Here is a 115,343-nt window from a genome sequence, read left to right as displayed (position 1 = left end):
CCCTTGCTGGGCAGCGCGCTTGTCATGCTCCTGCTCGACCGCAATCTCGGGACGACGTTCTTCACGCTCGACGGCGGCGGCCCGCTGCTGTGGCAGCACCTGTTCTGGTTCTTCGGCCACCCCGAGGTGTACATCCTCGTCCTGCCGCCGATGGGACTCGTGAGCTACATCCTACCCAAGTTCTGTGGGCGGAAGCTGTTCGGATTCAAGTTCGTCGTCTACTCGACGCTGGCGCTCGGAGTTCTCTCCTTTGGCGTCTGGGCGCATCACATGTTCGCGACGGGTATGGACCCTCGACTACGGGCCTCGTTCATGGCGGTCTCTATCGCCATCGCCATCCCGAGCGCGGTGAAGACCTTCAACTGGATGGCGACCATGTGGAACGGCGCGTTGCGGACGACCGCGCCGTTCCTCTTCTGTGTCGGATTCGTCGGGAACTTCATCATCGGCGGCGTCACCGGCGTGTTCGAGGCCGCCATCCCCGTCGACCTCATCTTACACGACACATACCACGTCGTCGCTCACTTCCACTACGTCATCATGGGCGGGATCGCCTTCGCTGTTTTTGCGGGCATTTACTACTGGTTCCCGCTCTACACAGGTCGGTGGTACCAGCGCTCGCTGGCGAAGTGGCACTTCTGGCTGACGCTTGTCGGGACCAACGTCACCTTCTTCCCGATGGTCCTGCTCGGCTACGCCGGAATGCCCCGCCGGTACGCCACGTACGCTCTGACCGCTGGCCCGGTGGACCTGTTTACGCTCCTGCACCAGCTGGCGACGCTGGGTGTCGTCCTGCTGGTCATCGGCCAGCTCATCTTCGTCTGGAACCTCGTAACCTCGTGGCTGGAGGGCCCACTGGTCACGGACGGCGACCCCTGGGACCTGGCGGCGACGGACCAGTTCCCGCGGGAGTTCGCGTGGTTCGAGCGTGAGCGGCTCCCGGCGCTGGCCGACGGCGGCGAAGAACCGACCGGGGATTGATCTCCGAGTTCTTCTGGTTTCCCGTTCGCGGTACCCTTCTTGGTTGTTCTACGGTCACCTCTAGAGTAGTATAGAACCGTTATCACACCCACTTTGAGACGGTCAATACAACTCAAGCAGTAAATGAGCTTGAAAATTGGTCGGACTGGACGACTCAATATGGGCGGGAAATCTACTATATTTACGGGAATATTTTTATTCTTTCCCACACTAAGGCTGAATACGTCATGTCGAAGACGACAGACGAACGAGGACGGATCTACCTCCCGAAGGATGTCCGCGACCGGTTCGGTGACCAGTATCGTATCGTTGAACTCCCGAGCCACGTCGCACTCTTCCCAGTTGACGAGGACCCGCTAGAGGGCCTCCGAGCGGCCGTTGGCGATGCTTTTGCAGAGACAGAGGCCGACAAGCTGAAAACTGAATCGCGGAAGGCGATATCACGAGAGGTTCAAGAGGAAGCGAAAGATCGGACACAGGATGGCGAGGCGTAAGTCGTGTACGTTGAAACTGACTTTCTCACCGCACTGTTGAAGGACGACGACTGGCTTCAGGACGCCGCAGTCCGCGCCCTCGAAGAGCACGATGACATACATACCTCGATACTCGCGTACGCCGAGGTTCTGGTGCTGTTCTACGACCGTGAGGCGGCCGAGTACGAGATCGATGCGCCGCGGGCAATTACCAACCTGCTCGAACTGGTTCCAATCGTGCCGGAAGAGCACGAGGACGCGGTTCTAGCCGCCGCAGCGTTCCTCGACGAGTACGATCTCACCCCATTCGATGCACTCCACGCTGGACTCGTCACAACCGGCGAAGAGCGAGTCCTTTCGACCGAGCAGGACTACGACACTGTCGGCCTCGACCGCACATCGTTGGAACCTGCGCCCTCTGAGTGAAGATGGTAGATACGCAGACCGACTGTGCAGCTTGTTCAGTCTACACTGCCTGAAATCAATAGCCTGTGACGAGTTGTCTGACACCCTGTCTCCGTCTGCTACCCTACTCCGAGATGTCCGGATACGACTGCCGACCGCCCTGTGACTTCCTGGCGACCAGTTGGGCGGTGGCTGCGGTCGTCCCGTCCCTTGTTGCAGTGCGCTCGTCGTAGTGCAACACCGTCAGGCCGAGTCCGGCCCTGAGCAGTTCGTTCGAGGCGAACCGGTACCGCTCCCCGGAGGGGCCGCCGTCCACGTCGTCGGTCGTCCGGAGGTGGTGCTGGATGAACAGACAGCCGCCGTCGGCCAGCGCCTCGATAATGTCGGGGAGGCGGTCGACGGGGCGATAGAAGCTAACCGTAATGACGTCGTACGTCGACGCCGGGTATCCGAACGAGTCGAGGTCCGCCTGTATCCACTCGATATCGTCTTCGACGCCCACTTCGCGTGCGTTCTCGCGGGCAATGTGCAGCCCCGCTCGCGATTGGTCGACCGCATCGACGCGGTACCCGGCCGCTGCGACCGGGAGCGCGTTCCGTCCGGTCCCGGTTGCGACGTCAAGCGCCCGACCCGGTGGAAAGGTCGGCAGGTATCGTTCTAACACCGGATGTGGGTCCGGGCGCTGTGGGTACGTGCCCGCTCGGTATCGCTCGTCCCAGGTCGTCATGGCTCCGTCAACCGCCCGCCGAAACATGAAGCCTGCGGGCTGTGACACAGCTCTTGCGTTGCTTCCCGTTTCCGGACGCGACAATCTCAACTGACTTATCGGTACACCTGTGACCTATCCACAAGCTACTAGCCATGGACAGTCAAACGGGTGTGACCAGACGGCGGCTGCTCATCGCTCTCGGAAGCGGACTCGGTCTGCTCGGGGGCGGCGGTGCCTACGTGTACTGGTCGCTACAAGGCGACTCGGGCGGGTACACTGCGCCGGACTCACAGCCGGTCGTCACTACGCGCGGGCTCCTCGACGCGGCGGAGGGGCCAGCCTTCGAGACTGGTGGCATGTGGTCGTTCGACGACGCGTCGGAGGTGTTCCTGTTCGTCCACGGATTCAGTACCGACGCCGAGAGGGCGCGCGACAATGCCTATACGGCGCAGGTAGCACTCGACGGAACACGGCCCACACCGGTTATCGCGTACAGTTGGGATTCCGATGTCGAGTGGGAGCAGGCGAAGGACAACGCCGAGGCGAACAGTACCCACCTCGCTCAGTGGCTGGTCGAGTGGGCCGAAACCGACGGCCGGCCGGTCCATTTGCTCGCGCACTCACTTGGTGGGCGTGTGACCGGTGAGACCCTCCGGGTGCTTGCCGAGCGAGGGGCGACAGACGCGCTTGCCTCGGTGTCACTGCTCGGTGGTGCCATCCCCTACGATAGCGTGGTGCAGGGTGGCCGATACGGCGACGCCATAGCGGCCGTTGACGCACCGGTGTCGAACTTCTACAGCCACAACGATAAGGTCCTTTCGTGGGTGTACCGGGCATCGGATCGGACCCACGCCGTAGGCCACGCTGGCACTCGTGACGCGGGGCCGCTTCCCGACGGCTACCAGGAGGTGAACGTCACTGACCTCGTTGCCGACCACTACTCGTACTTCGAACCGGGCGAGGGGTGTCTGCCGCGTGTCGTTGCCGGGATCGAGTGACGTAGCTCTATTTTCCTGCTGCTAGTAGAACTAAATATGGCGGAAGTGTTGTTCATCCTATGGAAGCCACTGTCAGACCAACGGCTGTTACACGCTGGAGCGAGACATGAGTCTCTTCACTGCTGTTGTCGTCTTTGTGGTGGGACTGCTCTCCGGTATTGTCATCCGATGGGTCGCTGGACTCGCTGCCGCTCTCGCGCTCGTCTTAGTGCTGTTGGGCGCGACCACTCCGGATATCGGCCTCATCAATTTTGTAATGGAACAGTACTATCACGGCAACGAACTGCTGTTTTTCGCCGGATTGCTGTTCGGGCTGGACGCCGAACACACCAGAGATGCTGTCGAGGGGTGACTCACAATCCTCGAACTCGCTGAGCCTGTTGGACTGGCGTTTCGGGGGAAGTGTCCATCAATGACGAGCGCTTGAGTGCGCTGTCACAGTGTTGCTGGTCCAGATAAACCGTGGTTACGCTTCAGGACAGAAAATATACGAATGGCGGATATCGCTGTCATACGTGAGTGACCCCGCGGGCGTTCTGAGTAGCGTTGCAACTGAGTAAAGGTCGCCGGCCGCTCCCGCTGACCAGTCCAGACGCGAGCGTGAACGTGATGCCTGTGGCGGTTTCGTCGACCGAAAAAAACGGCGTCGAGCGCGGTTCCCTGGGCGTACCAGAGTATGCCGCCGAACACCACCGCAGCGACCGGTACCAGCACACTCACGAGACCGAGTATCACGAGCGGCGGGTATCGAAACGGCTGGGGTGACTGATAGCCCGCCGGCGTTGCAGGGCGCAACGTGTCGGCGGGAGTGTAATCGCTTGTCGGCATACCCGTGATTCAGCCGGAGGACTGAAAAATCAGGATGTCACTTCCGCCCTGTTGTAACTGAGAAGCAACCAGTCACTGCCGGTTGGTTCGACAGCAGGCGGCGAGCATATATTCGCTCTCATACAGCTATATAGAACTCATATAAAGCACCTATACCAGATTCACCGATGTTTCACAAACGACCTTACATAGATGGCTTCACCACCGACGTTTCATCCGGACCTCGGCGCACCACACCAGCGAATCCGCGGTCACAGATGGGAGGAAATCTACGTTGTCGGCGACGTCCACGGGTGTCGTCCGACCCTCGAACGCCTCCTGAACCGGTTAGACCCCACCCCGGACGAACTCGTGGTCTTCGTTGGTGACCTCGTCCGAAAAGGTCCGGACAGCGCTGGTGTCGTCGACATGGTCCGGCATACGCCGAACTTCCTCACCGTCCGTGGCAACAACGAGCAGAAACTCATCGACGGCCGCAAATCGATTCCGTCGTTGACCGACGACGACCTCTCGTGGATGGCGTCGCTTCCGGTGGCAATCTCGTGGGACGATTCGCTGGTCGTCCACGGTGGCGTCGACCACCGCAAGTCAATCGCGGAGCACGAACTGACTGAACTGCTGAACATGCGCTCACTTGTTCCGGACGGAAGCTACGACCGCCCGTACTGGTTCGAAACGCGCCGTGCTGACCCTCGCATCTTCTTCGGTCACACGGTGCTTTCCGAGCCATTCGAGACACCTACTGCGGTTGGTCTAGACACCGGGTGCGTCTACGGCGGGCAGTTGACGGCGTACCAGTGCTCGACGCAGGAGTTCGTCACGGTCGACCCGGAGACGACCCACGAAGCCCGGTCGTCCGATAGCATCGTCGACCCGGAGCGTGCCCCGCCGACATCAACGTAACCCGATGGACCACGATTCAGAACCCGCCATCCCCGCGTACGAGCCAGCGGATGTCGACCTGACCGACTCGTCGCTGTATCTCAACCGTGAATTGAGTGCGCTCGCGTTCCAGCGGCGCGTGCTCCACGAGGCGCTGGACCAACGGAATCCGCTGTTGGAACGGGTCCGGTTCCTCGCTATCGTCACTCGCAATCTCGACGAATTCACGATGAAACGCATCGGCGGCCTCAAACAGCAGATAGAAGCCGACGTGACCGAGACGGCCCCAGACGGTCGAACGCCCGAGGAGCAGTTGGCGGCGGTCCACGAGACCCTGCGGCCGATGCTAGCGACGCAGGCCCGCTGTTACCGCGACGCGATTCGTCCCGCGCTTGCTGCGGAAGGTATCGAGATTCTCGACTACGACGACGCTGCTGCCGCGGAACAGTCTGAACTGCGAACCTACTTTGAGGAGTCTGTGTTGCCGACCCTGACACCGCTTTCGTTCGACCCGGCACATCCGTTCCCGTTTATTTCTAATCGGTCGCTCTCGCTCGCTGTTCTCACCCGGCATCCGAACGCCGAGGACCCGACGTTCACCCGAATCAAGATTCCGCCGAACAGGCCGCGGTTGGTCCAACTCGGGGACGATACTCGATACGTACTGCTTGAGGAGGTCATCCGTGCGAACCTCGATCTGCTGCTGCCGAACGTCGAAATCGTCGACACGGCCCTGTTCCGACTGACCCGCAACGCGGAGGTCCGACGTAATCAGGAGATTGCCGAGGACCTCATTGACATGGTCGAAGACGTCCTCGAACAGCGGCGATTCGCGTCGGTCGTCAGAATGGAACTCTCTCCCGACGCCGACTCCCGTATTCGCTCGACGCTCGCGACACAGCTCGGTCTCGACGAGCGCGAGATATACGACCTCTCGGGTCCGCTGGATTACCGGGATTTTGCGGAGTTGACCGACCTTGACCGACCGGACCTCTCGCTGGACGAGTGGACGCCACAGCCACACCCCCGTCTCAACGGTCACCGACAGCAGTCGTTCGGGAGGCCGGATACGACGGACCCGAGTGTCTTCCGGCGCATTCAGGACGGAGACATCTTGCTGCATCACCCGTACCACGACTTCACGGACACCGTCCAGCGGTTTCTCTCAGCAGCAGCCGAAGACCCGGACGTTCTGGCGGTGAAAGCAGCTATCTACCGGACCGCAAGCGACTCACAGATCATCCAGTCGCTGATAACGGCCGCTGAAAACGGGAAACAGGTGGCGGTGATGGTCGAACTGAAGGCCCGCTTCGACGAGCAGAACAACCTCGAATGGGTTCGCAAACTGGAGGAAAACGGTATCCACGTCGCCTACGGAACGGTGGGGCTGAAGACCCATACGAAGACGGCGCTAGTCGTTCGGGAGGAAGACGACGGCGTCGAACTGTACTCCCACATCGGCACGGGGAACTATCACTCCGAGACGGCGAAGGGATACGTCGACCTCGGACTGTTGACCGCCGACCGTGACATCGGCCGCGACCTGACCAAGGAGTTCAATTTCTTCACCGGGCCGTCGCTGGACGAGGAGTTCCGCGAACTCCTCATCGCACCGGTGACCATGCGCAAGGAGTTCACCCGGTGCATCCGTCGGGAAGCACAGCACGCACAGGCCGGTCGGCCTGCCCGTATTGTCGCAAAAATCAACGGACTCGAAGACCCCGGTATCGTCGCCGAACTGTACCGCGCATCGATGGCAGGCGTCGACATCGACCTCATCGTCCGCGATATCTGTCGCCTCCGACCCGGACTGGAAGACATCAGCGAAAACATCTCGGTGTACTCGCTCGTCGGCCGCTTTCTAGAGCATTCCCGTATCTTCTACTTCGAGAACGGCGCACGGGGCGACCCCGCTACCGAAGACGACTGGGGCGACCCCGAGTACTACATCGGTAGCGCCGACTGGATGACCCGCAACCTCGATTACCGGGTCGAAGCAGTCACACCCGTGACAAGCCCCAAAATCCAGCGCCAACTCCGTTTCACCCTCGACCTCCTCCTCTCGGACAACCGCAAGCTCTGGGAGATGGACAGCGACGGCGAGTACCACCAGCGGTATCCGGACGACGGCGAGCGCGTGATCAGCGCACAGGACATCCTGATGCGAGAAGCGCTAAAAGCCGGTCGCTCTGAGAACCTCATTACAGGTATCCCCGGTGACTATCCGATAGCCGGTGACCTCTGTATCACAGGTGATGGCACTGAACAGCCAACTGAGACAGGTGCCGAGTCGAAACCACTGACTGAATCCGAGGGTGAGTGTACGGTTTCTGATGCCGATACAACTGACGAACCTTTTGAAGTCACGGACGGTGGAAACCCTGACGAAGTTCTGGCCACATACAGCGACCGGTGGTACGTCCCGGACAGCGTCGTGTACAACTACGCTGTTCGAACACCCGATGGAGAGCGGCGCTACCTCAAAACCAAAGCTGGCGTCACTGATCTCCTCGAACGACTGTATAGCGATACGGAATAGCTATTCGGCTATACTATTTCTCAGTTTCTTTTCGGCTCAGTAACTGCGTTGCCCATCAATATGGGACCGCTTCACACAAAATGCGTTTTAATCCTTCACGAGGCCTATGAGCATGGCCTATCGAGTGTCCCGATATAACTATGGACTTACAGGAATTCGTCCGCTCCAACGCCCCCGCAGACGGTGGCGATGGGTTCCAGAAAGAGAACAACAGGCTACTTGACATCCCACTCGATGGGACTGTGATGGTCAAAGCCGGGTCGATGGTCGCGTACACCGGCGAGGTCACGTTCACTGGCAAGTCCTCGGCGGAAGGCGGTATCACGGGCTTCGTCAAGGAGGCCGTGAGCGGCGAAGGGACGCCGGTCATGGAAGCCGAAGGAAGCGGCCACCTCTACGTGGCCGAGAACGGCAAGAAGGTACAGGTGCTGGCCCTCGATGACGGAGAATCGATATCGGTCAACGGCACTGACGTGCTCGCGTTCGAATCAACTATCGACTACGAAATCAACACTGTCGGCAGTCTCTCTGGCATGGCTGCTGGCGGCCTGACGAACGTCTACCTCACCGGCCCCGGCGAAGTCGCGCTGACGACACACGGCGACCCGCTGGTGATGACGCCGCCGGTGTTCACCGACCCGGACGCGACCGTTGCGTGGAGCTCGAATCTCTCGCCGTCTATCGAGATGAACAAGACCTTCGAAATCGGCCAGACCTCTGGGGAATCGATCCAGATGGAGTTTACCGGTGACGACGGCTTTGTCGTCATCCAGCCAAACGAGGAGGAGTCTGTCACGCAGAGTCAGAGCTAATCGCCGCCGAGTTACCGCGTCGAAGACACCGAGCGCTTGCGGAGCCGTCCCCGAACGAACGGCCGGATTGGCGTTATGCCCAGATTGAGTCGCTCGATTTCGACGACGTCGAACGACTGTTCAGCGACGAGCTGCGTCCCCGTCTGTTGGGTGAGGTGGCAACCGCCGGCGAGACGCCTCCAGAGCGGTGCGAGAGCTGACTGTACCCGGGCGCGCCACCCGTCGTCGATGACGTGCTCGAAGAAACGCAGTTCGCCGCCGGGTTTGAGTACGCGGACGATTTCACTTATCGCGGACTCGACCTCTGGAATCGTACAGAAAACCATGGAGGCGATGACGACGTCGAACGTGTCCTCGTCGTACGGGAGAGCTTCCGCCGGTGCCGACTCGATATGAATCGGCGTGGCCTGCGCGTTTGCCTTCTCCTCTGCCTGACGCCGCATATGCGGGTCTGGCTCGATAGCGTGAACCTCCGTCGACGCGTTCGCAACGCTGTTGAAATACGGAAACATCGCGCCGGTTCCAGCGCCGAGGTCCAGCACTGTGCCATCCAGATTCGCCACCAGGTACTCACGATGTGGCCGTAAGAGCGTCCGCTCAACGAGTGCCGTAGCCGGATCGTAGATAGCTGCAAACAGCGGCGACGCGGGCTTCTGACTGGCGTTCGGTTCTGCGGGCATAGCAGCAGTAACGGCGGCTCCCCTGAAAGCATTGGTTCACTCGAAGGGTGTCACACGCGCTCGCACCCTGCTGTCAGTCTCCGTCAGCCGACATCTCGACGCCCGCTTCGTCGATATCGACCTTGGCTTCGGTGAGGTTGCTGTCTCGCCACGTCCCGCGTCGATACCAGCCGTAGGCGATGAGCGCCCCTGCGACGTTCGAGACGGCGAACGACAGCCAGATGCCGGTCTCGCCGAGCGGCACAGCGGCGAACCACGCAATCGGGAAGCGGATGATTCCGAGCATCAGCACGGAGATGGCCGCGGCGGTGAGCGTCTTCCCGGCACCGCGGAAGCTCCCGGTGTAGGCCCGCATGATACCGATGAAGCCGAAGGACAACGCAACGTAACGGAGGAACTGCGTCGTGATTTCGACGACTTCGGGGTCCGTCGTGAACAGGTCGGCTATCGGTGCGGCGGTGAACCAGACGAGGACCCCAGCAAGGGTGAGCACGCCGAAAAGCACCGTCGCCGCGAGGCCGGCCGCTTTCGCTGCCCGATCCGGTTTGTCGGCCCCCATGTTCTGGCCGGTCATCGTCTCGACGCCGCGAGCGACCGCGATAGCCGGCAGGAAGACGACCGAGAACACGCGCGTTCCGATGCCGTAGGCGGCGACGACCGTGTCCGGGAACATCGCGACGATGACCAACAGCAGGTTCATCGACAGCGCACGCCCCGTCCCCTCGACGGAGGCGGGTAGGCCAATGCGAACGAGACGGCGGAGATACGAGAGGTCCGGTGCCATATCGCGGAGGTGAATCTGGACGCCGCGGTTCCCCCGGAACATGATCGCCAGCCCGACGACCAGCGCCAGCGCCCGGGAAAAGACGGTCGCGATGGCGGCCCCTTCGATGCCGAGTTCGGGGAACGAGACAGTTCCCACGAGCGGCGCGTTCTCGACGACTGTCCAGCCAAATATCAGGAACGGGTCGATGATGATGTTGAGCACAACTGAGCCGAACATGACGAGCATCGGCGTTATCGTGTCGCCGTAGCCCCGCATGAGCGCGACGAAGACGAAGAAGCCGAACATGAACAGCAGGCCGAGTGAGATGACCTCCATGTAACTAGTCGCCATGGGGAGGACGTCTTCGGACGCGCCCATCAGGCTCAGAAACGTATCGACGCCGAGATAGCCCGCGATGCCGAGAACGAACGAGACGATGACGGCGAACGTGACCGTCTGTGAGGCGGCGTACTCGGCGTCGCGCTCCTCGCCTGCGCCGGTAAACTGCGCGACGAGGACGCTGCCGGCGACGGATATCCCCATCCCGAGCGAGATGAGGAGGAACACCATCGGGAACGCGAAGCTGATTGCAGCCAGCGCGTCCGTGCTGTACTGGCCGAGCCAGAACGTGTCCGCGAGGTTGTACGCGGTCTGGAAGAGATTCGTGATGACGATCGGCATCGAGAGGAAAAACAGCGGCTTCCCGATGCCACCCGACGTGAGGTCGAACTCCTCGGGCCCCTTGAACAGCGCACTAACGCGACTTCGAATCCCCATCAGCGGGTCGCCTCCGCTGGCGTGTCCGTCAGGAGATGGGTCTCAGCGTATCGCGTAATCGTCTCTTTGAATCTGTCTATCGAACGGTCTGTGGCGACGTGTCGGGTATGGGCACCTGTAATCGCCGTCACGAGAAACTCCGCTGCGACGGCCGGCTCGACCCTGCTATCGAACTCCCCGGTTTCGACGCCGGCCGCGATGATTTCCCGCAGCCGGTCGAAGAGCACGGCATCGAACCTGGCCAGCTGTGTCCGGAAGGCGTCGTTGTACGGGGCCTGTGCCTTTATTTCGAGTATTGCCGTTCTGAACTCCTGACCGGGCGTCTGTCGCCCATCAGTGAGAACGGTGTCCAACAGCGAATCGAGTTCTTCCCGCGGTGTACTCCCGTCGACGCCCGTTATTTTTGCAGTGTATCGTTCGTACAAGAAGTCCAGAAACTCGGTAAAGAGGTTCTCTTTGCTGTCGTAGTAGTAGTGAATAGACGCTTTGCTCCGGTCTGCCTCGGCAGCGATGTCTTTGACCGTGAGCGCGGCGTACCCGTGCTGGCAGAGGGCGCGGTACGTCGCGTCGAGAATTTCGGTAGCTGTATCGTCATCCATGGCGGCTGTGACGGAACTTACTAACTAGTTAGTCAAAAACGCTTTGAAATCCACAAAGTGATCGATTGGCATTGATTACGTCTATTCTGGCGGATAAAAACTTACTAACTAATAATTTATGTACTCAATGTTATGCGGGTCACAACGGTTATCCAACCGTAGGTGAAACCGTTACTCAATGGCTGGACCATCGGACCGCACCTTCTCGGACCAGACCGAGGAGATAATGCAGGCGACCTACCGGGCGCTGCGCGAGCACGGGTACGCCGATCTCACGATAAAACGGATCGCGGACGAGTACGGCAAATCGACGGCTGCAGTGCATTACTACTACGACACGAAAGACGACCTTCTTGCGGCCTTTCTCGATTATCTGCTGGAGCGGTTCGTCGATTCGATTCACGACGTCGAGACGACGGACCCCGAAGCCAGACTGGAAATCTTGCTCGATGAACTGCTCGTCAAACCCCAGGAAAACCCCGATCTCTCGGTCGCCCTGTTAGAGATGCGGAGTCAAGCACCGTACAAGGAGGCGTTCAGCGACCGGTTCCGACAGAACGACGAGTACATTCGGTACATGCTCAAGGCGGTCATCAATCACGGGATCGACGAGGGTGTGTTCAGCGACGTCGACGCGGATCACGTTACCCGTTCGCTGCTGACGATCATCGACGGTGCCCGGACCCGCGCCGTGATGCTGGATGACACCGAGGAACTCGAAACAGCCCGACAGACGGCGAGTGAGTACGCCGACGCGATGTTACGGTAACCAGCCACCTTGTACCGCCACCGCTCAGCCACCGTGTGTCTGCATCACAGAGTCCTGACGACACCGGCTATCGTTACCTTGAAGCCTCGGTTCCACAGACGTCACAGCCTATCGACCAGAGGGCGATTAGCGCGATAACGGCCGGCACATGCGCGAGGACTAGCAACGGAACGACGAGTCGACCGAGGCCGAGGGAACTGCCCAGGGTGCGGACACCAGTTCCGAATATCGGGAGCGAGAGCAACGCTCCGAGTGTTATCACGCCTCGTATGGACAGCGACTGTTCGTCGATGACGTGACGGAGATGCCGAATATGGTCACGTATCACGAACACTGCACCTCCTCTGTGACGGCTGAGGGCGGGTTCTGGGCTGTGTCTGTCCTCCATTTTTAGGCTTACCTAAACACATTCAGGCCCGACTGCGACCAGGTACACGAAAATGCTTTGCACGAACGTGTTCGACACCTCGGAATGATTAGTTGACAAATCCTGGGTGGAGATGAGCAGGACTCTAAAGGCTGCCAATCGGCCTTTTGACCGTCAGACTTGGCCCGCAAGCCGTGATTCGACCTGCGGGAACAGGACGTTGTTCTCCTTGTGGACGTGCATATGTGTGTCCTGTTCCAGTGTTTCGAGTCGTTCGAGCAGGCTCTGATAGCTCGGACAGGCGTCGTCCGGAACCGCGTACCCGTCGCTCAGCTCTGCGATCCGTTCGAGGTGCTCGGCCGTCGCTTCGTGGTCCGATTCGAGGTCCGCGAGCGCCTCGTCCAGACGCGCTCTTTCCTTGCCTGTGAGTTCGTCTCCGCTGTCGAGCTTCTCGATGACGGGGAACACGTCCTGTTCCTCCTCTGTCGTGTGCTGACGCATCTCCTCGGCCAGTTCGAGGACTTCCCGCTCGATGTCCGCCAGCTCTGGATGCTCTTCCGCGTGGACGCTCCGAACTTTCTCAGCGAGTTGTTCCAGGGCTGGCAGCTCCTCGCGGAGGTACTGATGGTGGCTGTCGACGACGTGTTCGATGAGGGCAGTCATCGATTCCCATTCGTCCCCGCGCTCCTCCCTTTTTCGACGCGCCTCGTCCAGTTGCTCCCGGACGGCATCGAGATCGAGGTCCGCTTCGGTACAGGCTGTCCGGAGCATCTGGTCACCGCCACAGCAGAAATCGAGCCCGACTGCTTCGAAGACGCGAGCGAACGCCGGGTTCTCTCTGACGAGTGCGCCGAGCGGTCGGTCCGGATCGATTGGTTCAGTCATTGGTAGCTGTTACTTGCGTTCGTTGTAGGGAGCGCTCTGTTCCCCTGTTCTCGGCGTTTGGGCCCGTAGTCCATGGTCAGAACGGGACCTCCGTCTCTTCGTCGGCTGACTCGTCGACGGTCGTCTCGGCCTTTCCGATCAGGACTCTGAACTCACCGGGGTCCTGCTGGCGGTAGGTCCAGCGGAACTCCGGGCCCGCCTCGGCCTCGAACTGGTGGTACAGCGGCTTGGGGTCGTGGTCGTTCACCAGCACGAATCCGCTCCCGGTGTCCAGTTCGGCGTACGCCTCGAAGATCTGCTCGTGTCGCTGTGCCGGCGGGAGATCTCTGACATCGAGTTCGTCGGTAATCTCGACTGACTCGTCGTCAGATGGGGCTTCCGACCCGTCATCTGCAGCGGTATCCGATTCACCGGACTCTCCTGTCCTCTCAGTTTTCGTGATCTGGACGCGGCAGCGGCCGGGCTCAGATTCGACGACCTCCCAGGCGAACGCGTCGCCGTACCGCTGTCTGAACTCCCGTTGCAGGGGCCGCGGCTCGTGTGGGGCGATGAGTTCCATCGTCCCGCCCTCGGGTATCATTCCGTATCGGTGATGGATCGTCGGATGCCGCTCCTGTTTGGGGATTTCGCGGACGTCGTACCGCGTAACGATGTCTTCACCGGTGGCCTCGGAATCGCCGGTCTTGACGATCTCGACCTGCCATTCGCCGCCGCCCTGACTCGTGTAGTCCCACTCGATTACGTCCCCATGCATCGATTTGAGCTCGTGATACAGCGGCTTGGGGTTGTGGTCGTTGACGAGGACGAACCCGTCACCCGCCGCCAGACCGTCGAAGATATCCAGAAGCGCCTCGTGTCGTCGTTGTGGCTTCAGGTCACGGACGTCGATTGTGGGGTGCGACTCGTCCCCGAGCGGTTCGCCGACGGTCACCTGCAGCTCTCGCGGCTCTACGTCGGGATGTGCGTATTCCCACTCCAGCGACCGGTCCTGTTCCAGCTGGTAGCGCACCAGTTGGGGGTCGATATCCCTGTCGGCCACGACTTCGATGGTATCACCGACCTCGGCTCCCGACAGTACGTCGAAGAGCTGTTCACGGCGTTGTCTTTCCGACTGGTCTCGCAACTGAATCTCTCTTGGCATCTCTATACTGGATGGTACACAAGTGGACTGATGTCACCTGTCCCGAAGGGGTTCGGCAGCATCCCGATCGCTCCACCGATTGCACGGTGCCCAGTCAGGGTATCCCGTCACTGTCGTACCCATTTCGAGACTGAGAACGGGCCGCGGATCCGCTCGCTAATACGTTCGCCGTCACGGTCTTCCGCTGACTTGTTTGACGACGTGGAACGGGCGGTTCCGAATCGGCGAGGGATTCGATAGCGGGTGCTGACACCACTCCCCGTCTATGGAACGCACTGCTCGCCGTCGCCGCCTGCCTCTGGACAGTGGCCCAGACAGGCTCCACCCACATGACTTCGGAGACGAAACACACCGTTTTTCGGGAGGAGGAAGCCGATATCGAACGCCGTCTGTTCGTCGAGGGTCGTATCTAACACCGATTCGAAGAAGGTGGAAACGACGCAGAAACGCCACCCAACCTCCGTCACGAGAGCGTCCCCGCGATCCGTGAGCGTCACTCCCTGATATTTTTCGTAGTCCACCAGTCCCCGCTCGTCGAGTTTCGACACCATCTCCGTGACGCTGGCCGGGGTCACGTTCAAGAACTCCTGCAGTTCCCCGGTCGAAACCCGCTCTGTGGGAGATTCCGAGAGGACAGAGACGGCGAAGAGATATCGGCCTGCGCTCCGCTCGATATCGGAAACCGACGGCGTGAGCGACGAAGCGGACCCTGTTTGCGATTCTGAGGACATATCTCTTGGTCTCTCAGCTATTGCGGAAAGTGTAGTCCCGAACCCCTTCGCTCTGTCTCGGGTACGAAATCGACCGAACATCTCCGGCCCCAGGGTTTTGATTAGGTGTGCCTAAAACTGGGTTGCTCATGGGTACGGGAGAAGGTGAAAACGGGGCGATCTCGTTGCTCGGTATCAGACGTATTGCTGACGGCTCGCCGACTCGCCGGGCGGTGTCGGTTCGGTCCACGCTGCTCCTCGCCAGCCTCGTTTCGCTTGCTGGATTCGCTTGGGTGGAAACGGGGACGACACTCGTGGACTGGGGGGTCCGGCTCGCTCACGTCGGCGCGTTCTCGCTGTGGTTCGGCGGCGCGATGTGGCACAACTTCGTCGTCTTGCCGACAGTACGGTCCCGACCCGACGCCGGTGAGGCGCTGAAACCACAGGCACACGCGTTCCGCCGCCACCTCCCCGTCGTTATCTCGGTCGTATTCGTGACCGGCGTCTACCAGACTGCCGGCCTCATCGGGTTGTCCGCTCTAGCGCTGCTCGCTTCACCGATTGGGCACCTTGTCGCTGTCAAACTGCTCGTCCTCGCCGTCTTGACCGCAATGGTTGCCGCCAGCTTCAAGCGAAACGGGTAGTCGGCTTTACGGACCGCCACCACGGCCGAGTCGGCATCTCGCGCCGACTGTCTTCGGGTCACGAGGTCCGTTCGCCGGTAATCGTCCACAGCGTACTCTGTATCGATTTGCCCACAAAGTACCCGATAAGACCCCATAGAACGCTACTTTCGACGCCCTGCAACACGGCTCCGACACCAGCACAGAGGACACCGAGGACAACGCCGGGATAGTTCTGTGCAGGCGATAGTACTTCCATAGACCCTTTCAGCTATTTGTAAAAAAGAGCATTTGTCCGAACCTGTTCGTGTCTGCATTGACAGACCGCTACCGAATTATAGTAACAATTGAAACGATTTCCAACGGCTACTATAGCTGTGGCTGGTCGGGGATACCCTCTTGACGGTGATTCGGGTCCCACCGACTGGGGCGGAGCCCTCGTATTATCGACTGACGCCGACGGAAGCACGCTTTTGAACTACAGAACGGGCGTTCTAAACTCGCAAAACTCACCTTGTAATCTCGTCGCCGCTCGTCCCCATCAGCCAGCGACAATCGAATACATTCAACTACCAACCGCATTCGTTTCGGCCCGTTTGAACAGCCGACGGGTCGCCTACGAGTCCACAGTATCGCCGCCGGCGACACTTTGTTCTGTCGGCGGCTGAATGGTCAGGTGGTCCCGCTTCGATTCGATGAGGGACGCCGGCAATCGAATGTCGCCGTCGGAATCCCGCTCAACGCCGAATATCTCTTGAACCTCGCTGTTGATGACAATCGTCTGAAGTTCTCCCGTAGCTGTATCGAGCGTAATGTTTTGCAGTGTGCCGACTTCGCGGCCATCGGTACTCACGACCCGGACGTTGGAGAGCTGGTTTGCGAGGACCGTTCGCATATTAGTCACTCATCCCGAAATTACCATAAAAATACTGATCTCTCCCAACTTCCCACGCCCTGTCGTCTCTTATTGCAAAACGACTGCATATGTTGATGGCATGAACATCGCCGACGCTGAAATGGCAAAACAGAGATGACCGTTTGCAGCAGAGCGGCCTCGCCGGCCCTCCAAGCTGATTAGTACTGCCGAGTTCAACGTGGTTTTAAGCTATCGCAGACGGTTTTTCAGTCCCACCGTAACTGCTAATCGTATGCCAGTGAATTGCCCTCCATCTGCAGTCCAGTACTGTCTGCAGTATCGCCCTCGAATACATGCACAGTTGCCCGCTCTGCGGGAGGTGGTTCTGTGAGGGTTCGGTCGGTGGCGCTGGCCGCGGTGCTTATCGCCGCAACGGCGACGGCTCCGGGGCTGGCCGCTGCGGAGCAGCAGGCCACGGTCTCAGAGGACAGTTTCCCGCTGCACTCAGACGAACAGCAGGTGGTCACCGGGGAGACAACGCTGGACCCCGGAACGGAGATTGCTGTCGAAATAGTGTCAAGAGAGTCGTCGTCCCCGTTTGTCTACAAAAGAGATGCCAAAGTGCAGTCCAACGGAACGTTCGCCGCCCAGTTCGACATGTCTAGGGTGTCGGCGAACACATCCTACAAACTGTCCGCTTATGCTGACGCTGACAAGCTGTATGAACGTAATGGAACCGTCGAAGAGTGCGAAAGCAACTGTACTGACGCCACAGCGGCGGCAGAGCCGGGGGTAGCTGCTAAACAACAGGCTACGGTCTCAGAGGACAGCTTCCCGCTGTATCCATATCCCCAACAGGTTATCACCGGGGAGACCACGCTGGAATCCGGGACGGAGATGACTGTCAGACTTGTGTCGGAAGATGCGTCGTCCCCGTTTCTCAAACAAAGAGAGGTCAGAGTGCAGCCCAATGGGACGTTCGTCGCCCAGTTCGACATGTCTGGGGTGCCGGCGAACACGTCCTACGAACTGTCCGCGCACGTCGACGGTGACACGCTGTTTGAACGGACTGGAACCGTCGCTGAGTGCGACAGCAACTGTACTGACCCGGTACCGGATATCCAGACTCCGACAGAGACTGACGAGGACGAAAACGTCGTCACGGTCTCTCAGGGAGAAACCGCTGAAATTCCGGTCTCGATGACTGATGGCGGGAACAAAACGCTCTCCGTCGGCAGCGAGGCAGTCAATTATCAGATCAACGCGACTGTCAGCGACGACGACGAGGACGGTGAGGTGCTGGTCCTCTTCGACACCGCGGCTGCCGGCACCGACGCGGAGACCCTCAGTGTCGCGGACGACGGCGACTCGCTCACCGTGACTGCGACAGAGCCGGAACTCCCGTCGACGCTTGCCCCCGCCGCGTACACCTACCGCGTGTTCGACGGCACGACCGACGATTCGCCGACCGTCGGGACGCTCATTATCGAAGGAAACGAGACGGCAAACGAGGAGTTCGAGGTCGAGGAGACAGCCGAATTCGGTTTCGAGGAATCGGTGTCCCGAGTTCAACAGGGGGACACCGGTCGGATTCCAATCGTCCTCGCAACCGCTGACGCGGCCACTGTCTCTATCGGGAGCCCGGCCACCAACTACGAGATCAATGCGACCGTCCGCGACGGGAACGGCGATGATCGTGTCGTCCTCCTGTTCGACACCACGGCGGCCGGCCACGACGAACCCACCCTCGAAACCGCGGCGGACGCCGACGCCGTCGCAGTCGAGTCCGGTTCGGAGGTCGCCCTCGATTCGCAACTCGCCGCGGCGAGCTATGAATTGTCGCTGTTTCGCGGGACCGAGGCGGCCGACGAACCCGATGCGGTCGGCACGCTACTGATCACTGATGGCACCAACTCGTCTGCGGATGCGTCCTCCGACGGCGTCGATTCAGTTACCGGCGAAACGCCGGCCCCAGGGCAGTCACAGGACGGTGATTTCGGAATCGGTACCGGCGCTCTCGCCGTCGGTGGCATCCTCGCCATCGCTGGTGTGGGGATCTGCCTGCGGTCTCTTATGAACTGACGCTTCGCCTGACGTCCGCAGGCCGCTTTTCGAAGCAGTATCGGGGCACAGCAAGTCGGCTTTTCTATCAGGGTGATCGTCCCTATTGACCAAACTATACCGTTATCGTTGGGGCTAGATCAGTGAGCGATGCTTTCCTGCCCGCAGATCGCCGCAGCGGAAGTGTCGGCTCGGCTACGGAACTCGCTCAGGCTTGCCCGTCAACCAGTAGGGCGGCTATACCAAGCACCGTGAGACAGAGGCAGAAAAACAGCAGGCCCGGTTCGATGACCTCGAAAACGAATCTAGCGACAGCGTTCGTCCCACTGACCGGCCCTGCGTTCGGACTCGCCGGAGCCAAAACCCCGTCGCCTGCGGTCGCGGTCGCCAGTTTCTCCGCGCCCCATTGGACGAAGAGGCTCGCGAAGCCGATGAGTCCCAGCCCAGTGACGACATCAGCCATCGACTGCTGGAGACGCGGCTCCAGGTCTCGGTCGCCGACGAGCACAATCGGATCGCTTGCGGGACCGTACACGGTCATCTCGTTACCCTTCGAGGAGTAGACCGTCTCGACCGGTTCGATGAGCTCTGCGTCTTCGAGATTCGAGACGTGGTAGTGGACGTTCTGGACCGACGTGTCACACCGGTCCGCTATCTCGGACGGCGTTCCAGGCTCGTCGTACAGCGTGCGGAACAGCGACCGGCTGGTGTCCGATGCGAGAGCGTCGAGAACGTCGTCGGTTTCGTTCTCCGCAACACCGAGTACCCGCGGTGATTCGTCTGCTGTCCCGGTCCGCTCCTGTAACGTTTCGATAGGGCTCGACATGGGTCACTGTCGGATATATGATACGGCACTCTTCAAAGGTCTGTGGCTGGGTTAAAACGAGTTTTAACCATCAGTACGGTTCTGTGCAGCCCGGACCGCGCGGACTGGCTCGACCGCCCCGTGGCCGGTTCCGTTGTCGAGTCCCGGTCGTCCCACGTCTCTCGTGGTCCGTTCCAGCAGGTGTTCGGTTTCGCGGGGGGACAGCGACTCGTTTGCATCCAGCAGCAAGGCTGCGGTGCCACCGACGTAGGGGACTGCGGCCGAAGAGCCGACGAAGCCGTCAGGTGCTGCGGCGGCGAACTGTCTATCCGGGGCCACGACGTCGACGCCGACCCGGTTATCGACTGTCGGGCCTCGTGAACTGAACGGTTCGAGCTGGTCGATACGGCTGTTGTACGCCCCGACAGTGATGGCTTTCCGGGCCGTGCCCGGAGCCACAATGCTGTTCCGAGTCGTCGTGTGCTGGAGGTCGTGCGTCGGTGACACGAGCCGGAGCCGCGCGCCAGTCGGCGATGCTGGCCCTCGAACGACGAGATAGTAGTCGCCGGGTCTGACGTCGGCAACGATACGCTCGTTTGGTACATCGTCACCGCGGTAGGGCTGTGAGCGGGCGACGAGACGGGAGTCGGTTCCGTTCGTCCGGTACAGTTCGACTGTGTACTCCTCGTCTGCGTGGCCCCGGTCCCACGAGAGCCAGACCGTGATTTCGGTCCCGCCTCGAACGTAATTCTCCCGACTCCCGTTGGTAAACGTGACCGTCCGATTCTTTACGTCCTCGGACGTGTACTGCCCCGACCAGTGGGATTGCGCGAGATTACCGGCTGGGGCGATGAACACTGACCCACTCTCCGTCGCTCGCGTCGCACTCCGGGCGACCGGTCCGGTTCCATCGCCTGGCTGCCCGTAGAACGAAACGGGTGCGACAATCACGTCGACATCCGCTTGAACGAGCCAGTTGACTGCCTGTCGGTAACTGTCGACGCTATCGACCCGGGCGAGATAGAGGTCGGCGTCCGGTGCGGTCCGCGACACGACGGCGGCCGTCGCGGTTCCGTGTGCCTCCCGTGTGTCGTCTACGGACCCACCGCCGAAGCTCCGTGTTTCGGTGACCTGTCCGGCAATCGTTTCTGACTCCGTATCGAATCCGGTCGGATCGACGATGCCGACCGAGACGTTCGAACCTGTGACCCCGGCCGTGTGGAGACGTGCGAACCGGCCGGCTGCTCCGTCCGACACCGATACTGATGCGGCATCGGCCCTGTCCGGGCGGGAGTCTGTTGGCCCTGTCACTGCGAGCATTGCGATGCTACCAGTGAGTGATACGATTGCGACGACGGCCAGTAGCAGCACAGTCCGATCACGCACTGCTGACCACCTGCCGCGATACGCCCGTCGGTCTGTGGGGAGCCAGTCTCTCAGCGAACACTGCCCGGGAATCGAGTGCCGTACCGAGATGTCCGGCTGCTCGGTGATACATATCGCAGAACACGTCGCCTGTGAAAACCGACGCACGTACATTCACATAGCAACAGTATAACCGGCATACACGTCGTTTCATGGTTACTTTCGGTCTGTGGTGTGGGTCTCAACTGTAGTACCAACGCACTGTTAATTGAGCAGTCGACAACGGGGAGGGCGGGGTGTGCCCGTTGCCGTGTGGACACCCGGACTGGGATGGATTCCGATTCGTGGAAACCGGCGGCATACGGGGAGGGCGCTGGCAGCCGGGAACCGTCTCAGGCGGTCGCCGGCGTTTGCCCCGTCGGTCGGGAGCATACTAAAGCTACCAGAGACTAAAAACTGGTTTTAAACGTCGAGAGCTGTGGGTTGTGGCCGATTCACACACCTTGGTACTCGTCGTCGACGGATTTGCACCGGACTGCGAGATGGAAGATAATTTTGGGTCGGCCATCGGATTCCGACTGGATGTTGTGCCCTGATATTGGCCTGCCGAGATTCAGCAGCGGGCCGTTGGTTCCCGTTGTAGCGTACCTCCTGGTAATTGTCGTCCTCTCCGGACTGGTGATCATCTCCCCCGGCGCATCGCCGCCGCCCGTCTTGGGAATGCTCTGGGGTGTCTTCCTCGTCGCACTCACCGTTGGTGCGCTCAGAATTGAGACCGTCTCACCGCGCTCTCTGCTCCCGCCTGTTCGCACACTGATACCCGTGATCGGGGTGGTCATCGCGTTCTGGGGACTGTACAACCTTGTTGCGGTCGCCCTCGCGGTGGGTGGGATCTCCGGGTTCGACGCCTCGCTGTCGAGAACCGCTGCCCACCCGCTGCTGTATCTCGCGGCGCTTTTCAGTTCGCTTCTGTTCACTGCGATCCCGGAAGAACTCCTCTTTCGCACGTACCTGCAGGAGAAATTCACGAGGCTGGCCGGCGGGGCGACTCGGCGTGCGGTGCTGGCTGGTATCGGCCTTGTCGCAGTCCTATTTGCTCTGTTTCATCTCCCGCGGTGGTTTCTCGCATCGGGGCACGGCGTCGGTTCCGCGCTGGCAGCCAGACTCCTCGGACTGACGCTCATGGGACTCGCTTACGGGAGCGTATACGCACTGACGGGCAACCTCTGGCTCGTCGCCCTGTTCCATGCATCGATGAATCAGCCGCCGGTAATCGTATCGGTGCATATCCCGACCGAGCTACATCTGGTAGCGAGTGTGATCGAGTATGCCGCCATCGTCTCGCTTGTCTACCTGACTGTTCGGGTGGTCGAATCCGGCGGGACACCGCTGATCTGGTCACGGCGGAACAACCCTGCCTCGACCGGGGACTGATACTGCCGGCTGTACGTCTGTGAAGAATCTCGCCACTTCGGGGTGGCGAATCTCTTGAAATAGTTACAGCCGGCAGTATGAGCAGTCGCTCCGCAGTTGAGGTGTGGTCCGGGCCGTACGTGTTCCACTTTGTGTAGATGGCAACCAACCGTAACAGGCGGAGAGAGACTGGGCTTTATTTCCGCTTCGTACAGAGACGTGACCATGGATCTACAGACGGAAACCTGGACTGATATGGCGGCTGTCGAGACGAGCCTGGCGCTGCTTCCCGTCGGGAGCACGGAGCAACACGGACCACACGCGCCGCTCGGGACGGACACGCTCGACGCCGAGGCGGTCGCCGAACGCGGTGCCGAGCGGTACGACGACCCTGTCGTTGTCGCACCGGCAGTCCCCGTCGGCGTCGCCGAGGAGCACCGGGCGTTCACCGGCACGCTGTGGACCTCCGAATCGACGTTTCGGTCCTACGTCCGTGACATCGTCCGGAGCCTCGCCAGCCACGGCTGGGACCATGTGGTGCTGGTCAACGGCCACGGCGGCAACATCGACGCCTTGCGGGAAGTGTCCGGCAAGATAACCCGCCACGACGAGGCCTTCGCCGTCCCGTTCACGTGGTTCGACGCGGTCGGTGACCACAGCGCCGACATGGGTCACGGCGGGCCGCTGGAGACCTCGCTGCTCCGGCATATGAATCCCGAAACAGTCCACGAGGACCGACTGGACGAGGCCGCGGACGGTGGCAGCGACGGCTGGGGGGAGTGGCAAAGCGGCGTCAACCTCGCGTTCGATTCAGACGAGTTCACCGAAAACGGTGTCGTCGGTGACCCGCGGGAGGGGAGCGCCGAACGCGGGGAGACGCTGCTGGAGCTGGCGACCGAGTCTCTCGTCGACCTCCTCGATGAGATCGCGGACCGACCGGCCGGACCGCGCGAGTGAGAGCTGAGCCAAGAGCAGACAGCTTATATTAAAATTACACTATTTGGTCAGTCTTCAACAGAGTTCACACACGTTTCTCAGTCAAAAGTCTATGATGTCGTTAGTATGGCTAAATATATGTCCAAATCTAGTATTTAGAGTTAGATCATAATCAGATATGGTTGTATATGCAAAATATGTTGGTGTATCTTGTGGGACAGCTCATGATTCCACGTATTGGCTGGAAGCGGACGCCCCGGTTCAGTCGTCGCCCGCCCCTCGCTTCCGGATCTGTTTCCCACCGGCGTCTGGCGTCCGGAGCACCGCTTCGTCCGTTTCCGGTCCCAGGACTTCCACGCGGACGCTCGACACTTTGTACTCGGGGATGCCGGCGGTCGGGTCGAACGTCTCGCCGGTAAGCTTGTTGACCGCGCCAGCTGCGAAGTGCATCGGGATGAACAGCGTCCCCGGGCCGACGCGGTCGGTGACCTGTGCCTTGACGACGATATCGCCCCGCCGGGACTCGACGCGGACGTACTCGCCGTCGGCGATGCCGAGCTTCTCGGCCGTCTCGGGATGTACTTCGACGAAGCTCTCGCCGACGTGGCTCATCAGCCCCTCGACACGGCGGGTAATCTGTCCTGTGTGCCAGTGATACAGCACGCGCCCGGAGGTAAGCGTCAGCGGGAACTCCTCGTCGGGAATCTCGCCGGGGTGTCCGCCGTCGGCGGGAACGAAGCGGGCCTTCCCGTCCTCGAAGTTGAAGTTCCCCTCGTCGTAGTCATAGAGGTACGGCGTGCCATCGTGGTCCTCGTCCCAGCAAGGCCACTGCAGGCCATGTTCTTCGCCGGATTCGAGCCGGTCGTACGTGACGCCGCCGTAGATGGGCGCGAGCGAGTTGATTTCGTCCATGACCTCCCGCGGGTGGTCGTAATCCCAGTCGTAGCCGAGGTGACGGGCCAACGCCTGCGTGATTTCCCAGTCCTGACGGGCCTTGCCCGGCGGCTCAGACGTGGGTCGAACCCGCTGGATGCGTCGCTCCGTATTGGTGAACGTGCCGTGTTTCTCCGGCGACGTGGCCGCAGGGAGCACCACGTCGGCGTACTCCGCCGTTTCGGTCATGAAGATGTCCTGCACGACGAGGAACTCTAGGTCTTCCAGAGCCTCGGCGGCGTGCTGGATATCGGGTTCCGAGAGCGCCGGGTTCTCGCCGACGACGTACATTCCCCGAAGGTTCCCCGCGTGAGCCTCGGCGAGCATCTCTGGTACTTTGAGTCCGGGCTCCTTGGGCGGGCGCTCGCCCCACGCGTCGGCGAACTTCTCGCCGACCTCGTCGTCGGCTGGGTTCTGATAGCCCGGCAAGCTCCCCGGAAGCGTCCCCATGTCGCCACCGCCGCCCTGCACGTTGTTCTGGCCGCGGAACGGCGAGAGGCCGGCTCCCGGCTTGCCGACCTGCCCGAGGACGAGCGCGAGGTCGGCCATCGCGATGAGGTTTTCCGTGCCGTGGCTCTGCTGGGTCATCCCCATCGCCCAGCCGAAGACGACGCTGTCGGCCTCGGCGAGTGTCTCGGCCGCCGAGGCGAGTTCTTCCGGCGACACGCCCGCCAGGTCTTCGACTTTCTCGGGCGTGAACGCCTGGACTTTCTCCCTGACTTCCTCGAAGTTCCTCGTGTTGCGTTCGATGAAGTCCGCGTCGTGGAGGTCGTGTTCGATGATGTACCGAATCAGGCCGTTGAGCCAGGCCACGTCGTAGCCGGGATTGGTCCGGGTGTACTGGTCGGCGTGCTCGGCGATGCCGATTTTCCGCGGGTCGAACACGACGAGGTCGGCCCCGTCGCGGACGTTCTGCTTGATTCGCGTGGCGAGCACCGGGTGTGACTCCGTGGTGTTGGAGCCGCTGATGAGGTAGGCGTCGGCCTCGCCGATATCCTCGTTGATGCGGTTGGTCATCGCGCCGTAGCCGAGCGTCTGCTGGAGCGCGGCGACTGTCGAGGAGTGACACAGCCGGGCGCAGTTGTCGATGTTCTTCGTGCCAAGGACCTGCCGGGCGAACTTCTGGACGAGGTACGCCTCCTCGTTGCTGCCCTTCGAGGAGGCCAGACAGCCCAGCGAGTCGATGCCGTGCTGGTCCTGAATCTCGGTGAAGCGCTCGGCCACATAATCGAGCGCCTCCTCCCAGGTCGTCGGTTCGAGTTCGCCGTCGTCGTTGCGGAGCAGCGGCTCGGTGACCCGCTGTTTGCTGTTGGCGAACTCGTGGCCGAACTTCCCTTTCACGCAGGTCGAGAAGTTGTTCGCGGGCGCGTTGTCAGGGTCATCTACCGGGACGACGCCGAGCGAGTCGCCGTCCTTGCCCCACATCTCGAACCGGCAGCCGACGGCGCAGAACCCGCAGGTCGTTTCCTGCTTGTCGATTTTCGAGAGGCGGTAGTCGCTGACCGCGCTGGCGATGTCGAACAGTCGGCCCTCGGGCATCGTGTTCGCCGCGATGCTCTCGGCGGTGTGTTCGCCGGCGAGGAACGCCTTCTTCCCGTAGTCCTTGGCGATGTCGCCGGCCCGCCGTTTCGCCGCAGACGCGAATCTGGCGAGGCCTTGCTTCCCCTTCGCCGCTCTCGGGTCGTCGGGTTCGAATCCGCGATTCGGTGCTGTGGTGTCGTCGATTGTCTCGACGTCCTCGTGCTCGATGACTTTCCCGATGGAGTTTCGTTGGGTAAAGCCGGGCAACGGGAGCGTCGCCGCGCCGTCGATGCCCTTCTCTGTCAGCGATCCAGTGGGGCAGACGGTGGCGCAGTGGCCACATGAGACACACTCCGAGTCGTGCATGGTTTCGGCGTCGGACTGGAAGCCGATACGGGTGTCCTCGCCGTGGCCCTCGATACGGAGGACGCCCTCGACCTGCACGTCGTTGCAGGCGTCGACACAGCGGTTACAGAGGATGCACTTGTTACGGTCGATCTGGATGAACGAGGAGGTGTCGTCGATGGGTTCGTACTGGTCGCGCTCGTCGAAGACGCCGTAGCGGGGGTGGTCGACGTCCTCGCTGATGGCGGCGTCCTGCAGTTCACAGCGGCCGTTGCCGCTGCAGGTGGTACACCGGAGGTTGTGGTTCGACAGCACGAGGTCGAGATTGACGCTACGGGCCTCCTCGGCGTCAGGGGTGTCTGTCGAGACGGTGAGGCCGTCCTCGGCGGGGAACGAACACGACGGGACGAGGCCGTGTTCGTCGGTCTCGACCATGCAGGTGCGACACTCGCTGCGCGGGCCGATCTCGTCGCTGCAGTCCCCATCGCGGTCGTAGTAACACAGGGCCGGAACATCGGCGTCGTCTTCGACGCCCTCCGCACCGGGGTCGACACTGACGATATCGTCGTCGAGGTCCTGCAGCGCGTCGATGATGGTCGACCCCGGGGCGACCGTGACCCGCTCGCCGTCGACGGTAAGCGTCGTCGGGTCGTCTGTGTCGGTTCCCACGTCGGGGTCGTTGGCGGTGCCGGTCTCGAACTCGTGAGTGACTGGCGTCTCAGGCTGTGGGTCGTGTAGGTCCGGAACTCGTGGAATCGATTTATCTGTGCTCATAGTTTCTCCGTACAGGTGCCGCTGGGACAGTGGCCGTCGGTGTGAGCGCGGAACTCAGGTTCGAACTCGTCGATGGCTGTGCTCACTGGCCGCGGCGCGTGCGCGCCGGTCTGGCAGTTACTCGACTGACGCATCACGCGACCGAGTTCACGTATCTTGTCGCTCTCGAACGAGCCATCGTATATGTCGCGCAGGAGTTCAGCGAGCTGTTTCGTCCCCTCGCGGCCGGGGACGCACCGACCGCTGTTCTCCATCGACGCGAACCGTGCCCGTTTTCCGACCGTCTCGACGGTACATCGATCGCTGTCGAACAGTTCGACGACGCCGTTGGTGCCGAGGCCAGCGGTTCGGAGAGACTGGGCGGTCGGTGCCATGTCGAGGCCGCGAGTGACACCGCCGAGAACGCCGCCAACACAGGCCATCTTGAACGAACCGTCCATCTCGACTGCCTCGCGAACCGCCGCGAGGCTTGCGCTCGACCTGAGTTCGACTGTCGCCTGGTTGGCAACGTCGCCGGTGACAGTCACGATTCGCGTTCCGGGGTCAGCGGCGTCAGCGTCGACGCTATCGGGCTCGGCGACGGCTCGCTGAACCTGCGCGAACGTCCGCGGTGTGTGGACGACTGTTGGGCGGCCGTACAGGCCTCGTTTGGCCGGTGATGGCGGCTGGAGCCGCGGTTCTACGCGGTCGGCCCCTTCCAGTGCTTCGAGCGCCGCCGTGGGCTCGCCGGCGCGGAATTCGTCCGGGCCGGCTACCAACTGTGGAACGACAGGGAGGGTGTCGGCGGCTGCGTCGATTGCCTCGCGGAGGTGCGCCTGCAAGTCGGTCTCCGACTCGTTTACATAGACGACAGCGTCGCCAGCGTCCACGTACTCAGCGACCGCCGCAATCCCGTCGAGGACTGCCATCGGTGTGCCGGACAGGAGCGTGTCGTCGCCCGTCGGGAGGTCGCTGGCGTCGTTGGCGTTACAGACGACCACTGGGTCACCGTCGGTTTCGCTGGCTGTTTCCCACGTATCGGCGACCGGTTCGTCAGCGGCGGCGTCCCCGCGACCGCGGCCCAGCAGCCCGGCTCCCGCTGCAACGTCGGCGGTCCGTTGGGTTGAGACGAACGACCAGTCGGCCGGCGAAAGCGGGGCGACCCAGCCACAGGGGCCCAGTACGTTGCGGCGGCCGACTGAGAGCGGGCCACGCTCCGGGGCGGGGAGCGACGCCGTTTCGGGGTCGTGCTCGACGACAGCGTCCGCATCGGCTGTCGGTACTGTCCCCGCTTCCAGTTCGTCGATGAGGTCACGGACGGTCGCCGGTGACGGGTCGCTGTAGAAGGCTGTCCGTCCGCTACGTGTAACCATCACTAGCGGTGTGGCTGCTGTGATGCCCGTTGGCCCTGTCCTGACGACCGGTGTCGAGTCCGCCGTCGTCCGCGCCGCGGCGAGGACCCGGTCCCCGTTCTGTGATCGGCCGTCCGTCGACACCCGGACGGCGGTCGAATGAGCGAGGGCCGTGGTTTCCCGTGTCATACTCTGTGCCTCGTGTTGAACGATTAAAAACCCCAGCCGAGCGGTCCCGGGACCACTGGTTGCAGTGGCGTCATCGACCCACACAACATATCACTTGCTTACACAATAATGGGACAGCGCTGGCCGAGTCGTTCCGCTGAAACAATGAGGCAGCGGGACGTTACCCCCAATCGAAATCATGAACCCACGGTTCGAGGAAGTCAAGACGGAGGCGTCAGCCGCGATAACCGAGGCCGACCTGCGCTCGGTGTACACCGGCATTATCCACGAGGACGGCCGCCACGAGTACTATTTCGGTAACGACACCGAGGAGGCGGCCGAACTCCGCGAGGCAGCGGCCATACAGCTCGGAATGTTGCTTCGCGTCCTTGCGGACCGCTCGGACAGTAGCGTCGACGAACTGACGACGCTCGCCGCAGAGCGAGCAGAACAGATGGAGTTGCGATAAGATACGGAACGGCCGCGCTCGCTACTCGGTGGTCGCGATAGCTTCGATTTCGACCGCTGCACCTTTCGGGACCGCACCAACGCCGACGGCGCTCCGCGCCGGTGGCTCCGATTCGAAAAACTCGCTGTAGGCCTCGTTGAACGAGTCGAAGTCGTCGATGTCGTCGAGATAGACGGTTGTCTTGAGTACGTCGTCCAGCGAGAGGTCTTCTGACTCCAGAATCGCCGCGACATTGTGAAGGCACTGCCGCGTCTGGTCGGCGACTGGCTCGCCGTCGAGGAGTTCGCCGTCTGTCGTTAGCGGGAGCTGTCCGGCGGTGATGAGGAGGTCGCCGTTCGACGTTGCCTGACTGTACGCGCCGACCGCGGCCGGTGCCTCGTCGGTGCTGATTACGCGCTTCATATCCGGCCGTACCTGCCCCCATCTCATAAACCCCTGCTGTGACGGGGGACACTCACACAACGTTCTCGAAAGCCAACCAGTTGTGTCCAGTCACTGATTGATGACGACAATCGCTATCAGCGCCAGACCGATGCCGGCGGCTTTCGTCAACGTCATGGACTCCCCGAACGCGATAACGCCGATGACTGCGGCAGTGATGAAGTACATCCCGCCGATGGTGGACACGATCGACGTGGGCCCCACAGTCACGCCGACGAACGTCGAGACCACGCCGACGGCCGCCGCGACGCCCGCCGCGCCGGCAAACATCATCCCCCGGTTCGTGACGACGGACGATGCGTCTGAGACAACGACGTATATCCCGGTGACGACCGTTGCAGCGGCGTAGGACACGAACGCCGCGGTCTCCGGGTCCATTGTACTTGACGCGACGTTGCCAAACGCTATCCAGAACCCCCAGGCTATCATCGTTCCCAGTCCGAACAGGACGGCGGCGTTCATCTGTCCGCCCTCCAGATGAGTCGGCTCCAACTCTCTCTAAGCGTCCTTGGCGAACGGCGACACCCATGCTCGTGCAATCGACGCATTGATTTGGTCGTATGTGGCCCGCTGACTTGAGTTCGGTGCCCGCTCGCCGCGTGTTTTTTATATTGACTCCGACAAAAGTATGCTAATGGCTAACGTCCCAGAAGACTCGTCGGACCGGACGCTGGAGGACGTGTTCTATCCGGCTGACAGAGTCCCGTTCGTCGAGTGGGACGAGCTATCCGGCGCAAAACCGACGGTCGTCCTGACCGGGACGGTCGCGCTGCTGGCGTTCGTGACCGGCCTTTCGAATCTGAGTCAGGCGTCGCTTGCACTTAATGGCCCGCTGACCGCCGTCGTCGACCTTCCGCTACCGTTCGTCAGGTTCGGTGGGGTGTTGTTCGCGTTCGTCCTCGGCATCGTGACGGTCGGGCTCCAGCGGCGCAAACAACTCGCGTGGCGCGTGGCGGCCGTCGTGCTTCTCGGTTTGGTAGTACTGCCGCTTACCACGTTTCAGCCAACTGATATCCCGTTGTTGTTGCTGACGCTGGTCACGTACCCGCTGCTGGTCCGCAACCGTCACCGGTTCGACCAGTCTCTTGACCTCTCGCCGATTCAGATCGCATCGCTGTCGGCGATTTTTGGCGTCGTTCTCTACGGGACCGTGGGTGCCTACGGGCTGCGAGGCCAGTTCCTCGAACTCGACAGTTGGGGCGACGCCGTGTACTACGTCGTCGTCACAATCGCGACGGTTGGTTACGGCGATATCACACCTGTGACAGCGGAAGCACGGTGGTTCTCGCTCTCTATCATCCTGTTCGGAACCGGCGCGTTCACCGTCGCCGTAGGCGCGCTCATTGGCCCCGCTATCGAATCCAGAATGGCGACAGCGTTCGGAGTCATGACAGCATCAGAACTCACACTTCTCGAGGACCACATCGTGGTTCTGGGGTACGGAGACGTTACGGCATCGCTGCTCGAGGAGCTGGGCGACGAGACGGAGGTCGTCGTCGTCACGCCCGACGAGGAAACCGTCGCGTCGCTGCAGAGCGAGGACGTGAACCTGCTCACCGGCGACCCAACCGACGAGGACGTTCTCCGGGATGCACGCGTCGGGACTGCGAGTGGCGTTGTGGTGGGGAGTAACGACGACGCACGCGACGTGCTCGCGGTCATCGCAACGAAAAACGTCAATCCGGACATCAGAACAGTCGCGGCGGCGACCGCCGAGAAACACGTCGAAAAGTTCCGCGCTGTCGGGGCGGACGAAGTTATCAATCCCCGCTCTATCGGCGGGCGGCTCCTGGGCCAGTCGGTGCTGGGCCGCGGGTCGAGCGAAGCACTGCTGGACGGAATCGAGACGGACGGCGATGGACCCGAAGCCGACGCCCCCGAGTAAACTGTCTTGCAGCCTGCCACCGACAGGATCGAGACGCCCTGACTCCAGTTTGAAGCGCGCTGTGGGATAGTAATATATGTATTCGATACTGAATATCGACGCATGGCCACCTCAGACGCCAGTGGCATTTCGGAGATCGTCGGCCGGCTACTGGTGACACTGTGTGCCGCATCCGGGGCGCTCGTGCTTGCGGGGTTCTTCTTTCCGACGCTTGTCGGCGAAGCCGTGACTGGTCCAGCGTGGCTGACTATCGCCCTCGTGTTTTTCAGTTCGGGACTGTGTTACATCGCGCTGCTTCCGTACTCCGAAGACAACACCGCACCGGCCGCGGCCGATGTCCTGCTCCGCGTCCGGCGGACAAAGGTCAGACGGGCCATCAAAGAGTTCCTCACACAGCACGAGCCAGCCATCCTCGCGTTCCCGGTGCTCGTGTTCGCCGCGTTCTTCGGGCTCCAGATCGCATTCCCTGCCCGGACGACGGGTGCCGTCGACGCCGCTGCTGCCACAGTCCTTCGCGGCGGCGGCCCGCTGTTTCTCGCCGCGGTCTTCCTCTCGGTCTGTTACTGTCTGTTTCTGTTGCTTGGGCCCTGGGGCGAAATCAAACTCGGCGGTCCGGACACGGAGCCAAGCTACACGTATCCGACATACTTTACGCTCGTTTTCACCGCCGGCATCGCGGCCGGACTGGTGTTCTGGGGCCCCACTGAGGCCTTGTTTCACTACGACCAGCCACCGCCGTACATCGGGGCAGCAGCCGGGTCGCCGGGCGCCGTCAACGGCGCGCTTGTGTACACCCTCTTTCACTGGGGCGTCTCGGCCTGGAGCGCATACGCTGTCATCGGCGTCCCGATAGCGTACTTCGCGTTCACGCGGGGCGCTCCGCTCCGGGTCTCGACAGTGCTGGCCCCCTTGCTCGGTGTCGATGAGCTCGATTCGGCCTGGGCCACACTGGTCGATACGCTGGCCGTTTTTGCCACTATCGGGGGCATCGCCACCTCGGTCGCACTCGTGAGCGAGCAGTTCCTCGCCGGGATCAATTACCAGTGGGACGTGGCAGCCGGTGAGGTCGGGCCGGTCCTGTTCGTCGGCGGCTTGACCCTGATATTTGTTGTCTCCAGCGCGACTGGGATCCACCGTGGCATCCGTCGCATCGCCGGCCTCAATATCGTCTTGTTTGGCCTGTTCGCGCTTCTCATCGCCGCCGTCGGTCCACGGTTGTTCATTCTCCAGCGAGGAACGCAGGCACTCGGGACTTACGTGGTGGAGTTCGTTCCGTTGAGTCTTCACACGGGCGGGCAGTGGGTCGCGGCGTGGACCGTCTGGAACTGGTCGTGGTGGTTTTCGTGGGCACCCTTCGCAGGGCTGTTCATCGCCGCACTCTCCCGCGGTCGCCGGGTCAGAACTGTCGTGTTCACGAGTGTCGTTGCGACCTCGGCGGCGACGATGGTCTGGTTCCTACTGCTCGGTGGTACGTCGCTGTTCATCCAGCAGACGGGGCAGGCCGATATTCTCGCCGCGATCGCACAACGTGGCGGTTCGGAGGCGGTCGCCGGCTTCCCGCTGTTCGCGTCATTACCGCTTGGACAGCTTCTGATGTTCCTGTTTCTCGCGCTCATCATCGTGTTCATGGCCACGTCGGCGGACACCTCGACGCTCGTCGTCTCTGTTCTGGCAACGCGACGGGGGATGGCACCGTCGGCGACGCATATCGTCTTCTGGGGTATTTTTCAGGGTTCAGTCGCCGTTTCGGTGTTGCTTCTCGGTGGTGCTGAGACGCTTCAGGCCCTGGCCGTCCTGACTGGCGGCCCGTTCGCCGTAATATCACTTGTGGCGGTCGGCGGGCTGACCGTGACCTGGTACCGGGACGAGCAGGGCCACACCTCCCTCTTCCGACGCGCCGTCAGGAAACTGCCGGACATTCAGACGCATCACGATGTGGACCCACCAGAAAAGAAATAAACCGCGGGCGCTGCGGTTTCAGGCCTCGGCGATTCCGGTACAGAAGTTCTCGACGATCTGTTTCCCGGCGTCAGTGAGGATGCTCTCCGGATGGAACTGGACGCCGATGTGTGGTTTCTCGGCGTGCTGGACGCCCATCACGACGCCCTGCTCGTCGTTGGTGTAGGCCGTCTCCTCCAGCTCGTCCGGGAGCGCTGCCGCCTCAACGGCCAGCGAGTGATACCGCCCGACCTCGAACGGGTCGTTGATCCCGTCGTATAGCCTCGTTCCATCGTGGCGGACCTCCGAGGGCTTCCCGTGGACCACGCTCGGCGCGTGGCCGACAGGAGTCCCGTGGGCCGCACAGAGCGCCTGGTGGCCCAGACAGACGCCAAGCGCCGGGTACTCTGTCTCGGCGAACACGTCGATGGACACGCCGGCCTCTGCGGGCGTCCCGGGCCCCGGCGAGACGACGATGCCGTCCGGGTCGAGTTCGTGGATGCCCTCAACATCGATAGCGTCGTTCCGGCGGACCGTGACATCGTCGAACTCGCCGACGTACTGGACCAGATTGTAGGCGAAGGAATCGTAGTTGTCGATAATGAGTATCATCGCATCCCCTCCATCGGTTCGGTCTCGGATTCGACGGCGAACGACCCCTGTTCGCCGAGCGCCTCGTCGACGGCAGTAACGAGCGCCCGGGCCTTGTCCAGTGTCTCCCTGTACTCCGCCTCTGGAACGGAGTCGTGTACGATGCCGCTCCCGACGCGGAGGCGGTACTCGCCGTCGTAGTGAACCAGCGTCCTGATCGTGATGTTCAGCGTCGCTCGATCGTCGAAACCAAACATCCCGATACTGCCGGTGTAGGGCCCTCGTCGGGTCCGCTCCACCTCGTCGATAATCTCCATCGTCCGCGGCTTCGGCGCGCCGGTGATGGTTCCGCCGGGGAACACGGCTGCGACCGCGTCGGCAATGCTCACGTCGTCGCGTAATTCCCCTTCGATGAGAGACACGAGGTGCATCACCTCGGAATACCGGTCGACGCGGCGGTACTCGGCGACGTCGACGGACCCATACTCGCTGACCTTGCCGAGGTCATTGCGTTCGAGGTCGACCAGCATGGCGTGTTCAGCCCGCTCCTTCTCGTCGCTACAGAGGTCTGCCTCAAGGTCCTCGTCTTCGGACGGCGTCGCGCCTCGCGGCCGCGTTCCGGCAATCGGCTCCGTAAGCAACTGGTCGCCATCGACGTCCAGCAACAGCTCCGGGCTGGCGCTGACAAGGTCGACGCCGGGGAACTCAAGCAGGGCTGAGTACGGAGCCGGATTCACCCGACGGACGGCGTCGAAGGTGTCGACCGGGTGGACGGCCGCCGGGGCGGTCAGCCGGTGTGAGACGTTTGTCTGGAACGTGTCGCCGTCCCTGACGTACTGTTTTATTTGCCGGACGCGGTCGGCGAACGCTGCTTCGCCGCACTCGCTCTCGAACGTGGCCTGACTCGCAGCGGTTGGCTGGGACTGGACGTGTTTCTCGCCGTGGATGGCGTCCTGTGCTAGCTCTCGGGCCATCGTCCGGCCACGCTCGAATGCCGATTCAGCCGACCCGTCGACGGTGGGACAGGCCGTTACATGTATCTCGACGTCGCCGTCGTGTGGCTCCTCCCACGCGGCGATGCAGTCGAACACGCCAAACTGAAGCCGTGGGAGGCCGTCCGAAACGGTAGTCTCTGGGATATCTTCCAGTTCCCGTGCCACGTCGTAGGAAAGCCAGCCGAACGCGCCACACGGGTACGGAACCGTACAGTCGCCGCGCTCTAGGTGTTCGCGGTCGAGTAGCTCGTCGATGGTCTCGATACTCGGACTCCCGCCGTCCTGTGCGGGCGTCGCGCTCGCAGAGACTTCGATTTGCTCGACCGGATCGACGCCGAAGTACCCCCAGCCGGATTGCCCGCCGGTCGTCTCGAGGTAGAAGCCGTCTGTGTTCCCGTCCCGGGCGCGGCGATACGCCTCGAACGGGTCAGGGACTGTGACGCGCGCTTCGACCGGCACGCGAGCGCCGTCCGCTGCGGTCCTCGCGGTTTCGATGAACGATTCTCTGTCGGTGCTGAACCGAATCTCACTCATAGTGCAGTTGCTCCCGGATGAGAGGGCGATGCCTCCCGGTATGGTTGTGTAGACCAACCACGGGTTCGGACAAAAACCTTCGGTACCTCGCCCCTTTACCCGAAATACTGTCGAATTGTCGACCGCTTGTGGTTGCACGCTGGACGAATAGCCGATGTCACTTCAAAGGCTGGATTATTCCCCATCGCCGACTATTCCGGCGGGGGTTGAGACGAGTATCGAACGCTTGCCCAGCCCCGACAGCCGACCGTCCAGCAGCGGTTCCCACTCCGGACGCCTGACCGGGGACTCCCGGGCCGATAGCGAACACAGCAATAATGACTACAATAATCGACGGCAACGAAATCGGCGACCAGATCACAGCGGGCGTCGCGGCGTGCACGGACACGCTCGTCGGCGAGGCTGTCACACCGGGGCTGGCGACGGTGTTGATGAGCGACGACGGCGCGAGTGAAACGTACGTCTCGATGAAACAACAGGCCTGTGAGGAGATCGGCATCGAGGGGTTCCATTACGAAATTAGCGCGGACGAACCGGCTGAGACGCTGTTTTCGACCATCGACGAGCTGAACGCGGACCCGGCCGTCCACGGAATTCTCGTCCAGATGCCGGTCCCCGACCACGTTCCCAAGCGCGACGTCTTGGAGCGGATCGATCCAATGAAAGACGTCGACGGGTTCCATCCCGAAAACGTCGGCCGGCTCGTCGCCGGCAATGCTCGATACAAGCCCTGTACGCCCCACGGAATACAGAAGATACTGGCCGAAACTGGTGTGGAGACGGAGGGGAAAGACGCCGTTGTCGTCGGTCGCTCGGACATCGTCGGCAAGCCGATGGCGAACCTGCTCATTCAGTACGGCCCGGGCGGAAACGCGACGACAACTGTGTGTCACTCCCGAACTGACGACCTGGCCGAAAAGACTCGCAACGCCGACATCGTGATCGCCGCCGCCGGGGTTCCGGAAATGATAGACGGATCGATGCTCTCGGCGGGTACGACAGTTATTGATGTGGGCATCAACCGGGTTGATGCTGACACGGAGAAGGGGTACGAACTCGTCGGGGACGTGGACTTCGAGAGCGCGAAAGCGAAGGCAGACGCCATCACGCCGGTCCCGGGCGGCGTCGGCCCGCTCACCATCGCGATGCTGATGTACAACACCGTGAAAGCCGCCAGCCTGCAGTCCGGCGTCGATATTTCACTCCCGTAGGATGGGCGCGCTGGCAGTCCGCCGGGCTACCTGCGTGGATTGCTACACGGTTTCGACTTCGCCACATTCCGGGCACGTAATCAGGAGTTCACCGGCCGGGTTCTGCCCCCCTTCGATGACGTTGTGGCCGCTAGCACACTGTTCGTGCATATACACCTCGTGGCTGTCGTGCTCACGCAGCCAGATGTGGCCCTCCTCCGGTGGGGAGACGATGCCGTGACAGAAGTAGCACTCGCCGTTCATACAGACTCGATGACAAGCCAGTCTCAAATAGCTACCTCTCAGTGTGGGATGCTGCTCGTTTGCAGTTCTACTGCGCCAGCGAGAACACAACATATAGCCAAAGAGAGAACTGTTGTTTCAGAACTAAGATGGTTCAGCCCAACCATCCGATATGGACTACTGTTACACGGGCGACACACACGAGAAACTGTTCGAGGCATACCAGGCCGACGAAGAGCCGTTTCCCACACAGACACAGATGGAGTTTCCGCGGCGGGAACACCGACGGCCGGAAGTCGACATCCTCAAGCGACTGTTCTTCCCGACCTGCTGGAACGCCGCTGAACTGGTCCGGGACGAACTCGCCGTGCTGGACCGTCTCGACACCCTTGGTGGCCTCTTCTTTGCCGGTATCAGACCGTACGCCGGATCTGACCCCGCTGAGACGGTCGACGCCGTCATCAATCGGCTCCCAGCAATTCGAACGCGACTCAAAAGAGACGTCGAGGCCGCGTTCAAAGGCGATCCGGCGGCGAAGACGTACATGGAGATAATCCGGTCCTATCCGGGCTTCATGGCGATACTCGTACAGCGGGTCGCACACACACTCTACGAGGCCGGGGCATCCGAGTACGCTCGCGAACTCACCGAATACGCCAAGACTGAGACCGGTATCGACATCCACCCCGGCGCTGAAATCGGCGACTACTTCTTCATCGACCACGGAACCGGTGTCGTCATCGGTGAAACCACGACCGTCGGCGAGTGGGTACGCCTCTATCAGGACGTAACGCTCGGCGCGCTCCACTTCGAGGCCGACGAGAGCGACGAACACAGACTGAAAAAGGGGTACAAACGACACCCCGACATCGGCGACCATGTCGTCATCGGCGCGGGCACGAAAGTTCTGGGCGCTATCACCGTCGGCGACCACGTCAGCATCGGGGCGAACTCCTGGGTCACCGACGACGTTCCGGACGAGACGAAAGTGTACGTCACTGACCACCCGACACAGGAACGGAAACGAACCAAATAACACTGCGACGGTACCGCACGGTTTCTGAAACCGCAAAACTACACTACTCGTCGGACAAACGGGCCTGACTGGTGTCACCGGCCCGGAAATCGCTCACACTGCTGTTGTCAGTTCAGCCGCCAGAAGTATTTCGGCTCTTATAGGTTAAGATAACAACTGTACCAGCATTAGTTTCTGTTTCAATCTCTACCGCCGTGGTCCTCTAGTCGTCACCGGGAACGAACTCGGCGACGCCGCTCAGATTTCGTGACCAGACGCCCTCATTTAGGTCGAGTCCGTCGTTCCACTTCCCGACGACGGTCGAAACCGCGAGGTCGCCGGTGACGTTGTTCATCGTTGCAATCCGCCCGAGGATCGGGTCGACGCCAGCGACGAACCCGACGACCTCCAGTGGGAGGCCGACCTGTGTGAGAATCACGGTGAGCATGACGATGCCCGCTCCCGGAACGCCGGCGGTTCCGATGCTGATGAGGACGGCCACTATCAAGACGAAGACCTGTTCAGTGAGCACCAGTGGCTGTCCGACGACGTTCGCGGCGAACATCACGGTGACTGCCTGCCGGATGGCGGCCCCGTCCATGTTCGCCGTCGCACCGACTGGGAGGGTGAACGAATACACCCGCTCGGCGATCTGCAGGTCTTCGTCCGCATTGCGCATCGTGACAGGGAGCGTTCCGCTCGAGGACCGAGTCGCGAACGCGGTCACCATCGCGTCTTTCGCCCCGCTGAGGAACGCAATCGGCGACACGTCGGCAACCACGCCCATCAAGAGAACGAGATAGGTGAAGCCGATGTGAATGACGATTGCGATAGTGACTGCCAACACGAGTTCGCCCAGTGAGGAGAACAGGCCGATCCCTTCAGTGCCGATTCCGGACGCCATCAGCGCGAACACGCCGAGCACACCGAATTCGAGGACTCCCCGAACGATGACAAACATCGCTTCAGCACCAACCTCAAACGCTTCGAACACCGAATCGACGCTATCCGCGAGCGCGTCTTGCTGGGAGCGGACGTACGTCAGCGCGATTCCGAATACGATGACGAAGAAAACCGTCGCCAGCAGATTCCCCTCCGCGAGCGCCGCGACCGGATTGTTCGGCACGATTCCGAGAACGACATCCAGCAACGACGGCGGTGCTTTCGATTGCGCTTCACCGCCGCCGAATTCGAGGCCACGGCCCGGCTGAAGCACGTTCGCAACCGCAAGGCCAATGATGCCTGCGAGGGTCGTCGTCAGGGCGTAGAGCCCGACTGTCGCACCGCCGATCCTCCCAAGCTTCGCGGGGGAGAGCTGTCGAATCCCGGTCAGCAGTGTGAAGACGATGATCGGGATGACCAGCATATTGAGCAGCCGAAGGAAGAGGTCGCCCACTGGTCTGACCACGGCCATCTGCTCCCCGAACGCGATACCGGCACCTGCACCCAGTATGAAGGCGACGAAGATACGCCAGATGAGTGGGATAGATCGATACCGGCTCCATAGCGTGTGAATGGGTTGTAGCATAGTATACAGCAACGGGTAGTCTTATAAAAACCCGTCAGCCCCGCCAGTATGTGCACGCGGCTATGATGCGGGCTTCGCTTACAAGATCCCGTTTGCAGACGGATTTGTCGGTACATAACAAGTCCTGTCGCCGATCCACTGAAAAGATAACAAAATAGCGGCTGTAGTCCGCTTGTTTTCAGAAACCCGAGGCCGCTGTCACTCCTGCCTGACGGTCATTATTGCCGTTTCCAGCTTCGCTGTTTATTTTCTCGAACCCATCAGGGTGGCCCACTCAGTGACTGCCTTCGGACTCTTTTCAAGCAGTGACTGCCTTCGGACTCCGTTCAAGCAGTGACGGCCTGCGACCCCTGACTCCATTCAGTCCGCCGGGGGGCTGGTTTTCGGTTCGACGACCCGACGCAGTTCCGCTCGCAACGTCGCCCACTTCGCTGCGATGAATCCCATGAGGATGCATGCGAACCCACCAACGGTCGCGAGTGTGACCTGCTGGTCAAGCACGAGCCAGCCGGCGAGCGCGGCGAACAGCGGAATCACGTACTCGATGAAGCTCATCTCGATAGGACCCAGCTGGTCAAGTAGCCGGAAGTACAGCAGGAAACCGCCGATACCGGCGACGACGGCCAAATACAGTAGCGCCGCAAACGCGGACAGCGTCCACGATGCGTCTGCAAACGACTGTCCGGGGAGCGCGAGCACGGTGACATGGAGGACAACGGCCCCGATAGCCATCAACCACGCCTGTGTGGCCAGAAACGACATCGACGGACTGGTGTCGTGCGTGACGACGGCCGGGATAGCAAACGCCAGCGCCGACGCGAACACGAGCGCGATCCCGATAGTGCTGCTGAGGAGATTCGCCGGGTCGGGGTCAGCGATGACGATGACGCCGACGAACCCGAGTACTACGCCGACACCGGTATTCGCGGTGAACGTGTCATCGCTGGACGCGAGCTTCGTCAGCGCGGGCGTCACGACGGGGACGAGACCGAGCAGGACGGCGGCGACAGCCCCGGTGACGTACTGCTGCCCGGTGAACAAGAATACGTGGTGGACTCCGATCATAAGCGCACCGCCGACGACGACGTACACGTAGTCATCGCGCGTTTGCGGTCGTTCTAGCGACCCTGTAACGGCTAACGCGGCGAACAGGAGGACGGAGGCGATGTCGAAGCGGGCGGCGGCGAACGGTACCGGCGGCAGGTCGGCGAGGCCGACGTCTGTCGCCATGAAGGCAGTACCCCAGATTGCAGCCAGGAGGAGAAAGCAACCGGTCGTTCGATAGCGACTCATTCAGTTGTCGGTCACCTCCCGACGGTAAAAGGGCCGTCGAAGCCCGTTGCAAATTGCTAGATGTTGCCACTGCGCCAGCGAACACTTGACGCAGAGCTGACGGCTACATCGGATCTGCCTGGATAATACCGGCCGGAGTCAGAACGTTACTTCGACAGTGAGCCAACTCTCACACCGAACGCTACGTCTCTTTGAGGACGGGTGTCTGGATATACTCTCTACTATCTGAACAAGGAAAAGATAATTTTGCAAGCATATATTGTAAATACACTGGAACAAAACACTCATTTGGAAATGTACACCCTCATTTGGAGATTACGAGGCTAAATTCTCGGGATGAGGTTTTGAACCTCTCGTATGTCCGCACTCTCTACGATTGTATCCGCTTCGTCGATTGCTGTCTCGGGAATGCGTTCGTCCGGGTCGAACAACACCGCGGTATCTGCCTCGACGAACGCCTCCGTATCAGTGTGTGAATCGCCGATATAGGTGATTGACGAAGGGTTCTGCTTGATTCGGATCTCTCTCAGTAGTTCTCCTTTCTGGTCGGGCCCGACACCGACATCGATACCCGAAATCCGGCCATCTTCGAACCGAAGCCAGTTTCCGCGAACGAACGCTGGCTCGTACTGCTCGAACTGCGTCGCGAGGTTTGCAACGCCGGCGCTGAGAATGCCGAATCGGATATCCGTATGCTGGAGGTGGTTGAGGAGGTCGACGGCACCCGCTTTCGGCTTGACGGCCCGGGTCGCACGGGTGATATCTGCTCTGGTGATATCGTTCGCACGCCACACGTCGACCGCGCCTCGACACCACTCCGCGAACGTAATCTGACCGGCCTCGAACCGCTCCATCAGTGTATCGGCCGCGGGTGTCGTTCCGTAGAGTGTGTGCAACAGCTCGAACCCACCCCGCTGTCGAGTGAGTGTCCCATCGAGGTCGAACACTACTAGATGCGACATACTACCGTTCCGCGATAACTTCTATCTCGACGTCGATGTCCACTGGTAGTTTAACTACCTCCACAGCGCTGCGAGCGGGATAGGGGGGTGACATGAGCTCACCGTACACTTCGTTCACCTCGTCGTAGTACCGCATATCCTTCACGAAAACCGTCGCTTTCACCACATCGTCGAGTGAAGCGTCACCGGCATCCAGAACAGCAGCTACGTTCCGGAGTGTGCGCCGAGTCTGTTCGGCGGGCGTGCCCTGGATTACCTCGCCGGTATCCGGGTCGACCGGTCCCTGACCGGAAACGTAAATGCGGTCACCGCTAGCGATTCCTTGCGAGTACGGGCCGATACTATCGGGGGCGTCGTCAGTTGTTAGTTCTTCCATGGGTCGTGAGTCAATTGGTTGTCGGCTGGTCGTCTGCGTCGTAGACTTCGTTGATGAACGATGTCGGCAGGCTCGTCGTCAATCCGCCGTCGAGCACCAGATTCTCACCGGTAACGAAACTCGACAGGTCGGAGGCAAGGAACAGGGTCGTATCTGCGACTTCCCGCGGTGTGCCGAACCGACCGAGTGGGTACTGGTCGAGCCAGCGCTCCCGTGCGCTCGTCTCACCGGTCCGTTCCTCCGTGTTTTCCATCTCTGCCCGCCTGTTCGCTGTTTCGATGGTCGCCGCCGAAATAACGTTCGAGCGGATTCCGTGCTGACCGTAGTGGGCGGCAATGTTCCGGGAGAGGGCCAGCAGTCCACTTTTCGCCTCGGAGTAGCCGGAGAGCCCGATACCGAACAGGCCGTTGACCGAGCCCATGTGGATTATCGACCCGCCGCCAGCGGCGACCATCGCCGGCAGTACCTCTTTGCTCAGGAGAAACTGGCTCTTCAGGTTCAGGTCGAGCATCGACTCGAAGGTGTCCTCGTCACACCGGTGCAACAGATTGGCGGACTCGTCTGCGCCGCCAGCGTTGTTCACGAGCACCCGAATGTCCCCGAACTCCTCGATGGTCGTGTCGACGAGGTCCTGTACCGCCGCCCGGTCTGTGACGTCACATTCGACCGGAACAACGCGGCCATCGTGTGTGTCGGTCAACTCCGTCGCAACCGCTTTGACGTCCTCGTAAGTGCGCGAGCAGACGACGACGTCGCCACCCGCTTCGGCGAACCGGGCCGCGATCTCGCGCCCGATACCTCGCGACGCTCCAGTCACAATGGCTGGCCGGTCCGCTAATGATAACTCTACCATGACACCGACACCCACGTAAGCTGCCCTCTTGAAAGTTGCTCTCCGCCGCTCATGTGATTCGATACTCCTCGACGGTGTCCACGTCGATACTGATGCCCAGACCGGGTCCCTCCGGGGCGGGGAGGCAGCCGTCGCTGACTTCGAACGGAGCCTCGATGACGTCTGCCTCCCAGCCGTAGTACGTCGAATCCGGGGGCAACGAAAAGCCCGGGATGCCGGTGAACGCGTGGAGGATCGCCGCGGTTCGAATCCCCAGATCGAACGCACAGTGGTGCGTAAAGGGAACACCGGCGTCTTCGAGGATGGCGGCCTGCTGTCGAATACCACTGATGCCGCCGGCCGGAGTCAGGTCGATAACGCCGACGTCCATCGCGCCGGCTTCGACGAGCGATTGCAGATTATGCGAGATGTACGTATCCTCGTTCGGCGCGATAGGCTGGCGGAGTCGTTGCCGGAGTCGGGCAAGCGACCTGTGTGAGTCGACTCGAATCGGCTGCTCCATGTACTGCAGGTAGATTCCAGCGTCTTCGAGCATCGCGCCGACCCGAACTGCTTGGTCGAGCGTCCAGCCCTGGTTCGGGTCGAGCCGGAACTCTAGCTGGCCGTCGACTTCATCGTGCATCGCTTTGATTCGCTCGACGTCCTGTCGCCAGTCCCGACCCGCCTTCGTTTTGAGGACAGTGAAGCCGGCTTCGAGCGCTTCTCGGGCCTTGATACGGGACTCCTCGGGCGAGAGGATACCAAGACAGAACGCAACGGGGACAGCCGTCGGTGCAGTACTGTTGCCATCGACTGTTTGCCGGTGTTGCTGAGTGCCCTGTGTCGGTGCCGTCCACCCGCCGAGAAGTTCGTATACCGGTCTGTCGAGGGCTTTGCCGACGATGTCCCAGCAGGCTGTTTCGACCGCCGCAAAGAACATATCTACGTTCGTGTACTCGACGAACACCTGTCGTCGGAGCCGCTCGATTTCGAACGGCGACTGGCCCTCGATCATCGGGCCAACGCCGTCTTCGATAATGGATTCAGTGGCCGCCGGTGACAGGAAGACGCGCATCTCTCCCCAACCGCTAATCCCCTCATCTGTGTCGACACGGACGAGCACGCGTTCCATCGAGTGTAGTTTCCCGTGATTTGTCACGTACGGCCCGATACCGAGATGTTCATCCAAGTCGGCCAACGGTACATCTACAGTGACCGCTGACACGCCGGTTATCTCCATGCATCCCTGTCGTTCGGGAACCGATATCAAAGTACCGCTTGCCCCTATCCGCGCACCGCGTCGACGGCGGTTCCGACCCACTCCAGTGACTGCTCCGGGAGCAGTCCGTAATTATAGAACGAGAGCCGCGGCACTCCCTTCGAGTTGAGGGTCTGTACGATATCGACAACGGTCGCCTCGTCGTGGATGGCTGGATGGCCCGGCAGGAGACCGACGTGGAGTGGCACGTCATCGACAACTGTCTCGACGGCGTCGTACGCCTCTATGACCGCTTCGCTCGTCGACTCGTAAGCCGGAAGGCAGTAGTAATCGACATGGTTCGAGAGTGCCTGCAGGTCGGCCCCGACGACCCATTCGCGGCCGGGTTCCGGTGCGCCGACGTAGTAGCCAAGCGGCGTCGTTCCAGCGGCGTCAGCCAGTCTGGCGTACAGTGACGACAGCGTCTGTTCGCGGACATCGACGTATGCGGCGACGGTTTCGTGCTCCGCGAGCCAGCCTTCCGGCGAACGGTCGTGTGCCACGTCCCCGGCGACGATATCGTCCAGCGCGCCGGCTACCGTTTCGCGTGCCCGTTCAGCATCGACGCCCGCGGCCTTCGCATTCTCGCGACAGTGCGGGCAGAAGCACAGCCCAAGCAAGAATTCGCCGAGTGTGCCCAACTGCGCGTGGATCTTCTGATGATGCCATCCAAAGCCCGTTCCGTAGAAGTAATCGAACGTTTCCAGTTCGATACGAGCGAACTCATCGCGGGCCGCCAGATCTGAGACCAGCGCCGAGAGATACGTCTGGACCGCGGGCTGGGAGGGACACAGGCCGAAGATCAGGTCGTCACCGTGTGCCGATTCCAGCGTGTATTCGGGGTTGGCCATCCCGAGCCGGGAGTTGTGGCAGCCGACTGTCCAGGAATTGAGTGAAAGCTCCGACAGGTCGGCGGCGATGTCGGCGACCCAGTCGCTGTCCATCTTCTCGTACGGAACTGGTTCGAGGTCGCCGTACTCCGGACCGGGCTCGAAATACGAACTCGCGCGGGCAAACAGCGTCCGTCGCTCCGGACTGTGCGGCGTGAACGCCTGCACAGTGTGATAGTTCGTCGCGAGGTTCAGCTCGTCGATGCCGATGTCACGCAGTCGCCGTTCCACCTCCGCTGGCCCTTCGTCCAGAAGGTCCCACGGGTACGCCCACATCGCGAATTCCATACGCGACCAACTATCGCGGCGATAATAAAAGTAGAGGCAGCTACTCTTTGACCGCGCCAGCCGTCATCCCTGCGACGATATACTCCTCCAAGAAGGCGAACAAAATCAAGAGTGGGATAATGCCGATAACAGACACAGTGAGCATCATCCGCCAGTCGGTCTGCAGCGCGCCGACCATCGAGAAGACCCCGCGCGGGATGTTGTACTTCGCACTGTCAGTGAGGAAGGTGAGCACGAAGAGTAGCCGGTTCCAGGCATAGAGGAAGGTGTAGGTGACACTGGCGACCAGCGCTGGCTTCGTGAGCGGGAGCACAATCTTCGTGAGGATTTGCAGTTGGCTCGCGCCGTCGATACGCGCAGATTCTTCGAGCGCGACGGGTATCGTCTTGAAATACCCGTACAGCATCCAGACGTTGAACGGGAGCGTGAACGCCGCCGCCGGGACGATCACAGCGAGATAGGTGTTGAACAGCCCCATCTGGGTGATAACGTCGAAAAGACCGACGATTAACACGACCGGTGCGAACATCTGGACGACCAGCACGGCGAGGAGGAAGGTCCGTTTCCCCACGAAGTCGTTCCGAGCACACGAGTACGCGGCCGGTATCGCTAACAGGAGCGTCAACACGACCGTCCCAACTGAGATGATGAAGCTGTTCCCGACCCAGAGCAACACGTCGGTCTGTGTCCAGACCTGCAGATACGCCTGGATGCTGGGGTCGCTGGGAACCAGCGTCGCTGGCGCAGCGAATATCTCCGACTCTGGCTTGAGAGTGCTTGAGAACATCGCGTAGAACGGCAACATCATGAGCCCGAGCAGTCCGATCAGCACGCCGTAGAGCCGGACTTTGCGGAGATTGCTCCGGTCGTGGCCTGCCATCGTCATAGCTCGTCACCCCCTCGCGTGTAGATGCGCAGGTAGATGATAGCGAAGACGAACAGGAACAGGAACCCGATGACGCTGTAGGCAGCTCCGCGCCCGAGGTTCCCGTTCTGGAGCCCCACCTGATAGATGTGGATGACGAGCGTCGCCGTCGAACTGATCGGGCCGCCGCCGGTCATTGTCCAGATGACGTCGAAACTGACGAACGTCCATATCGTCGACAGTAGCGTGGCAATCAGGACGACGCTCTTCAGCTGCGGGAGCGTGATGTACCGGAACTGATGCCACTTCTCGGCACCGTCGATGGCGGCTGCTTCGTACAGTTCCTGGGGTATCGACTGCAGGCCCGCGAGGAAGATAATCGCCATGAACGGTGTTCCGATCCAGATATCGGCTACGACGACGCCGAGCCACGCGATACTCGGGTTTCCGAGGATACCGATTCCCTGCTCGATGATGCCGAGTTTCAGCAGGATCGCGTTGAGATAGCCGAACTGCGGGTGCTCTATCCATCGGAACACTACAGCGGAGATAGCGTATGGAATCCCCCACGGAATGAGAAACGCCGTGCGGAAGAACTTCCGACCGCGGATGTCTCCCTTGAGGTGAACGGCGATGAGCAGTCCCAGCAGTGTCTTGCCCGCGACACCGGCGACGACCCAGCGACCGGTCTGCCAGAGCAGTCGGTAGAAGATGTCGCTGTTGAATATTTCGACGTAATGCTGGAGTCCCACGAACGTCTCGATGTTCGAGTCGGCCGGCGACTGGTACAGTGACAACCGAAACGTCTCGATGATCGGGTACCCGACGACGGCCAGCAGGAACACCGCTGCGGGGGCGATGAGAAGGTACGCCCGGCTGTTGCGCTGGACGTACGCCAATCCTCGTTCGAGACGTGAGTCGTCGGACGTCTCGGTGTATTCCTCTGCCAGACTCATCCCTGTCTGTCACTCCATGGCATCTTCGAGATCACTCTGTGCATCGTTGAGCGCCTTCTGCGGTGACTTCCGGTCCGCCAGTGCTTCCTGAATGGCTTGGACCATCCGGTCGTTGAACTCGCTGAAGTTACCGAGCTTCGGTCGGGCGCGGGCGTACTGCCCCGCCTCGACGAACGGTCCCCAGTTCTTCGACTCCGAGAAGTACGAGCGCTCCCCGACGGCTTCGACGACGGGGAGGAACCCTTTTTGCTTCGAGTACTGGAACCGTCGCTCCTCGTCGAAGTAGAACCGAATCAGGTCCCGGGCGAGGTCCTTGTGTTCGCTCTGACTCAGGATGGCGAGCGTGTCGATAGTGAAGAGGCTGTACCGACCTTCAGGGCCACGCGGTACCTGCACGATACCGTAATCGAAGTCGACGTCACCGTTTTCCTTCGCGGCGGTGATGTTGAGTCCCGTGTACACGTGCCCGATGACCATCCCGAGGTCACCGTTCTCGAACAGCTGTCGGATGTCCTGCCGAGTTGAGGAGAGTGGCGATGACTGCGTGACATTGTGTTCGAGATGAAGGTCGGTGTACAACGAGAGGGCATCAACAGCGCCACTGGAGTTCACGACTGGCATACCTTCGTCGTCGACGAGGTCCGCGCCGTGTGACCAGTGGTAGTGGTAGTACTGCGACCCGGTTTCGATTGCGTCGGCCCCTGCAAGTCCCAGCGCTGGTACGCTCGCATCACTGTCACGGATCTGCGTTGCGGCATCCAGCATATCCTGCCACGAATCGAGCGACGGGTCTTCGGGGTCGAGCCCAGCCGTCTCGAAGACGTCTTTGTTGTAGTACAGGCACTTGTTCGAGGCGGCCCACGGCACGCCGTAGTGAGAGCCGTTGTACATCGTTCCTTCGGCCACGCCGTCGTAGAACTGCTCACCGAACTCCCCGTCCATCATGTCGTCGAGCGGTTCGAGCGCGTCCTTGCCTACGAGCTGTGGGATCCAGCGCGCCGGCCACCGACTGACGTCGGGCGCCTCGCCGCCGTCGACACGGTTGTTCACGGTCTGGCGTGCGTTGTCCCACGTCACGCTGGTGAACTCTACGTCGACGTCGTGTTCGTCCTCGAAGGCCGCGTTGTTCTCCTCGAAGAACTGCTTGATGTTGTCTCCAACGCCCATCGTGAGGAACTGCACGCTCTGCGTACTGCCGTCGCCCCCGTCACCGCCGCTCCCACTGTCGCCGTCACCACCGTCACTGCCGCTCCCACCGTCGCCGCTACACCCGGCGATGGCGATGGCACCGCCTGCGCCGAGTGCTTGGAGAAGCTGTCGGCGGTCGATACTGTCCTCGACAGACCTGTCGTTGTTATCGGGCTGCATCATTAATGTCACCTACTTCCATGTACATAATTCTTTGTGTTCTGTGGCTCATTGGTCAGGAATTGCTCTCGTGAATCGCGGTCATGAGGGCCGCAAGTTCGTCGCCGATGACCGAGCGGATTCGTTCGCCTGTCTCGGCAGTCGCCTGCTTCGGCGTTCCGATGGCACCGGACGTGGAATACTCGTCGAAGGAACGATAAACGGCGACGTTGCCCCCGTCGAGCAGGTCCTGTCCACCCCATCTGTAGTGTTCGTCCATCGGTTCCCCGTCGCGGACCTCCGGGTCGCCCACGAGGTCCGGTCGGAGCGCAAGCATGAGGGACGTCTCGAACTCGCCGCCGTGGGCCATCCCCCCCGTCTCCGTCGTTCGGAGTTCCTCGATTCGATCCGACGCCAGGTGGAAGTACGTCGTTCCGAGTACTTCCGCATCGGTGTCGACGCCCACTGTACTCACGACGGCGTCGATGAGCGAACTGTTCCCGCCGTGGCCATTGACGAACAGCACCGCGTCGAATCCGTTCTGGATGCCAGCGTGTGCGATATCCTCAAGCGTTGCTCGTAAGTGTGCGAATTCGAGCGACAGGGTCCCACCGAACGACAGATGGTGTGGCGAGAACCCGCTCCAGATCGGCGGCGTCACGACGACAGGCACGTCGTCCAGACGCTCGACAGCAGTGTCGACCATCGCCTCGACCAGGAGTGTGTCGGTGACGACCGGGAGGTGGTTCCCGTGCTGTTCGACGCTTCCGACGGGAATAACGAGAACAGAGCCCGGCTGTTCGCCGACACCTCGGATCTGACTCGCCGTCATTCCAGCCCACTCGCTCTCTTTCCGACCGATAGTATCGTACAACATGTTACGCTGATTCTGTCCGCTGTAGCTGGTTCAGTTCCACTCGCTCGCCGTCGGGACCGAACAGATGCATATCTTCCGTATGAAATCCTAACGCGATTTCGTCGCCCCGTTCCGGGCGGTACTCGCTATCGACTCGGGCTACGACTTCTTTCGACCCGTCTGCTGTCTCCAGATAGAGGAAATTGTCCGAACCCATGGGTTCTACGACGTCCACGACCGTATCGATGTACGACCCGGCGTCCTCGGCGACGAAATCCTCCGGACGGACGCCTAGCGTGTACTCCCCATCCGGAATATCGACGTTGAGCGTAAACTCCACACCTGCTGAGTGGACCGCCGTACGTCCACCGCTATTTGTCACGCTCACCTCGAAGAAGTTCATCGACGGCGACCCGATGAATCCCGCGACAAATTTGTTGTTGGGCTCGTCGTAACAGCGTTCCGGCGGTGCGACCTGCTGGAGTTCACCCTGATTGAGAATCACGATCCGGTCGGCCATCGTCATCGCTTCCGTCTGATCGTGTGTGACGTAAATTGTCGTCACGTCAAGCTCTTCCTGAATCCGCTGGATCTCCGTACGCATCTGGGTCCGAAGCTTCGCATCGAGATTCGACAGCGGCTCGTCCATCAGAAACACCTCTGGGTCGCGGACGATAGCCCGCCCAAGCGCGACGCGCTGTTGCTGGCCACCCGAGAGTTGCTTCGGTAGGTCGTCCATGAGATCCGAAATCTCCAGTAGCTCGGCGGCCTCGGTTACCCGTTGCTCGATCTGATCATCGTACTCGCCTGACAGCCGAAGCCCGAAGGACATGTTATCGCGCACGGTCATGTGTGGGTACAGCGCGTAGCTCTGGAACACCATCGCAATGTTCCGGTCCTGTGGACGAACGTCGTTGACTACGTCCCCGCCGATAGCAATCTCACCGTCGGTGACTGTTTCGAGGCCGGCGATCATCCGAAGTGTGGTTGACTTGCCACACCCGGATGGTCCGACAACGACGACAAACTCTCCATCCTCGACGGCCAGAGAGAGGTCCTCAACTGCAAGGACGTTGTCGTCGTATACCTTGCTGACATTTGATAGTGTAACTTCGCTCATACCGAGTAGAAGAAGCATCGCAATCATCATTAATAAATGTTGGTAGTGCCGGCACAGTCAGGCAGACCGATCACATCGAAACCGGCAGCGCCTTGCGGAGCAACGCCCGGTATGACTGCGTAGCCGGCGGTTCTGAACCGAGGCCCAAACGTCACACCCGTACGTACGACCTCATTCCGTGATACAGAAGACGGAGCAGAGAACTACTACTTCGCGGAAAATGGGATCTCAGAGCGGTTCCAATTCCTTTCAACCAGATTGAAAGCCACTTGTTGCGCTCGTGTGGAACAGACGAATGTCACAAAGCGACGTTAGAGTAACTGTAACTGCTGAATTAGGGACTGGATCTTACGTCCCACATGCTCGTGTGGTATGTTGTCACTCTTCGCGAGTGACAAGGCCGAAGAAAATAACATCCGTACTCATGTTAGAATAGACAACATCGGTGGATAGTACCACTTTCCAACGTGATTGGAAACATTTTGGCTCTCGGCGGAATCTATTTCACTCTGCAAAAAAAAAAGCGCATCCATGGCCTCGCAAAACAACAAAACGATCAGTGCGGTTGAGACAACGCTGGATATTCTCGCCGCGCTCGAAAAACGTGAACCGGTCGGTCTTTCCGATCTCGCGTCTCATCTGGATATACCCACAAGCACTGTGTTTATTCACCTCAACACACTCGTCCAGCGTGACTACGTCGTCAAGGAATCCGGGCAGTATCGCCGGTCTTTCCGCTTTCTGGAGCTGGGGGGCAGCGTTCGGCAGAGACTAGACATCGGTCGACTGCTTCGCAATAAAGTTGAGGAACTCAGCAGAGAGACCGGTGAGATTGCTGGTGCCGGCATCGAAGAGAACGGCCAGCGGGTCATCCTCTACAGGAGTTCAGGCGGAAAGGCTGCGGGCGACGAAATCCCTATCGGGAATCACACCGAGATGCACTGGACATCGCTGGGCAAAGTTATTCTGGCGCATCTTCCGGTCGAAAAACGAAACGAAATCGTTGCCGACCATGGACTTCCGAAAGGGACTGATAACACGCTGTCATCCCGGTCCGATCTCGAAGCGGCCCTCAAGCGAGTCCGTGACCAGGGCTACGCGATAGACGACGAGGAGCATCTCAGGGGCGTTCGCGGTGTCGCCGTGCCGATATTCAACGACGAACAGGAGGTCATGGTCTCCCTCGGTATCACTGGGCCCAGAGATAGATTCACCTCTAGGTATATGGCAAATCTGTTAGAGATACTTCGATATACGAAAAACGAAATCGAAGTTCGAAGTCAGTACTACGAATACAGTACTATAGACGGATAGACGGATGGCCGACGTTGATAGACGTCGACCGCCCGGAGCCGGACCCGGATGGCGTCGTCGCTCAGGTCAATTCCTGCGGAGTCTGCCGGAGCGACTGGCAGGGCTGGGTCGGTAACTGGGACTGGTTCGACTACATATACAGACCACTGCCGCCCGCATCGCTCCCGTTACTCTCGAACTGGGCGGGAAGTCGCCGCTCGTTGTCTTTCCCGATGCGGACGTGGAAACGGCAGTCGACGCGGCCACGGCAGGCGTCTACTACAGCACCGGTGAGACCTGTGACGCATTGTCGCGGGCCATCGTCCACGAAGACATCCACGACGAGTTCGTCGACCGACTGATGACCCGGGCTGAATCGTTCACGCTTGGTGACCCCGCTTTGACTTGCCCGATGAAACACACTGTTCTGATTTGATAGCCAATCCTGGAGGCTCAATACAAATACTGAATTACGTATCACCTCTTGCGAGTATAAACATATCCAGCACAGTTCTTCTGAATATGCTCCGAACGAATACTGAGTTCAGACTGGTAGTTAGTATAAACGAAAAGATAGAACGAAAATTGGGAAATACCAGACCATACCTCTATGCTTGTACCTATACTATGGGTGAGTGTCTATATATCCGATTGCTTTCCTGCTTCTGTTTGGGTGTCGTGCCACGGGTTCCACGCTCGTGCTACGCCGCACTCGGCAACCACTCTGTTGTATCATCCGCTTCAGGCCCCATGGTTTCAATACGCTCTGTTATCTCATTCGGAAACAGTGACTCTCAGTCGCCACCGCACCTCACCAAGCAGTTTTTTCGGTGTTGTTCGGGAACTGCTCGCCAGACGCTCGCCACTCGAACTGACTGAGCTTCTCACTTCTATAGTAACAATTGAAACGATGTACACACTGATCGCACTGCCGCCGTGCGATCAGGTGTGCATTGATTTTCAATGGCTACTATAGCTCCGGTGCCGACTACGACAGTACGATGACCGAACGCTCATCCCCGCCAGAATGACACCACAGGCTACTGATTCCGATATTTCGGACACCGCTGCTGAGACACCTGTTCGAACAGCCGATTCGACGTGGTGGCTTGTAGCGGGTGCAAGCCTCATCTCGTTGGGACTGGCTGCCTACGAGATCGTCCCTGCAAGCGTGACACCACTCATTCAGGAGTCACTACAGGTCGGGCCGACAGCCGCCGGCCTCCTGGTCGGGGTCATGTTCGGCACCGCTGTCGTCGTCAGTCTCCCTGTCGGGGCTGTGCTGGACCGGACCGATTCGAGGACCGCGATGGCACTTGCGGTGGGCACGTTAGTCATCGCCGGGACGTGGGGCTGGCTAGCCGGTCGGCGTGGCCAGTACCAATCAATCCTCGCGTCGCGTGCACTGGGAGGAGCTGCGTATGTCATCGTCTGGAACGCCGGTATCGACATGGTGAGCCGGGCCGTCGACGGCTCCAACCGTGCGACAGCAGTCGGCATCTTCACTGCCAGTGGGCCGGTCGGCTTCGCACTCGGACAGGGAACGGGGCCGCTCATCGCCCAGCGGTTCGGCTGGCCGGCTGTCTTTCTGGCATTCATTGGCCCCGCCCTCGCGGGCTTGGCCGTCTTCTGGCCGGCGAGCCGCGGGCACGGCGGGAGCCGCGGCGATGCCCCGTCCCTGCAGGAATTCGGGGCAGTGCTCCGGAGCCGGAACGTCTGGCTCGTCGGTGTCCTCGGCTTCCTCGGCTACGCGCTGTACCTGTTCGTGAATAGCTGGGGCTCGTCGTACCTCACGCAAGGACTGGACTTCTCCCTGGCCGTAAGCGGACTCGTCGTTGCCGTGTTCCCCGCCGTTGGTGTGGTCTCTCGAATCAGCGGCGGGCTCATCTCGGACCGGGTCTTCAACGGCAGACGGCGACCGGTCGTGTTGTCGTCCTTCGGCCTTGCTGCGCCGCTTCTCCTCGGGTTTACGCAGTTTCGCTCGTTGCCACTGCTTGTTGCCGTCCTCCTGCTGATCGGGTTTGCGGTCCAACTGACGCTTGGCCTCTCGTTTACGTATGTTCGAGAGCTCGTTGATCCGCCCGTCGCTGCGACGGCGGTCGCGTTCCAGACCAGTATCGGCCTGGCAGGGGCATTTGTTGCACCGATCGCTGGTGGAGCCGTAGTAAACAGCGTCGGATTTGAGCCGGCGTTTTTATTGGCTGGCACGGTTGCTGTCGCCGGTATCATCGTCGCCTGGCAGGCCCCAGAACCGGAACGCCAGTAGGGTAGTACGGACGCAGTTCAGACTATGGCGACGGAATGCTGAGCCCAGATTCGCACCGTCTTCGGACAAACTGATTTGATGATGGTCTGTATATTGCGAACGAATGCCAGCCGAATCGTTCACACTCGCGGCCGCGCAGGTAGAGCCAGTCTACCACGACAAGGAGGGAACGCTGGACAAGACATGCCGGTATATCGAGCAGGCGGGACGGGACGGTGCAGACATCGTGGTCTTCCCGGAGACGTACTTCCCGGGGTACCCATACTGGCGAGGTAGCGTCTCTATCTCCAGATGGACCGACCTGATGGTGGACCTCCAGAAGAACAGTCTCCACGTCGACGACGAGGCTATCGAGGTACTCGGTGAGGCAGTCGCGGAGGCGGACCTCACACTCGTGCTGGGCACGAACGAAGTCAGTGACCGGCAGGGAAGCGAGACGCTCTACAATTCGCTGTTTTACTTCGACAGTACGGGGGAGCTGATGGGTCGACACCGGAAACTGATGCCGACCCACGAGGAGCGAGCCATCTGGGGCCGGGGCGACCCATCCAGCCTGGCCACGTATGAGACGGATGTCGGTTGGCTCGGCGGTCTCATCTGCTACGAGAACCACATGACGCTCTCGAAAGCGGCGCTGACCGCAATGGGCGAGGAGATACACGCCGCCGTCTGGCCCGGCTTCTGGGAACAACACGGTCATCCAGGGGACAAGACTCGAGCGGAGACGAGCGAGGCCGTGGATACCTGTGATATCTATCCCGCCATGCGGGAGTACGCCTTCGAAACCCAGTCGTTCGTCGCTGCGTGCTCGGCGTACATGAGCGACGCTGTTCCAGACGGTTTCTCTGAGGACGAACTCGGGTTCAACGTCGCCGCGGGCGGGAGTATGCTCATCAACCCGGCGGGGATTGTCAAGGCTGGTCCGCTGGTCGGTGAGGAGGGGCTCCTGACTGCCGAGTTCTAGGACGACGAACGGCGGGCGACAAAGGCGTACTTCGATGCGATGGGTCACTACACCCGCTGGGACGCAGTGAGCCTGTCTATCAACGACGAAACGTTGGCGCCCTCACAGCCGCGAGAACCAAGCAAAAATCCGGTCGCCGGAACCAGTTCACTCTCGGCAGCACAGGCACAAGCGGTCGCCGACGAGTACGACGTTCCTGTCGAGGCTGTCGAAGCGGTCGCTGATAAACTGACCGACTGACCACGATTAGTTATAGTAGCCATTGAAAATCAATGCACACCTGATTGCACGGCGGCAGTGCGATCAGTGTGTACATCGTTTCAATTGTTACTATAGGTACCCTCAAATAAACCACACATGCTACGCGGCTGAGTTACTTATTGTAACTGTCCGGAATCAGCACGACGCCGTGGAAGTCGAAGAGGTCGGAAACAGCCGCCTCGATACGACCGAAGTTCGGCGGTAGCGCGACTGCCGGTAGATAGAAATCGTCGTTTGAGAACTCGCTATCCGCGGTGGATTGGTTTTGTGGTTCACTCATGTCAATACAATATACTGGGTACAGCCTTCTAAGCTCATTGTAGGATAATTACGGGTATTTATTACGCACAATTATAAACGATTGTTAATACACATTCCGATAGAGACGTGTGCTACTCGCCGAATTGGCTGGTTCAATGACACATGTCTTCTGAGTTGTTTCTCGTTACTTCGTCGCTTAGACTGCGTCCGGAGACTCGTTCTCATTGGTGAAAACACAGTCTCGCTAACACGATCGGGGCCATTTGGGACGGCAGTCAGCTTTTTATTTTTGCCCTCGTGTGTGCACCTGTGCATGTAAACATTGACGTGGAGACCCCGCGTACATACAGCAGTTCACAGATGATGCCACTCCGTTGTCGAACTGGTATTCGTCTTTGACGCTTCGATTGTAATCTCCGTACCTAAAATGTCAATAACGACGAAAATACACATTGAACACGAACGCCTCGCTCTGGTTCCAACGTTACAGAACCTCGAAGACATAGCGATACGTGTCATCACACAGGGGAATACCGATCCGGGCTCCACTGTGTTTCCGTTCCTCATCGAGTATCGTGACAGAGACCGACTCGAAGAGATGCTCGATGCCGATCCGACAGTCCAGAGCTACGAACTCGTCGACTGGACCGACCAGACCGGCATATACTACATCGAACACACCCCCGAAACGAAACTCATCAGCTCAGTCGTCACGGATGTCAATGGATTTCTCGTCCATACCGAAACGAAGGGCAACGGATGGCTCGTCCGACTCCTCCTCCCCGACCGAGAGGCACTCAACACGATCTGGGAATATGCCAACGAGAACGACATCTCGCTCGATATCATCGAAATCTACGGAAACACGGACACTGGCGGTGAGTCGTCATACGGATTGACCGATGAACAGCGGACCGCGCTGACAACCGCATACGAAAACGGTTATTTCGGAGAACCCAGGGATATCTCCTTGAACGAAGTCGCAGACGAAATCGGATTGTCCTCGACAGCGATGAGCGGCCGTCTCCGGCGGGGTATGCGGAACCTCATTGCAGCAACAATAATCGACAGAAAGGAGTGAGTCCACAGTTCCGCCACTGGGAGCGCTCGGAAGGCGTTCCAATCGTTTTACCGATTTAAACCAACTCTCGTGACATCGAACCGCATTTGAAACTGTATCCTGGTGTATGTGAACAAAAATATCGAAAATAGAGTCATTGATGCAGATACTGGACCTATCTAACCGTGGTGTTTACTCGGATCGCCCGCTCGAATCCTTTTGACGGTAGACCGGTCGCAATGCTTTCGCGTCTTTGTTGTATCCCAACCACACGCTCAACGCTGTTGCGGCGAAGACAAGATACACGGGGAACAAGAGAACAAGTGCGTATCCAGCAAACACCGGTGTCAGGACGTCTAGCCAGTACAGTGTCGCAATCCCGGCGAGTCCACCGACCGCGCTCGCGATAATTCCCAGGCGAAACGCCTGAGCAGCGGCGGGACCGGGCGACAGGTGAATCGTATCCATACGGCGTTTTATATGGCTGGTACCTCATAAGTCGCGCGCGAGATACGCTATCAAGGTCCGGGCTAGCATTGGTGTGGCGACATCCAACTGATTCAGATCCAAACGGCAGGATTCCAGTTCCAGAATACGACTTGCTGTCACTTGAAACAATGTCCGTATAGTAGCCATTGAAAATCAATGCACACCTGATCGCACGGCGGCAGTGCGATCAGTGTGTACACCGTTTCAATTGTTACTATAGCTCGGGCAGCGGATTTGATGCGTCGGTTTCGAGCGGTGGCCTCGCTCGTCGGTGGGACGGACTTATTACCAGCAGCCCGACAAAGAGGTACGTATGAAACTCTCGCTGATCGCCGCTGTTGCGACTAACGGCGTGATCGGTGCCGGCGGCGACATTCCGTGGCAGTATCCCGAGGATCTGATACATTTCAAACAGACGACTATCGGTCATCCGGTGATTATGGGCCGGCGTACCTTTGAGAGCATCCGCCGTGATCTCGACGGCCCACTCCCGGAGCGATTGAACATTGTTCTGACTACGACGCCGCGTCACCTTCCTGACAGTGTCACGGCTGTCACCTCGACGACGGCGGCGTTGACCGAAGCGGCCAACAGCGGCGCATCTACGACGTATGTCATTGGCGGCGCTACTGTGTACGAGCAGTTTCTCCCAAAGGCCGACGAGCTAATCCTCACCGAACTAACGGCAACATTCGACGGCGATACGGTCTTCCCGACCGTCGATTGGTCGTGCTGGTCCGAGACGGAACGAACGACACACAGCGACTTCGACATCGTCAAATACACCCGAGCCAGCAGTGACTCGGACTGATATCTGTCCGAACAGTCACACCAACCGCTCGGTCGTGTTCCGTGCCGGTCGTTTCGTACTACAGCTACCAGTTTCAGCCGAGTAGCGAGATACCAGATACTGTTGAATATTCATGTTCTGGGGCTGTTAAACAACGGTTTTGAGTGTCGAAATTGCCCGCAAAGTCCCTCCCGCATATAAACCCCAGAAGCAAGTAACAATATCCTTTATTAGTATTTCACATCTTCTTTCATAGGCATGACCGGTAACGAGGAACATCCTAACCATCCCAGTGTCGACCAGTCAGATCGGACTGTCCCCCGTAACCTCCGCCAGACTGGTGACCCCAACATCGAGATGTTGGTGTCAACGCGCGTTCGAAAGTCCCCGTTCTTCCACAAGTCGTTCAACGAGGAGGGTGCCTGGCGGGCGACCGTCTACAACCGCCTCTATCACCCGCGCGGTCTCATCGAGCCCGAGGACGGCGGCGTGATGAAGGAGTACGACGCACTGACCAACACTGTCACCCTCTGGGACGTCGCCGTAGAGCGACAGATTCGGGTCAAAGGGCCCGACGCCGAGGCGCTGACGAACTACGTCGTCACCCGCGACGTGACAGGTATGGACGCCATGGACGGAAAGTACGTCATCCTCTGTAACGAGGACGGCGGCGTCCTGAACGACCCCGTTCTCCTGCGCCCCGAGGAAGACGAGTTCTGGTTCTCCATCTCGGACTCGACGCTGATGCAGTGGCTGCAGGGCGTCAACGTCGACAACGACTTCGACGTCGAAATCGATGAGATCGATGTGGCTCCGATGCAGATCCAGGGCCCGAGGGCGCTCGACGTGATGGTCGACGTCGTCGGCGACAAGGTCAAAGACGTCCCGTACTACGGCCTGATGGACGCCGAAATCAACGGCTGTGATGTGTTGATCAGCCAGACCGGCTTCTCGGGTGAGAAAGGCTTCGAGGTCTACGTCAAAGACGCGATGGAAAACGCCGAACAGGTCTGGGACCCCGTCATGGAGTCCGTCAAAGACCACGACGGTCGCCAGATCGCACCGGGACACCACCGCCGGATCGCCGCCGGTATCATGTCCTGGGGCCAGGACCTCGACCACGAGACCTCGCCGTTCCAGGTCAACCTGGGCTACCACGTTCCCGACGACAAGGAGGCCGACTACATCGGCAAAGAGGTCCTCGAAGAGCAGAAAGACCAGATCGAGAACGGCAACTACCCGTTCGAGCACAAGCTCATCGGCCTGAAGATCGCTGGCGAGCCGATCCGTGACTACGCCCCCGACTTCTGGCTCATCTCCGACCCGGACACGGGCGAAGAGTGTGGCTACCTCACCTCGCCGTGGTGGAACCCGGATCTCGAAACCAACATCGGGATGGGATTCGTCCCGGCCGAGAAGATTCAGGAAGTCACCGACACGCCGCTCAACGACGAGATCTACGACGAGGAACTTGATCTGGAGTTCCAGGTCCATCTCCCCGACGAGTACGCCGACGAGCCCGGTGAGCCGGTGTTCGCGACCGCCGCGAAAGTGCCGTTCAAGGAGTCTGTCAACCCGAGCGCCCGTGAGCAGGCGAAGCTCAACGCCCGGAAAGAGGCCGAAAGCGACGACTAATCCCCACTCCGTCTGTCCCAGCAGTCCGCACACCCACCTGTCGTCCGCCGCTGTTTTACCTCCCGACTGCCGCGCCCGGTTTTCACTGATACCGTTGTAGCCCTCCGCCCACTCTCCTGCAGTTCCGCGGCCGTATAGATGCTACCCGGAAAATCTCACTTCACGTTTCTTGCTGGACTGCGTCGGGGATACGCTGGCCACGGCATGACACGCTGGCAGTCTCTGCCAGCGAGACGGTCGAAAACAGGTACTTGTAGCTGGGTGGCCCGAGGACGGACAGTAAGTAGATCGGTTTCAGGAGTCGAGACGGTTGTGCCGCCATTTTTCCGTATCAGGCGTCTGATTGAACGTGTAGATGTGGACGCCGCGGATGTTGTACTCGTCGTCTCCGACGTAGGGCGCGAGGCCGTCGATGAGTTCGTCGGGTTCGTAGGTCCCGCGGGAGCCGACCAGTTGCTTGACGAACCCGAGAATGCCCGTCGTCTTCCTGAGGAACTTGATCGAATCACCGACACCGACCTTTTGAGAGATTTGCATCAGGCGCTGGTAGTTCATCACGCCCGGGATACCGACTTCGACCGGGAGTTCGATACCGCGAGCACGGATGTCTTCGACCCACTCTACCACGGTCTCCGGGTCGTAACAGAGCTGGGTGACGATGTACGTCGCGTACGGCTCTTTCTGTGCCATCGACTCCGCCAGCGTCTCGTCGTCGATGAAGTCGTGGCCCTCGGGGTAGCCCGTGATTCCGACTTCCTCGAAGGAGTATTCGGTCTCTGCGAGCGCTTCGAGCAGGCCGTGCGCCGACTCGTACTCACCGGCCGGTTCCTCGCGGTCACCTCCTGGGACGAAGATGTCCGTGATGCCTGCCTGCTCAAGTCGCTCTGCAATCGCTTCGAGTTGCTCCTGGTCTTCCACATACCGGGCCGCGATGTGTGGCACGACATCGTACCCCATTTCGGCAGCTTCCTCCGTCTTTTCGACGGTTTTCTCGATGCCGAGTTGTGGTGAGGTCGTGATTGCGATAGTCGCATTGTCGGGGAGGTGGGTAATCTCCTCGTCGAAGCTCTCGAACGGCATCAGTTCGAACCGGGCGCTCGTCAGCAGCGTCCGGACACCCTGACTGTCTGAGACAGCGCGTGTTCCGAGGGCCATGAGTTGCCAGAGATAAGGCGCACCCGTACTTTTCTCTGTGGGTGGGGCATCGAACCCATTTATAAGAAATCGCTTCTATCACGCGCTATGAGGCGCACACTGCCGGATCCGACTGGCCACAGTCCCGTAGGAGACAGCGTGGTCCGGTTCGTCCGCGAGCCGGCACAGGACGAGATCTAACAGATTGAGTTCCGCCAGCAGGTCCCGGGTCTGGCCACGGTCGAGACTCAGGCATCGCTGTACCTCGTATACCGTGTCGGAATCGACGACCGCGTCCGCGACGTCACGCAGTTGGACATCGGCTGGGAGTCCGATCCCGTCAGTGACCAGTTGCTCGTCTGGAAGTTCTCCGACCGAACTCTCGGAACCAACTGACTCGGCCGAAACGGGTTCGGCCACACTGACCTGTCCGCCCCCGGCATCGACTTCACCCTGGCTCGCGCCGTTGTCAGACTGCCCTGATTCGGCCGCTTCTTCTTCCTCGTCGCTGGAGGTGTTGTACGTGTTCGGGACGTGGATGTCCGCTTCTATCATGTACCGGCGGACCGTCTCGGAGGAGACATCCATCTGTATCTGCTCGGCGATCTCCCTGAAGTTGTCACACTCGTCGTACAGTGCTTGCAGGTAGTCGGTGTCCTCGTACGGTGGGACGGAGTCGTCGCGGACGGCGGCGAACGGGCCGGATTCAGAGTCGTTCTCGCCACCAGACTGGGGAGCCGCTGTAGCCGCGCCGTCCGACTGTGGGCTTTCCCGTGTACCGTCGCCTCCCTCACTGACAGATTCTGCATCAGAGATAGCAGAATCAGCGAGTGAGGTACCACCGTCGGTGCCAGACGAATTCACTGCGCGGACCGTCGTCGCGTCGGCGGGGCTAGCCTGGTCAGGCCCACAGTCGACGCTGGCTGCCTCGTCTGGCGCGCCCGTGGCATCAATTGTCAGGTCTACCGTCAGAAGCAAGCCGTCATCGGTGACCGTAGCTGAGGCGTCGCCTGTCGATAGTGAGGCCCCAGCGGTCGACGGAAGTTCAGTGGCCGCCGGTGAGAACGTGACTTCGAGGTCACCACTGTCGGTTAGACTCGCCGTCTCCGGCGTGAGACCCTCGTCAGCGCCGCCGCCGGAACGCAGCGAGACCGGCATCGCCACCGTCACATCGAGGACTGCATCACCGGTGTCGGCCGGCGATGCTTCGACGGTCTTGATGGACCGGCCGCGGGATTCGTACGCATCGATGACCTCCGCGAGCGCCGTGAATGTGGTGTGAAGTCCCATGTCATTGAGTGACTATGACACGTTATGCTGTAGAGATAGGTGTGGAATACCGAACCCATTTATAAACTTCCCCAAAACTACGGCTAGCAACACACGTCTGAAACAGTGCCCGCAGGCGGCTCCTCGGATACGTCTCGGTTATCGCGGTGTCGCGATGCCTGCGAGGCGTTCCCCTTTCACGACGACAGACTCCCTGGCAAGCGAGAATATCACTCCTCGTTCTGTCGCTGAGACGACCTGTTGTTGCTCGAACGAGGAGGGTTCGTAGACAGCCCCCAGTCGCTCCCCGGCGTCGACAGTGTCACCGACGGCGATGTCCGGCCGACATTCGAACAATCCCGATTCCGACGCGGTGACCGGCTCCGCGTCGTTTCGAAGCACCGTCTGCCCGGCGTGGGGCTCCGGCTCTGCCGGGAGGACTGCCCGCTCGCGCAGGAGATTCTGTATCCCGTCGACACCAGCCGCAACCGCGTCCTGTGCTATCCGGCGACTGTTCGATAGCTCCGCCGTGATAACCGGAATGCCGGCTGCCGCAGCCGCAGCGCGGAACGTCCCGCCAGAGCCGTCGTCGCCGGTGTCCTCGGACTCGTCGGTGATTCTGTAGGAAGTACCGAACGCTTCGGCGAGGCGCTCGGCGGCCGGGTCGCCCGCCCGGCATCTGACGTGTTCCAGCATATCTGCCGTGCCGGTGTGGAGATCGACCGCGGCGTCCGCGTCTTTCACGAGTTCCCACAGCCGAGCGGCAAACTGTTCCTGTAGGCTTCCGGACTCGTCTCCCGGCCACACGCGGTTCAGGTTCGGGTTCATCACGTCGTACTCGCCGGGGGTCATGTACGACCGGTGATCGAACGCGAGCTGGTTCACGACTGGGATGACAAGTACTGTCCCGGCGATAGCCGCGTCGGTCAGGCGGTCGTGCAGTCGCCGTAACGCGGCTGGGCCGTTGAGTTCGATGCCGTGTTGCGCCGCCTGAATATACACTGTCGGCCCGGGGCTGCCGACGTACCGGTGGACAGTCACGGACACGGCTCGTCCTGACGGGAGTCTCCCGAGCCGTCGGTCAGTCGTCGTGTGCGTGACGGCGGTGTAGTCCATATCGATGCCCGGCGGCGCGCAGGCAAAAGCGCTGGGAGTAGGAGCGTCGCTGGGCCACACGGAGCGATGCTGTGATACTCCCTCGGAACAGAACCACTGACCGGTAGAGCGGCTGTCGCCGGTGTGAAACCCCGTATCATAAAAATCACAGAGGGCTGTTAACATATAACTTGACAGTACAATAGCGTGTTGGACACTGCTCGGAGTTTCTGACCGGAAGCGACAATCACCACAGGGGACCCAAATCTATTAACAATGGTACTCCTGTTATTCTGAAACACTACGTGATAATGCGATGTCAGTTTGCAAAGGAGGTGGACCAGGCGGTAACTATATTGCCACGCCATAGCACGTTCTACCCAGAGTTATGGAGCCTACCGATAGCCTGCCGACCCAGGCCGATACCGTCATCGTCGGTGCCGGAATCGTCGGCTGCAACATCGCCTACCAGCTGACAGCGCTCGGCCGTGAGGACGTGGTCGTAGTCGACCAGGGGCCGATGCCAACCACTGGTGGATCATCCACCCACGCTCCCGGAATCATGTTCCAGACCGCGGAGCCGAAAGTCCTCAGCCAGTTTGCGGACTACAGCCGTCGGCTGTACTCGGACCTCGAGGGCGCGGATGGGCAGCAGGCCTACAACGAAACAGGCGGCATCGAAGTCGCGCGCAGCGAGGAACGCATGGACTTCCTCCAGCGTCGCGTCGAATACGCCAAGGCCTGGGGCATCGAGGACCCGCAGTTGCTCTCGCCCGAAGAAGTCACCGAGCACCTCCCGCTGGTCGACGCCGACCAGATCAAGGGCGGCTACTACTCCCCGACGGACGGGCAGGTCTCGGGCGTCGTCGCGTGTGACGCACTGGCCAGGGAAGCGATGGACGGGGGCGCGAAGTTCGTGCCGCACACGCGCACCGAGGACGTCGAAACAGCGGACGGCGAGGTCCAGGCCGTCGTCACGGAGAACGGTAGTATCGAGTGTAACGAGGTCGTCGTCGCGACGAACATCTGGGCCCGTCAACTCGGCGAGAAACTCGACGTGCACCTGCCAGTGACGCCGGTCGAACACCAGTACACGATGACGGAGTCCCTCGACGAACTGGCCGACAGCGCGGTCGACATCACGGACCACCCGCTGTTCGAGAACTACGAGAACGTCTCCGGGGAGAAGGCAAAACGGCTCCTCGTGGGTCCGGACCGGCCGATTCTCCGCGACCAGGACAACGCGATGTACTACCGGAACCACGGGGACTCCTACGGTATCGGCTCGTACAACCACGAGCCAATCGTGCCCGATCCACAGGACCTCGGCGGCAACGACCCCGACGGCGAGCAGGGCTCGGTCCACGAGTTCACGGACTACCACATGGACAACGCGACACATCCGGACCGGCCGGACAAGGCCCCGCGACAGGCCAGCGACGAGCTGTTGCCCGCGACGGCCGGCAAGGAACTCGAACACAAGTACAACGGCATGTTCGCGGAGTCGCCCAACGGACTCCCCGTGATGGGGCCCGTCCAGGAGTACGACGGCCTCTGGACGGCGGCGGCCATCTGGGTCACCCACGCCGGCGGTGCCGGCAAAGCGCTCGCCGAGTGGATGGAACACGGCGTACCACGACTGCCGGAAGGACCCATCGACCTCGCCCACTGCGACGTGAACCGCTTCGACGAGCACGAGGGTAGTTGGGACTTCGCCCGGGACATCGGCGGCGAGGAGTACCGCATCGTCTACAACATCATGCACCCCAAGTGGGTCTGGACCGACAAACAGCGGGACATCCGTCGGACTCCGATGTACCACACCCACAAGAAGTACGACGCCGAACTGTGGGCCGAGGCCGGCTGGGAGGAACCCCACTGGTTCGACTCAAATGCCGACCTGCTGGCGGAGTACGGTGACCAGATCCCCGACCGCGAGGGCTGGGAAGCGAAGTACTGGTCCCCCATCGAAGGCGCTGAGGCGCTGAACGTCCGGGAGAACGTCGGCCTCCACGACATGACATCCTTCAACAAGATGGAGGTCATCGGGGGCGACGCCGGCGAGTTCGTCCAGTACCTCTGTACGAATGACATGGATATCGATGTGGGCGACGTGAAGTACACGCTGATGTGTAACGAGGCCGGCGGCGTACGAGCGGACATCACGGTCACGCGAACCGACGAGGACCGCTACCTCCTGTTGACGACCGGCCGCGAAGTCGGGAACAACCATGTCGCGTGGGTGCGCGAGCAGTCCCCCGACGACGTGGTCGTCAACGACGTGACCTCCAGCCTGGCGGCGATGGTCTGTACCGGCCCGAACGCCCGGAAGGTCCTCTCGAAGATCACCGACGTCGACCTCTCCGACGACGCCTTCCCGTTCTTCACGAGCCAGCAGTTCTTCGTGAAGAACATTCCCGTCACCGCGCTCCGCGTCTCCTACGCGGGCGAACTCGGCTGGGAGTTCTACACGCCCTCGGAGTACGGCGAGCGCCTCTGGGAGCACATCATGGAGGCCGGCGAGGAGTACGGTATCCGGCCCTATGGCAACGGCGCGCTGAACTCCCTCCGTATCGAGAAAGGCTTCCGCCTCTGGGGGAAGGACCTCCACACGGAGCACAACCCGTACGAGGCCGGCCTCGGGTGGGCCGTCGACCTCGAAACCGACTTCATCGGCAAGGAGGCCGTCGCCGCGGCCGCCGACGGCGACAACATCGACCACAAGGTCGCGTGCCTGACGCTCGACGACGAGGATGCCGTCGTGCTGGACAACAAGCCAGTCCTCGACGGCGACGAGACTATCGGCTACCTCCACAGCGCCGAGTACGGCTACACCGAAGGCGCTTGCGTCGCCTACACGTACCTGCCGCCCGAGTACGCCGAACCCGGAACTAGCGTCGAAATCCTCTACGAGGGTGAGCGGTACGACGCAACCGTCCGCGAGGAACCGCTCGTCTGAGAGCGGTCTGTGACCAGCCGCTGGTTCTATCGGGATTGTAACACGCTGTGGTTCAGTCCCGCACTGCGGTTTCTTCTCGCTACCTACTGATACCCGACGGCTCGACACTGGTCGAAATACCTCTCTGTGACTCCTCTACCCGACGTTCTCTTTTTGCGTGGGTTCCGGCCACCGGTGTATTTAAGAATATGACAGAGACAGTCACAAACGAGATACATGAGCACAGAGACTCCCCCGTCTCGGGCGGATACTGTTGTTATCGGTGCCGGGGCCGTTGGGTGTAGCGTCGCGTATCACCTGACGGAACTCGGCGCGGAAGACGTCGCAGTCATCGATCAGGGGCCGCTGCCCGTCACTGGCGGGTCGTCAGTCCACGCACCCGGCATCATGTTCCAGACGTCGCCGTCGAAGATACAGACGAAGACAGCCTACTACACCAGTCGGCTCCTCTCTGATGCCGACGTCTACGACGAGGTCGGTGGCATCGAAGTGGCCCGGAGCGAGGAGCGCATGGACTTCCTCCGTCGGCGCGTCGAGTGGGCGACTTCCTATGGGCTGCCGGAACCGCAGTTGCTCTCGCCCGAGGAAGTCACCGAGCACCTTCCGATGGTCGACGAGGACGAAATCCTCGGTGGCTACTACTCGCCGACTGATGGACGCGTCGACGGCATCGGCGCGCTCCAGTGGTATATGGAAAACTCTTCGGCGTCGTTCTACGGGAACACGGAGGTCACGGATCTGGATGTTTCGGGGGGTGAAATCAACGCGGTCGAGACCGATCAGGGCCGCATCGACTGCGAGCGAGCGGTCATCGCGACGAACAACTGGGGCTACCAGACCGGCCAGCTGGCCGGGCTCGACCTCCCGATTGCGCCAGTGGAGCACCAGTACGTCGTCACCGAACCGATGGACGAACTCGCCGACGCCGAATCCTCGGTCGGCGACAACACGACCGGGCTGGACGTGCCGGGCGACCGCTCTATCGCTGAGTACATGAGCGAAGGGCCACACCAGCCAGTCGGCCGCGACCAGGACCACTCGCTGTACTTCCGGACCCACGGCGACGCGCTCGGGATGGGCTCGTACAACCACGAGACGCTTTCGGTCGACCCCGAGGCGATGGGGAAGAACTCCGAGGAGCACCAGGCGTCAGTCAGAGGGTTCACGAAGGAGCACTGGGAGACGCCGACCCACCGCGGTCGGGACAAATCCGCCAAGCAGGCCTTCGACGAACTGCTGCCGGCGACACAGGACGTGGAATACGAGGCCACCGAGAACGGTATCTTCGTATTCACGCCCGACGGGATGCCGGCCGTCGGCGAGACGGCGCAGGTCGACGGCCTCTGGACCGGACTGGCTATCTGGTGGACCCACTCCGGGGGCTACGGCCGCATCCTTGCCGAGTGGATGGAAAACGGCGTTCCCAGACTGCCGTCCGGCCCGGTCGACACCGGCGGCATTCACGTCCGACGGTTCGAACCGCACGCGGGCGAGAAGGACTACTTCGTGGACCGCGGGGCCAAGCGGTACGAGCAGGTGTATAGTATCGTCGAGCCGCGGTGGCAGCCCGACGACCACCGGGGGCTCCGGACGAGTCCGTTCTACCACCAGCAAAAGGAACTCGGCGCGGAGTTCTACCAGAGCGGCGGCTGGGAGACGCCACAGTGGTACGAGTCGAACGCCGACTTGGTCGAGAAGTACGACGACCGGATTCCCGCCCAGGACGGTTGGCAGGGCATCAACCGTTCGAAAATCGAGGCCGCCGAGCATCTCCACACCCGCGACAAGGTGTCGATGTTCGACATGACGACGTTCAGCTCGATCATGGTCGAAGGCGAGGGGAGCCAGGCGTTCCTCCAGCGGGTCTGTAGCAACGACATGGATCTCGACGTCGGGCAGGTCCGCTACTCGCTGCTGTTGAACGAGGGCGGTGGCATTCTCGCGGACATCACGGTCGTCAAACTCGACGACGAGGAGTTCATGGTGACGACCGGCGGCGGGAACTCCCCCGGCATCCACGGCGGTCACCTGGAAGACGAGGCCCCCGAGACGGTGTCGGTCCACGTCGAGGAAGGCGCGAAATCCACAATCGGCCTCTGGGGGCCGAATTCGCGGCTCCTCCTCCAGCGGTGTACCGACACGGACGTGACCAACGAAGGGTTCCCGTACTTCAGCGCCAAGCAGATGTACGTCGACGACGTGCCGGTCATCGCGCTCCGGGTCTCGTACGTGGGTGAACTCGGCTGGGAGCTGTGGGTACCCACGGAATACGGCCAGCGGCTCTGGGAGACGCTGCAGGACGCCGGAGAGGACCTCGGTGTCCGGCCGATGGGCGGCGGTGCACTCAGTTCAATGCGGTTAGAGAAAGGCTACCGCCTCTGGGGGACGGACATCGACACGGACTCGAACCCCTTCGAAGCTGGACTCCCCTTCGCTGTCGACATGGACACAGACTTCATCGGCAAAGAAGCTCTGGAGGCCGCACGCAAGGCAGGTATCGACAGCAAAATCACGCCGGTCACGCTCGACGACTCGACGGACATCATGCTGAGTGGGCGGCCGGTGCTGAAAGACGGCGAGGCCATCGGCTACGTGCAAGCCGGAAACTACGGCTACAGCATTGACGAATCAATCGCGTACACGTACGTTCCGACCGAATACGCCGAGGCCGGCACATCAGTCCAGATCCAGTGTGAGGGTGAGACCTACGACGCGACGGTGCGGGACGAGCCGCTGTTCGATCCGGCTCGGGAGCGCATCACCAGATGACAGGCCAGCGCACCGACCCACCAACTTTGACATAAGGCCCACGACGATACGAACACATGACACAAACCGAATCGGACACCCTGCCCGTCACATACGCGGACATCGAACGAGCCCGCGAACGCCTTGACGACGACACAGTCGTCAAGAAGACGCCAGTCGAACGGAGTACGTCTCTCGGTGAATTCGTCGACGCCGAGGTCCACCTGAAGATGGAACACCTCCAGTGGACAGGCTCGTTCAAGACTAGAGGCGCGTTCAACAAGATCTCACAGGACGTCGCCGATGGCGTGGAGTCGTTTGTCGCCGCCAGCGCCGGCAATCACGCACAGGGCGTCGCCCTCGCCGCGACGAAATGTGGGGCGGAGTCGACGATTTTCATGCCGGAGAACGCGCCACAGGCCAAAATCGACGCCACCAGAGGCTACGGGGGGAGCGTCGAACTGGTCGGCAACGACTTTCAGGAGACGATGTCCCACGCCAAAGCCGTCGTTGAGGAGACTGACGCCGAGTTCGTTCACGCCTACGACGATTTGGACATCATTGCCGGACAGGGGACCCTCGGTACGGAAATGTACCACGACTGCCCCGACGTCGACACAGTCATCGTCCCCATCGGCGGCGGCGGACTTATCAGCGGTGTCTCGACCGCAGTCAAGCACCTCTCGCCCGAGACGCGCGTCGTCGGCGTTCAGGCGACCGGCGCGGAGACGGTCCACGAAAGTCTCGACAAAGGGATTCCGGTCGTGCTCGACGAGGTTGACACAATCGCTGACGGCATCGCCACCGGCGGTATCTCGGAGACGACACTCAACATCATCGAGGCGAACGTCGACGAGGTCGTGACTGTTTCGGACACCGATATCGCACAGGCGATTCTCCTGTTGATGGAACGGGCCAAGCAGGTCGTGGAAGGTGCCGGGGCCGCCTCCGTGGCTGCCGTACTGAGTGACAGCCTCGACGTGTCGGGTGAAACGGTGATGCCGCTGCTCTGTGGCGGGAACCTCGACATGACACAAATGCGTGAGGTTCTCATCCACGCGCTCACGGAGCGCCAGCAGCTCCTTCAGCTTCGGGTTCGCATCGACGACCAGCCGGGTGTGATGGAGGAGATCTCGGGGGTCATCGCCCGGCAGGGAGCTAACATCCACGACGTTCGCCACGAGCGGTCCGTCGAGAACCTCGAAATCGGGGAGGCGTACCTCGTCTTCAACGTCGAGACGAGCGGTGCCGAGCATGCACAGACCATCATTACGGCGATACGCGACGCGGGCTACCCCGTCGACAACGTCGCACGGAAGGCCCAAAACGGCGCACTGTGAGCCGGAATCGGCATTCAGATCGACGGATCGACGCCACGAGCGGGGAAACCTATAACAGGTGTGTGGGGGAATTACACATGAGTCAGGCACCATGTACGACCACATACTCGTCCCGTATGACGGCAGTGATGAGGCCCGGAGAGGGGCAGAACACGGCATCGAACTCGCCGCTGCACTCGGCGCGACAGTCCATGCATTGTACGTCATTGACCTGCCGGGCACGCCGCGTGCGCTTGCGCTCAGAGATGACGAAGAGGAGATGCGCGAGGAGTATCGAAACTACGGGGAAGAGGTTCTGGCGAATCTCGGGAACGTCGCCCAAGAGCACGGCGTCGATTACAAGACGCATTTCAAAACCGGCGCACCCAGCGAGGAAATCGTCGAGTTCGCTGAAAACGAAGACATGGACGCGATTGTCCTGGGCTCGGCGTTCCGTGGAAAGCTCGGGAACCTGCTCGGTGGGACAACCGATAAAGTGGTCCGGACGTCGAGCATTCCAGTCATCAGTCAGCGGATGAGTGTCAACGACATTTGACACCAGCTACGCGTCTATCAGTCGCGTCTCACGTATGTAGATCACCAGGCTGGCGCTGAGGAAACTGAATCCTGCGAGTCGGAAGTCGCCGACTGTCATCCCGACGAGGCCGACGCCCATCAGCAGTGCTGCCACCGCGGCTGCCCCTGTTGCCAGAAGTCGTGCCATACTGATGCTAAGTGGGAGTCCGAAATAAATACGCACCCATCAAGCGGTGAGACAATCGAAGACTCGTCGACAGCCAGCAAACCTCAATGTACTAGATAGGAGAAATGTCTGCCGAGTCACAGCCGTACAGTGCTTCAGTCCGTGATATATTGGTGTCTAAGGTGAAGTTTTATTACAGTTGCATCAGTGCATAAGTATGAGACTGTGTAGCACACAAAACACGCCGACAATAGCCCTGCGGGCACGTCGTGTCCGCCCGAGCGAGTACAGTAAGACAAACAGGATGCGACTGCTGTAGGCGCGCTACGCCGGGATGTCGTTACCATGACGGTGGCAACGGACTACGACAGAGGACGACCGCGACTACGACAATGAGACACCACAGACCAGTACCGCGTTCGAGAGGGGTAACGTATGGCAAACAGTGACGAGCAAACCGGGGAAATGTCTGACGGGCTTCAGGTCGAGTTGTTCCATCCGGAGTCCGACCGCGAACCCGGTGATACGAACATTCAGGCGGCTGGATTCGACATCCATCCAGTAGTATTCCCGGTGGCGCTGGCGATTATTGCGCTGTTCATCGCAGTGACGATACTGCTCGGTGACACCGCAGCCTCGGCGTACACATGGCTGTTCAATACCATCGGGGACACTTTCGGCTGGTTCTACCTGCTGGCGGTGAACGTGTTCATCATCACACTGCTTTACTTCGCGTTCAGCAAGTACGGCAATATCAGAATCGGCGGCGTCGAGGCCGAAAAGGAGTTCAGCGACTTCTCCTGGATGGCGATGCTGTTCAGCGCCGGCATGGGTATCGGCCTCATGTTCTTCAGCGTCTCGGAACCGCTGTACTACTTCCAGAACCCCCCGAGCTTCTTCGGGGCCGAAGCGGGGACCGGCGCAGCGGCGTCCGCCGCGATGGCGCAGACGTTCTTCCACTGGGGCTTTCACCCGTGGGCGGTGTACGGCCTCGTGGGACTCGGCCTCGCGTTCTTCTCGTTCAACCGCGGGCTCCCGCTCACCTTCCGGTCGATATTCTGGCCCCTGCTCGGCGAGCGGATTTACGGCTGGCCGGGCCACATTATCGACCTGGTGACGGTGTTCGCGACGCTGTTCGGGCTGTCAACCTCACTGGGACTCGGTGTTGCACAGGTCAACACGGGGCTCTCCTACGTGGGCGGCGACATGCTCGGTGCGGTGAGTGTCCCGACAGGGACCTGGCCGCAAGTCGCGCTCATCGCCGGGATCACGCTCATCGCGACCCTCTCGGTCGCAGCGGGGCTCGACGGCGGCGTCAAGCGGCTGAGTACGCTCAATCTCTATCTGATGTTCGCACTACTCGGGTTCCTCGTCATCGTGGGTCCGACGGTGTACATCTTCGGGACGTGGGCAGAGGGCCTCGGCGCGTACTTCGGCAACATCCTCGCACTCGGGTTCTTTACCGGGACGCTCAACGAAGCGGCGAACGGGACCCCCACCGCCTGGACCGTGTTCTACTGGGGCTGGTGGATCGCGTGGTCGCCGTTCGTCGGGATGTTCATCGCGCGCATTTCGAAGGGTCGGTCCGTCCGGGAGTTTGTACTGGGCGTGCTGTTCCTTCCATCGATGTTCTCGACGCTCTGGCTCTCGGTGTTCGGCGGCAGCGCGATGTTCAACTCCCTGCTGGGGAACGGACAGGCGCTGGCGACGTACAACGAGGTCGGCCAGACCGTCGCGATGTTCGCCCTGCTGGAGCAGTTCCCGCTTGGCGTGGTCAGTGGACTGATCGCGACGCTGCTGGTCATCACGTTCTTCGTCACGTCGTCTGACTCCGGGTCACTGGTCATCGACCATCTGACTTCGGGCGGGAAGCACGACGTGCCGCGAACACAGCGGATATTCTGGGCCCTTACCGAGGGCCTTGTCGCGTCTATCCTGCTCATCGGCGGCGGGCTGACGGCGCTCCAGACGGCCGCAATCACCACAGGACTCCCGTTCGCGTTCATCCTGTGTCTGATGTGCTATACGGTGTATCTTGGGCTCGACAACGAGTACCAGATACTCGAATCGGAAGAGTTCGCAGAAACGATTCAGGACCTCTCTGAACGGGATGACGTCGACGTCGTGACCGCCGGCGACGAAATGGTGACAGATATCTCTGACCCGGGAGACGACACGGCGACGGGTACCGACTGAAACCTCTCGTTTTGCGTTTTCCGACGCGACCGGTCGTGTCAGATGCTATAGCCAACAGCGGCCGAAACCGTTCACGCTACCGGCCGCCCAGTTCTGTTTCGACCGTCCGTTCAGAGTGTATCCAAATCCGGGCAGAGCCGCCGATTCCGAACGCGGCGATGGCGAGGCTGGACACGATACTGCCGGCGGGTGAAAGCAGAACCCACGAGACAGCGCTGAGAAACGCTCCGATGAGGAGCCCGTATGTTGGTCGGCGGCTGCCAAAGATATCAGTGAGGAGTGTGCCGACCACGAGAAAGCCGAAGCTTGTGAGTACCAGGACGAACGCACTACTGATGAGAATCGCGACACGGACGAATACCCCGCCAGCGACGCTGAGGCGGGCCAGCGTTGTTGCCCCGTAGAGGCCGACGATGCCGACGATCACGTACCCAGCGATGCCGTAGAGGACGGCCATCGCCGGGCTGTCCGAAATCGCGTCAATCGACTCGTCGACGTAGTTCCGCCGCAGCCGGAGCACCAATGCGCCGGCCACGAGCACGAGAACGAACGAGACGAGCCCGCGGAGCGGTCTGGACAGTTCGGTGCCAACGCCGGGCATCAATTGTCCCACGACGGGATTCACAACAGTTGCCGCCAGTCCCGGGACGGTCGGCGCAACACCGACAGCCGCGTCAACACTCATATGCCACATACCGCGGGTCGCCGTGAAAACCTATCGACCGCTCATCACCGGGTCAGCGTTCGTACTGCCCGGAAATTTAAGCCGTCAGAATACATACCATGTCACAGTGTCTGGATGGCTCGCAGCTCTGCTCTCGAAGCTTGTCTGGGTCGGCAAGCGAGTGGCCGCGCCACTCCAGCGGAGTGACGGGCCGAACAAGTTCAGGCTGTCGAGCATGGACACGGCAACGACGACGTACGACGGTGACATTGGGTGGGCGAGACGGCCGCCAGCGACGGTCGAATGTCCGCGATGCGAGTCGGAAATCTTCCAGCACAACGCGCGTGACAGCATCGACTGTCCGCGGTGTGTCGGCGAATACAGCCACGACGAGTTCGCCGACCTGCAGCTCCTGTATCTCACCTGCCCGGTCTGTCGGAGCCGGATGGAGCACGGGCAACGCCACCCCGAGCGGTTCGACATCCCCGAGTGGGCGACCTGCACGGACTGTCGGTACCACTGGGAGTTCGAACACTCCTACGACCGCAGTACTGATTGAGACGATGGGTACACTGATCACTGCTGCCGTTTGGCCGGTATGCGTTGCTTCGAAACGGCTACGAGATCAAAAGCAGGGTGATGCCCAGTTCCAACACGCGAGTGGGATTCTGCCGTCAGTAATACTTCCAGTCGTCCTCACGGCTCCCTTGCACGACGCCGTCGTCCTCCTCACTGTCCGCCTCTTCTCGCTCATCGGGCCAGCGGATACCGTCTCCGATGAGGCTCTTGTACGCGAAGGCACCCAGACCGACGAGCATCAGCAGAAGAACGACGGTGCCAGCGACTGCTGCCACCTGCCCGACGGATTCGAGCAGGCCCGAACCGAGCTGAACTGGAAACTGTAGCATACATACTGTTCGGGCTGCACAGGTATCACTGTTGTCGCATCTGAGACGGTCGCGACGCCGTCGCTGAGACCGTCTTGAGCACGGCGTTGTTCTCGGAGACGTCGTGGACCCTGACTGCGTCAGCCCCACGTTCGGCGGCCAGCGCTGTCGTGGCCAGAGTCGGTGGCAGCCTGTCCGCACCGGCGTCGCTCATGTCGGCAAACATCGACTTCCGGGAGTGCCCGACCAGCACCGGACAGCCGAGCGCGTGGAACTCGTGGAGTCGGTCGACGAGTTCGAACGATTCGGCGGCGTTCTTCCCGAAACCACAGCCGGGGTCGACGATAATCTGCTCGCGGTCGATGCCGGCTTGCTCGGCGAGCAGGATCTGTTCTGTGAGGTCTCGAAGCACGTCGTCGACGACGTCGTCGTAGGTCACAGTTCGACCTGGGTCCACTGGCGCGGACAGGCTATGCATCAGGATGACGGACGCGTCGTGGTCGGCAACCACGAACCGCATCTCGGGGTCCGACAGTCCCGACACGTCGTTGACGATGTCGGCACCGGCGTCCAGCGCCGCGTCAGCGACCGCGGCTTTTCGGGTATCTACGGAGACGGTGGTATTGAGCGAGGACACGGCCTCGATAACGGGTACTACGCGGTCGATCTCTGTTTCGACGGCCACGGGGTCAGCCCCGGGACGCGTGCTCTCGCCGCCGATGTCGACGATGTCCGCCCCGGACTCGATCATCTGTTCCGCGTGACTGACCGCGAGGTCGCGACGGTTGTACTCGCCGCCGTCGTAGAAACTGTCCGGCGTGACGTTGAGAATACCCATCACGGCCGCCTCTTCCCTGTCGAACGGCGGCGGGAACGACCTGTCAGACAGCGTGCCTTCGAGTTGCGTGGCGAGCCGACCGAGCCCCAGCCCTGTCGAAGCCAGTCTGTCAGTGAGCTGTTGAAACTGTCGCGGCGTTCCCGACAGCGTCGTGTCGACGAGCTTCTCCGGCATCCCGACAGCCGAACGGGTACAGGTGCCGCCGCAGTCCTCGAACGCCTGTTTGACGACGCCTGCCTGGTCGCGCCGCAGCGTGACCGAAAGCATCTGCTGGTGGATTTCTGGTTCACTTCCTGATCCAGCGGTCCCGCCCGCCGACGGCTGCTGGAGCGTCTCTGTCGGAACGACCAGCCGACTCCAGCGGTCCCGAGCCTCGGCAACTGCGTAGAGAGACCCGGCCACGAGTACGAAGTCGTCCGCGCCGGCCGTGGCTACCGCTCGTTCGGTGGCTTCCGGAACGGACTCGACCTGCTGTACCTGGGCTGCCTGCCCCTCGAACGCGGCAGCGAGCGATCCAGTGCTCGCGGCTCGGTCGACTTCCGGTCGCGCGGCGAACGCCGTCTCGACGGCCGGAAGCGTCGCAATCATTCGTTCGTACTCCTTGTCCTGCATCGCGGCGAAGACTACGTGGAGGTCGTCGTACTCGTATCGCTCTATGAGTGTTGTCAGCGTCTCCATCGCGCCGGGGTTGTGTGAGCCATCGAGAACCACCATCGGGTCGGTCGACCGGATCTCGAACCGCCCCGGCAGCGTCGCGGCCCGCAGCCCCTCGGATATGGTTTCGGTGTCCTCGTCGATGAGTTGTCGGGCCAGCGTCGCGGCGACGCCGGCGTTCTCCGCCTGATGCTGTCCGAGCAGTTTGAGGTTCGATTCGAGCGCCCAGTCCGGCCCCGTGAGGGAGATGCGGTTCTCGACGGCCGAGCGCATGCCGTTTTCGACGGCGGTGACGTCAGCCCCCTCACCACCGACGGTGATGGTGTCGGTAATCCCCTGGATCGCATCAAGGGCAGCGCCGGTCGTTCCCGTCACGAGTGGGGCGTCCCGCGGCGCGACCTGTGCTTTGTCGCGGGCGATCTTCTCGACCGTGTCGCCGAGCAGGTCGGTGTGTTCTAAACTGATACTGGTGACGGCGCTTGCGACGGGATCGACCGCGCTCGTGGCGTCGTACCGGCCGCCGATACCGACTTCCAGAACTGCCACATCGACGTCTTCGACATCGAAATGATAGAGCGCAAGCGCGGTGAGTACCTCGAAATGCGTCGGCTTGTCGTCCTCGGCGGCCAGGCGGTCGATACATGGCTCGATCTGTTCGACGAACTCCGTCACCCGCTCTTTGGGTATCCGGCCGCCGTTGACCGTGACTTGCTCCCGAAAGCCGTTCAATCCCGGCGAAGTGAACAGGCCGACGTCCAGCCCGGCGGCTCTGATCACGCTCTCGGTCATCTGGGCGGTGCTTCCCTTTCCGTTCGACCCGGCGATCTGCACGCTGTCGAAACTGTTGTCCGGGTCACCGAGATGTGCGAGCATCCGCGCCGTCGTATCGGTCCCCAACTTGGGCCGACGGCGTTGTAGCGACTGCAGGTAGTCCGCCGACTCGTGGTACTCCATACCATAATTGGGCGGCGGCGGCCTGATTAATTTATCGCCAGAGGGTTCTGCGTCGATAGCACGTAACGAGGTGGAGCACCCTCTTCAGGCCGAAACCCACGAGAAACTCCTCAATGGCGGCCCGGAAACCGTGATCGAGTCATTTCGTAGATCCCGACGTCGCTGCCGCTGCCGTCCGGACTGCTGCTGGGCCACGGAACCAATCTCGTAAGCCGAGATACATGATGTGGCTTACGCGGTCCGTAACGGCGTCTCGAACACATCCTATCCCGATAGTATCAGGTTCACTAACATTATTACGACGGTGTAGGGAAGGGCTAGTCGAGATGTCTTCACAGGATGAGCAATCCGCGACCGAAGAGACGCAGGAGCCGATTCCTACGGACTACGATATCGCCCAGTCGACCGAGATGGAACCGATCTGGGAACTGGTAGAGCCGTGGGGACTCGGCCTCGACGACCTCCAGTACTTCGGCGAATACACCGCGAAAGTCAAACAACACGCCATCGAGCGCCTCCGTGAACAGGCGGAAGACAAGGAGCAGAACCTCGTCCTGGTAACCGGGATGACCCCGACGCCGAAAGGCGAGGGGAAGACGGTAACGACCGTCGGCCTCGGACAGACGCTCAACCACGTCGGCGAGGAAGCGATGATCGCCATCCGGGAACCGTCGCTTGGCCCGGTGTTCGGCGTCAAAGGCGGCGCAGCAGGCGGCGGCCGGTCGCAGGTCCTTCCGATGGAGGACATCAACCTCCACTTCACCGGCGACCTCCACGCGCTCACCTCTGCACACAACCTCATCGCCGCGATGCTCGACGCGAAGATCTCGCAGGGTGACGACCTGAACATCGACATCAACAACGTCTCCTGGCCGCGCGCTATCGACATGAACGACCGCGCGCTCCGGGAGACGGTTGTGGGCCTGGGCGGGAAAACCGGCGGGACGCCACGGGAGGACAGCTTCCTCCTTACCGCCGCCTCAGAACTGATGGCGGTGCTGTGCCTGGCGAGTGACCTGGGCGACCTCAAAGAGCGAGTCAGTCGCATCATCGTCGCCTACGACGAGGACGGCGACCCGGTCACGGTCGAAGATATCGAAGCGACCGGCCCAGCAACCATGCTACTCCGGGACGCGATCAAGCCGAACGTCGTCCAGACCATCGAGGGGACGCCGGCGCTGGTCCACGGCGGGCCGTTCGCGAACATCGCCCACGGGACGAACTCGCTCGTCGCCGACAAGACTGCCTTCGGCATGGGCGACTACCTCGTCACCGAGGCTGGTTTCGGCTCCGACCTCGGGGCCGAGAAGTTCATGGACGTGGTCTGTCGCAAGGGCGATATGACGCCGAACGCCGTCGTGCTGGTGGCGTCGGTCCGCGCGCTCAAATACCACGGCCTCGACCAGTGGCCGGTCGACTACGACGAGATCGACGAGGCCGGCGTCGAAGCCGTCGAAGCGGGCTTCTCGAACCTCGACAAGCACGCGACGAACCTCCAGAAGTTCGGCGTCCCGGTCGTCGTCTCCGTCAACCGCTTCCCGGACGACACCGACGAGGAGATTCAGGCCATCTTGGACCACTGCCGTGAGGACCTCGGGGTCAGAGCGGCTGAGTCGAACGTGTTCTCCGACGGCAGCGAGGGCGGCGTCGACCTCGCGGAGAACGTCATCGAGGCAACCGAGGAGAGCAACGAGGAGGACTTCCGGATGCTGTACGACGACGAGGACAGCATCAAGGAGAAGATCCACACCGTCGCGACCGAGATTTACGGCGCTGACGACGTGAAATACACCGGCGGCGCGCTCGACGACATCGAGCAGATGAACGAGCTCGATTTCGACGACTACCCGGTCGTCATGTCCAAGACGTTCCACTCGCTGAGCGACGACGCGAGCCAGAAGGGCGCGCCGGAGGGCTGGGAACTCGAAATCAGCGAAGTGTACCCGTCTGCCGGAGCTGGCTTCCTGGTCGCTCTCACGGCCGACGCGCTCACGATGCCTGGCCTGCCGGCCCGACCGGCTGCCGCCGACATGGACATCGACGAAGACGGTAACATTTCGGGGCTGTTCTGACGAACCGGCCTCGCGTCCCAGCTCCTGTGGCTCGTCCGCTCGATTTTTAACGGATGCCGCTCGGCGTTCGACGAGGTGACGACGCTCACCGCTCCGCGTTTGCGACCGCTTCGTCGAGCGCCGCTTTGCCGGCCGCTTCTGCCTCGTCTGCCCGCTGTTTCATCGCTGCCACGAATGATTCGTCGTCGATCATGTCGAGATTGGCCCGGACAGTCGCGACGGACGCCTGTAGCGCCGCCGCCGCGAGCAGCGCCCCGACGGCCGCGTCCGGGACAGCGACCGGCGTCCCCTTCGCAGTCACCGTGCGGGCGTGCTCAACGACGTCGAGACAGACCTCGGCCGTCTCCAGTGGCACTTCCGTCGAACGTTTCGAAGCCGCCTGCATCCGGTCGTCGTCCCCGGACTCGATTGCGGCCCCGACCGCGTCGACCGTGGCTGCGTCCTCGTCGGCGAGGGCAAGCAGCCGTTCTCGCCGGTCGGCCAGCGTGTCACCAACCTCGCTTAGTTCATCAGCCGCTGCCTCGGACCCATCTGTGCCGACAGTGTGGATACAGACCATCTCACAGAGCGCCGCGCCCATCGCGCCGCCGACGGCCGCGACCGCACCGCCGCTCGGGGTCACCTGGCCCGACGCGACGTCGTCGAGAAACTCACTGATAGGCTGGTCCGCGAACGTCATCTGTCGGGTTCAACGCCGGCCGTCTCTGCTGATCGACTGTCCATACCACGGCACTCTCGGCCCACTCGCCTAATGATTTCCCCGACGGTATTCGGTCCGCGTGGGCCATCCTGACACAAAGGCTATGTCCGGACTGTGTCAAGACGGATTATGGCGTCCTCGTACGAAATCGTCCAGCCAGCGACGGTACCGACGGAGCAGTTCAACACCTGTGAGACAGAGGTCCGGAAGCTCACGGACCCGCTCGGCTGTACGGAGATGCGGGTGAATCAGGTCATCGTCGAACCGGACTCCGTGACGACACCGCATACACACGACGGCCAGGAGGAGGTGTTCGTCGCGACGACCGGCGGCCAGATAGCCGTCGAGGGTGACGTCCACGATGTCCCCGAGGGCGGGGTCGTCCGCGTCCACCCGGACACGGTCCGGAATCTCTGTAACCATATTGAAGAGACGCACGTCTGGCTCGCTTTCGGCGCGCCGCCCGTGGGAACTGTCGAGAACTTCGGGGACTACGTCGTCAAAGAATGAGCCGAGGCGGCCAGCCCGTCAACCAAGTCCGCACACGGAACGGCTGCCCGTCTCAGCCCCCGTCTCCCAGCGCGTCGTTCAACTCCGGCACGACCTCGTGGAGGTCGCCGACGACGGCGTAGTCGGCCTTCTGCATGATGGCCGCCTCCGGGTCGGTGTTGATCGCCAGGATGTTGTCCGCACCCTTACAGCCCACCATGTGCTGCACCGCACCGCTGATACCGCAGGCGACGTAGAGGTCCGGGCTGATCTTCGTGCCCGTCTGTCCGATCTGGTCGTTGTGCGGTCGCCAGCCCTCGTTGACGGCGGCCCGCGACGCGCCGACGGTTCCGCCGAGGCTATCGGCCAGCGTCTCCAGTTTGTCGTAATCCTCCGGACCACCGACACCGCGCCCGCCGCCGACGACGACGCGGGCCTCGCCGAGCGACACACCGGTCTCGTCGGACTCCTCGACTCGGTCGACACTGACCCGGAACGCGCTCTCGTCGAGCGACGGCTCGAACGGCTGGACCGTCGACTCAACTGTCTCTGTCGCCGTCTCCGGCGAAAACTCGTGTTCCGCCGCAGTCACCAGTTTCGTGTCACTGTCAAGGCGTGTGTGTTCGACGAGGCTACCACCCCATCGCTGGCGCGACAGTTCGTACACGTCGCCGGCCTCGACGTCGAGACAGTTGGCCGCCATCGGCAGGTCGCGCCTGGCACCGACGTGGGCTAGCACCTCCTGTCCGCGGTCAGTCCCCGGGGCGACGACTGCGTCCGGGTCCGTGGCGTCGAGCAACTGCGCGATACTCTCCGCCCAGGCCTCGGGTGCGTACGTGTCAAGCCGCTCGTCACCGACGTGGTGGAGCGTCTCTACGCCGTAGTCACCGAGTTTCTCCCCGAGCGCCGCCGATTCTGCGCCGAACGCGACGGCTTCGAGCGCCGCGTCGGTCGCCGTCGCCAGTTCACGGGCCAGCGTGAGCGCCTCCAGCGAGGGCTCTTCGGGACTTCCGCCCGCATGTTCGACGAGGCTCAGTATCACAGTCAGATCACCTCCAGGTCGTCGCGGAGCAGGTCGACGACTGCGGGTACGGCGTCCGATCCATCGCCGAGCACCTCGGCCGAGCCCTCCGTGCTCTCCGGCGCTTCCAACCGGACTTTCTCGATACCCCCGTCGAACTCGCTGGCGACTGGGTCCTGCCGCCCGATCGACTGTTTGCGCGCCTGCATCTTGGCGCGCATCGAGGCGTAGCGGGGCGTGTTGAGCCCCTCCCTCACGCCGACGGCCGCTGGCAGGTCGAGTTCGTACACCTCGGTCCCACCAGTCACGTCGCGCTCGGCGACGGCCGTCCCGTCCTCAATCGTCAGGTCTGACACGCCCGCGACGAACGGCACGTCCAGCCGCTCGGCGACGCGAACCCCGACCTGGTGGTTCGCCACGTCGGCCGATTCGTTCCCGAACAGGAGGAGGTCGAACTCCGGATCGGTGCCGGCGTCGCCGCTCAGAGCGTCTGCGAGGGCGGCCGCCGTTTCGCGGGGCCGCCACTCTTCCCCGTCAGTTTCCAGCAGCGTCGCCTCGTCGGCCGTCATCGCGAGCCCGGTCCGGAGCTGTTCGTCGGCGTCCACCGATCCGAGCGACATCACGGTGGCCGTCCCGTCGTGGTCGTCGGCCACCTGAATGGCCTCCTCGACGGCGCACTCCTCGTGGGGCGATATCGTGAACCCCAGATGGCTCGTGTCTATTCGCTGTTCGTCGTCGGTCAGTGTGATTTTCGCGCCGGTGTCCGGCACGCGTTTGATGCAGGCTACGGTGTCCATGTCGTGTCTCCCTCGTTCGATTGCGTTCGGTTCACTGGCTGTGCTAGCTCCTGATGCGCTCGTTCTCCGGGTCGAACAGCGGCCGGCTCCCGACGACTTCGACCGTCACCGGATACTGCTGGCCCATGTACTCGACCTGGAGGCTCCGCCCTTCCTCGGCGTGGGACTGCGGGAGGTACGCCATGAGGAGGTGCTTGCCAACGCTCGGGCCGGTCCCGGCGCTGGTGACGTACGACCGACGACCCTCGTCGTCGACCAGAACGTCCCCGTTCTCATCGAGGACCGGTTCGTTCCCGAGCATGAAGCGGCGCTCGCCGCCCTCTGGCGCGTGGTCGTCAACGGACAGCGTACATAGCGTGGCCGTATTCTCCTCGTCGATAGCCTCTGCGTAGGCTTCCTTCCCGATGAAATCGGCGTCCTTGACACCGTGGAAGGTCAGCCCCGCTTCCGCCGGGTTGTACTCCAGTTCGAGTTCGTGCCCGAACAGCCGGTACCCCTTCTCCAGGCGGCCGGTCGTCCCGTAGACACCCATGCCGGCCGGCCGGACATTGTGGTCCTGGCCGGCCTCCCAGAGCACGTCCCAGAGCCGGCGGCCCTGACCCATCGGGGCGTAGATCTCCCAGCCCTGCTCGCCGATGTAGGAGAGCCGCATCGCCCACGCGTCGACCTCGCCGACCGTGATTTCCTGTGCCGTGTACGGCTCGAACGCGTCGTGGGACATGTCTTCCTCGGTGACGCCCTCCACCATATCGCGGGCGTTCGGTCCCCAGACGCCCAGCGTGCACAGCGACTCGGAGCGGTCGATCATCGTCACGTCGGCGTCGTCTGGGATGTGGCCGCCGAACCAGGACCGGTCGGACCCGCCCGCCGCGCCGCCGGTGACGACTCGGTAGTGCTTGGGGCCGAGTCGGGCGATTGTCAGGTCCGAAACGAAGCCGCCGTTTTCGGCGAGAATCGGCGTGTACACGGTCTTGCCGACGTCGACGTCGATGCGGCCCACGGCCATCCGTTCGAGGTAGTCGACGACGTCCGACCCGCGGAAGTCGAAGATGCTGAAGCCCATGTCACCGATCATCGACACGTGCTCGCGGGTGTGGAGGTGTTCCGCGAGGATGTTTGGCGACCACCACCGCGAGTCCCACTCGTTCGGCCGTCGGAACTCGGCGAGTTCGTCCTCGTACCGGTCCAGCAGGTCGCTGTTCGACTCGTACCACTGGGGCCGTTCCCAGCCCGCGGCCTCGAAGAACTCCGCGTCGAGGTCGGCCTGCTTCTCGTAGAACGGGCTCGTCCGGAGTTCCCGCGCCGACTGATACTGCTCGGCCGGGTGGACGATGTCGTATATCTTCTGGAACCCTTCGCTGGCCCGGTCTTTGACGAACGAGCGGGAGTTCCCGTACTCGTAAAAGCGGTTCACGTCGGCCCCGTGGAGGTCGATATCCGACCAGCCACGCGTCATCCACTGGGCAACCGCCTCGCCGATGGCCGGGGCCTCCTTGATCCAGATCGCGGCACACGACCAGAGCCCGTCGACGTCCTGCAGCGGGCCCAGCAGTGGCGCACCGTCCGGCGTCTGCGAGAGCAGGCCGTCGATCTCGTGGCGGATGCCGGCTTCGGGGTCGTCGAGGAGTTCCGGGACGATCTCCAGCGCGTCGGCCATCGACTGCTCGAAGGCGTCGTCGGTCAGCGGTGGCTGCGTCGGCGACAGCGGCGCTTCGTCGATGGACGGGATGTCCTCGACGTCCCAGAGTATCGGCCGGTGTTGATACGACCCGACTTCGAGGTCGTTCCCGTGCTGGCGCTCGTACATCTGGGTGTCCATGTCGCGGACGACCGGGAACGAGATTTCGCCCTCGTAATCCTCGAAGAAGGAAATCGGGCCGACGCTGACCATCTGGTGAACCGCCGGTGTCAGCGGGATCTCGACGCCGGCCATCTCGGCTAACTTCGGGCTCCAGAGCCCGGCCGCGATGACCACCTCGTCGGCCGTGACGGTCCCGCGGTCGGTCTCGACGGCCGCTATCGACCCGTCTTCGACGTGAAGGTCGAGCACTTCGGTGTTGGGCGAGACGTGCAGGCCGCCATCAGTGTACTCGTCGGCCCGCGCTCGCATCACTTCACCGGCCCGAAGCGGGTCACACGTGCCCGCCCCCGTGCTGTAGAACCCCGCCTTGACGAGGTCAGTGTTGACGTAGGGTACGAGCGCTTCGACTTCCTCGGGGGTCAACAGCTCCGCCGGTTCGCCCCACGCCTTCGCCGACTGGATTCGGCGTTTCAGTTCCTCGACCCGTGCCTCGGTGCGTGCCACTTCGATACCGCCGCTGTTGGTGAACGTGTCCATGTCCTTGTACTGCTCAATGCTCCGTCGGGTGAGGTGGGTCATCTCCTTCGAGTGTTCCACCGGCATCAGGAAGTTCGAGGCGTGACCCGTCGACCCACCGGGGTCGGGAAACGGCCCCTTGTCCAGAATCGAGATGTCTTCTCGCCCCATCCGGGCGAGATGGTACGCGAGACTGTTTCCGACGATACCGCCACCGATGAGTACTGTCTTCGCCGCTGACGGCAGCGAGTTCGAACTCATCGCGGTCTCACCCGTATGCTGGCGGACCGAACTGTACTCTCGCCGCTCGTGGTGATAGCTCTCAACATCATCCGTTTTGAGCGTGGCCCCTTTCCGGAAAGAAGCAAGGACCACAGTTCTGCGGCGATTTATATACCACTGGGACGAAGACCGCCGGAAATCGTTCGTTGTTCAGGGAGTCAGCAGCTACAAACCCCTGTTTCTGTTCGGTAGTCGCGTCGACGGGGCCACGCTGACGTTTCAGAGTCGGAGGGACGGGCAGAATACTCATTCTGTAAAAAAACCAATGGTATGAGTTTTGTGCCGTCCGTTGGAATGGTTCCGACGCGCTCTCTGGTCGTCGTCTCGGTCTCCGGATCGAAGGTACGCATGACCGGTTTCGACCCGGCCTGAGAGTCCTCCGTCAGTTGGGTCGCAGTATCGTATTGATGTGCAGGCTCCTGTTCCCGGGAATCCATTACAGCCAAACGGGATGACGTGACGTACCACGCCGCTGTCCTCACTACCCCGTGCTCGAATGACAACGGTAACGTCATGATTTCACGCCAAGAGAGATCACCGACTGTTACTGTCGTGTATTATACCCGCTGAGTAATACCAAGAGAGCAGGCCGAAGTCATTGCCTGAACCTTGAGAGTCCGCTCTGTCACCGGTCTCCCGACATCACTCGCGCTGATAGCGGTGGGTGCTGCTTCGGTCCCGATTTCTATAGGGCGGTGCAGTTCAGGAAGAGCGACAGCCCATTCGATGTCGGGCTGGCCGTCCACGGGGCCGAGAATAACAATCGTACCAACATTAGCTCACAGAGCCTATCAGTATCAGAGGGATATTGTGAAGAAGGAACTACATAACAGTGTGGCGGCGCGTGGTCGACGATCGCCGAAGCAGTTGTGGCGCTGTTGTCGTGCCGTTTCAGTCGGCCTGCAGCGCCCGGACTGTTTGGTGCGTCGCTGCCGACACTGAACGGGCGAGTGCCGTCGCGTGCCAGTAGTCCGCAACGCTTCTATCGAGCGTGGTGGCCGATATCTCTCCTTGATGATGTGTTAACTCACGGTCAGCGGCCATGACCTTGTGGCCGGCGTCGACGAGAACTGTCCGGGCCAGTGCTGACCGTGAAGTCGATTCAAGGGCCGCGGTGAGTGCACCGTACGCGGTCTGTCTGATGTCTCGAACCGTTTTCGCATCCGATGGCCGAGCGAGTTCGTCCGCCTCCCGACGTGACTGAATGCGGTCAAGCGCTCGGAACCGGGCGATCTGGCTGTTCGCATCGACAACAGCGCTCGCGGGTCCGACGGCATCAGTGAGGCGGCTGAGACCGCTCTCCACCTCCCAGCGGAGTTCGTCCACAACCATCTGTCCCGGAGATCGCTCGTCAGCGGCCGTTTCCGGCGGCAGGTCCGCCTGCCTGTCGCGGATGTCCACAAGCAGTGTTTCTGCTGCATCTGTCAGCGTCGGCCTGACTGTCCCAGCATCGGATGGAAGCGAAGCAGCGAACCGCGCCCGCAGGTGGCGAGCGTCGTCGAGATACGCCTGTGCCGACTCGGCCGTCTCACCCCATTCGGCGACCGACAGTAACTCCGACTCTTCTCTGGGTAGGACGTCCATGTCACTGGCCCGCTCCAGTCCCGTCTCGATACGGGCGTGGACTAGCGCCGCGCGCACCGGGTCAATCCCGATGTAGTCATGCTTCTGCCGGGTTTCGTGGGCCGCAGACACGGTCCTTTCGTGCTCGTTTCGGAGCGGAGCAGCGGTACGGCCACTCTCGACAACACTCCACCCCGCAGCGGCGTAGCGGGCGTTTTCGCGAGCGCGACGCAACGACCGGAGCGCCATCAACCCGGTTCGGGCCGTCCGCGCATCGTCGAGGCCGTCTGAGGCGTCACTGGCGGCATCTGTCAGGTGCTGTCGGATGTGACCGTTCGGGATTTCTTCGGGGCCCAACGGTGTGGGAAGCGTCGCTAGCAGCGAGCGTATCCGCTCCCTCGCGGCGTCGAAATGCTCCGCTGTGATGTCGACCGGGATCGAAGGAGAGACAGGGGATTCTCGCTCTTCGTCGCGCGGGACATCGGGCAGATTGTAGGCATCGATAGTTGCCTCGCGTTCCCCACCCAGACTGTCGATACTGCTACAACCAGCGATAGCACTGGCCCCAACCAGGGCGAGCACACCACGGCGGGTCATCCGACCGGACTCCCCGCCCGTCGCGGACGTGTCGTCGGTCATGCCTGCTCACCACCAGTCTGGGTTCGGCGGTCGCTATCCGAGGCTGACCCGCCCCCGCCCTCGCCCTCGGCATCGACTCGCTGGCTGTCACAGGCGCTCCCACCGATGGAGGAGGAGTAACTGGAGATGTCGTCGGCGTTGACTGTATCGGGAATCCGGATGAACCACACCGCGTACACCTTGTTGCCTGCTGTGCAGGGTTCGTCGTAGGGGCGACTCACTCGGCCGTAGTCGGTCGAGACGCTGTTCGTCGTCCAGCTGACCTGACAGAGCGTTAGTCGAAAGCACTCCTCGATCATCACGTTCTGGACGTAGACGGTTTCCGTGTCGAAGTCAGTCTCGTCGAGGAAGGTTTCGACCAGCGAACTGTCCACGTCTCCGGCGACGGCGAGCCGGTCCGCTTTAGATTCCGTATCGATAATCTTGGACTCCAATCGATGGGAATGCTGGCTTTCGGTTGGCCGACCGTCTCCATCGTCGAGCCAGACAGGCTGCCGGTCGGCGTCAACGCGTGTGACAACTGCCGCCGGGTCGGACTCCATGCCAGCTCTCGGAGCGGTCGAGCCATCGTTTTCGGAAGCGGTGCGTGTTGATTCGTCGCTGCCCTCGAACATTCCACTACAGCCGGCCAGCATCGTCGCTAGCCCGCATGCGCTGTGGAGGAGGGTACGTCGAGTGGAGGGGACCATCGTGTAATTTCCCGCTTGTAATGTCAGGTATAAAATTCTCGTGGTAGATGGACGTTACCGAGAGCGTACCAGATATCCCGAAGAATAGATCGAGGAGCGACTTTCTATCGTATTCGGTACTTGTATATCTGCGAATTCAGGCCTTATGTAACTATATTCGGCTCTATTGGCTTATATTATACACATCCGCGGTCAAATACATCCCTGTGAGTGATGTCTTCTGGAACCAAGAAGTATGGCTGCTAAGTGGTGGAGAGACGCAGATATCGCAACAAAACGGCTAAACCGGATCGACGCGTTCTGGCGATAATGGGGTCAGCGCAGTCGAAAGTCGCACAGTTGATCGAAACGTATGGACTGACGTCGATGGGAACGGAACTGGAGCACGCGTGGCTCGGGAAGAATAGGGAACGGCAGAGTCTCCGTGACCTCGCTGATCGGTTCAATCAAGCGCTGCTTGTGGCTGCAATCCGCAATTCGGGCATGGACGTCATCGACGGCGAACCGGCGAACTTCTATCGACTCCTGACGGACGACGACGTCAGTGCGGGCAAACGGATCGAAGCGCGGAACCGACTCGAACGGGCAGGTATCGACGTCGATACGCTGGAAAGCCAGTTCGTCACGTATCAGGCGATTCGGTACTATCTCACAGAGGTTCGTGATGTGAGCTACGAGCCTGAATCCGAAACTGAACAGGTCGAGCAGGAACGCGGGACAATAGACCGCCTCCGCAGCCGCGTCGAGACAATCGTCCGGGACACGGTCGACCGACTGAACACCGCTGACAAACTCACTGTCGGCGAGTACCGAGTGTTCGTGAGCATCGATATTCGCTGTCAGGACTGCGGGACACGCTACGGCATCAGTGACCTTCTCGACCGCGGCGGCTGTGACTGTGAGTGAGCGCTCAGTAGATTCGGTCTTTGGGGGGACCACAACAGGATCAGATATCCGTAATCCGGTTGTAACTATCCGGAAGCGCCTGCGCGTCCTCGGGGAGCAACGCGACGACGAGATAGGTGGGGTACTCCGCGAAGTACTCGACGAGCGAGGCGATGCGCTCCGCATCGATGGCTTCCAGTGAGTCAAGCAGCATGAACGGGACGTCCTCGTACACGTCGTGGACGAGGTAGCCGGCGAGTGCGAACACGAGCCCGGTCACTTCCCGCTCACTCTCGCTCAGATGGCCGACAGTGTCTTCGTAGACAGTTCCACCGTCGGTACTCCTGACGACGTGGAGCGTGAACGTCGATCCAGTGACGCTGTCGTCGCTGTTATGGACCGGGTCATCGGGCGTGTCGGTCCGTTCGAGCCAGATCCGTTCGATGTTGCCGTAGCCGAGAATATCGAGCAGGTCGTCCATCTTCTCGTTGAACTGGTCGGTCGCCTCGGCTTCGAGGCGGTCGATACGTGACCGGAGGTCGATCAGCTCGTCAACCACGTCTTCCCGTTGGGCAGCCAGTTCGTCGTTTCGGCGGATGTCCGACTCGATGTCGGCGATCTCCTCGCGTACCTCGTCTCGTTCGGATTCGAGCCGGTCCAGTTCCAGCTCCAGTTCGTTCGCTTTCGTATGGAGTTCGAGCACTTCGTCGAACTCTTCGGTTCGGAGCGAGGTGACCCGCTCCTCGAGTTCCTCGACGCGGGCGGAGAGGTTGTTGCGTCGCTCTCGGAGGTCGACAACAGTCGTCTGCCGGCGCTCGATTTCGGCGTCGACCTCCTCAATCGTGGCGGTGAGTTCTCGCGCTCGCGTGCGCGTCTCCGCAATTTCGTCACGTCGGTCGGTCAGTTCGTCGAGTTCATCGTCGATATCGTCGATCTCCGTGACCGTCTCCTGAAGGTGGTCACGCATACTCTGGAGCGTCGACTCGATACGGTCCGGTTTCACTCGCGAGCCACAGGTCCAGCAGGTCGTCTTTGACCCCTTATACAGCTGGTCCGTGATGTCACCCACACTTTCTGGCTTTGCGTCGATAGCGTCGGTTATCTCCCGGTGCTCGCCGGACAGCAGTTCCTCGTTGAACCCGACGACGTTCTGCAGTCGGGTGGTGTACTCTGAGAGCTCTCGTTTGCGCTCTCGAAGCCGGTCGATGTCCGATTCGAGCGCTTCGAGTCGCTCGTCCGGCGATTCCGGAAGCCCGGATCGTTCGACCGCGAGGCTCCCTCGCTCGTCGCGCAGTGCCGCGATACTCTCCTGTTCTGACTGGATATCGTTTCGCACACGTTTCAGTTCGGATCGAGTCGCCTGGAGTTCATCGAGGGCCGTTTCGAGTTCGTCCCTGTTTTCCTGGGTCGTCTGGAAATCCACGTCCCGCTCGTCGATTCGGTCCTCCACGCGCTGGAGTTTGTCTCTGGTCTCAGTGATCTCGTCGCGCAGAGTTGCCTGTTGCCGTTCGAGATCCGGGAGGTCACGCTTGAGCGACGCGATACGATCGAGTTCCGCATCGATCTCTTCCTTGCGCTGTTCGGCCGCACGTATCTGTCGGTGGATCGACGCCACGTCGACGGGCCGCATAATGATCTCGCGAAGGTCCTCACCCCGCTCGACGGCTCGTCTGGCCTCGTTGTCTTCGAGCAGGAACGCGAACAGATCCGCAACCGTCGGGTCAGTGAGCAGGCCGAGGCCCGACCCGGTAACCCCGTTGTCCGTTCTGGTCAGTGTTTGGGTGTACGTCTCCTCCCCCAGTGAGAGTTCGACGTGCCCCTGGTCGGCGTCACCTTTGATGCTCGCCCACTCGCTCCCGTGAGCGGACATCACCGCCTGTAGAAACGATGTCCGATTAGTCGCGTTCCGGCCTCGGAGCACAGTCACCCCTGGTGGGACCTCGACTGTCGTCTCGTCGATCCCCCCGATTTTTTCGACGGTGAACGTAGCCACCTCCCCAGATACCGAGAGTGAACCCATATTTCGGTGTGTGCGAGTGACGGATATAAGCACTATGGCGCGTGTGGCACCACACATTCCGATTTCTATCCCAGTAGTTGCCTGCGGCTAACAAGCATATGTCTGTTATTCCAACGGATTCGCGGATCTAGTTCCGTGCAGAAACAATCGCCTAAATCCAGATAGCAAACAATTTCGGTAAATAACACTCTCAAACGTGTACCTTTATATTACACAATGGGCGTAGCTGTCGGTGTCGTTGACCATGACAGATCAAGACCGGGCCGAGAGTGCGCTTCGCGCCCACGTAACCTCCGTCAAGGAGGACCTGATGACGGGCGTATCGTTCATGATCCCCTTCGTGACTATCGGGGGTATCTTCCTCGCCGTCGCGTACGCGATAGGGGACACACAGACAGTGTTCGAGAACACCGGCTCGGCAGGCTGGTTCCTAGCACAGGTCGGTACTGCCGGGCTGACGATTATGGTTCCGATTCTCGGCGGATACATCGCGTATGCCATCGCCGACCGTCCGGGACTCGCCCCGGGATTCCTGCTGGCATACATTCTCCAGCAAGGGAACGTCGTCGCCGAAGCGGCGACAGTAATCGGTATCTCCGGCGGCGAAGCCGGTGCCGGCTATCTCGGCGCAATCGTCGCTGGGCTGCTGGCCGGGTACGTCGCGCGTTTCTTCAAGAACCTCGACGTCCCCGAGTTCATCCAGCCGATGATGCCGGTACTGCTGATCCCTGTCGCGACAATGGCGGTTCTAACGCCCATCATGCTGTTCGTGCTGGGCGTCCCTGTCGCACTCGCCAACGAAGCCCTGACCTCTTTCCTGCAGTCGATGCAGGGCGGCCAGGCTATCGTCGTCGGCCTCATCCTCGGCGGGATGATGGCCTTCGACATGGGTGGTCCCGTTAACAAGGTCGCTTACGTGTTCGCGACTGGGCTCATCACGGAGGAGATCTACGCACCGATGGCCGCGGTGATGATCGGCGGGATGGTTCCGCCGATCGGCCTCGCGCTCTCAAACTTTATTGCACCGCACAAGTACGCGGCCGAGATGTACGAGAACGGAAAAAGCGGTGTCGTGCTCGGCCTGTCGTTCATCACCGAGGGCGCGATTCCGTACGCAGCCGCGGACCCGCTGCGCGTCATCCCGGCTATTGTGGCCGGTAGCGCTGTCGGCGGCGCGACCTCGATGGCCCTCGGCGTCACGATGCCCGCACCCCACGGCGGTATCTTCGTGGTCCTGCTTTCGAACCAGCCACTCGCATTCCTGGGCAGCATCCTTCTGGGCTCACTCGTGACGGCCGTCGTCGCGACGGTGATCAAACCGGACTTCGAAGACCGTATCGACGCCGGGGCGGAGACGAGCACCACGCAACCGACGGACGACTAACTACGGAGACTACAATGACAGACGCAATCGCAGCGGACGACATCGAAGAACTGATTCCGGCCAGCCACATTTCGCTGTCCGAGCCACCAGCCGAAAAGGAAGCGTGTATCGAGTTCTTGCTCGACCTACTAGTCGACGGCGGCAAGGTCGAGGACCGCGACCGCGCACTCGACGCGCTGCTGGAACGCGAATCGGAGACCACTACGGGCGTCGGCATGGGGATCGGGATTCCACACGCGAAGACTGACGCTGTGAACCGCCCGTCACTGGCATTTGCTCACTCCGAAGAAGGCGTCGACTTCGGCTCGATGGACGGCGAGCCGGCGACGCTCATCTTCATGATTCTCGTCCCGGAGGCCGGCGGCGAGGAGCACCTCAACATTCTCAGTTCCCTCTCGCGGGCCCTGATGCATGACGACGTTCGGGACCGACTCCACGAGGCAGAGGACGAGACGACCGTTCAGGACGCACTCCGGGAGGCAATCGCATGACGGTCGAGCGCACTGTGACGATTGTTCCGGAGGCTGGCCTGCACGCTCGGCCGGCGTCGGCGTTCGTCCAGGCGGTCAACGACCACGAGGCCGAGGTCTCGGCCGGTCGTCCGGACGGTGACCTCGTCCAGGCGGCGAGTATGATCGCAGTCACCAGCCTCGGCGTCGGACAGGACGACGACATCAAACTGGTCGCCGACGGGCCGGATGCAGAAGCAGTGCTCGACGAACTGGAGCGGATACTGACAACGCCAGAGGCGGAACTGGACACTGACGATGGCTGAACGCACGCTTCACGGTACCGGTGCGACACCGCGCTCCGGCGTCGGGTCGGTTGTCTGGTACGGCCGAGACATCTCGCTCCTGGACCCGGACGGCGTGGAAGTCGATCCCGAAATGGAGGGCGAGCGGTTCGCCGACGCCGTCGACACCGCCCGAACCGAACTGGAGTCCGAGCGCGAGGCGACCGCCGAACGCGTCGGGGAACAGGAAGCCGCGGTGTTCGACGCGCACATCCAGTTCCTCGAAGACCCGACCATCGAGGACGCCGTCGAGACGATGATCGGCGAGGGGCTTCCCGCACCGAACGCCGTCGATGCCGCCTTCGGCGAACACATCGAGCAGTTCGAAGGGATGGACGGCCGGATGGCCGAGCGCGCGGACGACCTCCGTGACGTGCGTGATCGGCTCCTCCGTCTGCTGACGGACGGGGAGCGGGTCGACCTCGGCGACCTCCCCGAGGGCAGCGTCGTCCTCGCCGAGCGGTTGACGCCCAGCGACACGGCACAGCTCGACCCGGAACGCGTCGCCGGATTCGCCACGGTCACCGGCGGCCGAACATCCCATGCGGCGATTTTCGCCCGTTCGCTGGCCCTGCCGGCGGTCGTCGGTATCGGCGAGACGCTCGAATCCGTCGAGGGAGGGACAGAAGTCGTGGTCGACGGCGACGACGGGACGCTGTTGGTCGGTCCCGACGACGACGAGCGAGAGGCCGCAGCGAGCGGGTCTGGGGCAGCTATCGTCGACGAGTCCGTCGAAACCACCGACGGGAAACACATCGAGGTCGCGGCGAACATCGGACAGCCAGCGGAACTGGACCCCGCAGCACAACGGGGTGCCGACGGCGTTGGCCTCTACCGCACTGAGTTCCTCTTCCTCGACCGGGAGACGCCGCCGTCCGAAGACGAGCAGTACGAGGCCGTCCGCGAGGTGCTCGACACGTTTCCGGACGGCCGCGTCGTCGTCCGGACGCTGGACATCGGCGGCGACAAGCGAATCCCCTACCTCGACCTGCCGGCGGAGGAAAACCCCTTCCTCGGGGAGCGCGGCATCCGGCGCTCGCTCGACCCCGACTCGGATCTGTTCGCCACACAGCTCCGTGCGCTGCTGCGCGCCGCTGCGGACGGGGCTGGAGACCTCGCCATCATGTTCCCGCTGGTCGCCACCGTCGAGGAACTCGACGGGGCACTCGATGCGCTGGACGCAGCGGCGGCCGACCTCGAAGGCCGTGAAACCGAGGTCGCTGACCCCGAAGTCGGCGTGATGATCGAGACGCCAAGCGCCGTGTTCATGGCCGAGGAACTCGCCGCACGCGTCGATTTCCTCTCCATCGGGACGAACGACCTCACGCAGTACGTCATGGCCGCCGACCGCGAGAACGAGCGCGTCGGCGACCTGCACGACCCCACGCATCCGGGCGTCCTCCGCGCAATTCGTCAAACAGTCAAGTCGGCCCACGACGAGGACGCCTGGGTCGGGATGTGCGGCGAGATGGCCGGCGACCCGGACCTGACGGAACTGCTCGTCGGCCTCGGCCTGGACGAACTCAGCATGAGCGCCGTGACGATTCCGGAAGTCAAGACGGCCGTCAGCGAAACCGAGCACAGTGCCGCGAGCGAGCGCGCAGACCGCGCCCGACTCGCCGCAACGCGCAGCGAAGTTCACGACACACTAGAACTATGAAACTCGTCGCAGTCACCTCCTGCCCGACTGGGATCGCACACAGTCAGATGGCAGCCGAGAACCTCGAACAGACAGCCGAAGAACTGGGCCACGAAATCAAAGTGGAAGTCCAGGGCGCGATGGGGGCTGAAAACGAGCTCTCCGAAGCGGACATCGAGTCCGCCGACGCCGCCATCATCGCCTCGGACACATCGGTCAGCCAGGACCGGTTCAGCAATATTCCGCTGATCAAAGGCACTGTTAAAGACGCCGTTAACGACGCCGAAGGGATGATCGCTGACGCCATCGAGGCCGCCGACGGCGACGTGCCGGACACCGAAGTCGACTCCGACGGGACCGAGTCCACGGAGACGGGGTCCGACCAGCAGCGCCGCCGCGGCGGTGACCGCTCGAAGAGCCTCGTCGCTCGGCTGAAGCGACTGTTCAGTTGAGACGGTCCCACTGTCGTCTCTATCGTGGTTGGTTCCGGTCGCACGTCCCCGATCTAATCGGTCTCCGCTGTAGTCAGGTGGTCCGAACTCGCCAGTTCATACGTCAGGTAACCGTGGAGCATCCCGATATTGCTCACGACCTGTCCGACGGTGCTGATAATCGATTTCGACACGGTTGAGTCGAGATAATATGTCGGTATCAGTATGAATCTCATAATCCGCCTCGGAACGTTTTCGCCTCTGATCTTGTAGTACGGAATGGACTCTTTACCGTGCCGGTATTGTTTTTCTAAATAGTCCGGAATGGATTCGGCGAACGGGTGTTCGACCAGCAGATCGGGCGAGTACCACACGGTGTAGGATTCGAAAACACGATCTATCAGTTCAACCTCTTCATGCCCGTACGGGAGACGTTCGTCAAACCCACCGACATCTTCCAGCACATCGCGGCGAATCGCCATATTACAGCCGACGACTGTGTCAGTAACGTGTCCATTATCTCCCTGATCGTATTGGCCAGACAGGCCGCGTGTGTATGGGGATCCGGTGTCGTGGATACGACCGGTAACAGCCGGATATTCGTCCAACAGCTCGGAAACGCGGTCGAAGTACTCGCCTTTCGGGACTGAGTCGTCGTCGAGAAAGACTAGTTTCTCCCCGTTCGCCTCACGGATCCCCTTGTTTCTCGCTGCTGCAGCACTGCCTTCGGTACAGACGAGGATCTCGCCCTCGACAGCGGCGTCCACCAACTTCTCTTCCCAACTGAACTCTATGTTGGGGTCCAGCGTAGGGATGATGATAGATAGTTCCGGCATTTTTGACACACTTGTATATCCAATACCTTGGTTAGCGACTCTAAATACATCGGCAGGCTGAATGGATGATATTTAGGGAGTGGATGAAATCTGTGCTGACCGTCGTCTCGAACTGTAGGCCGTAACTAACAAATTCAGTTCATTGAGAGGATACTGACAGATGTTTACGTATCGTCCCGGCCGGTGCCGTCTGCAACGATTTTTCCGCCATCAAACGCCAAAGCGAACTCCCGGCCAGAGGGATTCCCGAGGAGAGAGAGCTGATGGTAATGTGACGCATCGAGCCGTCCAAATCACCGTCGAGACGCTTTCTCGGAGGTAGTCCAGATGTCAGAGAGAACACGGCAGATCGGAATTATTTCCCAGCAGTATCCCCCCGACAAGAGCGGCCATGCTTCACGGATCCAGAACATGGCGACCAACCTCGATTCCCGGGGATGGGACGTTGAGGTGGTTGCACCACCGCCGTGTTTCCCACACGGTTCGTTCGACCGGGACTGGTACCGGTCGAAAGAGATTCGACAACAGGACGTGACAGTGCGCCGGCTCTGGGCCTGGCAACCGACCGAACCGAACCCGGGAATCGTGTCTAGGCTCGCCTACTATGTCACCTTTGCACTCCATGCGTTCCTGTGGCTCTTGATAACTCGGCGACGGTACGATGTCGTTATGACGACGACGCCGCCGATTTCGACCGGGCTTGCGGGTTTTGTCACGGTGCTTACGAACTCCCTCTGGGTGGTAGATGTCCGCGATCTCTGGATCGATGCGTCAGTGTCGCTGGGATTCATTCCCGAAGATGGGATCATAGAGCACGGCAGCCGGTATTTCCAGCGACAGGTCCTCCATACGTCGGATGCGATAGCAGTGACGACGGAGACATTAGGCGACCATCTCTGTGAGCAGTACGGTGCCGCGCTGTCTGAAAAGCTCCTGTTGGTTCCAAACGGCGTCGACATGGACCGCTTCGCTTCGACCAAATCGGGCGATTCGGTGGTGGACAGCGACGACCCGGCTATCGTCTACGTCGGTAATATCGGCCACGCACAGGCGCTCGATGAGTGTATCCGAGCGATGGGGCGGCTCAACAACGATGCGGAACTCTATTTGATCGGCAGCGGCGACGCAGTCCCGCACCTGCGGGAGGTCGTCACGGAGGGAGGCGTCGAAGACGCCGTTGAGTTCACCGGCCCGATACCTCACGAAGCGGTTCCAGCAGCACTCGACGACGCCGCCATCGGTATCGCGCCGCTACTCGACGACTCGGAACTCGACTACGCCATGCCGACGAAGGTGTACGAGTACATGGGCGCTGGACTACCAGTCGTTACGACTGGACAGGGTGAGCTCGAACGGTTCATCGAGCAGTCCGGCGGTGGTATTCACACTACGCCTGATCCCGGCGGTATCGCAACTGCGTTTGACAGCTTACTCGCCTCAGAAGCCAAGCGCCGCGAACGGGGGCAATCCGGGCAAGACTACGTCAGTCCGACCTACGACCGGAGCCATATCGCCGTCCGTTTCGATGACCAGATACGTCAGCTTATGGACGGTACGTCGACGGCTCCAGCTGGAGAATCGAACCGAACGGACATCGCGCTTGACCACGGAACGACAACCGACGCCGGACCACGGAATGAGTGATACGACGCTCACCGCGCTGTTGGACCGCGACCGAGTGCCGTTGCTGTATCACACTGCACGAAACATGCAGCCCCGGCAACTGGCCGGGATAGCGGAGCGAAAGCTCCGTCATCTCATCGTGCCAGCGGTTCCAGTCGATTTCGACGCTCGCTACGAGGGGTCGGTTCCGGCATCACTGTCCGGCGCACCCGATCCCGTTGCGAGAAACACTGCTTTGCTCCGTGACGCATTACCCTCGTCAGGACAAACCGATTTCCGCGAGTTGTCACAGGGCATCGCTGCCGGCGAAGTGACGTTCAGAAATCGGACAGTGACAGTCGAGTCCGCGTCCGGCGTCGACTGGGTGGGGGCTGGTGTGCCCGAACCGTCGACGCTGTGGGGGCTCCAGTTTCATGGATTCGCGTTCCTCATGTGGCCAGTGTTGGGGTATCAGTCGCCAACTGACTGCACCGCAGTCGAAGAAACCCTCGAACAATGGCTTCGTGATTGGGACAGATCGGGGTCAAACCGGATCGGTCAGCCGGCGTATTTGCGTCGCTCGTGGACGCCCCACGCGGTTTCGCTTCGGATCCTCAATCTGGTCAGATTCTATGCCTGGGCTGAGGACGTGCTTGAACCGCCTCACTCGGCACGGCTCCGAAAGCTCGTTTACAAAAACGCCGCGTTCCTCTCGAATCACGTCGAACACGATATCGGCGGGAACCACCTCATCGAGAACGGTGCGGCGCTGGTCATGGCCGGTCTTTTTTTCCCCGAGTCCGGCCAGCAGTGGGTCAAACAGGGGCTAGATGTGCTCGTCGAAACGGCCGAACAGTTCCGTGCGGACGGCGGCCACTTCGAGCGCAGTCCGATGTACCACGCTGTGACGGTGACGCGGTATCTGACTGTCATCGACCTCCTGAAACGAGTCGGTCGGGAAATCCCTCCGGAGGTTCAGCGGGTCGCGACTGCGGGCGTTCGGTTCCTCCGTGACATGGAGCCACCCGACGGACGCCTACCACTCCTGAACGACTCGGTGTTCGGTCTTGCCTTGCCTCTGCAGAGCTGTCTCGCGTATGCCCGTGCAGTGGGCATTGAACCGACCGATGAGACCACATCCGCGCAGAACGCGCCCACTGCATCGGGGTACTACTGGCTCGGAACCGGTCGGAGCCGCCTCCTCGTCGACGGTGGTGCAATCGGCCCGCCGCATCTCCCCGCCCATTCGCACAACGACCACTTCGCTGTCCTCTGGTGGGCCGACGGGCAGCGGATCCTCACGGACACGGGAGTATTCGAGTACCTGCCAACGACGGAGCGCCAGTACTCACGGAGTGTCGAAGCGCATAATACGGTTCAATACGACGACGTAGAGCCCATTCAGACTGGGGGAAGCTACTTGTTCGGCCGTCGAATCGAACCGGAAGTCGCGTACGAGCACCGCGATGGTCTGACGTGCTTTGATGGCCACTATCGAACCGAGTCCTCGTCACAGCCACAGTACAGTCACCGCCGGCACATCTACGGATCTGACACGTGGTGGCTCGTCTGGGACACTGTCTCGGCCGAAAAATCCGCTCCGATACGGAGTCGATTGCACCTAGACCCGGCCGTCACTGTCCGGTCGACACCGTCCGACGGTCAGCAGCATCTGGTCGTCAGTTCCCTAGAGGGCGGTTCAGAGACCGGAATCGCACATATTTACCCGCTGGATACAGACCGAATTATCCGCGACCAGCGTCCGTACTATCCCGAGTTTGGACGCTCGATGCCACGGACGGGCATAACCCTTCGGACGGATGGCTCGGACGTTTCGTTTGGATTTCTCTTGAGCACGGACGATATTGATACGGTAGACGTAACCCGTGACGGAGACGAGGCAACGGGGGTTCAGGTGGGGACCGTGTTTCAGCCACTCACATCTATCGAGGACTGACACCGTCCGGTGTTCACACCTCTGTAATTCGTTTCGCTCTTCGCGTCCGAGTTTCCAGTATGGTCGTCTGGGTCGCTCTTATGTCTGCAGGCCCTTGCCTTCGAACTCCGCGTACAGTTCCCGAACGCGGGTAGCGTACCCGTCCCAGGTCCAGCCCTGATTGACGAGTCGCTGGTGGCCGTTCGACCCCAGTTCTGCTAACCGGTCAGAATCGGTGGTAAGCGACTCCAGTGCATCGGCAAGCGCGGTCGCATCGCGAGGCTGGATGAGTACGCCGGTCTCTCCGTCGACGACTTGCTCGGAAACACCACCGATATCCGTCCCTAACACGGCGGTTTCAGCCGCCATTGCCTCGTAGATAACTGTCGGTCGGCCTTCTGCGCGACTGGGTAACACTAACAGGTCAGCGACGGTCAGCCACCGGCGAAGCGCCAGCGATGTGATGCCCGTATAGACGTGGCGGCCACTGAAATCACTCTCTGCCAGCGCCGCTTGAAGTTCCGAGCGCTGTGCCCCACCGTGGCCGATGAAGACAAACTCGGTATCAGGAAGCGACAGTTCCGGGAGGACAGTCGTTACCTCCGGGATACCCTTTCGTTCGCAGAACTCGCCGACGAACAGTGCCACGGTGGCGTCAGCATCGATGCCCAGTTCCCTGCGGAGCTGTGACTCCTGGTCAGTGGGATAGCGCTCAGGGGTTGCGCCGATAGGGACGGTCTCGACTTTCTCTGAAGAGACGTGGGAGCGAGCGGTATCAGCGAGTGCATCACTCACACACAGCACTTTTGAGCACGCCGTGAGCGTTTCGTCGACCCGTGACCGGACACCCCGAGCGAGGTCTTCGTAGTTGTTCATGAAATGACCGTGTGAAACGACAAACAGCGGAACATCGTGGTTACGACAGTACGGCAGTAACCCGTACCCGTCAAGGTAGATGTGACACGCCTGAACGAGGTCGGGCTCCTCAAACGTTTCATCAACGTATTCCGAGACTCGCTTTGCGAACGAATCGCCCGAGAGGCCGTAGAACAGTCGCTTTGGGAGGAGGTACCAGAACCGGGGGTGGTGCACGTCGTATCCGTCCCACTCCTCGACAGATGGCAACATGTTGTACTCCGATTTCGGGCCAACAGGCGGTGCAAAAGGCCGCGGCGCAACTGCGTCCACGGACAGTCCACTGTCCTGCAATGAGCGGATAATTCGATGGTTGAAAAGGCCGATATACGGATTGATACTGTCGGGATGATTAACAGCACTAGCCAGAACCCGTGACACCATTAGTGAACAACTCGATAGACGCGGGCTAAGTTATGGCTCCTTTACTCCGCCACTACTGGCCGCACGCTCCTGGGGTTGTCTCGTGCGGTGTGACGCATCGAAGCCGAGGTCATCCAAGATGTACTCGGATGCGTTCCCGTCGCCGAAAGGCAGCTCCCAGTCGCCAACCTTTGGCCGCATCTGTCGGGCACCGGCGACAATATCATCCGGCCGATGGCCGACGATACAGTTCGCACCAGCAAACACAGTCTCAGGCCGTTCGGTTCCGTTCCGGAGGGTGACACACGGAGTGCCCAGCACACAGGTCTCTTCCTGAACACCACCGGAGTCGGTAAAGACCAGCGAAGCCGTACTCTCTAGCCGCAGGAAATCGAAGAAATCCAGCGGTTCGACTGTCCGAATACAGTCCGGAACCGAGAGATCGAACTCCTCAAGCCGGTCTTTCGCACGCGGATGGACGGGATAGATCACGTCGTTTTCACGGCGTGTTGCGGCTGCTGCCACGCCGAAGAGAATATTCGCAAACCGGTCTCTGTCGTCGACGTTCTCGGCGCGATGGGCTGTCAGCAGGTCGAATTCACCCGGTGAGAGGTCGAGATCTGCCAGAATCGAACTCACCGACGATGACGTGTCGTCATAAGCCATAACAGCATCGACGATTGTGTTTCCAGTGACGGTAATCCGATTATCCGAAATCCCTTCCTCCCTGAGGAGGTTTGCGGTCTCCCCTGTAGGTGGATACAGGTGATCGACCGCATGGTCAATGATGATCCGGTTTCGCTCTTCCGGCATATCACGGTCGTAGCTCCGGAGTCCCGCCTCGATATGTGCCACTTCGATATCGAGTTTACTTCCCGCGAGCGCGCCAGCAAGCGTGGAGTTCGTATCGCCCTGCACGAACAACACGTCCGGGTCTGCGTCTTTCAGGTGCTGTTCGATGCCGATTACCATCTCACCGGTTTGCTCTCCATGACTTCCCGATCCGACATCGAGGTTGACCGCTGGTGGGGCAAGGTCAAGCTGCCTGAAAAAGACCGTGTCCAGGGACTTCGAGTAGTGTTGACCCGTATGGATAACGATTGTCGATACGTCACGGCGATCACATTCCTTGATGACTGGCGCGAGCTTGATGATTTCCGGCCGGGTTCCGAGGACGAACGCCGCCGTCGCGTTCGCCACTAACTCTCACCCCCGCCGCAGTATCGGCCATGGGACAGGTCACTAGACATCATGTCTTCAAGACAGGAATTCGTGGGCTTTGTTATGGAGTGCTTTTCCCGAGACAACACAGTTTGAACGAAATAGTATTTAGCTGATAGGTACGAGGCGATGCGGGAGGATTCGTTTGATGTGCTGGCTGATTCTGTGAGTCGTTCGACCGCCAACAGTAGTTGCAGCGTAAATGAGAAACGTGGGTTCAAACGGATACAGAGCAAGTGCCCGGAAAAAATATCGTCGAGCCATGTCGTAGTATCTCGCATTCAGCGATGCGTTTCCGACCCGGTAGGCAGACCAGGCTAACATTTTCCGTTCGAACAGCGGTCCGTAACTGGCCGCGAGGTCGCGGTACTTTTCGATGAACAGCTCATAGCTCTCTTCGAGGACTTCGTAGTCATCAGAAATACGATTGTGGGCGCGACGGTCGTAAATGACGAGCGGTTCGTCGACGGCGGCGAACTCACATTTCGTCGATGCCGCCACGTACCATTCCAGATCCGCCCATCGGGGTATCGTCTCGTCGAAGGGGGTCTCCTTGGCGATATCCGAACGGACCATGACCGAAGACTGTGTCCCGACGACGTTCCGACAGAGCAACGCCTTCGTCATATCTCCGTCTGGCTGGTCTGGTGCCCAGACTCGGGTAACGCCCCCGTCGTCGTCCACTACTTTCCGTCCAGTGTAGACGACACCGACTTCGGGACCGCTGTCCTGAAACGCATTGACCTGTGTGGCTATCTTTTCAGGATCCCACCTGTCGTCGTCGTCTAAGAAGGCGATGTACTCGCCCGAGGCGACCTCGATGCCGGTGTTCCGAGCGGCGTTTGCGCCCTGGTTCTCGGCGTGCCTGTGGATCTCGAAGCGTTCGAAATCCGGATCTCGGTCGTTGAGAACATCGTCAGCAGGAGTCGGTGAGTGGTCGTCAACCACAATGAGTTCAATCGGATCGTATCGTTGCGCAGTGACTGTGTCAACAGCCTTCTGTAGGAATTCCGGCCGGTCATAGGTGGTTATTACTACCGTTACAAGCGGATTCGCCGAATGTCCCTCGTTTTCGGTCATCGGTTCGGTAACTGTGTTATCTGATGTCTTGGGCCCCTGAAATCGCCTGTAACCGGTTGATGCAGGCTGTGAAGGTACGACACTACGACCACCGTTCCTTATCGTATGAACGCTCTTTCATGGCTACCGTAGTTTTCTCAGGACACATCATCGGAGCAACTGGTAGCTGAGAATTCGCTGTTGTGGAATTTAGTTATATAAACGCTACCCGAACAGTGAGGCAATGAAAACAGTATCTACTACAGGTATCCCCAAGTACGCTCAGTATATTTATTACTGCGAGTCTCCTTCTCTCTCGTAACATGGTGAACACTTTGGGGGATATCACCAAGCGACAACGCGACTCTCGAAGATACTCTATCCCGTATTTGGGCGATATAGTCACAGCTCTCTCAGCTTTCTGCAGTAACAAGGGCAAAACAGTTTGTAAATGCCAGACAAGCAACTAACCCGTCGGAGCCTATTAGCTGCTCTGGGGATCTCTGGAACTGGCATAGGACTGTACGCGATTGACTCAAGCTCTCGGGGCGAGAACAGGAATCAACCATCGGATGGTGACGACAACAGTCCCACGCCCAGTCCTAGTCCCAGTACCGACAGCAGTCCGAACGACCAGACACCACAACAGCAAGAGACGCCTGTGGTTGCCGATGTAGTTGAGTACGGAGCAAGCGTCGATGGAGAGACTGACGATACTGCCGCGATAAAACGGGCCATAGATGCTGCCGCACCGGACGGAATAGTTGAGTTCCCTCCCGGAGAAGTGCTGATAAGTCCACAGCGTGACCTGCCGGGCGCTATCACTCTTGACCAGAGACAGCAAAACGTCACGCTCCGCGGTCCCGAACAGGAGACAGCAAGACTCGTCATGGCACCCGGACAAGATGGAGTCCATTATGGACTACACATAACACCGAGAACAGGTAGTGAAGATGACGAGATACGTCTCGAACATTTGACTATTGATCTCAACTCGGATAAGCAAAGCGGCGTCGGAACCGCGATTAGAACGAACGGCGCTGATGGTCAGTTGGCAATGCGGGATTGTGTGGTCACTTCGACACGCAACTCTGGCGTGAAGATGGTCGGTGGGATGGATGCTGACATCAGATACTGTACGTTCAAAGACAACGGGGACGAGTCCTACGCCCATGCGATCACTCCAAACCAGACCGCTCAGAAGACCCAGACGGTGATTAAGAACGTCTACTGTACCAACCAACGGGGTGTCTCGATTGATGTAGGGACAGACGAAAACAAAGATCTACAAACAGTCCGAGTCGAGGAGTGTATAATAAAGAATAGTTTTGGAGCGCTGAAAGTTGATCCCACAGCCGCCTCAGTGAGCGTAACGAATACACAGATGCTTGGCGACGCAGAAACACGGATTCCGGTTAAAATGAATCCGTTTGACTTCTATATGGCTGACATACGACTCGATAACGTTCTGATAGACGGAGGTGGCTGGCCCGGCCTGGATTTACCGAACCGCTCTACGCTCCAACTCAATGAAGTTGCAATAAAAAACGTGGACAAAAACAATGTTGAACGAGGGAATGATAGAGGAGGGATTCGAACGGAGAAACTGGACTTCGGAACCTCTGGGCGGATCTCGATTCATAACGTTGGGACGGACAACAGCGGGCCCGCTTTGAAAATATTCGAGGGGTCGGGCTCGATTGACGAAGTCATTCACGACGGGACAGGGGGCCTCGGCCGAAACGACGGTGTAACAGTGGCACGCGAGACTCAGGGAGGCGACCCACTAGAGCCGGATGTAGTATCCGAAAGTGATGTCGGGCCACGGACGAAGTGATTTGTAAAAATAACCTCTCAGTGATAATGGCCGTCCGTCCGATATAGACTATCCAATCAAGGTAGGAGCTTAATAATTAGTAGCACAAACTGAGTGGCAAATTGACATATGGAAGTACTCGCAAGTCTCCGGGATAATCCGGAATTCCTTCTGCAAGCGGTAAGGGATCCGGGCCTTATTGGACTTGGAATTAATAAGATGTACTATGAGTTTACGGGGGGTGTGGAGTACAACACTTCCGGGACCGATATCATCGCCGATGAAGACTGGGACAATCTAATTCTACTTGATGCGTGCCGGTATGACGCCTACACTGCAACGACCCCGTTTGTCGGCCCGATAGAGATGCGTGAATCTCGGGGAAGCACAAGCAGACAGTTCGTCAGAGGGAATTTCAATGGGAAGCGATTGCACGACACTGTCGTAATCTCCGGTAACCGATGGTATCTCGACCTCCAGAATAGCGACGACTTCGACTGTGAATTCCACGCGTACTATGATGTAGAACGAGATGCAGCAGACGGGTTTGTCCCCAGTGCGGAGGCCGTTACTGAGGCCGCGCTGGATAAGATCGGACAGTATCCGAATAAACGCTTGGTGATTCATTACATGCAACCGCACCATCCATATATCGGAACTGATATCGACGGATTCGAACAGAAACGGGTGGATATGCGTGAGTATGTGCGGCGAAGTTCAGTTGATACGGACACTATCCGAGCAGCGTATCAGGATAACCTCCAGTATGTACTAAAACACGTTCAGCGCCTTGTCGAAGAATTAGAGGGAAAGACAGTTATCAGTGCAGACCACGGCGAGGCGCTCGGAGAACGGCTTTCACCGTTTCCTGTTAGTTGGTTCGGTCATCCGATCAGAGTCTACACTGACGAGCTGGTTCAGGTCCCGTGGCACGTCGTCTCGAATGAGTCACGACGAACGATCAGATCGGAATCGCCGCGGAGCCAATTGACAGATATCGATCAAGCAGAGATCGAACAGAGTCTCAAGGACCTTGGATACAAATGAACGGTCGACCACCTCGTGGGTAAGACCATACGAAGTCGCTGGCCTGTCTACCACTGGACAGTGGCGATGGCATACAGCTACTGACGATATATCGGAGTTAGGAGGAGGCTACCACTCCTCATTATTTCTACTCCGAATGGGAGTGCTTCGAATTACCAGCAAATAAAACCGGAAAAGAGTATTTGACTGGTAACAATACGGGTAGTAAGAGAGAGTATCAACATCCAATATTTTATCGAAATGAGCTAAATCGGAACAACGGTTATTAGAGTAATTAGTAATTACTGGCGTGTGAAACCAGAAATATTCGCGGAGCTGACCCGGACGAGCGCGGTATTAGCACTACACAACCAGGACACAACTCCTGACACGGAGGTGCTGTAACCATGGCACAAGATGTTACCGACCACGGTGCTGTCGGAGACGGTTCAACGGACGACACGGCCGCGATCAGAGCGGCGGCTGACGCTGCGTCCCCAGGTGGAACGGTCTATTTCCCGGCCGGCACATACCTTGTCGGTTCCAACAGTCCCTTCCCGCTCGATTATCCGATGGACGGAAGTTGGGATAATCTCACGTGGAAGGGTGAGAGTTTCGGTTCGACAGTCCTTCAGATGGTCGGAGGGCAGTCACGCTGGCACATGATGTTCCGCGCCCGCAGCAGCGACGGGTCACAGATGACAGGTGTTCGGTTCGAACAGCTGACGATGGATATGAACGGCAGCCAGCAATCCGGTGCTCCAGGGAGTGGCTGGTTCCGCGTGTACGACGGGAGCGGAACCTTCACCATGCGCGACTGCGTCATCAAGAACTCACTCAACTTTGGCGTCCAGCTTGGCGATGATATCGCTGGAGACTTCAAGTACTGTCAGTTCTCACGCTGCGGTGATCCAGATGTCTCGGCCGGGCACGCGCTGAATCTGAATCAGTCGTCGAAACAAACCACAAACATCTCGTGGTGTCTCATTGAGGACAGCGCAGGGACCGATATTGATATCGGAGATGACACCACCGCGGACTACCAGACAGTCATCGTCGAACGGAGTTATTTCTCTGCTGGACTCGGCGCAGTAAAGATCGACCCGGGCAACCTCAAGACGGTTCTTCGGAACACCTACATCGCTGGTGGGAGCCGAACGACTCGGGGAATCAAGACCAACAACGACAACTACGACTGTGGCTCGCTTGAATTGGAGGACGTTGTCATTGAGAACTGTGGGGGTCCCGGAATTGACCTCGGTGGCGGCGGCCACGGTACTCTGACACTCAATCAAGTTGCAGTCAGAAACGTCGAAAACGATGGCATGCGGTCCTTTGGCGGCTACTCAGGCATGGGTATCTATGCGGAAGGTGTTGACTTGGGAACATCCGGAACCATCTCCGTACACAATGTCAGTCCGAACAACGATGGTATTGCTCTCTTCTTTGACGAGAGTTCGTCCGGGTCAATTGAAGAAGTCAGACACGACGGAACGAGTGGTATCGGTAGTCTCAGTTCCGTCACAGTCGGGACAGCCGCGGCCGGTAGTACTCAGCTGAAGCCGGACACGGTGGCCAAAAGCGAAGTCGGTCCACGAACTAGCGAGAGCACTACCGACGGAACAAACGAATCCGAAGAGACGACGGAGGAGACCAGCGGGTCGATCAACCTCGGAAACCTGGGGGGCTACAATCAGCCGGCAGAGGGCGTACTAGACTGGCATATCCCCCTGAACGAGAACTTCCAGAGTATCGAGTCGGATATTATCAGTCTTGCTGAAAAAGTGAACGAACTCGAAAACAACTGATGCGCCGTCCGGCGTGGCCCTGCTTCCAAGTTTGTTTGATCGGTTTACGTTGAGACAGGTGCGAATCGAACGAGGGGCGAATAGCTCGTTTTACAACGTTGTTTTCGGCCATTGAATGTACATAGTGTCGGGAGACAGTCGTTCTGGAACGGTTTTTGCAAGCATAACTAAACCCAAATACGCCGATGGCTGGTGTATGCATACCGACGCTCGAAGCTGGCTCACCGAACTGGCGTCGGGGATCCAGAACAAGCATCCGGCGGACATCGCCCGCTCGCTTCGCGGAGCGTTCAATGGTCCCTACTACACACTGACAACCAGGTATCCGATCGGAACGAATATATTCGAACGCGACTGGGACTTGCTTCTCGTCCTCGATGCCTGTCGTGTCGACGCACTCCAAGCAGTTGCACCCGAGTATGAGTTCATTGACGATGTCGGTTCGATCTGGTCCGTCGGCAGTGCGTCACACGAATGGATCAGTAAGACGTTCACAAACGACTATCAGGAGGAGATCGCGGAAACGGCGTTAGTGACCTCAAACCCGTTTTTTCCACAGACATTCGAGGACCGGACATACCCACCAAAGGCCTATACAATTCCGGTAATGTGGCCAGACTGGGATATTGTGGAAAAAGACGCCTTCAAGAAGTTCCTCCACGTCCACAATCACGATTATGACGACTACTTCCCTGAGGCCCCGCCACAGGTAATGACCGATTACGCTATCGATACCGCCCGAACCACTGAGTTCGAACGGATGGTGGTACACTACTTACAGCCACATACGCCGTACATTGCAGAGGCCTACGAGGAAAATCGGCCGCTTCTGGAGGTTGAAGCGGATCCGTGGACGGCCATGGAGCAGGGGACGGCATCCGTCACAGAAGTTAAAGAATTATACCTGGATAACCTCCGGTTCGTGCTGGATTCAATCGAACTACTGCTGCAAAACATCGATGCCGAGAAAGTCGTGATTACGGCCGACCACGGTGAACTCTTCGGTGAAATGGGACTGTATGGCCATCCTGAAGGATTCGCCCATCCGAATTTAAAAAAGGTACCGTGGGCGACTGCAACTGCTACCGACACAAACGAACACACACCAGAAGTAGACGAAACACGACAGGAGGCGATGGGATCCGATACCGAACAGCGGCTTGAAGATCTCGGTTACTTATAATCGAAGCGACGGTCTCCCGGACTGAAAGTACCGTCATCGGTCTGTGCTGTAAGCGGGAACGTGTTTACGCCCCGCGTGATTGGATTAGTCCGTGACATATCCAAGGTCGGCGAGATGATCTTTCATCTCATCTGTCATTGTCCGCTGTGTGTCGGTCGACTGTGACTCGCCAACTCGGTTGATGGCCTCTTCAAACGCGGCCCGGTATTCGGCGGCGACCGATGGATACAATTCGAGAACGTCTGTCTGCTCGTCCGGGAGTTTGTACAGCTGACTTCCCTGTTCAGACTGCAGAAATTTGAATCGTTTGCCGCGGAGGGCATGCAGAAGTCCCGAATGATAGCGATCAGTATCGACAGTCGGATCATGTTCCGTCATCTGTGTGATCGCTGTTTCGTACGTGTCGTTCCCGCGTTGGCTAAGAGCATAGGTTCGGGGGTCAGCACGTGGGTCCTGACCCTGGAATCCGTCCAGGGAGTCAGGACTGGCGCCAGCCTCTAAAAGCAGCGCTTGCATCACGTCAATGTGCTGTAAGAGCGTATCGGCCGGGAGATCCGCCAGCGATTGGAGTCCGTGAACCACCATTGGGACGTTGACCAACCCGTCGTGGAGCGACAGTTGATGGCCGAGCACATCGTCTTCGCCCAGTAGATCACCGTGATCGCCAGTCACAACGAACACTGTCGGACCCAGATCAAGCGAGTTCAGGTACTCGAAAAATTGCCCGACATACCAATCAGTGTACGACATGAGGCCATCGTACATCGCAGCGAGAGCGTTGTCGGTCCGATCGGAGAAGTCACATCCGGACGCCGTAGACCGGTAGTGGTTCGAACTCACTTCGACCGCTGTTTCGATTGCTTCATCGGTTGTCTGTTCGAGAGTGTCCGTGAACGTATCTCGGAACGACAGCGGTGGTGCGTACGGAAGATGCGCACCTAGCGTATGCACAAACATGAAAAAGGGCTCTTCGGACCCCTGGAACGACCGCAATCGACGTTTAGCAAGATCCAGAGCCAGGTAATCTGTCCGGTGCTGGTCCGTCGACAGCGTATACCCTCCGGAATGTGTCCGTAGTTTGAGAGCATATTTCAACAGCGTCCGGACTCCAACCGTACTGAGGAAATCAGATTTGTTCACGAGGTCGAACTGATCAAATCCACGCGACAGACCGGTTGAATCGCTGCAGTAGGCATTCTGCGAAACACCGGCTGTATGATAGCCAAGGTCCGAGAAGCGCTCGGCTACGGTCGGTATCTCTTCGGGTAAGACCTCGTTCCACAGCCCCGTTCCATGATACGAGGGGTAAGTCCCAGTGAGCATCGATGCATCGGACGGAAGCGACCACATAGCATGAGTGATGCAGTTCGTAAAGGCCTGCCCGTCGGCCAGGTTCGCAATACGCTGCATGTTTGGAGTCGTATCGCGGGCCTCCGGAGCCATACTCGTTCTATCGGCCCGGACGCTGTCGAGCGTGAGCCAGATGATATTCGGTTGTGTCGACATTACTCGTATTGGAAACTACTGGCGGTCCTGATAGCTTAAGTTTACACTGCGTAACGGCTCTCAAGTAGAGTAAGCACTGAGTTATTGGGTAATTCCCCCGGTAGCTGTAATCCGATAAATACGAACTTCACCGTTGTCGTATAGCTGACCAACGGTGGGGTCGTTCTGTAATTTATCGTAATCCGCCGGTCGGAATCTCCACTGGTCTTCGTACTCCGGATACATTTCCTGATAGAACTCCCGACCCTTCTTCGTGATTATCATATACCGGTCGCTGTCGTACGACGGCCCCAGCGTCGCGTTGCGGTCGTACGAGAAATGATCCGGAGGCCTCGGGCTGCTCGGGTCGATAACTTCACGACGAGAAGACTTGTTTTTGCCGTGATACGCGTCGCTAAACCTGTAAAACGAAATCCCGTACTCGACGGTCTTCGTGTACCGATTTCGATTGTCAAGCAGCCATTGTGAGCCTTCGAGTTCCTTGTCGGTCACCTGACGACTGGTTTCCGCTGCTAAAGGGGAGTGATACAGTGTCACAACGCCAAACACCGTATGAGAGAGCAGTAGTAAGCATAGAAAACCGGTAACTAGGTGTCTCATTTCGTACCGCTGGTAGAGTTTATAAAACAGCGACCCGGATAGCAAAACAGCGAAGATATTGACATAAATTAACGGCCGTCCGAAGCCAGCGATAAGGTTAAATACCAAAAACAGCACAGCCAGACCCAGGAAACCGATGAAAGATAGCGAAAACGATAGTTCGTACTCGGATATCTCAGGCATATCGGTCAGCGTGTCGTACGCTATCAGTAACAGATAGAGCCCGCCGATACCCATCAACACTCCAGAGAGTCCGTATTTTGCGAAGCCGATAACTAGTATATCGCTGAGTTGCGGGGACGTTTCGCTGACCACGGAGCTGTACTTATCCAGTTCCGAACCACCGCTTGACGTGCCGAGAAGGCCCTGAATCGCCTCTCTGCTTCGGTTTAATATCGGCTCGAACGTATAATACCACGAGAAAAACAGTGCAACCATCAGTTGGATGGTGACTCCCTTCCCAGTAGAACCACGCCATGGAGAAATCGTGTCCACAGAGGGGGTCAAGCTCCCGATATGGTTCGCAACGAAATACGCTATTAGACCCAGAATAAGGAATGCGGTCGTCAAAGGATGATAGATGACAACAGCCACGAGGACGATCAACAGAACCGCCCGTGATTGGAGCGAGCGAGTCCGGCGCTCACGGAAAAATACGTAGAGGACAAACGGAACGAGCAGTGAACTCTGTGTGAACGGGGATGGGTTCACGTATGCCCCACCAGCGACGAGCAGGAGCGCAAATGGCAGCGTCAGAAGCGCTCGTCTACCGTCGTAAAGCCAGGTCACCAGCACATACCAGGCCAGGACGGAGAACAGTGGAATGATGACCGAAATCGAGTTTATTATTTGAAGCGGGTCGATGCCGGTCACATACGAGAACAATAACGTCAGTAAGTGGATGTTCGGGTAGATGTCCGACGGCGGGAGTGCTCCCAGCGAGTGGATATTCCGAATAAAGCCCACGTGCGTGAGAACATCTGCGCGGTCATACGCTTGGTAGCCGCGAAAGTACGGGAGCAAAAACAGTACGGCCTCGACAGCCATGATAATTACCACGCCCAGGGGCCACGAGCGGAAGTCGGTTCTGTCGGTCAGTGCCGCCCTGAGAATCACAAGTTGGCCCGAAAAAATGCCGAAAAGCACGAGACCCCAAAAGAGCATCGGATAGCCCCGATATATCGAGAACTCGTACTCCTGTGCCTCGGGAGTGAGAAACACGATGATCGTAAGCAGCAAAACAGCGGTAGCACCGCCAACGAGCAATCCCGAGTCCAAGAGTTCTTGCTGTCGGTCGTTCATGCGTCTTGTTCACCTCGGAGCAAACAGCGACGGGTACTATTTCGCTCTAACATAGCTGTGAGTGGCTGAGACAGGACCTGAGGCGGTTCTGAAAGATATTGAATACACATGTATTATTGCGTGATATTGATCCAGATGTGGACATCTCGGTATGCATTTTCGAGAGTCGGATTCGCCGGTGGCGCCCCCTTGTACAGGAGCACCACTAGCCTGTGACGGTCAGCGTCCGCTACCGTGTTTGCCGTGATCGGCATTGCCTGACGTGACACGTCGCCGTCACCGACATTTACTGAGAGGGTGTCAATCGTGGTTGCCCGTGTTACAGTCCGTTCGCCACCGGATGTCGAGACGGATTGCAATCGAGTGACGACGGTGTATTGAACGGTTTGGCCCTCGTGATTCCCTACGGAGACGACAAGCTCAGTTTGCTCGCCCACCTGAAGCGAGGTGGGATAGCCGTCAGCAGTTAGATTACCAGTTTCCGCTTCCTCTGTCAGGATGGACAACTCCGTGTATTGTTCTCCACCGTTGGTCTGTGTCAGCGCCGCACCCGCGATTCCAGCGCTAAGTAACAGAAGGCAGACTGTGATCACCTCGGCTGCGGATCGGATCGTCGGCTTCGACTGAAACGAACCGGTCAGTATCGATGTCAGTCGTTCAATGGGTACGCCAGCACTCTGTGAGTCAACGATGCGATGGATAATTGCGATACCCGACATCACAGCGGTGAGCGCGGCGACTGTAACGACTGTGCTTACAGGTCCAATCGGCCACGCAACGAAATTTAGTACCAATACAGACAGCGGCACAATTGCGATACTGAGACCAACGGTCAGTACCACCCCCTCAGCGAATGAAATAGGGTAATGGGTGATCCGCTGTTCGTCCGCCATAGCAGACTGCGAGTATATCGCAGGAAAAAGTGATGTCAAAACTGTATAGCCCGGAAGAACGAAAATAAAGAGGAATCCAAGGGTCACGCGAATCGGTGTCGGCACTGCGTTTGGTCTCCGCAAGCTAATAATCACGGCCGCCATTGATATCAGGAGGACTAGTATGAGATCCGCACTGAGTGAGAGGAACCCTTTGATATCCGTGCTGTCGTCCGGCATTCTACAGGCCCCCGCTTGTACCCATTGCCGTGTCACCTGCCAGATAACCAAGACCCGCTATCAGGGCGGGGTTCACGTGCCAGCTAATACCCCAACGATGATTCATCGCTTCACAATGCTCCATACACGCTGATTGTTAGTTTGGCTCTAACGACCTCACAGCGGATTGTATGGATCTCAATTGCAGCCACGACTCCTCGGAGGACGAATTGGTTGTAGCCCCCGCTTATAAGTTAGATAGGTGCAAAGCGGCAACCACAGACTGCGTATATAATAATACCCCTGCTTGAGGGATAGTAAACAGCACATAATTGTAAGACAGTCCTGTCAACAGTGGATTGATGGTAACGCCCCTACAGGATGGGTTAGGAGGACCAGGCAGTGACAGACCGTGACGAAGGCACTCTTGATGCGAGACTCCCGGAACACCCTTCCGAGCTTGGGTTAGTTAATCAGGATGGGGCGGGTTCGGACGAGACCTCATCCCGTGGGTGGCCGACCGAGCAGTCAAAACTACTCCAAACGATAGTTGGGGCGCAAGCGGTCTGGATGCTACTCATGCTTGTACTGTTGATCGGTATCGATATGCTGTCCCCCGACCTCTATTTCATCGTTTCATTCCACGGTTTGGTCGGACTTCGTCTGCTGTTTGCACCGACAGACCAGCCACCGGATTGGTGGCGAAAGCTCGATATGCTTGTATATATAGGGTTTGTTATACTTGCAGCGGTTATTTTCCAGGGGCCGTTACAACTTTTCGAATGGCAGTAGTTGGATTTCCTCGGGTAGAACACTTCTAACAAAACGTGAAAGGGTAGATTGTACTGGTGAATGCCTGCTACTACCCGCTGTGTGTACTGCGTTCTATCCCGCGTGATTCGTTGGCCGGACACTGAACTACTGCGGCGAACAGACTCCACTCCCGTATCAACGGAGTCGCTGAGCACATAACAGACAGAGATGTACCGAACGTGCCATTGGCATTCGATGGAGGCTACTCAATGACCAGCGCTAGTGTGGGGGCTGAACCGGACCTGGCGTTTTATATTCCAAACCTGACTGTTGGTGGGGCCGAACAGGTTACTGTCAATATCGTTAATGGGCTGGCCGGTAGGGGCTACGATGTCGAACTTGTAGTGTCACATCCGGGTGGCGAACTGCGGACAGCGGTCGCCGATAGCGTCGCCGTGATCGAACTGGCTGACGTGCGTATTCCTGGCATCGGTATCGGTGCCCATCTGCACAAACTAGCGCAATACTTGGGGGACACAGAACCAGATATCCTCATTTCTGAGAAAACCGACGCAAATATCCTTTGTCTGGGTGCAAAACGAGTGGCCGAGTCGACTACGACAGTTGTTCCGACAGAACACATTGCGTTCGGGATGATGCCCGACGAATCGCTGAAGTCGAGAGGTGTCCGGAAAGTAGCGGCACAGCTTTATCCAGCAGCGAATGACCTGATCGCTGTATCAGACGGTGTCGCCGACAGCCTCGGCGAAAAGACAGCCGTGGACCGAGGGGATATCTCTGTTCTTCACAATCCAGTCGAAATAACCACAGTTCAGGACCGGGCGCATGAGCCGGTATCACACAAGTGGATCGAGGACCCTGACACCGATGTGCTGCTGTTCGTCGGTCGTCACCATCCCCAGAAGGACCTCAAAACGTGGCTCCGGTCATTCAAGCGCGTTAACGATACGTTACCGGATACTCGTGCAGTAATCGCAGGCCGCGGGTCAGAAACCGAAACGGTCCGTGAACTTACCGTCGAACTGGGGCTCACTGAGGTTACGTCTATTCCAGGTTACGTCGATAACCCATATCGGTTCATGAACCAGGCTAGCCTGTTCCTTCTTTCCTCTCAATTCGAGGGATTACCCACAGTATTGATCGAGGCGATGGCCTGTGGGTGTCCGATCGTCTCGACAGACTGTCCGAGCGGTCCGCGTGAGATACTCGCAGATGGAGAGTATGGAAGACTTACACCAGTCGGGGATGTCGATTCAATCGCCACTGCCGCCCTGGAAATGTTAGATAATCCGACACCGGCAGCAGTGTTACAGGACCGCGCAGCCGACTTCGCACCGCAAACTGTTCTTAATGACTACGAGCAGTTTATTGAAACGAGACTCGGGTGAGCAGTACCAGAGTAAGCCACTTGGCGAGTAGTAGCTTAATAACTATCCTGTCTGTTTCCATCGTGTTGGATAAATGGACAGTGAGCGTGTCGGGAACCACGGTAAGCCTCTCATAGACCGGGTTTCAGCACCTGAGATGTGTCGACAAGATGTCTCAGCAGGCGACGACAGTAGAACAACTGTTTGTGAGGGCCTGGCTGGCTCTCCTCACTCCGCTAGTGGAAAATGACACGGATACTGAATTGGTTACGTTCTCTGGCTTCTCGCATAAAAACCATACTGACCCCGGAAGGAGGGTTATTAGAGCAGTCCGTCACCGGCGGAATCTGGCTTACCGCGCTTAACATCTCCGGTCGTATATTTCAGATCCTGACTCTAGTGGTACTGGCACGGCTTCTGGATCCGCGTGCATTCGGTATTGTCGGACTTGCGT

102 protein-coding genes and 2 pseudogenes (2 of these 104 only partly in view) are annotated in these 115,343 nt (G+C 60.1%); 50 read left to right on the top strand and 54 right to left on the bottom strand.

The window, feature by feature from the left end:
• The 3 genes from HAH_RS18565 to HAH_RS18555 all read left to right on the top strand — a co-directional run.
• A protein-coding gene (locus HAH_RS18565) for a cbb3-type cytochrome c oxidase subunit I (protein WP_174878676.1) crosses the window boundary here: on the top strand, positions 1-981 show its 3' portion. Its footprint begins 726 nt before the window's first position; only the last 981 of its 1,707 coding nucleotides appear in the window; the start codon falls outside the window, past its left edge; the stop codon is at positions 979-981.
• Between the two features lie 227 nt (positions 982-1,208).
• Positions 1,209-1,475: a hypothetical protein gene (locus HAH_RS18560; protein ID WP_014031241.1), complete on the top strand. Its 267-nt coding sequence runs from the start codon at positions 1,209-1,211 to the stop codon at positions 1,473-1,475.
• Between the two features lie 3 nt (positions 1,476-1,478).
• Positions 1,479-1,880 (top strand): PIN domain-containing protein, encoded by a 402-nt coding sequence (locus HAH_RS18555; protein ID WP_008312181.1) that lies wholly within the window; start codon positions 1,479-1,481, stop codon positions 1,878-1,880.
• Positions 1,881-1,983: 103 nt separating this feature from the next.
• Here HAH_RS18555 and HAH_RS18550 read toward each other — a convergent pair whose 3' ends face one another.
• Positions 1,984-2,586, bottom strand: coding sequence for a class I SAM-dependent methyltransferase (locus HAH_RS18550; protein WP_014031240.1), 603 nt, complete (start codon positions 2,584-2,586; stop codon positions 1,984-1,986).
• A gap of 134 nt (positions 2,587-2,720) precedes the next feature.
• Between HAH_RS18550 and HAH_RS18545 the strand changes: the two genes are divergently transcribed.
• The 5 genes from HAH_RS18545 to HAH_RS18525 all read left to right on the top strand — a co-directional run bounded on the left by HAH_RS18545 (position 2,721) and on the right by HAH_RS18525 (position 8,627).
• On the top strand, positions 2,721-3,566 hold the full coding sequence (locus HAH_RS18545) for a DUF726 domain-containing protein (protein ID WP_014031239.1): 846 nt from the start codon (positions 2,721-2,723) through the stop codon (positions 3,564-3,566).
• A 106-nt stretch (positions 3,567-3,672) separates the two neighbouring features.
• Positions 3,673-3,918 (top strand): hypothetical protein, encoded by a 246-nt coding sequence (locus HAH_RS18540; protein WP_014031238.1) that lies wholly within the window; start codon positions 3,673-3,675, stop codon positions 3,916-3,918.
• A gap of 668 nt (positions 3,919-4,586) precedes the next feature.
• Positions 4,587-5,297 (top strand): metallophosphoesterase family protein, encoded by a 711-nt coding sequence (locus tag HAH_RS18535; RefSeq protein ID WP_014031236.1) that lies wholly within the window; start codon positions 4,587-4,589, stop codon positions 5,295-5,297.
• A 4-nt stretch (positions 5,298-5,301) separates the two neighbouring features.
• On the top strand, positions 5,302-7,815 hold the full coding sequence (gene ppk1, locus HAH_RS18530) for a polyphosphate kinase 1 (RefSeq protein ID WP_014031235.1): 2,514 nt from the start codon (positions 5,302-5,304) through the stop codon (positions 7,813-7,815).
• Positions 7,816-7,955: 140 nt separating this feature from the next.
• The gene (locus HAH_RS18525) at positions 7,956-8,627 is read left to right on the top strand and encodes an AIM24 family protein (RefSeq protein WP_014031234.1); all 672 of its coding nucleotides are present in this window, start codon (positions 7,956-7,958) and stop codon (positions 8,625-8,627) included.
• Between the two features lie 11 nt (positions 8,628-8,638).
• On the opposite strand, the gene HAH_RS18520 is transcribed toward HAH_RS18525, so the two are convergent.
• From HAH_RS18520 to HAH_RS18510, 3 genes are all read right to left on the bottom strand, one after another.
• On the bottom strand, positions 8,639-9,307 hold the full coding sequence (locus tag HAH_RS18520) for a class I SAM-dependent methyltransferase (protein WP_014031233.1): 669 nt from the start codon (positions 9,305-9,307) through the stop codon (positions 8,639-8,641).
• A 73-nt stretch (positions 9,308-9,380) separates the two neighbouring features.
• Positions 9,381-10,850, bottom strand: coding sequence for an MATE family efflux transporter (locus tag HAH_RS18515; protein ID WP_014031232.1), 1,470 nt, complete (start codon positions 10,848-10,850; stop codon positions 9,381-9,383).
• Positions 10,850-11,449 carry a TetR/AcrR family transcriptional regulator gene (locus HAH_RS18510; RefSeq protein WP_014031231.1) on the bottom strand — a complete coding sequence of 200 codons (600 nt, stop codon included), beginning with the start codon at positions 11,447-11,449 and terminating at the stop codon, positions 10,850-10,852. The genes HAH_RS18515 and HAH_RS18510 overlap by 1 nt, the downstream gene beginning before the upstream one ends.
• A 178-nt stretch (positions 11,450-11,627) precedes the next feature.
• On the opposite strand from HAH_RS18510, the gene HAH_RS18505 reads away from it, so the two are divergent.
• The gene (locus HAH_RS18505; protein WP_008312200.1) at positions 11,628-12,218 is read left to right on the top strand and encodes a TetR/AcrR family transcriptional regulator; all 591 of its coding nucleotides are present in this window, start codon (positions 11,628-11,630) and stop codon (positions 12,216-12,218) included.
• Positions 12,219-12,291: 73 nt separating this feature from the next.
• Here the strand turns inward: HAH_RS18505 and HAH_RS19410 are convergent, their stop codons facing one another.
• The 4 genes from HAH_RS19410 to HAH_RS18490 form a co-directional block, all read right to left on the bottom strand.
• On the bottom strand, positions 12,292-12,546 hold the full coding sequence (locus HAH_RS19410; protein ID WP_225306823.1) for a hypothetical protein: 255 nt from the start codon (positions 12,544-12,546) through the stop codon (positions 12,292-12,294).
• A 213-nt stretch (positions 12,547-12,759) separates the two neighbouring features.
• A complete protein-coding gene (ric, locus tag HAH_RS18500; protein ID WP_014031229.1) occupies positions 12,760-13,470 on the bottom strand; it encodes an iron-sulfur cluster repair di-iron protein in 711 nt (236 codons plus the stop codon).
• A 76-nt stretch (positions 13,471-13,546) separates the two neighbouring features.
• The gene (locus HAH_RS18495) at positions 13,547-14,611 is read right to left on the bottom strand and encodes a DUF2249 domain-containing protein (RefSeq protein WP_014031228.1); all 1,065 of its coding nucleotides are present in this window, start codon (positions 14,609-14,611) and stop codon (positions 13,547-13,549) included.
• A gap of 263 nt (positions 14,612-14,874) precedes the next feature.
• Positions 14,875-15,342, bottom strand: coding sequence for a metal-dependent transcriptional regulator (locus HAH_RS18490; protein WP_014031227.1), 468 nt, complete (start codon positions 15,340-15,342; stop codon positions 14,875-14,877).
• Positions 15,343-15,470: 128 nt separating this feature from the next.
• Between HAH_RS18490 and HAH_RS18485 the strand changes: the two genes are divergently transcribed.
• The gene (locus HAH_RS18485) at positions 15,471-15,965 is read left to right on the top strand and encodes a hypothetical protein (protein WP_014031226.1); all 495 of its coding nucleotides are present in this window, start codon (positions 15,471-15,473) and stop codon (positions 15,963-15,965) included.
• A 58-nt stretch (positions 15,966-16,023) separates the two neighbouring features.
• Here the strand turns inward: HAH_RS18485 and HAH_RS18480 are convergent, their stop codons facing one another.
• Positions 16,024-16,203, bottom strand: a complete 180-nt coding sequence (locus tag HAH_RS18480; RefSeq protein WP_023843008.1) for a hypothetical protein — start codon at positions 16,201-16,203, stop codon at positions 16,024-16,026.
• Between the two features lie 357 nt (positions 16,204-16,560).
• The gene (locus tag HAH_RS18475; RefSeq protein ID WP_008312209.1) at positions 16,561-16,839 is read right to left on the bottom strand and encodes a PRC-barrel domain-containing protein; all 279 of its coding nucleotides are present in this window, start codon (positions 16,837-16,839) and stop codon (positions 16,561-16,563) included.
• 348 nt (positions 16,840-17,187) lie between these two features.
• Here HAH_RS18475 and HAH_RS18470 point away from each other — a divergent pair, with 348 nt between their 5' ends.
• Positions 17,188-18,882, top strand: a complete 1,695-nt coding sequence (locus HAH_RS18470) for a BGTF surface domain-containing protein (protein WP_233425878.1) — start codon at positions 17,188-17,190, stop codon at positions 18,880-18,882.
• Between the two features lie 187 nt (positions 18,883-19,069).
• Here HAH_RS18470 and HAH_RS18465 read toward each other — a convergent pair whose 3' ends face one another.
• Both HAH_RS18465 and HAH_RS18460 read right to left on the bottom strand, forming a co-directional pair.
• A complete protein-coding gene (locus HAH_RS18465) occupies positions 19,070-19,687 on the bottom strand; it encodes an ArsR/SmtB family transcription factor (RefSeq protein ID WP_014031224.1) in 618 nt (205 codons plus the stop codon).
• 63 nt (positions 19,688-19,750) lie between these two features.
• Entirely contained in the window at positions 19,751-21,052 is a 1,302-nt protein-coding gene (locus tag HAH_RS18460; protein WP_044952832.1) for a S8 family serine peptidase, read from the bottom strand.
• Between the two features lie 561 nt (positions 21,053-21,613).
• On the opposite strand from HAH_RS18460, the gene HAH_RS18455 reads away from it, so the two are divergent.
• Together HAH_RS18455 and HAH_RS18450 are read left to right on the top strand one after the other, a co-directional pair.
• Positions 21,614-22,465 (top strand): CPBP family glutamic-type intramembrane protease, encoded by an 852-nt coding sequence (locus HAH_RS18455; protein WP_014031222.1) that lies wholly within the window; start codon positions 21,614-21,616, stop codon positions 22,463-22,465.
• Positions 22,466-22,669: 204 nt separating this feature from the next.
• Complete coding sequence (locus HAH_RS18450) at positions 22,670-23,401, top strand: creatininase family protein (RefSeq protein WP_014031221.1); 732 nt, start codon at positions 22,670-22,672, stop codon at positions 23,399-23,401.
• A gap of 240 nt (positions 23,402-23,641) precedes the next feature.
• On the opposite strand, the gene fdhF is transcribed toward HAH_RS18450, so the two are convergent.
• A complete protein-coding gene (fdhF, locus tag HAH_RS18445; protein WP_014031220.1) occupies positions 23,642-26,953 on the bottom strand; it encodes a formate dehydrogenase subunit alpha in 3,312 nt (1,103 codons plus the stop codon).
• Positions 26,950-28,473: an NADH-ubiquinone oxidoreductase-F iron-sulfur binding region domain-containing protein gene (locus HAH_RS18440; RefSeq protein ID WP_044952830.1), complete on the bottom strand. Its 1,524-nt coding sequence runs from the start codon at positions 28,471-28,473 to the stop codon at positions 26,950-26,952. The genes fdhF and HAH_RS18440 overlap by 4 nt, the downstream gene beginning before the upstream one ends.
• 178 nt (positions 28,474-28,651) lie before the next feature.
• Here HAH_RS18440 and HAH_RS18435 point away from each other — a divergent pair, with 178 nt between their 5' ends.
• Complete coding sequence (locus HAH_RS18435) at positions 28,652-28,921, top strand: hypothetical protein (RefSeq protein ID WP_011222717.1); 270 nt, start codon at positions 28,652-28,654, stop codon at positions 28,919-28,921.
• 21 nt (positions 28,922-28,942) lie between these two features.
• Here HAH_RS18435 and HAH_RS18430 read toward each other — a convergent pair whose 3' ends face one another.
• Both HAH_RS18430 and HAH_RS18425 read right to left on the bottom strand, forming a co-directional pair.
• Positions 28,943-29,323: a Rid family detoxifying hydrolase gene (locus tag HAH_RS18430; RefSeq protein ID WP_014031218.1), complete on the bottom strand. Its 381-nt coding sequence runs from the start codon at positions 29,321-29,323 to the stop codon at positions 28,943-28,945.
• A 90-nt stretch (positions 29,324-29,413) separates the two neighbouring features.
• Complete coding sequence (locus tag HAH_RS18425) at positions 29,414-29,824, bottom strand: EamA family transporter (RefSeq protein ID WP_044952826.1); 411 nt, start codon at positions 29,822-29,824, stop codon at positions 29,414-29,416.
• Positions 29,825-29,996: 172 nt separating this feature from the next.
• Between HAH_RS18425 and HAH_RS18420 the strand changes: the two genes are divergently transcribed.
• Together HAH_RS18420 and HAH_RS18415 are read left to right on the top strand one after the other, a co-directional pair.
• The gene (locus HAH_RS18420; RefSeq protein WP_014031216.1) at positions 29,997-31,247 is read left to right on the top strand and encodes an NAD-binding protein; all 1,251 of its coding nucleotides are present in this window, start codon (positions 29,997-29,999) and stop codon (positions 31,245-31,247) included.
• A gap of 102 nt (positions 31,248-31,349) precedes the next feature.
• On the top strand, positions 31,350-33,206 hold the full coding sequence (locus HAH_RS18415; RefSeq protein ID WP_014031215.1) for a BCCT family transporter: 1,857 nt from the start codon (positions 31,350-31,352) through the stop codon (positions 33,204-33,206).
• A gap of 18 nt (positions 33,207-33,224) precedes the next feature.
• On the opposite strand, the gene HAH_RS18410 is transcribed toward HAH_RS18415, so the two are convergent.
• Positions 33,225-33,797, bottom strand: a complete 573-nt coding sequence (locus tag HAH_RS18410; RefSeq protein WP_014031214.1) for an anthranilate synthase component II — start codon at positions 33,795-33,797, stop codon at positions 33,225-33,227.
• Positions 33,794-35,305 (bottom strand): aminodeoxychorismate synthase, component I, encoded by a 1,512-nt coding sequence (gene pabB, locus HAH_RS18405; RefSeq protein WP_014031213.1) that lies wholly within the window; start codon positions 35,303-35,305, stop codon positions 33,794-33,796. Before pabB ends, HAH_RS18410 begins: the two co-directional genes overlap by 4 nt.
• A gap of 317 nt (positions 35,306-35,622) precedes the next feature.
• On the opposite strand from pabB, the gene HAH_RS18400 reads away from it, so the two are divergent.
• A complete protein-coding gene (locus HAH_RS18400) occupies positions 35,623-36,516 on the top strand; it encodes a bifunctional methylenetetrahydrofolate dehydrogenase/methenyltetrahydrofolate cyclohydrolase (protein ID WP_014031212.1) in 894 nt (297 codons plus the stop codon).
• A gap of 42 nt (positions 36,517-36,558) precedes the next feature.
• On the opposite strand, the gene HAH_RS18395 is transcribed toward HAH_RS18400, so the two are convergent.
• Positions 36,559-36,759, bottom strand: coding sequence for a hypothetical protein (locus HAH_RS18395; RefSeq protein ID WP_008312239.1), 201 nt, complete (start codon positions 36,757-36,759; stop codon positions 36,559-36,561).
• Positions 36,760-36,910: 151 nt separating this feature from the next.
• On the opposite strand from HAH_RS18395, the gene epsC reads away from it, so the two are divergent.
• Positions 36,911-37,774: a serine O-acetyltransferase EpsC gene (epsC, locus tag HAH_RS18390; RefSeq protein ID WP_014031211.1), complete on the top strand. Its 864-nt coding sequence runs from the start codon at positions 36,911-36,913 to the stop codon at positions 37,772-37,774.
• A gap of 202 nt (positions 37,775-37,976) precedes the next feature.
• Here epsC and HAH_RS18385 read toward each other — a convergent pair whose 3' ends face one another.
• The 12 genes from HAH_RS18385 to HAH_RS18330 all read right to left on the bottom strand — a co-directional run bounded on the left by HAH_RS18385 (position 37,977) and on the right by HAH_RS18330 (position 50,324).
• Positions 37,977-39,281: a dicarboxylate/amino acid:cation symporter gene (locus HAH_RS18385; RefSeq protein WP_014031210.1), complete on the bottom strand. Its 1,305-nt coding sequence runs from the start codon at positions 39,279-39,281 to the stop codon at positions 37,977-37,979.
• Between the two features lie 360 nt (positions 39,282-39,641).
• Positions 39,642-40,574 carry a DMT family transporter gene (locus HAH_RS18380; protein WP_014031209.1) on the bottom strand — a complete coding sequence of 311 codons (933 nt, stop codon included), beginning with the start codon at positions 40,572-40,574 and terminating at the stop codon, positions 39,642-39,644.
• A gap of 323 nt (positions 40,575-40,897) precedes the next feature.
• Positions 40,898-41,536, bottom strand: coding sequence for an HAD family hydrolase (locus HAH_RS18375; protein WP_044952822.1), 639 nt, complete (start codon positions 41,534-41,536; stop codon positions 40,898-40,900).
• Position 41,537: 1 nt separating this feature from the next.
• Positions 41,538-41,912: a Rid family detoxifying hydrolase gene (locus HAH_RS18370; RefSeq protein ID WP_014031207.1), complete on the bottom strand. Its 375-nt coding sequence runs from the start codon at positions 41,910-41,912 to the stop codon at positions 41,538-41,540.
• A 10-nt stretch (positions 41,913-41,922) separates the two neighbouring features.
• Positions 41,923-42,765 (bottom strand): SDR family NAD(P)-dependent oxidoreductase, encoded by an 843-nt coding sequence (locus HAH_RS18365; protein WP_044952820.1) that lies wholly within the window; start codon positions 42,763-42,765, stop codon positions 41,923-41,925.
• A 49-nt stretch (positions 42,766-42,814) separates the two neighbouring features.
• Positions 42,815-43,984 carry a mandelate racemase/muconate lactonizing enzyme family protein gene (locus HAH_RS18360; protein WP_014031205.1) on the bottom strand — a complete coding sequence of 390 codons (1,170 nt, stop codon included), beginning with the start codon at positions 43,982-43,984 and terminating at the stop codon, positions 42,815-42,817.
• A 44-nt stretch (positions 43,985-44,028) separates the two neighbouring features.
• On the bottom strand, positions 44,029-45,180 hold the full coding sequence (locus HAH_RS18355) for a hypothetical protein (RefSeq protein WP_014031204.1): 1,152 nt from the start codon (positions 45,178-45,180) through the stop codon (positions 44,029-44,031).
• A gap of 40 nt (positions 45,181-45,220) precedes the next feature.
• Complete coding sequence (locus HAH_RS18350) at positions 45,221-46,066, bottom strand: carbohydrate ABC transporter permease (protein WP_014031203.1); 846 nt, start codon at positions 46,064-46,066, stop codon at positions 45,221-45,223.
• On the bottom strand, positions 46,063-47,001 hold the full coding sequence (locus tag HAH_RS18345) for a carbohydrate ABC transporter permease (RefSeq protein WP_014031202.1): 939 nt from the start codon (positions 46,999-47,001) through the stop codon (positions 46,063-46,065). The genes HAH_RS18350 and HAH_RS18345 overlap by 4 nt, the downstream gene beginning before the upstream one ends.
• A gap of 9 nt (positions 47,002-47,010) precedes the next feature.
• Positions 47,011-48,369, bottom strand: a complete 1,359-nt coding sequence (locus tag HAH_RS18340) for an ABC transporter substrate-binding protein (RefSeq protein ID WP_014031201.1) — start codon at positions 48,367-48,369, stop codon at positions 47,011-47,013.
• Positions 48,370-48,424: 55 nt separating this feature from the next.
• Entirely contained in the window at positions 48,425-49,225 is an 801-nt protein-coding gene (locus HAH_RS18335) for a creatininase family protein (protein ID WP_014031200.1), read from the bottom strand.
• Position 49,226: 1 nt separating this feature from the next.
• Entirely contained in the window at positions 49,227-50,324 is a 1,098-nt protein-coding gene (locus HAH_RS18330; protein WP_044952877.1) for an ABC transporter ATP-binding protein, read from the bottom strand.
• Between the two features lie 531 nt (positions 50,325-50,855).
• Here HAH_RS18330 and HAH_RS18325 point away from each other — a divergent pair.
• From HAH_RS18325 to HAH_RS20230, 5 genes and pseudogenes are all read left to right on the top strand, one after another.
• Complete coding sequence (locus tag HAH_RS18325; RefSeq protein WP_014031198.1) at positions 50,856-51,638, top strand: IclR family transcriptional regulator; 783 nt, start codon at positions 50,856-50,858, stop codon at positions 51,636-51,638.
• A 136-nt stretch (positions 51,639-51,774) separates the two neighbouring features.
• A pseudogene (locus HAH_RS19405) lies at positions 51,775-52,014 on the top strand (aldehyde dehydrogenase family protein); the annotation flags it as partial.
• A 630-nt stretch (positions 52,015-52,644) separates the two neighbouring features.
• Positions 52,645-53,883 (top strand): MFS transporter, encoded by a 1,239-nt coding sequence (locus HAH_RS18315; RefSeq protein WP_014031196.1) that lies wholly within the window; start codon positions 52,645-52,647, stop codon positions 53,881-53,883.
• A 103-nt stretch (positions 53,884-53,986) separates the two neighbouring features.
• On the top strand, positions 53,987-54,847 hold the full coding sequence (locus HAH_RS18310) for a carbon-nitrogen hydrolase family protein (RefSeq protein ID WP_014031195.1): 861 nt from the start codon (positions 53,987-53,989) through the stop codon (positions 54,845-54,847).
• A gap of 39 nt (positions 54,848-54,886) precedes the next feature.
• Entirely contained in the window at positions 54,887-55,087 is a 201-nt protein-coding gene (locus HAH_RS20230; RefSeq protein WP_014031194.1) for a hypothetical protein, read from the top strand.
• A 133-nt stretch (positions 55,088-55,220) separates the two neighbouring features.
• Here HAH_RS20230 and HAH_RS20075 read toward each other — a convergent pair whose 3' ends face one another.
• Entirely contained in the window at positions 55,221-55,388 is a 168-nt protein-coding gene (locus HAH_RS20075; protein WP_014031193.1) for a hypothetical protein, read from the bottom strand.
• Positions 55,389-55,796: 408 nt separating this feature from the next.
• Here HAH_RS20075 and HAH_RS18305 point away from each other — a divergent pair, with 408 nt between their 5' ends.
• Positions 55,797-56,450 carry a helix-turn-helix domain-containing protein gene (locus HAH_RS18305; protein ID WP_014031192.1) on the top strand — a complete coding sequence of 218 codons (654 nt, stop codon included), beginning with the start codon at positions 55,797-55,799 and terminating at the stop codon, positions 56,448-56,450.
• Positions 56,451-56,621: 171 nt separating this feature from the next.
• Here HAH_RS18305 and HAH_RS20225 read toward each other — a convergent pair whose 3' ends face one another.
• Positions 56,622-56,897 (bottom strand): hypothetical protein, encoded by a 276-nt coding sequence (locus HAH_RS20225; protein ID WP_014031191.1) that lies wholly within the window; start codon positions 56,895-56,897, stop codon positions 56,622-56,624.
• A 334-nt stretch (positions 56,898-57,231) separates the two neighbouring features.
• Here HAH_RS20225 and HAH_RS18295 point away from each other — a divergent pair, with 334 nt between their 5' ends.
• Complete coding sequence (locus HAH_RS18295; RefSeq protein WP_014031190.1) at positions 57,232-57,729, top strand: dihydrofolate reductase; 498 nt, start codon at positions 57,232-57,234, stop codon at positions 57,727-57,729.
• Between the two features lie 237 nt (positions 57,730-57,966).
• Positions 57,967-59,343, top strand: a complete 1,377-nt coding sequence (locus HAH_RS18290) for an aminomethyltransferase family protein (protein WP_014031189.1) — start codon at positions 57,967-57,969, stop codon at positions 59,341-59,343.
• A gap of 294 nt (positions 59,344-59,637) precedes the next feature.
• Here the strand turns inward: HAH_RS18290 and HAH_RS18285 are convergent, their stop codons facing one another.
• The 3 genes from HAH_RS18285 to HAH_RS18275 all read right to left on the bottom strand — a co-directional run bounded on the left by HAH_RS18285 (position 59,638) and on the right by HAH_RS18275 (position 62,862).
• Entirely contained in the window at positions 59,638-60,498 is an 861-nt protein-coding gene (locus HAH_RS18285) for a methylenetetrahydrofolate reductase (RefSeq protein ID WP_014031188.1), read from the bottom strand.
• 78 nt (positions 60,499-60,576) lie between these two features.
• On the bottom strand, positions 60,577-61,767 hold the full coding sequence (locus HAH_RS18280; protein ID WP_014031187.1) for a prolipoprotein diacylglyceryl transferase: 1,191 nt from the start codon (positions 61,765-61,767) through the stop codon (positions 60,577-60,579).
• Between the two features lie 138 nt (positions 61,768-61,905).
• Positions 61,906-62,862 carry a succinylglutamate desuccinylase/aspartoacylase family protein gene (locus tag HAH_RS18275; RefSeq protein ID WP_044952818.1) on the bottom strand — a complete coding sequence of 319 codons (957 nt, stop codon included), beginning with the start codon at positions 62,860-62,862 and terminating at the stop codon, positions 61,906-61,908.
• A gap of 367 nt (positions 62,863-63,229) precedes the next feature.
• Here HAH_RS18275 and HAH_RS18270 point away from each other — a divergent pair, with 367 nt between their 5' ends.
• From HAH_RS18270 to HAH_RS18255, 4 genes are all read left to right on the top strand, one after another.
• Complete coding sequence (locus HAH_RS18270) at positions 63,230-65,800, top strand: GcvT family protein (protein ID WP_014031185.1); 2,571 nt, start codon at positions 63,230-63,232, stop codon at positions 65,798-65,800.
• 216 nt (positions 65,801-66,016) lie between these two features.
• Complete coding sequence (locus tag HAH_RS18265; protein WP_014031184.1) at positions 66,017-68,569, top strand: GcvT family protein; 2,553 nt, start codon at positions 66,017-66,019, stop codon at positions 68,567-68,569.
• 56 nt (positions 68,570-68,625) lie between these two features.
• Positions 68,626-69,888: a threonine ammonia-lyase gene (ilvA, locus tag HAH_RS18260; protein WP_014031183.1), complete on the top strand. Its 1,263-nt coding sequence runs from the start codon at positions 68,626-68,628 to the stop codon at positions 69,886-69,888.
• 91 nt (positions 69,889-69,979) lie between these two features.
• Positions 69,980-70,423, top strand: a complete 444-nt coding sequence (locus tag HAH_RS18255) for a universal stress protein (protein ID WP_014031182.1) — start codon at positions 69,980-69,982, stop codon at positions 70,421-70,423.
• Between the two features lie 6 nt (positions 70,424-70,429).
• On the opposite strand, the gene HAH_RS19760 is transcribed toward HAH_RS18255, so the two are convergent.
• Positions 70,430-70,591 carry a hypothetical protein gene (locus HAH_RS19760; RefSeq protein WP_005533017.1) on the bottom strand — a complete coding sequence of 54 codons (162 nt, stop codon included), beginning with the start codon at positions 70,589-70,591 and terminating at the stop codon, positions 70,430-70,432.
• 414 nt (positions 70,592-71,005) lie between these two features.
• Here HAH_RS19760 and HAH_RS18250 point away from each other — a divergent pair, with 414 nt between their 5' ends.
• Positions 71,006-72,766, top strand: coding sequence for a BCCT family transporter (locus HAH_RS18250; RefSeq protein WP_014031181.1), 1,761 nt, complete (start codon positions 71,006-71,008; stop codon positions 72,764-72,766).
• A 76-nt stretch (positions 72,767-72,842) separates the two neighbouring features.
• Here the strand turns inward: HAH_RS18250 and HAH_RS18245 are convergent, their stop codons facing one another.
• Positions 72,843-73,451 carry a hypothetical protein gene (locus HAH_RS18245; protein ID WP_014031180.1) on the bottom strand — a complete coding sequence of 203 codons (609 nt, stop codon included), beginning with the start codon at positions 73,449-73,451 and terminating at the stop codon, positions 72,843-72,845.
• Between the two features lie 106 nt (positions 73,452-73,557).
• Here HAH_RS18245 and HAH_RS18240 point away from each other — a divergent pair, with 106 nt between their 5' ends.
• Positions 73,558-73,989, top strand: coding sequence for a hypothetical protein (locus HAH_RS18240; protein WP_230458915.1), 432 nt, complete (start codon positions 73,558-73,560; stop codon positions 73,987-73,989).
• A gap of 115 nt (positions 73,990-74,104) precedes the next feature.
• Here the strand turns inward: HAH_RS18240 and HAH_RS18235 are convergent, their stop codons facing one another.
• Together HAH_RS18235 and folP are read right to left on the bottom strand one after the other, a co-directional pair.
• On the bottom strand, positions 74,105-74,338 hold the full coding sequence (locus HAH_RS18235) for a hypothetical protein (protein ID WP_014031178.1): 234 nt from the start codon (positions 74,336-74,338) through the stop codon (positions 74,105-74,107).
• Positions 74,339-74,363: 25 nt separating this feature from the next.
• A complete protein-coding gene (folP, locus tag HAH_RS18230; protein ID WP_014031177.1) occupies positions 74,364-76,763 on the bottom strand; it encodes a dihydropteroate synthase in 2,400 nt (799 codons plus the stop codon).
• A 326-nt stretch (positions 76,764-77,089) separates the two neighbouring features.
• Between folP and HAH_RS18225 the strand changes: the two genes are divergently transcribed.
• Positions 77,090-78,835: a formate--tetrahydrofolate ligase gene (locus tag HAH_RS18225; protein ID WP_014031176.1), complete on the top strand. Its 1,746-nt coding sequence runs from the start codon at positions 77,090-77,092 to the stop codon at positions 78,833-78,835.
• Positions 78,836-78,920: 85 nt separating this feature from the next.
• Here HAH_RS18225 and HAH_RS18220 read toward each other — a convergent pair whose 3' ends face one another.
• Entirely contained in the window at positions 78,921-79,514 is a 594-nt protein-coding gene (locus tag HAH_RS18220; protein WP_014031175.1) for a cyclodeaminase/cyclohydrolase family protein, read from the bottom strand.
• A gap of 150 nt (positions 79,515-79,664) precedes the next feature.
• On the opposite strand from HAH_RS18220, the gene HAH_RS18215 reads away from it, so the two are divergent.
• A complete protein-coding gene (locus HAH_RS18215; RefSeq protein ID WP_014031174.1) occupies positions 79,665-80,045 on the top strand; it encodes a cupin domain-containing protein in 381 nt (126 codons plus the stop codon).
• A 52-nt stretch (positions 80,046-80,097) separates the two neighbouring features.
• On the opposite strand, the gene HAH_RS18210 is transcribed toward HAH_RS18215, so the two are convergent.
• From HAH_RS18210 to HAH_RS18190, 5 genes are all read right to left on the bottom strand, one after another.
• Positions 80,098-81,066 carry an electron transfer flavoprotein subunit alpha/FixB family protein gene (locus tag HAH_RS18210; protein WP_014031173.1) on the bottom strand — a complete coding sequence of 323 codons (969 nt, stop codon included), beginning with the start codon at positions 81,064-81,066 and terminating at the stop codon, positions 80,098-80,100.
• Positions 81,067-81,068: 2 nt separating this feature from the next.
• Complete coding sequence (locus tag HAH_RS18205; RefSeq protein WP_014031172.1) at positions 81,069-81,842, bottom strand: electron transfer flavoprotein subunit beta/FixA family protein; 774 nt, start codon at positions 81,840-81,842, stop codon at positions 81,069-81,071.
• A gap of 43 nt (positions 81,843-81,885) precedes the next feature.
• Complete coding sequence (locus HAH_RS18200; protein WP_044952813.1) at positions 81,886-84,420, bottom strand: GcvT family protein; 2,535 nt, start codon at positions 84,418-84,420, stop codon at positions 81,886-81,888.
• Between the two features lie 912 nt (positions 84,421-85,332).
• Entirely contained in the window at positions 85,333-86,643 is a 1,311-nt protein-coding gene (locus tag HAH_RS18195) for a hypothetical protein (protein ID WP_014031170.1), read from the bottom strand.
• Positions 86,640-87,332 carry a hypothetical protein gene (locus tag HAH_RS18190; RefSeq protein ID WP_044952811.1) on the bottom strand — a complete coding sequence of 231 codons (693 nt, stop codon included), beginning with the start codon at positions 87,330-87,332 and terminating at the stop codon, positions 86,640-86,642. The genes HAH_RS18195 and HAH_RS18190 overlap by 4 nt, the downstream gene beginning before the upstream one ends.
• Positions 87,333-87,641: 309 nt before the next feature.
• Between HAH_RS18190 and rdfA the strand changes: the two genes are divergently transcribed.
• The gene (gene rdfA, locus HAH_RS18185) at positions 87,642-88,238 is read left to right on the top strand and encodes a rod-determining factor RdfA (protein ID WP_014031168.1); all 597 of its coding nucleotides are present in this window, start codon (positions 87,642-87,644) and stop codon (positions 88,236-88,238) included.
• A gap of 40 nt (positions 88,239-88,278) precedes the next feature.
• Here rdfA and HAH_RS18180 read toward each other — a convergent pair whose 3' ends face one another.
• Entirely contained in the window at positions 88,279-90,237 is a 1,959-nt protein-coding gene (locus tag HAH_RS18180; protein WP_023843005.1) for an archaea-specific SMC-related protein, read from the bottom strand.
• Positions 90,238-90,481: 244 nt separating this feature from the next.
• On the opposite strand from HAH_RS18180, the gene HAH_RS18175 reads away from it, so the two are divergent.
• From HAH_RS18175 to HAH_RS18155, 5 genes are read left to right on the top strand one after another with little or no spacing between them, the layout of a single operon-like run.
• Positions 90,482-91,621, top strand: coding sequence for a PTS fructose transporter subunit IIC (locus HAH_RS18175; RefSeq protein ID WP_014031166.1), 1,140 nt, complete (start codon positions 90,482-90,484; stop codon positions 91,619-91,621).
• A 14-nt stretch (positions 91,622-91,635) separates the two neighbouring features.
• Positions 91,636-92,112 (top strand): PTS sugar transporter subunit IIA, encoded by a 477-nt coding sequence (locus HAH_RS18170; RefSeq protein ID WP_014031165.1) that lies wholly within the window; start codon positions 91,636-91,638, stop codon positions 92,110-92,112.
• A complete protein-coding gene (locus HAH_RS18165; RefSeq protein ID WP_008311983.1) occupies positions 92,109-92,396 on the top strand; it encodes an HPr family phosphocarrier protein in 288 nt (95 codons plus the stop codon). Before HAH_RS18170 ends, HAH_RS18165 begins: the two co-directional genes overlap by 4 nt.
• Positions 92,389-94,074 carry a phosphoenolpyruvate--protein phosphotransferase gene (gene ptsP, locus HAH_RS18160; RefSeq protein ID WP_014031164.1) on the top strand — a complete coding sequence of 562 codons (1,686 nt, stop codon included), beginning with the start codon at positions 92,389-92,391 and terminating at the stop codon, positions 94,072-94,074. The genes HAH_RS18165 and ptsP overlap by 8 nt, the downstream gene beginning before the upstream one ends.
• Complete coding sequence (locus tag HAH_RS18155; RefSeq protein WP_014031163.1) at positions 94,071-94,505, top strand: PTS fructose transporter subunit IIB; 435 nt, start codon at positions 94,071-94,073, stop codon at positions 94,503-94,505. Before ptsP ends, HAH_RS18155 begins: the two co-directional genes overlap by 4 nt.
• 53 nt (positions 94,506-94,558) lie before the next feature.
• On the opposite strand, the gene HAH_RS18150 is transcribed toward HAH_RS18155, so the two are convergent.
• Positions 94,559-95,320: a glycosyltransferase family 2 protein gene (locus tag HAH_RS18150; protein ID WP_014031162.1), complete on the bottom strand. Its 762-nt coding sequence runs from the start codon at positions 95,318-95,320 to the stop codon at positions 94,559-94,561.
• Between the two features lie 327 nt (positions 95,321-95,647).
• Between HAH_RS18150 and HAH_RS18145 the strand changes: the two genes are divergently transcribed.
• Positions 95,648-96,964, top strand: a complete 1,317-nt coding sequence (locus tag HAH_RS18145; RefSeq protein WP_014031161.1) for a glycosyltransferase family 4 protein — start codon at positions 95,648-95,650, stop codon at positions 96,962-96,964.
• Positions 96,957-98,879, top strand: coding sequence for an alginate lyase family protein (locus tag HAH_RS18140; protein ID WP_023843004.1), 1,923 nt, complete (start codon positions 96,957-96,959; stop codon positions 98,877-98,879). Before HAH_RS18145 ends, HAH_RS18140 begins: the two co-directional genes overlap by 8 nt.
• A 78-nt stretch (positions 98,880-98,957) precedes the next feature.
• On the opposite strand, the gene HAH_RS18135 is transcribed toward HAH_RS18140, so the two are convergent.
• The 3 genes from HAH_RS18135 to HAH_RS18125 all read right to left on the bottom strand — a co-directional run bounded on the left by HAH_RS18135 (position 98,958) and on the right by HAH_RS18125 (position 102,437).
• Positions 98,958-100,157, bottom strand: coding sequence for a glycosyltransferase family 4 protein (locus tag HAH_RS18135; RefSeq protein WP_014031159.1), 1,200 nt, complete (start codon positions 100,155-100,157; stop codon positions 98,958-98,960).
• A gap of 30 nt (positions 100,158-100,187) precedes the next feature.
• Positions 100,188-101,336 (bottom strand): non-hydrolyzing UDP-N-acetylglucosamine 2-epimerase, encoded by a 1,149-nt coding sequence (gene wecB / locus HAH_RS18130; RefSeq protein WP_014031158.1) that lies wholly within the window; start codon positions 101,334-101,336, stop codon positions 100,188-100,190.
• A 129-nt stretch (positions 101,337-101,465) separates the two neighbouring features.
• Entirely contained in the window at positions 101,466-102,437 is a 972-nt protein-coding gene (locus HAH_RS18125) for a glycosyltransferase family 2 protein (RefSeq protein WP_014031157.1), read from the bottom strand.
• Positions 102,438-102,867: 430 nt separating this feature from the next.
• On the opposite strand from HAH_RS18125, the gene HAH_RS19400 reads away from it, so the two are divergent.
• The 5 genes and pseudogenes from HAH_RS19400 to HAH_RS18100 all read left to right on the top strand — a co-directional run bounded on the left by HAH_RS19400 (position 102,868) and on the right by HAH_RS18100 (position 108,249).
• Positions 102,868-104,253, top strand: a complete 1,386-nt coding sequence (locus tag HAH_RS19400; RefSeq protein WP_014031156.1) for a glycosyl hydrolase family 28-related protein — start codon at positions 102,868-102,870, stop codon at positions 104,251-104,253.
• A 108-nt stretch (positions 104,254-104,361) separates the two neighbouring features.
• Positions 104,362-105,279 carry an alkaline phosphatase family protein gene (locus HAH_RS18110; RefSeq protein WP_023843000.1) on the top strand — a complete coding sequence of 306 codons (918 nt, stop codon included), beginning with the start codon at positions 104,362-104,364 and terminating at the stop codon, positions 105,277-105,279.
• 386 nt (positions 105,280-105,665) lie between these two features.
• Positions 105,666-105,791: pseudogene (locus HAH_RS20440) on the top strand (glycosyl hydrolase family 28-related protein); the annotation flags it as partial.
• Positions 105,792-105,992: 201 nt separating this feature from the next.
• Positions 105,993-107,066: a right-handed parallel beta-helix repeat-containing protein gene (locus HAH_RS18105; protein ID WP_324603371.1), complete on the top strand. Its 1,074-nt coding sequence runs from the start codon at positions 105,993-105,995 to the stop codon at positions 107,064-107,066.
• A 196-nt stretch (positions 107,067-107,262) separates the two neighbouring features.
• Complete coding sequence (locus HAH_RS18100; protein WP_014031153.1) at positions 107,263-108,249, top strand: alkaline phosphatase family protein; 987 nt, start codon at positions 107,263-107,265, stop codon at positions 108,247-108,249.
• A gap of 84 nt (positions 108,250-108,333) precedes the next feature.
• On the opposite strand, the gene HAH_RS18095 is transcribed toward HAH_RS18100, so the two are convergent.
• From HAH_RS18095 to HAH_RS18085, 3 genes are all read right to left on the bottom strand, one after another.
• Entirely contained in the window at positions 108,334-109,755 is a 1,422-nt protein-coding gene (locus HAH_RS18095; RefSeq protein WP_014031152.1) for a sulfatase, read from the bottom strand.
• 81 nt (positions 109,756-109,836) lie between these two features.
• The gene (locus tag HAH_RS18090) at positions 109,837-111,657 is read right to left on the bottom strand and encodes a hypothetical protein (RefSeq protein WP_014031151.1); all 1,821 of its coding nucleotides are present in this window, start codon (positions 111,655-111,657) and stop codon (positions 109,837-109,839) included.
• A gap of 113 nt (positions 111,658-111,770) precedes the next feature.
• Positions 111,771-112,694 (bottom strand): DUF1616 domain-containing protein, encoded by a 924-nt coding sequence (locus HAH_RS18085; protein ID WP_225308163.1) that lies wholly within the window; start codon positions 112,692-112,694, stop codon positions 111,771-111,773.
• Positions 112,695-113,150: 456 nt separating this feature from the next.
• Here HAH_RS18085 and HAH_RS19665 point away from each other — a divergent pair, with 456 nt between their 5' ends.
• From HAH_RS19665 to HAH_RS18070, 3 genes are all read left to right on the top strand, one after another.
• Positions 113,151-113,540, top strand: a complete 390-nt coding sequence (locus HAH_RS19665; protein ID WP_023842998.1) for a hypothetical protein — start codon at positions 113,151-113,153, stop codon at positions 113,538-113,540.
• Positions 113,541-113,770: 230 nt separating this feature from the next.
• Positions 113,771-114,910, top strand: coding sequence for a glycosyltransferase (locus HAH_RS18075; RefSeq protein WP_014031148.1), 1,140 nt, complete (start codon positions 113,771-113,773; stop codon positions 114,908-114,910).
• Positions 114,911-115,135: 225 nt separating this feature from the next.
• Positions 115,136-115,343, top strand: partial view of a lipopolysaccharide biosynthesis protein gene (locus HAH_RS18070; protein ID WP_023842997.1) — the 5' portion only. The gene runs 1,310 nt beyond the window's last position; only the first 208 of its 1,518 coding nucleotides appear in the window; the start codon lies at positions 115,136-115,138; its stop codon lies beyond the right edge, outside the window.

The organism is Haloarcula hispanica ATCC 33960 (assembly GCF_000223905.1).
GTDB classification, from domain to species: Archaea; Halobacteriota; Halobacteria; order Halobacteriales; family Haloarculaceae; genus Haloarcula; species Haloarcula hispanica.
Note: the sequence above shows the minus strand (reverse complement) of the source record. Positions and strands in the feature narration are given on the sequence as shown.

What these genes read in the sequence shown, in the direction of transcription:
- HAH_RS18560 (WP_014031241.1), top strand. Translation starts at nt 1,209, where the DNA reads ATGTCGAAGACGACAGACGAACGAGGACGGATCTACCTCCCGAAGGAT.
- HAH_RS18550 (WP_014031240.1), bottom strand. Translation starts at nt 2,586, where the DNA reads ATGACGACCTGGGACGAGCGATACCGAGCGGGCACGTACCCACAGCGC.
- HAH_RS18545 (WP_014031239.1), top strand. Translation starts at nt 2,721, where the DNA reads ATGGACAGTCAAACGGGTGTGACCAGACGGCGGCTGCTCATCGCTCTC.
- HAH_RS18540 (WP_014031238.1), top strand. Translation starts at nt 3,673, where the DNA reads ATGAGTCTCTTCACTGCTGTTGTCGTCTTTGTGGTGGGACTGCTCTCC.
- HAH_RS18535 (WP_014031236.1), top strand. Translation starts at nt 4,587, where the DNA reads ATGGCTTCACCACCGACGTTTCATCCGGACCTCGGCGCACCACACCAG.
- ppk1 (WP_014031235.1), top strand. Translation starts at nt 5,302, where the DNA reads ATGGACCACGATTCAGAACCCGCCATCCCCGCGTACGAGCCAGCGGAT.
- HAH_RS18525 (WP_014031234.1), top strand. Translation starts at nt 7,956, where the DNA reads ATGGACTTACAGGAATTCGTCCGCTCCAACGCCCCCGCAGACGGTGGC.
- HAH_RS18520 (WP_014031233.1), bottom strand. Translation starts at nt 9,307, where the DNA reads ATGCCCGCAGAACCGAACGCCAGTCAGAAGCCCGCGTCGCCGCTGTTT.
- HAH_RS18515 (WP_014031232.1), bottom strand. Translation starts at nt 10,850, where the DNA reads ATGGGGATTCGAAGTCGCGTTAGTGCGCTGTTCAAGGGGCCCGAGGAG.
- HAH_RS18510 (WP_014031231.1), bottom strand. Translation starts at nt 11,449, where the DNA reads ATGGATGACGATACAGCTACCGAAATTCTCGACGCGACGTACCGCGCC.
- HAH_RS18505 (WP_008312200.1), top strand. Translation starts at nt 11,628, where the DNA reads ATGGCTGGACCATCGGACCGCACCTTCTCGGACCAGACCGAGGAGATA.
- ric (WP_014031229.1), bottom strand. Translation starts at nt 13,470, where the DNA reads ATGACTGAACCAATCGATCCGGACCGACCGCTCGGCGCACTCGTCAGA.
- HAH_RS18495 (WP_014031228.1), bottom strand. Translation starts at nt 14,611, where the DNA reads ATGCCAAGAGAGATTCAGTTGCGAGACCAGTCGGAAAGACAACGCCGT.
- HAH_RS18490 (WP_014031227.1), bottom strand. Translation starts at nt 15,342, where the DNA reads ATGTCCTCAGAATCGCAAACAGGGTCCGCTTCGTCGCTCACGCCGTCG.
- HAH_RS18485 (WP_014031226.1), top strand. Translation starts at nt 15,471, where the DNA reads ATGGGTACGGGAGAAGGTGAAAACGGGGCGATCTCGTTGCTCGGTATC.
- HAH_RS18480 (WP_023843008.1), bottom strand. Translation starts at nt 16,203, where the DNA reads ATGGAAGTACTATCGCCTGCACAGAACTATCCCGGCGTTGTCCTCGGT.
- HAH_RS18475 (WP_008312209.1), bottom strand. Translation starts at nt 16,839, where the DNA reads ATGCGAACGGTCCTCGCAAACCAGCTCTCCAACGTCCGGGTCGTGAGT.
- HAH_RS18465 (WP_014031224.1), bottom strand. Translation starts at nt 19,687, where the DNA reads ATGTCGAGCCCTATCGAAACGTTACAGGAGCGGACCGGGACAGCAGAC.
- HAH_RS18455 (WP_014031222.1), top strand. Translation starts at nt 21,614, where the DNA reads ATGTTGTGCCCTGATATTGGCCTGCCGAGATTCAGCAGCGGGCCGTTG.
- HAH_RS18450 (WP_014031221.1), top strand. Translation starts at nt 22,670, where the DNA reads ATGGATCTACAGACGGAAACCTGGACTGATATGGCGGCTGTCGAGACG.
- fdhF (WP_014031220.1), bottom strand. Translation starts at nt 26,953, where the DNA reads ATGAGCACAGATAAATCGATTCCACGAGTTCCGGACCTACACGACCCA.
- HAH_RS18440 (WP_044952830.1), bottom strand. Translation starts at nt 28,473, where the DNA reads ATGACACGGGAAACCACGGCCCTCGCTCATTCGACCGCCGTCCGGGTG.
- HAH_RS18435 (WP_011222717.1), top strand. Translation starts at nt 28,652, where the DNA reads ATGAACCCACGGTTCGAGGAAGTCAAGACGGAGGCGTCAGCCGCGATA.
- HAH_RS18430 (WP_014031218.1), bottom strand. Translation starts at nt 29,323, where the DNA reads ATGAAGCGCGTAATCAGCACCGACGAGGCACCGGCCGCGGTCGGCGCG.
- HAH_RS18425 (WP_044952826.1), bottom strand. Translation starts at nt 29,824, where the DNA reads ATGAACGCCGCCGTCCTGTTCGGACTGGGAACGATGATAGCCTGGGGG.
- HAH_RS18420 (WP_014031216.1), top strand. Translation starts at nt 29,997, where the DNA reads ATGGCTAACGTCCCAGAAGACTCGTCGGACCGGACGCTGGAGGACGTG.
- HAH_RS18415 (WP_014031215.1), top strand. Translation starts at nt 31,350, where the DNA reads ATGGCCACCTCAGACGCCAGTGGCATTTCGGAGATCGTCGGCCGGCTA.
- HAH_RS18410 (WP_014031214.1), bottom strand. Translation starts at nt 33,797, where the DNA reads ATGATACTCATTATCGACAACTACGATTCCTTCGCCTACAATCTGGTC.
- pabB (WP_014031213.1), bottom strand. Translation starts at nt 35,305, where the DNA reads ATGAGTGAGATTCGGTTCAGCACCGACAGAGAATCGTTCATCGAAACC.
- HAH_RS18400 (WP_014031212.1), top strand. Translation starts at nt 35,623, where the DNA reads ATGACTACAATAATCGACGGCAACGAAATCGGCGACCAGATCACAGCG.
- HAH_RS18395 (WP_008312239.1), bottom strand. Translation starts at nt 36,759, where the DNA reads ATGAACGGCGAGTGCTACTTCTGTCACGGCATCGTCTCCCCACCGGAG.
- epsC (WP_014031211.1), top strand. Translation starts at nt 36,911, where the DNA reads ATGGACTACTGTTACACGGGCGACACACACGAGAAACTGTTCGAGGCA.
- HAH_RS18385 (WP_014031210.1), bottom strand. Translation starts at nt 39,281, where the DNA reads ATGCTACAACCCATTCACACGCTATGGAGCCGGTATCGATCTATCCCA.
- HAH_RS18380 (WP_014031209.1), bottom strand. Translation starts at nt 40,574, where the DNA reads ATGAGTCGCTATCGAACGACCGGTTGCTTTCTCCTCCTGGCTGCAATC.
- HAH_RS18375 (WP_044952822.1), bottom strand. Translation starts at nt 41,536, where the DNA reads ATGTCGCATCTAGTAGTGTTCGACCTCGATGGGACACTCACTCGACAG.
- HAH_RS18370 (WP_014031207.1), bottom strand. Translation starts at nt 41,912, where the DNA reads ATGGAAGAACTAACAACTGACGACGCCCCCGATAGTATCGGCCCGTAC.
- HAH_RS18365 (WP_044952820.1), bottom strand. Translation starts at nt 42,765, where the DNA reads ATGGTAGAGTTATCATTAGCGGACCGGCCAGCCATTGTGACTGGAGCG.
- HAH_RS18360 (WP_014031205.1), bottom strand. Translation starts at nt 43,984, where the DNA reads ATGGAGATAACCGGCGTGTCAGCGGTCACTGTAGATGTACCGTTGGCC.
- HAH_RS18355 (WP_014031204.1), bottom strand. Translation starts at nt 45,180, where the DNA reads ATGGAATTCGCGATGTGGGCGTACCCGTGGGACCTTCTGGACGAAGGG.
- HAH_RS18350 (WP_014031203.1), bottom strand. Translation starts at nt 46,066, where the DNA reads ATGACGATGGCAGGCCACGACCGGAGCAATCTCCGCAAAGTCCGGCTC.
- HAH_RS18345 (WP_014031202.1), bottom strand. Translation starts at nt 47,001, where the DNA reads ATGAGTCTGGCAGAGGAATACACCGAGACGTCCGACGACTCACGTCTC.
- HAH_RS18340 (WP_014031201.1), bottom strand. Translation starts at nt 48,369, where the DNA reads ATGCAGCCCGATAACAACGACAGGTCTGTCGAGGACAGTATCGACCGC.
- HAH_RS18335 (WP_014031200.1), bottom strand. Translation starts at nt 49,225, where the DNA reads ATGTTGTACGATACTATCGGTCGGAAAGAGAGCGAGTGGGCTGGAATG.
- HAH_RS18330 (WP_044952877.1), bottom strand. Translation starts at nt 50,324, where the DNA reads ATGAGCGAAGTTACACTATCAAATGTCAGCAAGGTATACGACGACAAC.
- HAH_RS18325 (WP_014031198.1), top strand. Translation starts at nt 50,856, where the DNA reads ATGGCCTCGCAAAACAACAAAACGATCAGTGCGGTTGAGACAACGCTG.
- HAH_RS18315 (WP_014031196.1), top strand. Translation starts at nt 52,645, where the DNA reads ATGACACCACAGGCTACTGATTCCGATATTTCGGACACCGCTGCTGAG.
- HAH_RS18310 (WP_014031195.1), top strand. Translation starts at nt 53,987, where the DNA reads ATGCCAGCCGAATCGTTCACACTCGCGGCCGCGCAGGTAGAGCCAGTC.
- HAH_RS20230 (WP_014031194.1), top strand. Translation starts at nt 54,887, where the DNA reads ATGGGTCACTACACCCGCTGGGACGCAGTGAGCCTGTCTATCAACGAC.
- HAH_RS20075 (WP_014031193.1), bottom strand. Translation starts at nt 55,388, where the DNA reads ATGAGTGAACCACAAAACCAATCCACCGCGGATAGCGAGTTCTCAAAC.
- HAH_RS18305 (WP_014031192.1), top strand. Translation starts at nt 55,797, where the DNA reads ATGTCAATAACGACGAAAATACACATTGAACACGAACGCCTCGCTCTG.
- HAH_RS20225 (WP_014031191.1), bottom strand. Translation starts at nt 56,897, where the DNA reads ATGGATACGATTCACCTGTCGCCCGGTCCCGCCGCTGCTCAGGCGTTT.
- HAH_RS18295 (WP_014031190.1), top strand. Translation starts at nt 57,232, where the DNA reads ATGAAACTCTCGCTGATCGCCGCTGTTGCGACTAACGGCGTGATCGGT.
- HAH_RS18290 (WP_014031189.1), top strand. Translation starts at nt 57,967, where the DNA reads ATGACCGGTAACGAGGAACATCCTAACCATCCCAGTGTCGACCAGTCA.
- HAH_RS18285 (WP_014031188.1), bottom strand. Translation starts at nt 60,498, where the DNA reads ATGGCCCTCGGAACACGCGCTGTCTCAGACAGTCAGGGTGTCCGGACG.
- HAH_RS18280 (WP_014031187.1), bottom strand. Translation starts at nt 61,767, where the DNA reads ATGGGACTTCACACCACATTCACGGCGCTCGCGGAGGTCATCGATGCG.
- HAH_RS18275 (WP_044952818.1), bottom strand. Translation starts at nt 62,862, where the DNA reads ATGGACTACACCGCCGTCACGCACACGACGACTGACCGACGGCTCGGG.
- HAH_RS18270 (WP_014031185.1), top strand. Translation starts at nt 63,230, where the DNA reads ATGGAGCCTACCGATAGCCTGCCGACCCAGGCCGATACCGTCATCGTC.
- HAH_RS18265 (WP_014031184.1), top strand. Translation starts at nt 66,017, where the DNA reads ATGAGCACAGAGACTCCCCCGTCTCGGGCGGATACTGTTGTTATCGGT.
- ilvA (WP_014031183.1), top strand. Translation starts at nt 68,626, where the DNA reads ATGACACAAACCGAATCGGACACCCTGCCCGTCACATACGCGGACATC.
- HAH_RS18255 (WP_014031182.1), top strand. Translation starts at nt 69,980, where the DNA reads ATGTACGACCACATACTCGTCCCGTATGACGGCAGTGATGAGGCCCGG.
- HAH_RS19760 (WP_005533017.1), bottom strand. Translation starts at nt 70,591, where the DNA reads ATGGCACGACTTCTGGCAACAGGGGCAGCCGCGGTGGCAGCACTGCTG.
- HAH_RS18250 (WP_014031181.1), top strand. Translation starts at nt 71,006, where the DNA reads ATGGCAAACAGTGACGAGCAAACCGGGGAAATGTCTGACGGGCTTCAG.
- HAH_RS18245 (WP_014031180.1), bottom strand. Translation starts at nt 73,451, where the DNA reads ATGAGTGTTGACGCGGCTGTCGGTGTTGCGCCGACCGTCCCGGGACTG.
- HAH_RS18235 (WP_014031178.1), bottom strand. Translation starts at nt 74,338, where the DNA reads ATGCTACAGTTTCCAGTTCAGCTCGGTTCGGGCCTGCTCGAATCCGTC.
- folP (WP_014031177.1), bottom strand. Translation starts at nt 76,763, where the DNA reads ATGGAGTACCACGAGTCGGCGGACTACCTGCAGTCGCTACAACGCCGT.
- HAH_RS18225 (WP_014031176.1), top strand. Translation starts at nt 77,090, where the DNA reads ATGTCTTCACAGGATGAGCAATCCGCGACCGAAGAGACGCAGGAGCCG.
- HAH_RS18220 (WP_014031175.1), bottom strand. Translation starts at nt 79,514, where the DNA reads ATGACGTTCGCGGACCAGCCTATCAGTGAGTTTCTCGACGACGTCGCG.
- HAH_RS18215 (WP_014031174.1), top strand. Translation starts at nt 79,665, where the DNA reads ATGGCGTCCTCGTACGAAATCGTCCAGCCAGCGACGGTACCGACGGAG.
- HAH_RS18205 (WP_014031172.1), bottom strand. Translation starts at nt 81,842, where the DNA reads ATGGACACCGTAGCCTGCATCAAACGCGTGCCGGACACCGGCGCGAAA.
- HAH_RS18200 (WP_044952813.1), bottom strand. Translation starts at nt 84,420, where the DNA reads ATGAGTTCGAACTCGCTGCCGTCAGCGGCGAAGACAGTACTCATCGGT.
- HAH_RS18195 (WP_014031170.1), bottom strand. Translation starts at nt 86,643, where the DNA reads ATGACCGACGACACGTCCGCGACGGGCGGGGAGTCCGGTCGGATGACC.
- HAH_RS18190 (WP_044952811.1), bottom strand. Translation starts at nt 87,332, where the DNA reads ATGGTCCCCTCCACTCGACGTACCCTCCTCCACAGCGCATGCGGGCTA.
- rdfA (WP_014031168.1), top strand. Translation starts at nt 87,642, where the DNA reads ATGGGGTCAGCGCAGTCGAAAGTCGCACAGTTGATCGAAACGTATGGA.
- HAH_RS18180 (WP_023843005.1), bottom strand. Translation starts at nt 90,237, where the DNA reads ATGGGTTCACTCTCGGTATCTGGGGAGGTGGCTACGTTCACCGTCGAA.
- HAH_RS18175 (WP_014031166.1), top strand. Translation starts at nt 90,482, where the DNA reads ATGACAGATCAAGACCGGGCCGAGAGTGCGCTTCGCGCCCACGTAACC.
- HAH_RS18170 (WP_014031165.1), top strand. Translation starts at nt 91,636, where the DNA reads ATGACAGACGCAATCGCAGCGGACGACATCGAAGAACTGATTCCGGCC.
- HAH_RS18165 (WP_008311983.1), top strand. Translation starts at nt 92,109, where the DNA reads ATGACGGTCGAGCGCACTGTGACGATTGTTCCGGAGGCTGGCCTGCAC.
- ptsP (WP_014031164.1), top strand. Translation starts at nt 92,389, where the DNA reads ATGGCTGAACGCACGCTTCACGGTACCGGTGCGACACCGCGCTCCGGC.
- HAH_RS18155 (WP_014031163.1), top strand. Translation starts at nt 94,071, where the DNA reads ATGAAACTCGTCGCAGTCACCTCCTGCCCGACTGGGATCGCACACAGT.
- HAH_RS18150 (WP_014031162.1), bottom strand. Translation starts at nt 95,320, where the DNA reads ATGCCGGAACTATCTATCATCATCCCTACGCTGGACCCCAACATAGAG.
- HAH_RS18145 (WP_014031161.1), top strand. Translation starts at nt 95,648, where the DNA reads ATGTCAGAGAGAACACGGCAGATCGGAATTATTTCCCAGCAGTATCCC.
- HAH_RS18140 (WP_023843004.1), top strand. Translation starts at nt 96,957, where the DNA reads ATGAGTGATACGACGCTCACCGCGCTGTTGGACCGCGACCGAGTGCCG.
- HAH_RS18135 (WP_014031159.1), bottom strand. Translation starts at nt 100,157, where the DNA reads ATGGTGTCACGGGTTCTGGCTAGTGCTGTTAATCATCCCGACAGTATC.
- HAH_RS18125 (WP_014031157.1), bottom strand. Translation starts at nt 102,437, where the DNA reads ATGACCGAAAACGAGGGACATTCGGCGAATCCGCTTGTAACGGTAGTA.
- HAH_RS19400 (WP_014031156.1), top strand. Translation starts at nt 102,868, where the DNA reads ATGCCAGACAAGCAACTAACCCGTCGGAGCCTATTAGCTGCTCTGGGG.
- HAH_RS18110 (WP_023843000.1), top strand. Translation starts at nt 104,362, where the DNA reads ATGGAAGTACTCGCAAGTCTCCGGGATAATCCGGAATTCCTTCTGCAA.
- HAH_RS18105 (WP_324603371.1), top strand. Translation starts at nt 105,993, where the DNA reads ATGAACGGCAGCCAGCAATCCGGTGCTCCAGGGAGTGGCTGGTTCCGC.
- HAH_RS18100 (WP_014031153.1), top strand. Translation starts at nt 107,263, where the DNA reads ATGCATACCGACGCTCGAAGCTGGCTCACCGAACTGGCGTCGGGGATC.
- HAH_RS18095 (WP_014031152.1), bottom strand. Translation starts at nt 109,755, where the DNA reads ATGTCGACACAACCGAATATCATCTGGCTCACGCTCGACAGCGTCCGG.
- HAH_RS18090 (WP_014031151.1), bottom strand. Translation starts at nt 111,657, where the DNA reads ATGAACGACCGACAGCAAGAACTCTTGGACTCGGGATTGCTCGTTGGC.
- HAH_RS18085 (WP_225308163.1), bottom strand. Translation starts at nt 112,694, where the DNA reads ATGGCGGCCGTGATTATTAGCTTGCGGAGACCAAACGCAGTGCCGACA.
- HAH_RS18075 (WP_014031148.1), top strand. Translation starts at nt 113,771, where the DNA reads ATGACCAGCGCTAGTGTGGGGGCTGAACCGGACCTGGCGTTTTATATT.